Source organism: Vibrio sp. EJY3 (assembly GCF_000241385.1).
In the GTDB taxonomy this organism is placed as follows: Bacteria; Pseudomonadota; Gammaproteobacteria; order Enterobacterales; family Vibrionaceae; genus Vibrio; species Vibrio natriegens.
On sequence record NC_016614.1, the window covers coordinates 459,224 to 574,566 of the forward strand.

Annotated in this window: 97 protein-coding genes (2 of these 97 running past the window's edge); 60 read left to right on the forward strand and 37 right to left on the reverse strand. The window is 45.3% G+C overall.

Translation table 11 applies throughout. From position 1 onward, the window contains the following. From catC to VEJY3_RS18055, 7 genes are all read left to right on the forward strand, one after another. Positions 1 to 231, forward strand: partial view of a muconolactone Delta-isomerase gene (gene catC / locus VEJY3_RS18025; protein ID WP_014233845.1) — the 3' portion only. The gene continues 60 nt to the left of window position 1, outside the view; the window shows 231 of its 291 coding nt (coding positions 61–291); its start codon lies beyond the left edge, outside the window; the stop codon is at positions 229 to 231. Positions 232 to 291: 60 nt separating this feature from the next. Continuing rightward, positions 292 to 1,233, forward strand: a complete 942-nt coding sequence (gene catA, locus VEJY3_RS18030; protein WP_014233846.1) for a catechol 1,2-dioxygenase — start codon at positions 292 to 294, stop codon at positions 1,231 to 1,233. 100 nt (positions 1,234 to 1,333) lie between these two features. Beyond that, on the forward strand, positions 1,334 to 2,710 hold the full coding sequence (locus tag VEJY3_RS18035; protein WP_014233847.1) for a Rieske 2Fe-2S domain-containing protein: 1,377 nt from the start codon (positions 1,334 to 1,336) through the stop codon (positions 2,708 to 2,710). Then, the gene (benB, locus tag VEJY3_RS18040) at positions 2,707 to 3,198 is read left to right on the forward strand and encodes a benzoate 1,2-dioxygenase small subunit (RefSeq protein ID WP_014233848.1); all 492 of its coding nucleotides are present in this window, start codon (positions 2,707 to 2,709) and stop codon (positions 3,196 to 3,198) included. The genes VEJY3_RS18035 and benB overlap by 4 nt, the downstream gene beginning before the upstream one ends. A 20-nt stretch (positions 3,199 to 3,218) precedes the next feature. Then, on the forward strand, positions 3,219 to 4,250 hold the full coding sequence (benC, locus tag VEJY3_RS18045) for a benzoate 1,2-dioxygenase electron transfer component BenC (protein WP_014233849.1): 1,032 nt from the start codon (positions 3,219 to 3,221) through the stop codon (positions 4,248 to 4,250). Continuing rightward, positions 4,247 to 5,026: a benzoate diol dehydrogenase BenD gene (benD, locus tag VEJY3_RS18050; RefSeq protein ID WP_014233850.1), complete on the forward strand. Its 780-nt coding sequence runs from the start codon at positions 4,247 to 4,249 to the stop codon at positions 5,024 to 5,026. The genes benC and benD overlap by 4 nt, the downstream gene beginning before the upstream one ends. A 114-nt stretch (positions 5,027 to 5,140) precedes the next feature. After that, complete coding sequence (locus VEJY3_RS18055) at positions 5,141 to 6,463, forward strand: MFS transporter (RefSeq protein ID WP_014233851.1); 1,323 nt, start codon at positions 5,141 to 5,143, stop codon at positions 6,461 to 6,463. Positions 6,464 to 6,673: 210 nt separating this feature from the next. Here the strand turns inward: VEJY3_RS18055 and VEJY3_RS18060 are convergent, their stop codons facing one another. Continuing rightward, a complete protein-coding gene (locus VEJY3_RS18060; RefSeq protein WP_014233852.1) occupies positions 6,674 to 7,564 on the reverse strand; it encodes a LysR substrate-binding domain-containing protein in 891 nt (296 codons plus the stop codon). A 114-nt stretch (positions 7,565 to 7,678) separates the two neighbouring features. Between VEJY3_RS18060 and VEJY3_RS18065 the strand changes: the two genes are divergently transcribed. Next, positions 7,679 to 8,908, forward strand: coding sequence for a M20 aminoacylase family protein (locus VEJY3_RS18065; protein WP_014233853.1), 1,230 nt, complete (start codon positions 7,679 to 7,681; stop codon positions 8,906 to 8,908). Positions 8,909 to 8,950: 42 nt separating this feature from the next. Next, positions 8,951 to 10,363 (forward strand): YfcC family protein, encoded by a 1,413-nt coding sequence (locus VEJY3_RS18070; protein WP_014233854.1) that lies wholly within the window; start codon positions 8,951 to 8,953, stop codon positions 10,361 to 10,363. 773 nt (positions 10,364 to 11,136) lie between these two features. On the opposite strand, the gene VEJY3_RS18075 is transcribed toward VEJY3_RS18070, so the two are convergent. Then, positions 11,137 to 11,589, reverse strand: a complete 453-nt coding sequence (locus VEJY3_RS18075) for an Lrp/AsnC family transcriptional regulator (RefSeq protein ID WP_014233855.1) — start codon at positions 11,587 to 11,589, stop codon at positions 11,137 to 11,139. A 155-nt stretch (positions 11,590 to 11,744) separates the two neighbouring features. Here VEJY3_RS18075 and VEJY3_RS18080 point away from each other — a divergent pair, with 155 nt between their 5' ends. The 4 genes from VEJY3_RS18080 to VEJY3_RS18095 all read left to right on the forward strand — a co-directional run bounded on the left by VEJY3_RS18080 (position 11,745) and on the right by VEJY3_RS18095 (position 16,722). Beyond that, entirely contained in the window at positions 11,745 to 12,791 is a 1,047-nt protein-coding gene (locus tag VEJY3_RS18080) for an ornithine cyclodeaminase (protein WP_014233856.1), read from the forward strand. A gap of 329 nt (positions 12,792 to 13,120) precedes the next feature. After that, positions 13,121 to 14,575 carry a Na+/H+ antiporter NhaC gene (nhaC, locus tag VEJY3_RS18085; protein WP_014233857.1) on the forward strand — a complete coding sequence of 485 codons (1,455 nt, stop codon included), beginning with the start codon at positions 13,121 to 13,123 and terminating at the stop codon, positions 14,573 to 14,575. A 534-nt stretch (positions 14,576 to 15,109) separates the two neighbouring features. Continuing rightward, positions 15,110 to 16,084, forward strand: coding sequence for an amidoligase family protein (locus tag VEJY3_RS18090; protein WP_014233859.1), 975 nt, complete (start codon positions 15,110 to 15,112; stop codon positions 16,082 to 16,084). Then, entirely contained in the window at positions 16,057 to 16,722 is a 666-nt protein-coding gene (locus VEJY3_RS18095; protein WP_041170389.1) for a gamma-glutamyl-gamma-aminobutyrate hydrolase family protein, read from the forward strand. Before VEJY3_RS18090 ends, VEJY3_RS18095 begins: the two co-directional genes overlap by 28 nt. Positions 16,723 to 16,759: 37 nt before the next feature. Here VEJY3_RS18095 and VEJY3_RS18100 read toward each other — a convergent pair whose 3' ends face one another. After that, positions 16,760 to 17,638 carry an AraC family transcriptional regulator gene (locus VEJY3_RS18100; RefSeq protein WP_014233861.1) on the reverse strand — a complete coding sequence of 293 codons (879 nt, stop codon included), beginning with the start codon at positions 17,636 to 17,638 and terminating at the stop codon, positions 16,760 to 16,762. Positions 17,639 to 18,152: 514 nt separating this feature from the next. Next, positions 18,153 to 19,064, reverse strand: coding sequence for a DMT family transporter (locus VEJY3_RS18110; RefSeq protein WP_014233863.1), 912 nt, complete (start codon positions 19,062 to 19,064; stop codon positions 18,153 to 18,155). A gap of 96 nt (positions 19,065 to 19,160) precedes the next feature. Here VEJY3_RS18110 and VEJY3_RS18115 point away from each other — a divergent pair, with 96 nt between their 5' ends. Continuing rightward, positions 19,161 to 20,090: a LysR family transcriptional regulator gene (locus tag VEJY3_RS18115; protein ID WP_041170468.1), complete on the forward strand. Its 930-nt coding sequence runs from the start codon at positions 19,161 to 19,163 to the stop codon at positions 20,088 to 20,090. A 105-nt stretch (positions 20,091 to 20,195) separates the two neighbouring features. On the opposite strand, the gene lhgO is transcribed toward VEJY3_RS18115, so the two are convergent. Continuing rightward, positions 20,196 to 21,431 (reverse strand): L-2-hydroxyglutarate oxidase, encoded by a 1,236-nt coding sequence (gene lhgO / locus VEJY3_RS18120; RefSeq protein ID WP_014233865.1) that lies wholly within the window; start codon positions 21,429 to 21,431, stop codon positions 20,196 to 20,198. A gap of 97 nt (positions 21,432 to 21,528) precedes the next feature. Continuing rightward, on the reverse strand, positions 21,529 to 22,485 hold the full coding sequence (gene glaH / locus VEJY3_RS18125) for a glutarate dioxygenase GlaH (RefSeq protein WP_014233866.1): 957 nt from the start codon (positions 22,483 to 22,485) through the stop codon (positions 21,529 to 21,531). Positions 22,486 to 22,915: 430 nt separating this feature from the next. On the opposite strand from glaH, the gene VEJY3_RS18130 reads away from it, so the two are divergent. Next, positions 22,916 to 23,857 carry a TAXI family TRAP transporter solute-binding subunit gene (locus VEJY3_RS18130; RefSeq protein WP_014233867.1) on the forward strand — a complete coding sequence of 314 codons (942 nt, stop codon included), beginning with the start codon at positions 22,916 to 22,918 and terminating at the stop codon, positions 23,855 to 23,857. 13 nt (positions 23,858 to 23,870) lie between these two features. Next, entirely contained in the window at positions 23,871 to 25,775 is a 1,905-nt protein-coding gene (locus VEJY3_RS18135) for a TRAP transporter fused permease subunit (RefSeq protein WP_014233868.1), read from the forward strand. A gap of 64 nt (positions 25,776 to 25,839) precedes the next feature. Here the strand turns inward: VEJY3_RS18135 and VEJY3_RS18140 are convergent, their stop codons facing one another. From VEJY3_RS18140 to VEJY3_RS18170, 7 genes are all read right to left on the reverse strand, one after another. Further along, complete coding sequence (locus VEJY3_RS18140; RefSeq protein ID WP_014233869.1) at positions 25,840 to 26,727, reverse strand: LysR family transcriptional regulator; 888 nt, start codon at positions 26,725 to 26,727, stop codon at positions 25,840 to 25,842. A 176-nt stretch (positions 26,728 to 26,903) separates the two neighbouring features. After that, positions 26,904 to 27,224, reverse strand: a complete 321-nt coding sequence (locus tag VEJY3_RS18145) for a DUF1840 domain-containing protein (RefSeq protein WP_014233870.1) — start codon at positions 27,222 to 27,224, stop codon at positions 26,904 to 26,906. Positions 27,225 to 27,506: 282 nt separating this feature from the next. Next, entirely contained in the window at positions 27,507 to 29,849 is a 2,343-nt protein-coding gene (mrcB, locus tag VEJY3_RS18150) for a penicillin-binding protein 1B (RefSeq protein ID WP_014233871.1), read from the reverse strand. Positions 29,850 to 30,035: 186 nt separating this feature from the next. Next, positions 30,036 to 31,067: an aldo/keto reductase gene (locus tag VEJY3_RS18155; RefSeq protein WP_014233872.1), complete on the reverse strand. Its 1,032-nt coding sequence runs from the start codon at positions 31,065 to 31,067 to the stop codon at positions 30,036 to 30,038. A 26-nt stretch (positions 31,068 to 31,093) separates the two neighbouring features. Next, a complete protein-coding gene (locus tag VEJY3_RS18160; protein ID WP_014233873.1) occupies positions 31,094 to 32,041 on the reverse strand; it encodes a Gfo/Idh/MocA family oxidoreductase in 948 nt (315 codons plus the stop codon). A gap of 23 nt (positions 32,042 to 32,064) precedes the next feature. Then, positions 32,065 to 32,982, reverse strand: coding sequence for a DUF1932 domain-containing protein (locus tag VEJY3_RS18165; RefSeq protein ID WP_014233874.1), 918 nt, complete (start codon positions 32,980 to 32,982; stop codon positions 32,065 to 32,067). A 112-nt stretch (positions 32,983 to 33,094) separates the two neighbouring features. Beyond that, a complete protein-coding gene (locus VEJY3_RS18170) occupies positions 33,095 to 34,312 on the reverse strand; it encodes a LysR family transcriptional regulator (protein ID WP_014233875.1) in 1,218 nt (405 codons plus the stop codon). A 411-nt stretch (positions 34,313 to 34,723) separates the two neighbouring features. On the opposite strand from VEJY3_RS18170, the gene VEJY3_RS18175 reads away from it, so the two are divergent. The 5 genes from VEJY3_RS18175 (at position 34,724) to VEJY3_RS18195 (ending at position 40,398) form a co-directional block, all read left to right on the forward strand. Continuing rightward, on the forward strand, positions 34,724 to 35,725 hold the full coding sequence (locus VEJY3_RS18175; RefSeq protein ID WP_014233876.1) for a DctP family TRAP transporter solute-binding subunit: 1,002 nt from the start codon (positions 34,724 to 34,726) through the stop codon (positions 35,723 to 35,725). Between the two features lie 57 nt (positions 35,726 to 35,782). Continuing rightward, entirely contained in the window at positions 35,783 to 36,274 is a 492-nt protein-coding gene (locus VEJY3_RS18180; RefSeq protein WP_014233877.1) for a TRAP transporter small permease, read from the forward strand. A 9-nt stretch (positions 36,275 to 36,283) separates the two neighbouring features. After that, a complete protein-coding gene (locus VEJY3_RS18185) occupies positions 36,284 to 37,549 on the forward strand; it encodes a TRAP transporter large permease (RefSeq protein ID WP_014233878.1) in 1,266 nt (421 codons plus the stop codon). A gap of 12 nt (positions 37,550 to 37,561) precedes the next feature. Then, complete coding sequence (locus VEJY3_RS18190; RefSeq protein WP_014233879.1) at positions 37,562 to 38,488, forward strand: AEC family transporter; 927 nt, start codon at positions 37,562 to 37,564, stop codon at positions 38,486 to 38,488. Positions 38,489 to 38,574: 86 nt separating this feature from the next. Further along, a complete protein-coding gene (locus tag VEJY3_RS18195; protein WP_014233880.1) occupies positions 38,575 to 40,398 on the forward strand; it encodes a bifunctional sugar phosphate isomerase/epimerase/4-hydroxyphenylpyruvate dioxygenase family protein in 1,824 nt (607 codons plus the stop codon). A 91-nt stretch (positions 40,399 to 40,489) separates the two neighbouring features. Here VEJY3_RS18195 and aroQ read toward each other — a convergent pair whose 3' ends face one another. After that, on the reverse strand, positions 40,490 to 40,933 hold the full coding sequence (aroQ, locus tag VEJY3_RS18200) for a type II 3-dehydroquinate dehydratase (protein ID WP_014233881.1): 444 nt from the start codon (positions 40,931 to 40,933) through the stop codon (positions 40,490 to 40,492). A 15-nt stretch (positions 40,934 to 40,948) separates the two neighbouring features. After that, entirely contained in the window at positions 40,949 to 41,785 is an 837-nt protein-coding gene (locus VEJY3_RS18205) for a shikimate dehydrogenase (RefSeq protein WP_014233882.1), read from the reverse strand. Between the two features lie 349 nt (positions 41,786 to 42,134). Here VEJY3_RS18205 and VEJY3_RS18210 point away from each other — a divergent pair, with 349 nt between their 5' ends. The 7 genes from VEJY3_RS18210 to VEJY3_RS18240 all read left to right on the forward strand — a co-directional run bounded on the left by VEJY3_RS18210 (position 42,135) and on the right by VEJY3_RS18240 (position 51,444). After that, on the forward strand, positions 42,135 to 43,145 hold the full coding sequence (locus tag VEJY3_RS18210; protein WP_024372799.1) for an amidohydrolase family protein: 1,011 nt from the start codon (positions 42,135 to 42,137) through the stop codon (positions 43,143 to 43,145). Positions 43,146 to 43,156: 11 nt separating this feature from the next. Continuing rightward, entirely contained in the window at positions 43,157 to 43,834 is a 678-nt protein-coding gene (locus VEJY3_RS18215) for a 4-carboxy-4-hydroxy-2-oxoadipate aldolase/oxaloacetate decarboxylase (RefSeq protein WP_014233884.1), read from the forward strand. Continuing rightward, complete coding sequence (locus VEJY3_RS18220) at positions 43,827 to 44,885, forward strand: 4-oxalomesaconate tautomerase (protein ID WP_014233885.1); 1,059 nt, start codon at positions 43,827 to 43,829, stop codon at positions 44,883 to 44,885. The genes VEJY3_RS18215 and VEJY3_RS18220 overlap by 8 nt, the downstream gene beginning before the upstream one ends. Before the next feature lie 16 nt (positions 44,886 to 44,901). Beyond that, positions 44,902 to 45,780: an amidohydrolase family protein gene (locus VEJY3_RS18225; RefSeq protein ID WP_014233886.1), complete on the forward strand. Its 879-nt coding sequence runs from the start codon at positions 44,902 to 44,904 to the stop codon at positions 45,778 to 45,780. A gap of 1 nt (position 45,781) precedes the next feature. Then, positions 45,782 to 46,135 carry a protocatechuate 4,5-dioxygenase subunit alpha gene (locus VEJY3_RS18230; protein WP_014233887.1) on the forward strand — a complete coding sequence of 118 codons (354 nt, stop codon included), beginning with the start codon at positions 45,782 to 45,784 and terminating at the stop codon, positions 46,133 to 46,135. 2 nt (positions 46,136 to 46,137) lie between these two features. Then, positions 46,138 to 46,977, forward strand: coding sequence for a class III extradiol dioxygenase family protein (locus tag VEJY3_RS18235; RefSeq protein ID WP_014233888.1), 840 nt, complete (start codon positions 46,138 to 46,140; stop codon positions 46,975 to 46,977). Positions 46,978 to 47,577: 600 nt separating this feature from the next. Then, entirely contained in the window at positions 47,578 to 51,444 is a 3,867-nt protein-coding gene (locus VEJY3_RS18240; RefSeq protein ID WP_041170390.1) for a thrombospondin type 3 repeat-containing protein, read from the forward strand. A 255-nt stretch (positions 51,445 to 51,699) separates the two neighbouring features. On the opposite strand, the gene VEJY3_RS18245 is transcribed toward VEJY3_RS18240, so the two are convergent. From VEJY3_RS18245 to pobA, 3 genes are all read right to left on the reverse strand, one after another. Continuing rightward, positions 51,700 to 51,984 carry a helix-turn-helix transcriptional regulator gene (locus VEJY3_RS18245; protein WP_081469388.1) on the reverse strand — a complete coding sequence of 95 codons (285 nt, stop codon included), beginning with the start codon at positions 51,982 to 51,984 and terminating at the stop codon, positions 51,700 to 51,702. Between the two features lie 227 nt (positions 51,985 to 52,211). After that, on the reverse strand, positions 52,212 to 53,342 hold the full coding sequence (locus VEJY3_RS18250) for a helix-turn-helix transcriptional regulator (RefSeq protein ID WP_014233891.1): 1,131 nt from the start codon (positions 53,340 to 53,342) through the stop codon (positions 52,212 to 52,214). A gap of 388 nt (positions 53,343 to 53,730) precedes the next feature. Beyond that, positions 53,731 to 54,951, reverse strand: a complete 1,221-nt coding sequence (gene pobA / locus VEJY3_RS18255) for a 4-hydroxybenzoate 3-monooxygenase (protein WP_014233892.1) — start codon at positions 54,949 to 54,951, stop codon at positions 53,731 to 53,733. A 134-nt stretch (positions 54,952 to 55,085) separates the two neighbouring features. On the opposite strand from pobA, the gene VEJY3_RS18260 reads away from it, so the two are divergent. Next, positions 55,086 to 55,985: a helix-turn-helix domain-containing protein gene (locus VEJY3_RS18260; RefSeq protein WP_014233893.1), complete on the forward strand. Its 900-nt coding sequence runs from the start codon at positions 55,086 to 55,088 to the stop codon at positions 55,983 to 55,985. Positions 55,986 to 55,997: 12 nt separating this feature from the next. Here VEJY3_RS18260 and VEJY3_RS18265 read toward each other — a convergent pair whose 3' ends face one another. The 4 genes from VEJY3_RS18265 to VEJY3_RS18280 form a co-directional block, all read right to left on the reverse strand. Then, on the reverse strand, positions 55,998 to 56,915 hold the full coding sequence (locus VEJY3_RS18265) for an MBL fold metallo-hydrolase (protein ID WP_014233894.1): 918 nt from the start codon (positions 56,913 to 56,915) through the stop codon (positions 55,998 to 56,000). 72 nt (positions 56,916 to 56,987) lie between these two features. After that, positions 56,988 to 58,274, reverse strand: a complete 1,287-nt coding sequence (locus VEJY3_RS18270; RefSeq protein ID WP_014233895.1) for a TRAP transporter large permease — start codon at positions 58,272 to 58,274, stop codon at positions 56,988 to 56,990. Beyond that, a complete protein-coding gene (locus VEJY3_RS18275; RefSeq protein ID WP_014233896.1) occupies positions 58,274 to 58,864 on the reverse strand; it encodes a TRAP transporter small permease in 591 nt (196 codons plus the stop codon). The genes VEJY3_RS18270 and VEJY3_RS18275 overlap by 1 nt, the downstream gene beginning before the upstream one ends. Before the next feature lie 36 nt (positions 58,865 to 58,900). Then, positions 58,901 to 59,926, reverse strand: coding sequence for a TRAP transporter substrate-binding protein (locus VEJY3_RS18280; RefSeq protein WP_014233897.1), 1,026 nt, complete (start codon positions 59,924 to 59,926; stop codon positions 58,901 to 58,903). 396 nt (positions 59,927 to 60,322) lie between these two features. Between VEJY3_RS18280 and VEJY3_RS18285 the strand changes: the two genes are divergently transcribed. From VEJY3_RS18285 to VEJY3_RS18355, 15 genes are all read left to right on the forward strand, one after another. Then, positions 60,323 to 60,889, forward strand: coding sequence for an SOS response-associated peptidase (locus VEJY3_RS18285; RefSeq protein ID WP_014233898.1), 567 nt, complete (start codon positions 60,323 to 60,325; stop codon positions 60,887 to 60,889). A gap of 280 nt (positions 60,890 to 61,169) precedes the next feature. Next, a complete protein-coding gene (locus VEJY3_RS18295) occupies positions 61,170 to 62,822 on the forward strand; it encodes an ABC transporter transmembrane domain-containing protein (protein ID WP_014233900.1) in 1,653 nt (550 codons plus the stop codon). Further along, on the forward strand, positions 62,822 to 64,906 hold the full coding sequence (locus VEJY3_RS18300; protein WP_014233901.1) for a peptidase domain-containing ABC transporter: 2,085 nt from the start codon (positions 62,822 to 62,824) through the stop codon (positions 64,904 to 64,906). The genes VEJY3_RS18295 and VEJY3_RS18300 overlap by 1 nt, the downstream gene beginning before the upstream one ends. After that, positions 64,899 to 66,224 carry an HlyD family type I secretion periplasmic adaptor subunit gene (locus tag VEJY3_RS18305; protein WP_014233902.1) on the forward strand — a complete coding sequence of 442 codons (1,326 nt, stop codon included), beginning with the start codon at positions 64,899 to 64,901 and terminating at the stop codon, positions 66,222 to 66,224. Before VEJY3_RS18300 ends, VEJY3_RS18305 begins: the two co-directional genes overlap by 8 nt. 12 nt (positions 66,225 to 66,236) lie before the next feature. Next, entirely contained in the window at positions 66,237 to 75,368 is a 9,132-nt protein-coding gene (locus tag VEJY3_RS25635; protein ID WP_014235121.1) for a VCBS domain-containing protein, read from the forward strand. 465 nt (positions 75,369 to 75,833) lie between these two features. Further along, on the forward strand, positions 75,834 to 76,220 hold the full coding sequence (madL, locus tag VEJY3_RS18315; RefSeq protein WP_014233903.1) for a malonate transporter subunit MadL: 387 nt from the start codon (positions 75,834 to 75,836) through the stop codon (positions 76,218 to 76,220). An 11-nt stretch (positions 76,221 to 76,231) separates the two neighbouring features. Beyond that, complete coding sequence (madM, locus tag VEJY3_RS18320; RefSeq protein WP_014233904.1) at positions 76,232 to 76,996, forward strand: malonate transporter subunit MadM; 765 nt, start codon at positions 76,232 to 76,234, stop codon at positions 76,994 to 76,996. Positions 76,997 to 77,297: 301 nt separating this feature from the next. Next, on the forward strand, positions 77,298 to 77,582 hold the full coding sequence (locus tag VEJY3_RS18325; RefSeq protein WP_014233905.1) for a PepSY domain-containing protein: 285 nt from the start codon (positions 77,298 to 77,300) through the stop codon (positions 77,580 to 77,582). After that, entirely contained in the window at positions 77,575 to 78,090 is a 516-nt protein-coding gene (locus VEJY3_RS18330) for a cytochrome b/b6 domain-containing protein (protein ID WP_014233906.1), read from the forward strand. Before VEJY3_RS18325 ends, VEJY3_RS18330 begins: the two co-directional genes overlap by 8 nt. 259 nt (positions 78,091 to 78,349) lie before the next feature. Further along, complete coding sequence (locus VEJY3_RS18335) at positions 78,350 to 78,826, forward strand: PaaI family thioesterase (RefSeq protein WP_014233907.1); 477 nt, start codon at positions 78,350 to 78,352, stop codon at positions 78,824 to 78,826. Between the two features lie 180 nt (positions 78,827 to 79,006). Beyond that, positions 79,007 to 79,636 carry a type B chloramphenicol O-acetyltransferase gene (gene catB / locus VEJY3_RS18340; RefSeq protein ID WP_014233908.1) on the forward strand — a complete coding sequence of 210 codons (630 nt, stop codon included), beginning with the start codon at positions 79,007 to 79,009 and terminating at the stop codon, positions 79,634 to 79,636. Between the two features lie 70 nt (positions 79,637 to 79,706). Continuing rightward, positions 79,707 to 80,459, forward strand: coding sequence for an SDR family oxidoreductase (locus VEJY3_RS18345; protein ID WP_014233909.1), 753 nt, complete (start codon positions 79,707 to 79,709; stop codon positions 80,457 to 80,459). 84 nt (positions 80,460 to 80,543) lie between these two features. After that, entirely contained in the window at positions 80,544 to 80,774 is a 231-nt protein-coding gene (locus VEJY3_RS25030) for a cysteine-rich CWC family protein (RefSeq protein WP_081281053.1), read from the forward strand. Positions 80,775 to 80,837: 63 nt separating this feature from the next. Next, positions 80,838 to 81,344 carry a GNAT family N-acetyltransferase gene (locus VEJY3_RS18350; RefSeq protein WP_014233910.1) on the forward strand — a complete coding sequence of 169 codons (507 nt, stop codon included), beginning with the start codon at positions 80,838 to 80,840 and terminating at the stop codon, positions 81,342 to 81,344. 12 nt (positions 81,345 to 81,356) lie between these two features. Further along, the gene (locus VEJY3_RS18355; RefSeq protein ID WP_014233911.1) at positions 81,357 to 81,635 is read left to right on the forward strand and encodes a putative quinol monooxygenase; all 279 of its coding nucleotides are present in this window, start codon (positions 81,357 to 81,359) and stop codon (positions 81,633 to 81,635) included. Here VEJY3_RS18355 and VEJY3_RS18360 read toward each other — a convergent pair. Beyond that, on the reverse strand, positions 81,632 to 82,513 hold the full coding sequence (locus VEJY3_RS18360; protein WP_014233912.1) for a LysR family transcriptional regulator: 882 nt from the start codon (positions 82,511 to 82,513) through the stop codon (positions 81,632 to 81,634). The genes VEJY3_RS18355 and VEJY3_RS18360 overlap by 4 nt on opposite strands. A gap of 148 nt (positions 82,514 to 82,661) precedes the next feature. On the opposite strand from VEJY3_RS18360, the gene VEJY3_RS18365 reads away from it, so the two are divergent. Next, positions 82,662 to 83,606, forward strand: coding sequence for a carbon-nitrogen hydrolase family protein (locus tag VEJY3_RS18365; protein ID WP_014233913.1), 945 nt, complete (start codon positions 82,662 to 82,664; stop codon positions 83,604 to 83,606). Positions 83,607 to 83,641: 35 nt separating this feature from the next. Here VEJY3_RS18365 and guaD read toward each other — a convergent pair whose 3' ends face one another. Next, positions 83,642 to 84,967 (reverse strand): guanine deaminase, encoded by a 1,326-nt coding sequence (gene guaD / locus VEJY3_RS18370; RefSeq protein WP_041170469.1) that lies wholly within the window; start codon positions 84,965 to 84,967, stop codon positions 83,642 to 83,644. Positions 84,968 to 85,441: 474 nt separating this feature from the next. On the opposite strand from guaD, the gene VEJY3_RS18375 reads away from it, so the two are divergent. Further along, a complete protein-coding gene (locus VEJY3_RS18375) occupies positions 85,442 to 86,281 on the forward strand; it encodes an aldo/keto reductase (RefSeq protein ID WP_014233915.1) in 840 nt (279 codons plus the stop codon). Between the two features lie 8 nt (positions 86,282 to 86,289). Here VEJY3_RS18375 and VEJY3_RS18380 read toward each other — a convergent pair whose 3' ends face one another. Continuing rightward, positions 86,290 to 87,063: a DeoR/GlpR family DNA-binding transcription regulator gene (locus VEJY3_RS18380; protein ID WP_014233916.1), complete on the reverse strand. Its 774-nt coding sequence runs from the start codon at positions 87,061 to 87,063 to the stop codon at positions 86,290 to 86,292. Positions 87,064 to 87,343: 280 nt separating this feature from the next. On the opposite strand from VEJY3_RS18380, the gene ltnD reads away from it, so the two are divergent. From ltnD to nadE, 6 genes are all read left to right on the forward strand, one after another. Beyond that, positions 87,344 to 88,243 (forward strand): L-threonate dehydrogenase, encoded by a 900-nt coding sequence (ltnD, locus tag VEJY3_RS18385; protein ID WP_014233917.1) that lies wholly within the window; start codon positions 87,344 to 87,346, stop codon positions 88,241 to 88,243. A 24-nt stretch (positions 88,244 to 88,267) separates the two neighbouring features. Further along, positions 88,268 to 89,524, forward strand: a complete 1,257-nt coding sequence (gene otnK, locus VEJY3_RS18390) for a 3-oxo-tetronate kinase (protein ID WP_014233918.1) — start codon at positions 88,268 to 88,270, stop codon at positions 89,522 to 89,524. Between the two features lie 11 nt (positions 89,525 to 89,535). Continuing rightward, positions 89,536 to 90,183: an aldolase gene (locus tag VEJY3_RS18395; protein ID WP_014233919.1), complete on the forward strand. Its 648-nt coding sequence runs from the start codon at positions 89,536 to 89,538 to the stop codon at positions 90,181 to 90,183. After that, on the forward strand, positions 90,183 to 90,959 hold the full coding sequence (otnI, locus tag VEJY3_RS18400) for a 2-oxo-tetronate isomerase (RefSeq protein ID WP_014233920.1): 777 nt from the start codon (positions 90,183 to 90,185) through the stop codon (positions 90,957 to 90,959). Before VEJY3_RS18395 ends, otnI begins: the two co-directional genes overlap by 1 nt. A 192-nt stretch (positions 90,960 to 91,151) precedes the next feature. Continuing rightward, positions 91,152 to 92,606 (forward strand): GntP family permease, encoded by a 1,455-nt coding sequence (locus tag VEJY3_RS18405; RefSeq protein WP_014233921.1) that lies wholly within the window; start codon positions 91,152 to 91,154, stop codon positions 92,604 to 92,606. 177 nt (positions 92,607 to 92,783) lie between these two features. Continuing rightward, positions 92,784 to 94,874: an NAD(+) synthase gene (nadE, locus tag VEJY3_RS18410; protein WP_014233922.1), complete on the forward strand. Its 2,091-nt coding sequence runs from the start codon at positions 92,784 to 92,786 to the stop codon at positions 94,872 to 94,874. Positions 94,875 to 94,951: 77 nt separating this feature from the next. On the opposite strand, the gene VEJY3_RS18415 is transcribed toward nadE, so the two are convergent. From VEJY3_RS18415 to amrS, 4 genes are all read right to left on the reverse strand, one after another. Continuing rightward, complete coding sequence (locus VEJY3_RS18415; protein WP_014233923.1) at positions 94,952 to 95,134, reverse strand: hypothetical protein; 183 nt, start codon at positions 95,132 to 95,134, stop codon at positions 94,952 to 94,954. Between the two features lie 380 nt (positions 95,135 to 95,514). Then, positions 95,515 to 95,898 (reverse strand): hypothetical protein, encoded by a 384-nt coding sequence (locus VEJY3_RS18420; RefSeq protein WP_014233924.1) that lies wholly within the window; start codon positions 95,896 to 95,898, stop codon positions 95,515 to 95,517. Between the two features lie 99 nt (positions 95,899 to 95,997). Further along, positions 95,998 to 96,441, reverse strand: a complete 444-nt coding sequence (locus VEJY3_RS18425) for an Rrf2 family transcriptional regulator (protein ID WP_049794675.1) — start codon at positions 96,439 to 96,441, stop codon at positions 95,998 to 96,000. Positions 96,442 to 96,566: 125 nt separating this feature from the next. Next, a complete protein-coding gene (gene amrS / locus VEJY3_RS18430) occupies positions 96,567 to 97,655 on the reverse strand; it encodes an AmmeMemoRadiSam system radical SAM enzyme (protein ID WP_041170391.1) in 1,089 nt (362 codons plus the stop codon). A 64-nt stretch (positions 97,656 to 97,719) separates the two neighbouring features. Between amrS and amrB the strand changes: the two genes are divergently transcribed. Both amrB and amrA read left to right on the forward strand, forming a co-directional pair. Then, a complete protein-coding gene (gene amrB, locus VEJY3_RS18435) occupies positions 97,720 to 98,523 on the forward strand; it encodes an AmmeMemoRadiSam system protein B (RefSeq protein WP_014233927.1) in 804 nt (267 codons plus the stop codon). Beyond that, positions 98,501 to 99,079: an AmmeMemoRadiSam system protein A gene (gene amrA, locus VEJY3_RS18440; RefSeq protein WP_014233928.1), complete on the forward strand. Its 579-nt coding sequence runs from the start codon at positions 98,501 to 98,503 to the stop codon at positions 99,077 to 99,079. Before amrB ends, amrA begins: the two co-directional genes overlap by 23 nt. A gap of 14 nt (positions 99,080 to 99,093) precedes the next feature. On the opposite strand, the gene VEJY3_RS18445 is transcribed toward amrA, so the two are convergent. From VEJY3_RS18445 to VEJY3_RS18455, 3 genes are all read right to left on the reverse strand, one after another. Beyond that, entirely contained in the window at positions 99,094 to 99,699 is a 606-nt protein-coding gene (locus VEJY3_RS18445) for an AAA family ATPase (RefSeq protein ID WP_014233929.1), read from the reverse strand. 157 nt (positions 99,700 to 99,856) lie between these two features. Next, positions 99,857 to 100,615, reverse strand: a complete 759-nt coding sequence (locus VEJY3_RS18450; protein WP_014233930.1) for a metallophosphoesterase — start codon at positions 100,613 to 100,615, stop codon at positions 99,857 to 99,859. 97 nt (positions 100,616 to 100,712) lie between these two features. After that, positions 100,713 to 101,591: a LysR family transcriptional regulator gene (locus tag VEJY3_RS18455; RefSeq protein ID WP_014233931.1), complete on the reverse strand. Its 879-nt coding sequence runs from the start codon at positions 101,589 to 101,591 to the stop codon at positions 100,713 to 100,715. Positions 101,592 to 101,757: 166 nt separating this feature from the next. On the opposite strand from VEJY3_RS18455, the gene VEJY3_RS18460 reads away from it, so the two are divergent. Then, positions 101,758 to 102,960 carry an MFS transporter gene (locus VEJY3_RS18460; protein ID WP_014233932.1) on the forward strand — a complete coding sequence of 401 codons (1,203 nt, stop codon included), beginning with the start codon at positions 101,758 to 101,760 and terminating at the stop codon, positions 102,958 to 102,960. A 226-nt stretch (positions 102,961 to 103,186) separates the two neighbouring features. Then, positions 103,187 to 104,098, forward strand: coding sequence for an O-acetylserine/cysteine exporter (locus tag VEJY3_RS18465; protein ID WP_014233933.1), 912 nt, complete (start codon positions 103,187 to 103,189; stop codon positions 104,096 to 104,098). 169 nt (positions 104,099 to 104,267) lie between these two features. On the opposite strand, the gene VEJY3_RS25735 is transcribed toward VEJY3_RS18465, so the two are convergent. The 3 genes from VEJY3_RS25735 to VEJY3_RS18480 form a co-directional block, all read right to left on the reverse strand. After that, positions 104,268 to 106,145 (reverse strand): methyl-accepting chemotaxis protein, encoded by a 1,878-nt coding sequence (locus VEJY3_RS25735; protein ID WP_014233934.1) that lies wholly within the window; start codon positions 106,143 to 106,145, stop codon positions 104,268 to 104,270. A 384-nt stretch (positions 106,146 to 106,529) separates the two neighbouring features. Next, the gene (locus tag VEJY3_RS26150) at positions 106,530 to 107,105 is read right to left on the reverse strand and encodes a DapH/DapD/GlmU-related protein (protein ID WP_014233935.1); all 576 of its coding nucleotides are present in this window, start codon (positions 107,103 to 107,105) and stop codon (positions 106,530 to 106,532) included. 243 nt (positions 107,106 to 107,348) lie between these two features. Further along, positions 107,349 to 108,401: an MBL fold metallo-hydrolase gene (locus VEJY3_RS18480; protein ID WP_014233936.1), complete on the reverse strand. Its 1,053-nt coding sequence runs from the start codon at positions 108,399 to 108,401 to the stop codon at positions 107,349 to 107,351. A 108-nt stretch (positions 108,402 to 108,509) separates the two neighbouring features. On the opposite strand from VEJY3_RS18480, the gene VEJY3_RS18485 reads away from it, so the two are divergent. From VEJY3_RS18485 to VEJY3_RS18495, 3 genes are all read left to right on the forward strand, one after another. Continuing rightward, on the forward strand, positions 108,510 to 109,430 hold the full coding sequence (locus tag VEJY3_RS18485) for a LysR family transcriptional regulator (protein WP_014233937.1): 921 nt from the start codon (positions 108,510 to 108,512) through the stop codon (positions 109,428 to 109,430). Between the two features lie 120 nt (positions 109,431 to 109,550). Further along, the gene (locus VEJY3_RS18490; protein ID WP_014233938.1) at positions 109,551 to 109,922 is read left to right on the forward strand and encodes a DOPA 4,5-dioxygenase family protein; all 372 of its coding nucleotides are present in this window, start codon (positions 109,551 to 109,553) and stop codon (positions 109,920 to 109,922) included. Positions 109,923 to 110,119: 197 nt separating this feature from the next. Further along, positions 110,120 to 113,329 carry an HD domain-containing phosphohydrolase gene (locus VEJY3_RS18495; protein ID WP_014233939.1) on the forward strand — a complete coding sequence of 1,070 codons (3,210 nt, stop codon included), beginning with the start codon at positions 110,120 to 110,122 and terminating at the stop codon, positions 113,327 to 113,329. Between the two features lie 73 nt (positions 113,330 to 113,402). Here VEJY3_RS18495 and VEJY3_RS18500 read toward each other — a convergent pair whose 3' ends face one another. Both VEJY3_RS18500 and VEJY3_RS18505 read right to left on the reverse strand, forming a co-directional pair. Continuing rightward, positions 113,403 to 114,329, reverse strand: coding sequence for an electron transfer flavoprotein subunit alpha/FixB family protein (locus VEJY3_RS18500; protein WP_014233940.1), 927 nt, complete (start codon positions 114,327 to 114,329; stop codon positions 113,403 to 113,405). Then, positions 114,326 to 115,078: an electron transfer flavoprotein subunit beta/FixA family protein gene (locus VEJY3_RS18505; protein WP_014233941.1), complete on the reverse strand. Its 753-nt coding sequence runs from the start codon at positions 115,076 to 115,078 to the stop codon at positions 114,326 to 114,328. The genes VEJY3_RS18500 and VEJY3_RS18505 overlap by 4 nt, the downstream gene beginning before the upstream one ends. Before the next feature lie 159 nt (positions 115,079 to 115,237). Here VEJY3_RS18505 and VEJY3_RS18510 point away from each other — a divergent pair, with 159 nt between their 5' ends. Then, positions 115,238 to 115,343, forward strand: partial view of an electron transfer flavoprotein-ubiquinone oxidoreductase gene (locus VEJY3_RS18510; protein WP_014233942.1) — the beginning only. 1,532 nt of this gene lie beyond the right edge of the window; the window shows 106 of its 1,638 coding nt (coding positions 1–106); it begins with the start codon at positions 115,238 to 115,240; its stop codon lies off the right edge, out of view.

Here is a 115,343-nt window from a genome sequence, read left to right on the forward strand (position 1 = left end):
GCTGAAATCAAAGCAAAAGAGAAGGCTTACGCACAACAACTTCAGCAATCTGGCAAGTGGCGACACTTGTGGCGCGTGGCAGGCAGCTACGCCAACGTCAGCATTTTTGACGTAAAAGATAACGCTGAACTGCAGGACCTAATAAGCCAGTTACCACTGTTCCCCTACATGGATATCAGTGTTTCCCCGTTATGCCGTCACCCTTCGTCCATTCACGAAGATGACCGATAAGTTAATCAAGCAATGTTAACTCACTGAAGAAAAAAGAAAATAAAGCAAGGAGAAGCAATCATGAACGTTAAGACTATGCACACACCGGAAGTCCAGGAGCTACTAGAAAAAGTGGCGGGTTTCAATAACTCTGACGGTAATGAAAGGGTTAAAACCATCCTGCATCGCCTAATGCACGATGTTTACCAGATTATAGAAGATCTGGATATTACACCGGATGAATTATGGACAGCGGTGTATTACATCAACCAACTTGGTGCGAATGGCGAGGCAGCTTTGTTAGCTCCGGGTCTTGGTATCGACAAGTACTTAGATATTCGTTTGGACGAGGCGGATAAGCAAGCTGGCCTCTACGGCGGAACACCAAGAACGATTGAAGGCCCGCTATATGTAGCAGGTGCGCCGAAGAGTGAAGGCTTTGCTCGCATGGATGATGGCACCGACACAGAATCAGAAGTGATGCTACTAACCGGACAGGTTACGGATCAAGAAGGCAACCCGATTCGCAACGCGGTAGTCGATATTTGGCATGCAAACAGTATGGGAGCGTACTCTTACTTTGATAAATCCCAAAGTGAATACAATCTACGCCGCCGAATTGAAACGGATGAAAACGGCCGCTACACCGCTCGCTCAATTATTCCGGCAGGTTACGGTTGCCCTCCTGAAGGCTCAACTCAGCAACTGCTTAACCAGTTAGGACGTCATGGTAACCGACCTGCACATATTCATTTCTTTATTTCTAAGCCGGGTTACAAGCACCTAACGACTCAGATCAACCTCGCTGGCGATGAATACACATACGATGATTTCGCTTTTGCAACCCTGGAAGAGTTGGTTGTTGAAGCGCAACGCATCGAAGATCCAGCTAAGGCTGACGCACTAGGCTTGGAAGGTCCATTCACTCAGGTTGAATTTGATATCCAGCTGGTCAGTACAGAAAAGTCAGAGCTTCAAGTTCGCCACTCCCGCCTTCGCGCTCTTGAGGGTCAACAGGCTTAACAAATTTTCCCTACTTATTGCCCTGTGCTAACCACCTCAATGTGGAGGTGGTTACCGCACCCCTGTACCCGAAACCAAGGATGCAAAAGGAATAAATATAATGAATAGCAAACTTAAGCAACTAGCAGACAACGTACGAAACGCCGTTGTTGCCGATCCAGACACCGGACGTTACCAGTGTGACCGTGGCATTTTTACCGACCGCGAATTGTTTGATCTGGAGATGAAGTACATCTTTGAAGGTAACTGGGTTTATCTTGCTCACGAAAGCCAAATTCCAAATCCAGGTGACTACTACTCTGTCACTGTCGGCAGACAGCCTGTTATCATCACTCGCACCAAAGACGGTGAATTAAAAGCCATCCTAAACACCTGTTCCCACCGTGGAGCCACTCTGTGCCGTAAGAAGCGCGGCAACAAGGCTTCTTTTACTTGTCCGTTTCACGGCTGGACTTTCCGCAACGATGGAAAACTTCTCAAGGCCAAAGACCAGAAAAAGGGTGGTTATCCGGAGCAGTTCAATACTGACGGTTCCCACGATTTGAAGCAGATGGCGAAGTTCGGCAACTATCGCGGATTTCTATTCGGTAGTTTGAGCGCCGATGTCCTTCCGTTAGAAGAGCACCTGGGTGAAACGACCAAAATCATCGATAACATTGTTGATCAGGCAGAAGATGGGTTGGAAATACTGCGCGGCAGTTCAACTTACACCTACGAAGGCAACTGGAAGTTAACGGCAGAGAATGGCGCTGATGGCTACCACGTGAGTTCAGTGCACTGGAACTACTTATCGACCATGGGTCAGAGAAACTATGAAAAAGGCGGCACTGAGGCAGTAGATGCGAAAAGCTGGTCAGCTGAAGGCGGTTTCTACTCATTTGAAAACGGCCACATGATGCTCTGGACCCGCTTATTGAACCCTGAAGTTCGTCCGGTTTTCGGCCAACTAGCGCGATTGGAAAAAACCTTTGGTGAGGCAAGAGCTGATTCTATCGTCCGCACTACCAAAAACCTCTGTCTATATCCGAATGTTTACCTGATGGATCAGTTCTCTACCCAAATCCGGGTGAGTCGTCCTATTGATGTGAACAAAACTGAAGTCACTATTTATGCCTTCGCACCAAAGAATGAACCAGCAGAATTACGTGCCAAGCGTATCCGCCAGTACGAAGATTTCTTCAATGTATCTGGCATGGGGACCCCGGATGATCTGGAAGAATTCCGCGCATGCCAGGACGGATATGAGGCAAGAGGAGCACGTTGGAATGACATGAGCCGTGGTGCCTCTCATTGGATGAATGGGCCTGATGACCATGCTAACCAGTTAGATATGCAGCCTCTGATGAGCGGGACTAAGCCGGAAGATGAAGGCTTGTATGTTAATCACCACCGCCACTGGCAGGACGAAATGCTAAGGGCAATTGAAGCTGAATCTGACCAAATCATTCCGGTACTTAACAAGGAGGCTGACGCATGAGCTTGAATTACCAAGATATAGAACAGTTTATCAACCGTGAAGCCCGCTACCTCGATGATAAAGAGTGGGATAACTGGCTAGAGTGTTATCACAAAGATGTGACTTACTGGATGCCAGCATGGGATGACGACGATCAGTTGACTGAGGATCCTCAGACTGAAATATCACTGATTTACTACCCGAACCGAGATGGTTTAGAAGACCGAGTTTACCGATTGAAGACGGAACGTTCTGGTGCAAGCTCGTTGCCAGAACCACGCACTAAACACTTCATCAGCGGGTTGGAGATCTTGTCACATCAAGGGAATGAGTTGCAGCTGCGTTTCAACTGGCTGACTAAGTCTTATCGCTATAAGAAGACACAGGAATACTACGGTACTTCTTTTTACACCTTAGATATCAGCACCGATACCCCTCTGATCACATTCAAAAAAATCGTGCTGACTAACGACTGCATCAATCAGGCAGTTGATGTTTACCACTTGTAATGGATTGCGGGAGTATCAATATGACTTATAACATTGCACTCAATTTCGAAGATGGCGTCACCCGTGTCATTAACTGTAACGACGGCGAGACGGTTCTCGATGCGGCATACCGCGCACAATTGAACTTACCTATGGACTGTTCAGACGGAGTTTGCGGTACGTGTAAGGGCACTTGCCGTCAAGGACAATACGATTTAGGCGAAGAGTATATCGACGAAGCGCTAACGGATGAAGAAGCTGAAAAAGGGCTTATCCTAACCTGTCAAATGGTGCCGTCCAGCGACTGTGTCGTCGAAATTCCAGCGGTTTCTTCAATGTGTAGCAAGGCCGCAAACAGTACAGTTGCGGGAACCGTCGATGTGGTCAATCTCATTTCGCCGACCGCCATCGAGCTAAAAATAACCGCTCAAAGTGATATCGGCTTCCTTCCTGGGCAATACGTGAATATACAGGTCCCGGGCAGTAATGAAACCAGAGCCTATTCATTCAGCTCACTACCTGGAAGTCGAGAATTGAGTTTCTTAATCCGAAATGTCCCGGGCGGTCTGATGAGCTCTTGGTTGGTCGGCAAAGCCAAGTCCAACGATACAGTCACGTTAACTGGTCCAATGGGCGTGTTCTATTTACGCCCGGTTGAGCGTCCTGTCCTGATGCTTGCTGGTGGCACTGGATTAGCTCCATTCCTTTCTATGCTGGAATATCTAAAGGCAAAAGGGTGCGACCAACCGGTACAGCTGATCTACGGCGTCACCAACGACGACGATCTGGTGTGCGTATCCGCTTTGGAATCCTTTGCCGCCAGTATCCCTAATTTCAGTTTTAAAACGGTTGTCGCGAACGAAGAAAGCGATCACCCGCGCAAAGGATACGTGACTAATCATATGGAAGACGCGCCTTTCAATGATGGTGATGTTGACGTCTACCTTTGCGGGCCACCACCAATGGTGAATGCGGTATTAGGCCACTTCGAATCTCAGGGGATCAAACCGAATTCTTTCCATTACGAGAAATTCACTGCGAGTGTCACTCCTGCTTCTGAGGAGGCTGCATGAGTGCCCGTTTTATCAATAAGGTCATGATTGTCACCGGGGCTGCGCAAGGTATTGGTAAACGCGTAGCCGAACTGGCCGCGAGCGAAGGCGCAACGCTGGTTCTGGTCGATATCGCCGACTATGTGCATGGCGTGGCTACGCAACTGCAAGCGCAAGGAACGGAAGTACTGGCGCTTCAAGCTGATTTGGAAACATGGCAAGGCGCACAATCTGTTATGGAGAAAGCCTACGCGCAATATGGTCGTATCGATATTCTCATCAACAATGTGGGCGGAACCATTTGGGCTCAGCCATTCGAATATTACCAACCAGAGCAAATCGAAAAGGAAGTGCAGCGGTCACTGTTTCCTACGCTTTGGTGTTGCCGGGCTGTGATTCCTTACATGTTGGAGCAAAAGGGTGGGGCTATCGTCAATGTCTCATCCGTCGCTACCCGAGGATTGATGCGTGTTCCCTATGGCGCTTCTAAGGGAGGCGTCAATGCTCTGACAGTGAATATGGCATTCGAATACGCCGAGCGCGGGATCCGAATAAACGCCACAGCACCCGGAGGCACAGAAGCTCCAGCAAGGTTAACTCCACGCAACCGTGAACCCCAGCAGGAAAGGGAAAAAGGGTGGTATCAAACCCTTATCGACCAGACGAATGACACCAGCTTTATGCATCGCTATGGAACGCTTGATGAGCAGGCTGAACCAATCCTGTTTTTGGCTTCTGATGCAGCCGGTTACATCACTGGAACAGTGCTTCCTGTGGCAGGAGGAGATTTAGGTTAGTAAAGAACAGGAACAGGTTTTAATAACGTAAAAACACAAAATAAAGAACATGCAAGGAGAGCACAATGAACAACGAATTCCAGCATCTTACCAACTCAAAAGGGGTAGCTGCGTATGAGTAACATTAATGTAAATGAAGCTGTCGACAACGCGAAATTTAACCAATTCCATTGGAAAGTACTCTTTTGGTGTACTTTGATTATCATTTTTGACGGCTATGACCTTGTTATTTATGGCGTTGTTTTGCCTAAATTAATGAGTCAGTGGAACCTCGACCCTTATGTTGCAGGCATGCTGGGAAGCGCCGCATTGTTTGGTATGATGTTCGGCGCAATGGGTTTCGGCATGTTATCGGACAAGCTTGGCAGGAAAAAGACCATACTGATGTGTGTGGTACTGTTTAGTGCCGTTAGCGCGATTAATGGCTTAGCTAGCACACCATGGCAGTTCGGTATTCTGCGTTTTATTGCTGGGTTGGGTATAGGTGGCGTGATGCCTAACGTCGTTTCACTCATGACAGAATACTCGCCGAAAAAAAGCCGAAGTACATTAGTTGCGTTGATGTTTTCTGGTTATGCTGTCGGCGGGATGATGTCAGCAGGGTTGGGAATCTGGATCGTACCTCGCTTCGGATGGGAAATTATGTTCTTCCTTGCAGCGGTCCCTCTAGCACTGCTTCCGCTGATGATTAAATATTTACCGGAATCGCTGACATTCCTAATTACGCAGAATCGTGAGCAAGAAGCCCGAGAGCTACTCGCTAAGGTAGAGCCTAGCTGCGATATTAATCAGGACTCAGTACTCGTTGTCTCATCAGCTGCAAAAGCACAAGCTCCGGTATTAGAACTATTTCGTGACGGACGAATGTTTAGCACCCTGATGTTTTGGACGGCATTTTTCTGTTGTTTACTGATGGTTTACGCACTAGGTTCTTGGCTGCCAAAACTTATGTCCGTGGCTGGCTATGGATTAAGTTCAAGCCTGATGTTCTTAATGATCCTCAATGTTGGTGCGATTATCGGGGCTGTCGGTGGTGGATGGCTTGCGGATAGGTTCTCTTTACGTTCTGTACTGGTATGTTTCTTTATCCTTGGCTCTATTTCGCTGATCATGCTTGGCTACAACAACCCAACTTGGGTGCTTTATACTCTCGTAGGTATCGCTGGAGCTGCAACCATCGGTTCTCAGATTTTGTTGTATGCGTATGTCGCTCAATACTACCCAACAAACATCCGCTCTACAGGCTTAGGTTGGGCATCTGGAGTTGGTCGTAATGGTGCTATTTTTGGTCCTATGGTGGGTGGCACACTTTTAGCTATGGCTCTTCCTCACCAAGTGAACTTCCTGGTCCTTGCTGTTCCTGGGATCATCGCTACTATTTCTATGATTTTAGTTGACCGTAACTTTAGTAGTAAGCCACTTTCCGTAGAGGCTTAATTAGAAATACATTAACCCGGCACGCATGTGCCGGGATTTTTAGTTGGATAATGGTGATTATCCACTTGGAATTCAGTTCAGTGGAGCTACCTGAATCAGATACTGACGTGATAGTACGGAGCGGCGATATACACTTAGGGACTCAGTCTATAAATTGGACTTCCAATTTAATATGTCCTTTAGAATAAATGACATTCAAATCTTCAGTGCCTACTGGTTAATATGACGCCGGAACAAGTTGGCAAGTTTCTGTGCCCCCGGACTCAGGGGTGTCCCCTTGAGCTTGAGCAAGCCCAAAGCATGTGACGGAAAGGTAGGCAATCCGTCAAAACCCGCTAAACCACAACCGGAGAGGGGGTCGGTAAAGAAGATACGGGGACCAAAACCCACCAGATCTGTGCGGCGGATAAGTTCAGTCATCAGGAAAGGAGAGTCACAGTGGACAATACGCTGTGACAAAGGCACACCTGCAGATTCAAGCCAGCTCACCAACTGCTGAGCCGAGCTGCCTGTTGCGAGGCTGAGTACCCACCGGGCAGATAACATCTGCGACCAGTCAGAGGCTCCTAGTAGAGGGTGCCCCTCCCGCGCCACAGGTTCAGATAAAATTTGGGTCAAGGGTTCGAAGACGATCTCGTATGGTAACTGCTCCGGCTCGGCGACGGCAATGGCAAAGTCAAGGTCGCCTTCCATCAAGCCGGGTAGCACTGTAGGCAGCATACCCTCGACAAATCTAAGGCTGACATCGGGTAACTCTTTCTCAAACTCATTAAGCACCGTTGCCAGTGCGGTTGTTGCAACGGAAGAGGTCACAGCTACGTTTACCCGCATTCCAATCCCGCCCTGTAACCAGCGTATCTCATCTCGTGCTTTATCTAGGGTTGATATCGCTAGGCGCGCCCGAGTCAATAAGGTTTTTCCCGCTGGGGTGAAGTCGACACCGCGATAACTGCGAATCAGCAACTGTGCACCCAGATCGGCTTCTAATTCACGTAAGGCCTTAGTTAGCGCGCTCTGGCTGAGATGAAGCGCTTTTGCAGCTGCGCGAATCGAGCCCTCTTCAGCGACTTTCAATAAAGCTTTGAGTTGATGATCTTTCATTTTATGTGAACACCATAGGTTGTCACCAGGTAAAATTTTCTGCCTTTTTACTATCACTATAGACGGATACTATTACGCCATGATCATGAAAGTCTATATTTACAGGTGGTTATTATGATAATTCACTCAAAGATTACACCAGATATTGAGCAGATGAGGGATTGGCGCCGCCAAATTCATCAGTATCCGGAGCTGGGGTTTGAAGAGTTCGCAACCAGTCAGCTGGTGGCTGAGTTGCTTAAGGGCTGGGGTTATGAGGTCCATACCCGTATAGCGGGTACTGGAGTCGTTGGTGTATTGCGCTGGGGAGAGGAGCCGGGACTAAGCTTGGGACTGCGTGCCGACATGGATGCGCTGCCTATTCAGGAAACCACCGGACTGCCTTGGGCCAGCCAAGTCGCGGGCAAAATGCATGCTTGCGGTCATGATGGCCACACCGCCATCTTGTTGGGGGTTGCCGAGACGATCGCACGCTTACACCGTACCAAGCAGTTGCCTGGCAGTGGCACCCTCCATTTAATCTTCCAGCCTGCTGAGGAGATGGGGTTTAATGGTGGGGCTGAGCGAATGATAGAGGACGGCCTGTTCGAACGTTTCCCCTGTGATGGACTCTTTGCACTGCACAACTTCCCTGGTATCCCCACGGGCAAACTCTGTTTTCGTGAAGGAGCCTTTATGGCTTCATCAGACACGGCTAAATTGACCTTTACCGGAAAAGGGGGGCACGCTGCTCTGCCGCATCTAGCGCAGGATCCAACCTTGCCAGCTGCAGCTACCCTTTTGGCGCTTCAGAGTATTGTTGGGCGCAATGTAGATCCCAATCAGATGGCGCTGATTAGTGTGGGTCGAATTCAAGCCGGGACCTCGGCCAATGTAATTCCCAACACGGCTGAGCTGGAGCTCAGTATCCGTACCTTGGCCCCTGAGGTTCGCGATGCCCTCGAACGCCGAATTCACACTCTAGCCCAGTCACAGGCTGAAGCCTTCGATTGCCAATGTGAGGTTGAATATGACCGTGGCTACCCTGTGTTGAAAAATGACCCAGAGATGACCCGGTTGGCCATCGATACAGCCAGGAAGTTATTCAGTGACGACTGCGTCGATGCATCCATACAACCCCTAACCGGTAGCGAGGACTGTGCCTATCTACTGGAGCGGGTGCCCGGTTGTTATTTCCTGGTCGGTAACGGCGACAACGGTCACAACGCCGGCGTCAGGACGGGACCATGCTGCGTGCACAATCCGCATTATGATTTCAACGACGACTGCATGCCAGCCGCGGCCAATTTCTTGGTCGGCCTTGTATCTCGCTATTTTAGCGAAAGCCCCCACGCTGAAGCGTAAATTAATAATATGAAGATTATACCCGACAATCAGGAGGTCACCATGAATCCAAAATCCCCCCAGCCGCTGCACGGTGGATACGTAAAAAAACGCCGTTGGTTCAGCGAGTTTCCTGACCCTATGGTGCTTATCTTTCTTGTGTTGGTCGGCGTGTACCTACTGACTTTTATCATTCCGGCGGGTCAATTCACACGGGAGCTAGTGGATGGCTACAACCGTGTAGTTCCCGGTTCTTTTGAGTATTTGGAGGGTGTTGCAACGCTGAGTTTTTTCCAATTGTTCCTGGCTATTCCTCAAGGGATGATTAATGCAGCCCAGTTTCTGTTCATCGTGTTTATCGCTGGCGGTATGTTCCATGTTCTCAAGGGTACCGGTGCACTGGAAAATATGATTGGTGTTATCGCCAATAATCTGGGGGCAAACGACAGTATCAAAAGCCGTAACTTAATTCTCACACTGGGAACCTTCATTTACGGTTTTTTCGGTGTTGCGGTAGGCGGTGAAAATAATATTGCTCTTGTACCTATAGGGGCGTTGATTGCTTCCGCTATTGGCTGTTCACGATTGGTTGGGGTCACCATGGCAGTTGGTGGGATCGGAGTGGGATTTGCCCTGTCGCCAATCAGTCCTTATACCGTGGGTGTAGCCCAGAGCATAGGTGAATTGCCGCTTTTCTCGGGCTGGGAACTCCGTTTGTTGATGGTCGTGACCTGTCTGGCAATCCTCTCGGCCTATATTTGTTACCGTGTGGTCAAGATGGAGTTCGATGATGATCAACCGGTAGAAATGAGCAAGGCACTGCATGATTACCGAATATCACGTCAGGATGTGATCATTCTGGTAATTTTCTTGGCCGGGCTGGCGATCATGCTAACCGGGGTATTCTCGCTTGGCTGGTATATTAAGGAAATCACTGCAATTTTCTTGATGATGACGATTGTCATCGGTCTCGCTTCAGGCCTGAACGCCAATCAACTGGTCCGTCAAATGATGGATGGTGCGGCATCTGTGACCTCGGGAGCACTAGTGATTGGCCTAGCGGCATCGATACAGGTCATTCTTAACGATGCTTACATTGTCGATACTATCGTACGCTCCCTGAGTTCTATTCTTGAAGGGACACCTGTGACCCTGGCTGCCGTTATGACCAGCGTCATTCAGGGAGTGATCAACCTATTCATTCCTAGTGGCTCTGCCCAAGCACTGGTTACTATGCCGATCCTGATCCCGGTGGCTGATTTGATCGGCATGAGTCGCCAGTTGATGGTCACCGCGTTCCAAATTGGCGACGGCCTGACCAATCTGTTCATCCCTACTGCTGGCGGTATCTTGGCCATGTTGGCTCTGGGGCGTGTATCCTACGCTCGCTGGCTACCTGTCATTCTGCCGATCATAGTTCCCATGTACGTCATATGCTGGATCATGATGGTGGCAGCCTCCTATATGGGCTATTGATCGAATAAGTACTTGCCCCTCCGAAAGAGTAAAAGCGTCTGGAGGGGCGGGCTCCAGCAAACGTTTTGGCGGTCTGCCCACACTATAGTTGTACAGTCGAAGAGTTAAGAAAGGTGAGATTTTATTAGCGGCAAAGACCAAAGGAGCGATACACGGAAAAATTTTGTCCTTAAGTGTCAGAACAAGAGCAGAAATAAAACTTGTTGTGATGAGGACTGCTGAGACTCTAGCTGACATTTTCGCCTATTTTAAGCAAATAAGATGTCATTTTACTTTCTCTAATCCGGTGGAAATGGCTTAGAGCTATATTGCTAAATTGTTTCTGCCCAAAAGAGTGCAATAGCATCAAATCGGTCCGTGTGAGTTGAAATGCAGAGTTGATTATCACTATGCTGACTTTTTGTACGTGACCTGTAGTATTGTGTCTAAGGCAATTGGCTTTGATATTTGTACTTTATTTGCATGTTTACGTGTTAAAGTCGTTTTTAATCAATGACTTGTATTGGGTTTTTAGTAAATGCCTGGCTTCAAGTCCCTATCTATCCTCCACGTTCGAAAGTCTCGTCGTCAGACTGGGCTTTTTTCATTTTGGAGCTAGGTAAATTGAGTATGAGGATTTATCTCCATACTCAGAAGAATTCAAAGGTGAAGCAGTCAAACAGTTTGCTGAAAAAGTTCAAAGCGTAGCCGGTGTTGGAATATATACCGTGGCTAGAGCAGTGATGGCACACTTAATCTCTGCTGATTGATCGAGAGACTAAGCGTGCCAAATATCATATGTGCTGATTGCCGATGCGGTGAGACGACAGCAATATACTGGTCTCTGAGGTAGAAATACCGTTAATCTCTCTGATCCGGCACAGCACACTATCAAATTCTTCCAGCGAGCGTGCTTGCAACTCCAATACCATATCCCAACGCTCGTTCGTTGAGTGAATGGCACACACGCAAGGCTCACTCATCAGCTCCGCTCGTACCTTTCTGGAGGTATCCCTTTCCAGAACAATGCTCATCAACGCCCTGACCATCGCGAGTTGCTCATTGACACCACTTGAAACCAGAGTGGTATAGCCATTGATGATTCCCCGTTTTTCCAGCCGAGTCATACGGTTTTGAATGGTGGCACGGGAAACGCCAACGGTTTTTGCCAGCCAGGCGACGGGCAAGCGAGCATTCATTCTCAGGTGGCCTATCAGCTGGCGGTCTATGTGGTCGATAGAATCCATGTATATCCTTTTTCCTACCTGAATATATCAAACTGGTAGCAAATGTTATCATATTGATAACTAAGTTATCAATTTATATGTATTTTGTGTCTATTATTTAGCATTGCTACCCACGATAATGACGTCATCAAAAGCGTACTTGTTGTGAGGAAAATATGACCCGATTTATTGATGTTGATTGCCTTAGCCGGCATGTAGGTGCTGTAGGTGCCGATAGATTCATGGAAAAACTAGTGGCGTTTATCGAACAGGATTTCCTTCGCTGGAAAGATTTTGACAAATCGGCCAGACTAGCAGCTCACAGCGACATCGGTGTAATAGAACTAATGCCAGTTGCCGATGCTCAGCAATATTCTTTCAAATATGTGAACGGTCATCCTGCCAACACCGAGAAAGGTATGTTGACGGTCATGGCATTTGGTGTGCTGGCTGATGTAGACACCGGTTATCCGGTTCTGCTTTCCGAGCTGACGTTGACCACAGCCCTACGCACGGCTGCCACCTCGGTGATGGTCGCAAAAAAACTGGCCAGAAAAAACTCCCGTACCATGGCCCTGATTGGCAATGGCTCTCAAAGCGAGTTTCAGGCTCTGGCCTTCCATAAGCTGCTAGGGATCAGTGAAATACGCTGTTTTGACGTTGATCCGCTGGCAAGTGAAAAACTCAAGCGTAACCTTCGCAAAGTGGAAGGTCTAACCATCACCATCTGTGATTCGGCGAAAGAAGCGGTCAAAAATGTCGATATCATCACTACTGTTACCGCAGATAAACGTCTAGCTACCATTTTGACCCCGGACATGGTGGCGCCCGGTGTGCATATCAACGCCGTGGGGGGAGACTGCCCCGGAAAAACCGAGTTACACATGGACGTTCTTACACAAGGTAGAATATTTGTTGAGTTTGAGCCTCAAAGCCGTATTGAGGGCGATATTCAGCAACTGCCGGCAGAGCACCAGGTGACCGAGTTTTGGGAAGTACTTAGTGGCACTAAGCCAGGAAGAACGTCCGATGAGGAAATTACAATCTTTGATTCGGTTGGTTTTGCATTAGAAGATTACTCAGCGCTGCGCTTGCTACTTGATATTTCCCAACAAAACAATTTGGGTGAGTTAATCGATTTGGTTCCGAAACCTGACAACTCAAAAGATCTTTATGCATTGTTATATCAGGATGAGAATGTTGAATTAATGCAGGCTGTTTAATGAAAATATTAAGACATATTTAGCTGGACACCAAAACCCAACTTAGCTTCGCTCTTATTGGATATTGAATACAAGTGGGCCCGGGGAGTTATTTCTTGGGTCCATTGTAAATTGTTATTAATTAACGAGCTAGATAGGAAGTATTCGTGTAATTAATAAATGGAAGACCAGTGAAACTTCAAGAAAAATAATATCGATGCTATTTTTTATCGGACAATAAGATAGTTATTAAATGTTGTTTGATAATTTAATTTTTACATGGATTTTACTAATTTCACAATTCAATTCTTTGTGAAATTTATACTCAATAATTAAGAGTAAGAGGGATTATGAATAACGATACTCCAAAAATACCCTTCACCATGGCAATTTTTCCGATCATCCTGATGGTCGGTGCCATGTTAGTAACTATTGTCATATTTGAAGGTAGTCCACATATACCTCTAGTATTTGGCACCATGACCGCAGCGCTGGTCGCCTGGATGCATGGTTATAAGTGGCAGCATATAGAAGATAGCATCTACAGTGGCATCAAACTGGCTCTCCCCGCCGTCGTAATCATTCTGCTGGTTGGTATGGCCATAGGTGCTTGGATTGGTGGTGGCGTTGTAGCAAGCATGATTTACTACGGGTTGCAAATACTGTCTCCATCTCTGTTTCTTGTTTCCATTACTCTTATCTGTGCCATAGTGTCTATTGCCATCGGTAGTTCGTGGTCCACCATGGGCACCATTGGTGTTGCTGGTATGGGCATTGGTGTCAGTATGGGTATTCCCGCCCCTATGGTTGCAGGAGCCGTGATATCCGGTGCCTATTTTGGGGACAAGATGTCTCCCTTGTCCGATACCACCAACCTGGCCGCGGGACTAACCGGCACCGATCTTTTTGAGCATATTAAACATATGTTCTACACTACCGTACCCGGCCTGTTGATTGCCCTAACCGTATACTGGTATCTGGGCCAGAGCTTATCTGCTGGCGACGCCGAGTTTGAACAAATCAGCACGACCATGGCCATATTGCAGGACAACTTTGTTATTTCTCCTTGGCTATTGCTAATCCCAGTCTTCGTGATTTTTCTCGTCACTCGGAAGGTTCCAGCCCTGCCAGCCTTATTCGCGGGTATTTTGTTAGGTTTTCTGAGCCAGATCTTCATTCAGGGTGGCTCTGTGGCGGAAGCAGTGAAAGCACTACAAGTCGGCTTCAGCATTGAAACTGGTAACGACATGGTCGACGGCCTGTTCAATAGGGGCGGCTTGGAATCTATGATGTATACGGTCTCCATGACCATTGTCGCCATGACTCTGGGAGGGATACTGGAAAACACAGGAATGCTGAAATCTATTGTTGAAAAAATAATCAGCTCATCCAAATCGGCAAAAAGCCTGATCCCAACCACTATTTCTTCCTGTTTTCTGACCAACGCAACCTGTTCAGAGCAGTATATCTCTGTCGTTGTGCCTGCAAGAATGTTTGCCAGTACCTATCAGGAAAAGGGGCTGCACTCTAAGAATCTGTCCAGGGCACTGGAAGATGGCGGTACCCTGACCTCCGTGTTTATTCCCTGGAATACCTGTGGCGTCTTTATCCTTGCGACTCTTGGGGTTGGTGCCTTTGAATACGCTCCCTATGCAATACTTAACTTTGTGGTTCCCATGATATCCATCATCTTTGCGTTGACTGGTTTTTCCATTGCTCAGCTGCAAAATACCAATGACGAAACAAACCGTCACAGTGAAATACGTGATGGTGTTGATACACAAAGACAGCAAACTAATATCTGACATTGATAGTTACGTTAAATAAATAATGGCTCACTTTAGGTCATACAATTGATGAGCAATTCATGGAATGGATTGTTCATCTTATAAAGAAGCGTTTGAAGTTTTTAACGCATCTATAAACATCGCGGATCTGGACTATCTTAATCTTATGATCATTCATAGCCTTCAACCATGGCCTTATGTCGGTATTGAAGACCGATTTTAGGATTACCATTATCTAAAACAACCAATCGTTCGCACATGGAAAACAACACCGACATTGATTTTGTGATATCAGCAAAGACATAAAAATGTTAAATGATATGCACAGGATCCAAGAGTAGGGTGGTGTCAGCGCTGTCACTGTCTAGTAGAAAAATAACTTAATTTCAGTTGGTTAAACGAAGGAGTAGAAAGGTAAGAAGCCTTGCCATTCTGTTTGATTGTTATAGGTGAAAAAAGATCTGAGGTTTTTTGCAGTGGCATTTTATGTTACGAATAGTACTGTTGAATAAACGATTTTGGAATCTGTAATCATCATAAGTGGAGGCAATTATGGCATTTAAAACTCCGCCTTTAACAACGACAGAAGCTAAAGAAGTTCGCCGTGTTGGGTTTGAGATCGAATTTACTGGTTTAACCATAGGGGATGCCACCCAAATACTGCAAAAGGTTTTTGGTGGTGAGCTAGAGCAAAAGTCCGCGGTAGAATACGTTTTACATACGCCTGAATACGATAAGTTTAAAGTTGAATTAGACTGGGAATTTCTTAAAAACACAGCGCTGGAAGCGAAAGTTAAAGATGATGGCCACGAGTGGGTGGATTTTTTACATCAACTGGCGTTATCCGTGGTTCCATTGGAAATCGTTTCTCCGCCATTCCCAATTGATAAGCTGGAAAAGTTGGATGCGCTTATTCCAGCATTGCGTGATGCTGGTGCTAAAGGAACCGATGATTCAGTTGTTGCGGCTTTTGGCGTCCATATTAACCCAGAACTACCATCGCTAGATGTTCAGACGGTTCACTCCTATTTGCAAGCGTTTGGGTTACTTCAATGGTGGCTAAATGAAGCGCACGACGTTAATTTAGCTCGAAAAATCAGCCCTTACATCCAGCTATATTCTGAAGATTATGTTGAACTGCTTCTCGACACGGCCTATCAGGATATGGATGCGTTGATCGATGATTATCTTCTTCATAATCCGAGCCGAAATCGTGCATTAGATATGCTTCCACTATTTGCCTTTATTGATGAAGAAAAAGTGAATAATGCCGTGAAGGATAGCAAAGTAAATCAAAGGCCTACATTTCATTACCGCTTACCCGATTGTTTGATTGAAAATACAAGTTGGAGCTTCGCGACGTCCTGGAATATATGGTATCTGGTCGAGGCTTTAGCTGCCGATACGAAGGCACTGGACTTTTTATCTCGTCGTTTTAAAGAAATGTCTCTGCCGCTTATCGGTGTCAAACGTAGTGATTGGGTTAAGGAAGTCAGTCAGTGGATAAAAAGCCGAGAATTGGGGTAACAGGTAACCATCGTAGTTGGTCTCCATCGTGGTGGTGTACAAAACTCGCGCTCATATTAGCAGGGGCAAAACCTGAGAGAATCAGCGTTAAGCACCAGAGATCAGGGAAACCACTCGATGGTCTGATCATTGGCGGCGGTGATGACATTGACCCTGAACACTATGGTGGCGAAGCCAGTGAGCGGGATGAATTTGATCCTGAACGCGATAAGCTAGAGATAGAGTGGATAAAATGGGCGCTAGAAAACGAGGTTCCAATTTTGGGGATATGTCGCGGCGCACAACTGGTGAATGTTGTGCATGGTGGCAACCTGTATGCGGATATCTCGACGCTACGTAAGCGGACCTATAATCGTCCGGGCTTGCTACCCACCAAGCAAGTGTTCATCGATAGAGAATCAGATCTGTTTTCTTTGTGTGGCAAGCCTAAGTTGAGGGTAAATAGCCTGCACCACCAAGCTGTAAAAGATGTTGGAGATGGCTTACGTGTTGCGGGGCGAGATCTGGATGGTTTTGTTCAAGCGATCGAAAGCACGCATTCCCAGCCTATCAGGGGTGTTCAGTGGCATCCCGAGTATATGTTTTACCTACCTAGTCAGTTTAAGTTGTTTCGCTGGTTAGTCAGGTTAAGCCGCTAATTATAACCACCAAAGCTATAAATAATGTCTTTAAATATTATGTACTGGATTTTTGATAGCGTTTCATAGCTAATCGATATTCTTTTGGCGTAACGTTTTTATAGTTTTTAAACTGACGATTGAAGTTCGCTTGATTGATGTATCCTACTTTTTCTAATATTACTCGGATTGGATAGTCGGTGTAAGCGAGCATATCACAAGCTATATTTAAGCGAATTTTCTTTAATCTTTGGCTAAAGCTTTCGTTAAAGTGTTGTGCAAACAGTCTTCGCACACTGCTTTCGCTTAAAAATAAATGGTTAGCAAGATCTTGGAGTGAAATATTCTCGTTAAAATGAGTTAATAAGTAAGCTTCTGCTCTTCCAATCTTATCATCGACTCGTTTTTTCTCATCGTTTGTTGCATTGATGATAGGGTTGATTAATCGCACGGTATTATTATCCGCGATTAATAGGCAAAAAATTTCAATTAAAATTGCAAATTGGTTTGGGGGAGGAAGTTCAAGTACATTCGAAAGCAATTTGACAATTTTATCTCCAGTTTGTGTGGAAAATTGTAAACCTTGGTTAGCCTTTTCCAGTATTTCTTTTAGTGGAGTTAACTCTTGGCAATGGTGAATCAGTTGTTCGATCCATAATTTTTGAAACCAAATAACATGAGTTTCACACTGACCATTGCTAATCACTGAGTCTGAATAGATGGCGTGAGGTAACCCAGGGCCGATAAGAATAGTGTGGTTATTCTGTATTGCACTATTATAATTTCCTACAAAACAACTACCTAAAAAATTGCGGTGAATCGCAATTTCATATTCCTCATGGCAATGCCAGTCGTAACTCTTTTGAGGTTCGACAATTTTTAAGTAGCGCCAAGAAGCACCTATTCGCTGTGGAACACGCTCTAATTTACGTTTCATAATATATTCAAAAAATATTTATTAATCACTTACTTCAAGAACAATAACAAAATCTAAGCGGAAAGTACTTATAGTTGAACGAATCGCACTCCTACTAAAAATCTCTGACTACTAAAATGTCGTTATCCAATCAACGTAAGGGTACTTCATTATGGTAATTTCAAACAAAATTAAAAAAATGATTGCGGCCAACCGCAAATTATGGATAAAAGAAATGGTTTACGGATATCGTATTCCTCGAGATTTTCTCTGGAGGCATTATGGTTATCAATCACAATGGGAACTGGAAAAGGATTTGATGTACTCTTTCCAAAACCTATCTGAATATCAAAACTAAGCTTGATAATCGGAGTGACTAAAATCCTCAACAACATATGCAGATTAAAGGGTATTTTACATAGTTATTTTTAGAGCTTATTTAGGCCATATGGAATACCCTTTCTCTTAACATCCACTTAATTTTAAATGATGGCTTCCAAACATTCGTCACTTTAGTTGATACGAACCCTGTGACCTAATGCTCCGAGCCTTGTTTACTCAACGAAGCGCTCAGTACCGTAATAAGGAGGATCGCTGCACCTAACCATTGAACGCTGGTTAACACTTCATTCAGCCATAGTAGGGAGAAAATAGCGCCAAACAGAGGTTCACTTCCCATAAGCAGTGACGCTTTGGTTGGAGATATTTTCCGCACCGCATAATTTTGTGCATAGAAGGCAAACAATGTACAAAACAGAACCAGAAAAGAAGTCGTAAGCCAAAATTCCGGTGCCTGTGGGAGGAGGGTATGAGTGGGCTCATGAGATACAACACTGATTAAACAGGCGTTAACTGCAACAATGAATGACTGAATACACGTTAGAGTGGTATTGGTTATCTGTTTTCCATGAGTCAGTTTCTTTGTCATGATGACCATAACTGCCCTCAATGCCGCCGCACACAGAATATAGATATCCCCCTGATTGAATGTAATTTTGAAACCGTGGTTATTGGTTAACATGAGTACACTTACTGTACTGAATAAACACAGCCACATCAGTGTTCGATTTGGTTTTCTTCTTCCTATTAAGGTTTCCAGAAGCAGGGTAAATATGACATTCAGGCTGATAAGAAATGCTGCGTTAGAAGCGGTTGTCTGACTAACCCCATAGACTTCAAAGAAGAAGATCGCCGCAAGGATGACTCCAGTCGGTAGGGCGACTGGCCAATCTCTGTTTTTGCTATGAACAAAGTCCCCGATCATCATTGGGAGTAGCAGTAAAAACGTCCACCCAAAGCGAATCGCAATAAAAATGGACACTGTTGTATAGGTAATGGCACTTTTTGTTAAGCCATAACTTGTCCCCCAAACAATGGCGACTAACAGAAGCAGTAGTTCGGGGATATTGAACAATGAAAGCCTTTCTCTTATCGCTAAGCTAGACACATCTTTTCCTTATAAACCTTGTATGAATTGACTCGATCAATATCCACTAGTACGTTATGTGAAACAATGGATAGATTTGGAAAGGACTGTTGCGCTGTGGACACAAATAAGCTCATCGCTTTACTGCCGGAAATGGCCGTTTTTGTTGTCGTTATTGAAGAAGGGAGTTTTTCTAAAGCAGCGGAAAAGCTCGGTGTTGCGCCTTCATCTGTGAGCCGTTCCATCTCTAAGCTGGAGAATGCTTTGTGCCAAAAGCTCCTTGAGCGTACTACCCGAAATATGCGGTTAAGCATTGCGGGAGAAGAAGTTCACGGATTATGTATGGATATGCTTAAATCTGCGAGATTAGCGACAGATGCTGCTTTTTCCTCTCAAAGCGAGGTTTCTGGTGAAATCAGAATTGCCGCCCCCAGAGCCTTGGCCAGCCAAGTACTTTCGCCGTTAATTCTGGACTTCTTACAAGAATATCCCAACGTCTCGGTACATTTTGTTGTTGAAGACCACTTTATTGATCCTATTGGGCATGAAGTCGATATGGTGATACATATTACCGATAAACCAGTCGAAGGCTTAGTTGCGAAAGAACTGGGGACGAATCGATTACTCATATGTGCTAGCCCGTGCTATCTGGAAAAATTTGGCTACCCTAGGAGCCCTGAAGAGTTGTCTGCCCATCAATGTATACGTTTGGGTGAAAGTCCTGTTGACAGGAAATGGGTCTTTGGCCAACAAGGCGTGATTCGTTCCGTGAATATCGATGGGCGACTTGCCGTCAATCATACCGAAATCCGTAAAGAAGCTGTTTTACGAGGAATGGGAGTTTCGATTTTCCCTGAATTTGCCATAGATGCGTTGATACAGTCCGGAGATGTTGTGGCGCTATTTCCAGAATGGGAAGTAAAGGGAAGTTATCAGGGAAAGATAGTTGCTCAGTATCCTCAATCCAGATTCATTCCTCGTCAGTTAAAAATGCTGGTGGAGTACCTTCACAGTAGGTTGAGTGAAACAGCAGTGAGTTCTGACTGATTTTTATTGCTCGATTGTGGGCAACGACAAATGCATTATGATTAGGCATAAGTGTCAGTTGTTGAAGATCGACCCGCTACCAATCGGTAACGGGCGAGATGAATTTTAAGCCGCGTCCGAGAGAGTCGTGGCCGTTTTTTCAGCCACTTTATCGCAGATGTAGTTGCCGATAGGAATTGCGGAAGTCGCGGCTGGCGAAGGCGCATTACAGACATGCAGTGAGCGCGGGCTTTCAGCAAATAGGAAATCATGTACTAATGAGCCATCTTTAAGAACGGCCTGAGCACGGATGCCTGCCGGGTAGGGCTGGAGATCGCTGACTTCTAGCATCGGACAATATTTCTGCACCATTTTCAGATAACCAGGTTTCCACCAAGAGTTCCAGGTTTCTGCTAACCCCGTTTTTAAGTGCTTAAAGCTCACTTTCCAGAAACCGGCAAAGGTCACCATATCTCTGATATCACGCAGGGATACATTGAACTTTCCATATCCTTCTCGCTTCCATCCTTGTACGGCATTAGGACCAACAGTCACGCTGCCATCAATCATTCGCGTCAGATGCACACCAAGGAAAGGTAAGTCTGGATCTGGAATTGGATAGATGAGGTGATTGACGATCTGGTTGTATTTCGCTGGCAAGCGATAGTACTCCCCACGATAAGGGACGATTTGAAAATCGGTATCTATGTTAAGCATTCGGGTGATGCGATCGGCCATCAGTCCAGCGCAAGTGATTAGAAATTGGGCATGGTAAGTGTGGGAAGTGTTACCATTTCGACAGTGCAGAATAATACTGTCGGCGGTTTCTTCAATATCCTGAACTTCCGTTCCCAGTTTCAGTTCGCCCCCACAGGCTTTAAACTCTTCCGCCATTTTCTTCGTGACCAGACGATAGTTAACAATGGCAGTCGATTTGACGTAAATAGCGCCGTTGCCGGTAATATTCGGCTCTCGTTTGCGCAGTTCAGCTTCATCAAGCAGCTCTGCTTCAATTCCATTTTGCGCACAGCGTTCATACAGGGCTTGCATTCGCTCATATTCTGTCTGGTTTGTTGAAACCAACAATTTGCCGCATTGATCGTAAGGTATGTCATGCTTTTCACAAAAACTGATCGTCTTTTCAACCCCTTCTCGACAGAACTGGGCCTTCAGGCTGCCAGGTTGGTAGTAAACACCAGCGTGAATAACACCACTGTTATGTCCGGTCTGATGCATGGATACTTCTGATTCTTTTTCTAATACCAAAACACGTGCGGTTGGGTAGCGCTGCTTCAGTTGCCATGCTGTTGATATTCCGACAATTCCGCCTCCGAGAATCACATAGTCGTACGGCTTTTCCATTGAAATCTCCAAAATAGTAGTGCCCGTGTTATTGCACACGGGCTAATTATTGTTATTTAGTTTGGTGGTGCCAGACCGTTCCCTGGCTCAGTAACATTTAGCGTGAAAATGAACCTCTCTGGCGAAGTAGTTCACGACTTAGATCTGGGTGCGGGACAAATTTATCTCGTCCGTGTAGCCAACGATGGTTGTGAACAACCAGCATAGAACCGACGTTGACACGTACATTGAAACAGTTCGGATCATTTTCAAGAGACTCACCAATTTCATACAGGTACAAACCTTCACGTCGATTTTTAGGTTTCGCAAATTGGTCAATGAACAGGAAGTGTGGTTTACCTTCAGCATCTTCTTCAAAAAAGACTGGGTGCTCAATGTCATAACCGGTATTTTTGCTTGGTGGCGCGCCCCAAGTAATGTCTTGCTTCGCCATTGGATGATTATAGAATTTGTCTAAGTCCTGCCAGTCATCAAGATGCAGTAACAGCGAATCGCCGCCTTGCATGTTGCTCTCTTCCATTTTCATCATCAATACGAAATCCGTGCGTTCATCGACGTAGGTACCGTCGTTGTGCATTTCCATACGGCGGTGAGCCTGACGTAGGTAGCTGTCACTGTCGTCAACATTACGCACAGTAAAACGGGCATAATATTTACCGTACATGGCATCAAAGTTTGGCAGACCAATCATGTGCGAAATTGCCGTAGAGAGTTTGACGAAGTAACGACGTTGGATCTCGGTGTCTTCATATTCTGCTCGTACTTCATCACAAGCTTCGAGAAGAAATGCGCCTTGATTACGATCATCCATAATCTGAACAAGCAGCTTACCGAGTTGATAGTCGGATGCTTTATCCAGTGCTTCCGCTACAGCAAAGCGAAGAAATGGCTTGTACTCAATGGCTTGAAGATCCCACTCACAAGTCAGATCATTAAACTTCTCTAATAAATCCTTTCCAAGAGTAATCACCTGCAAACGGCCATTTACCGGATGTGGGTTAACGGTGATGCCTTGTAGTTCTGAATTTACGCTGTCTTTGATGCTTAGTGTCATGGTTATTCCTTTTATTTCAGCAAAAGATGTCCCGGTTCAGCTTTTGATTCTTAGTGGTAGATATTGCTTGTCTACCACTTGGTGTTGAGCGGCCTAATGGGGAGCACCCTGTTTATCCGTGGTTCTTTCCTGTTGCAAAAAGGTTAACAGTGTTGGTCCTATATGTTCAATATATCGAAAATATACTTTCAATCTATAAAATAGATGAATTGCGTATCTAGCCGGACGAAAATGCCGCTTTTGTTCACTTTTATTAATAAAAGAGATTCTTTTCATCACTTATTGATATTGAAAACGCCATTTTTCATCTTTTTTGCAGCAACTTTTATTTATTAATATCTCAAAAGCCAGGATTCGGGTTTGTCAGTGTTGTTAATGGTGTGTAAAAGCCGACATGGAGTATTTATAAGATCAATAACGTGAGGACATTATGAAAAAAACAATTAAAACGCTGCTGCTATTTTCCATGTTAAGTGTTGTGGGTGGTGCTCAGGCAGAAAATTACACTATAGGTACAGGAAGTCAGAGTGGAACTTATTACCCGTATGGTGGCGTTCTGGCAAAAATCTGGAGCGATAACTTACCAGGTTTTAATATGCGAGTTGAAGTGACGGCGGCTTCAGTAGAAAACACCATCAAAGTGGTTCAGGATAAGCAATTGGTAGGTCTCGCGATGGGTGACGTCGTTATTCAGGCTCAAGAGGGAAGCAAGCCGTTTTCACGTGCACTAGATGTTGCGGTACTGACGGCACTTTATCCAAACGTTGTGCAGTTTGTCGTGCGTGCAGATTCGGATATTTACTCACTGAAAGATTTAAAAGGGAAAACTGTCTCTCTGGGCGCGCCAGGTTCAGGCACCAGAGTGAGTGCGAGAAGTATTCTCTCTGCACTGGACCTTGATGAAGACGGTATGAATGTTCAGTCTCTTAACTTCTCCGCGACTGCTGAAGCTCTTGCGAATGGTCAGATTGATGCCGGGGTTTTTGTCGGTGGTACTGGGCTGGGCGCGATCACTGAATTGGCTCTGACCCGAGATATTCGCGTGCTTAATTTCTCCGCTGAAGACATGAAATCTATCATGGGTGCGCTTCCTGCGTATCAGTCAGTGCAGGTAGAGCAGGGCGTGTATAACGGTGTAGAAAGCTTTACGGCACCAGCTGTTTGGAACGTTTTGGTCGTTAACCAGCGACTTGATGAAGAGTTGGCTTACAACATGACCCGCTTAATTTTTGAAAACGCGTCAGCATTACAAAACTCACTCAGTGTTGCAAAATTCACCACTTTGGAAAATATGAACCAGCTAAGCGCTGTGTCTCTGCATCCGGGTGCCCAAAAGTATCTTCAAGAGCAGCAGAGTAAGCAAGCGCAGTAGGGCAGGTCCGTGAATGAAAGACAATAGAAACTGGAACCTGTTGGTTACCGAGCGTCTGATTGCTGTTGCCGCCATTTTTGCTGTGTCGTTATCTGCATTCCAGATTTGGCAAGGCATTACAGCGTCGTTAGCTGCGCCTACTTTTCGCCCCATTCATATTAGTTGGGTGTTGGTATTGGTATTTTTGGTTAAGCCTACATTCTCTTTAAACAGAACAACGTTAGTCTACCTGCTTGGGAGAATGATCGATCTGTGCTGCATGGTACTTACCATCTGGGCAACCTGGCGTATTAGTGTATTCGATTACGATGATATGAGCTTTCTGATGGATGGTCTTCAGCTGACGGATACATTTGCAGGCGTTGTCGTCATCGCGATGTTGCTTGAGGCAACGCGACGTACTGTTGGTGCCGTGATGTCTTGGTTGGCAATCGTCTTTATTCTCTATGCAATGTTTGGCTCACACTTACCGGATGCCATCGCAAGTAAGAGCTTTTCTATTGAAGAGATGATCCGCTTCCATATTTTCTCGACTAACGGCGTGTACGGAGCACCATTGGGAATTGCTGCTGGCGTGGTGTTTACCTTCGTGCTATTTGGTGCCTTTCTTCAGGTTACCGGAGCGGGTCAATTTTTTATCGACTGTGCTTTCGCTCTGGCTGGTAAGTATCGCGGTGGTCCGGCAAAGGCGAGCGTGATCGCTTCTGCTGCGCTGGGTTCGATTTCTGGATCAGCCATTGCGAATACGGTTACGACGGGCTCGCTGACCATTCCGATGATGAAAAAGCTAGGTTACCGACCAGAGCAGGCGGCTGGCATTGAAGCGGCGGCGTCAACCGGTGGGCAAATTATGCCGCCAGTGATGGGGGCTGGAGCCTTTGTTATGGCGCAGTTTACCGGCATCGCTTACTCAGAGATCCTTCTGGTTTCGATTGTTCCTGCCATTCTCTACTTTCTTTCAACGTTGCTTTATATCCATTTGATGGCGTGTAAGCTCGGCTTGAAAGGTATGGCGCAAATAGAGAGCATCAAAATTGTTCTGGTCCGAGGCTGGCACTTCTTAGCACCATTAGTCTTTATTACGGTGCTATTGATGTTGAGTTACTCGCCTGTTCTGGTCGGAATTGCAGGGTGTGGCGCTATTCTTGCTGCGGCTATGGTGCGTAAATCGACGCGAGTTTCATTGAAGCTGATCTTACAGGGAATGAAGGAAGGGGCACTGATGGCTCTGCCTATCTCTGTAGCTTGTGCTTGTGCAGGCATTATCGTTGGCGTGATTGGACAAACCGGCATTGGTCTGCAATTCACTCAGTTCCTGCTTGCCATGTCGGGCGGTCAATTATGGTCGGTTCTCGGGCTGGTGGCGTTGGCTGCGTTGGTTCTGGGAATGGGGCTACCGGTTACTGCTGCGTATATCGTATTGTCAGTGATGGCGGTACCAGCATTGACCGATTTAGGTGTTAGCCTGCTTGCCGCGCACATGATCGTTTTTTGGTTGTCACAGACCTCTAATATCACTCCGCCGATCGCTTTGGCAGCGTTTGCGGGCGCTGGTATTGCAAATGCGTCACCAATGAAGTCTGCGATTCAGGCGATGAAGTTGGCGCAAGGATTCTTCTTAATTCCTATTATGATGGCCCACGGCAACCTCATCTGGTTTAAAGAGTTCTCATTGTACCCATTTGTTCTTTCAGTCATCTACACACTCGCCTTGATCGTTGCGTTTGCGGGCAGTATTGAAGGCAGGTTGTTTAATCCTTTGTCCAAGGTGGCAAGGGGGATCCTGTTCGTCAGTGCGCTTGTGTTGGCATTTGGCGATAGTGATGTGATTAACATCGCAGCCACAGTGGGTATTCTTCTGGTTACCGTTTTGAACCAACTGAAAGTATTGACACCACTCAAAGCCAGAGCTGATTAGCGACATTTCTGGATAGTATTGCCCTCAGTCGTACCCGGACGGCTGGGGGCATTTTTATATCTCGCTATTTGATCCTTTTAGGTTGATACCACTGTTCCATAAACTTCAAAAACGCACGCGATGCATTAGACAGGTAATGGCTGCTTTTCCAGCCAATACCAAATTCGACTTTAAGTGCGGGATTAAACGGTACGCAAACCAATGGCTCATTTTCTTGCACTATTCGTCTCAGGCATGTGCTAACTCCTGCCTCTTTTTTCACTAGGGCTTTCACGAGTTCGATTAAGTTGGTCTCAAAGCGTATATCTGGTTTTAAGTTGTGTTTTCGGCTGTAACGACTGACGGCTTCACGCAGCAAATATCCTTCCCGAAACAGAATAAGCGGTTGCTCGCAGAATTGTTCCAGAGTTACGTTGGATAATTGGGCAAATGGGTGGCTCTCATTGACGCAGGCAACGATTTCTTCTGGGCACAACGAGACGTATCTCAGTTGATCAACGGGTTTATCTGTGCGGATGAATGCCAAGTCTAAAGCGCCTTCTAAAAGCATTTTTTCCAGTGTTGCTGTGCCGTGTTCCTGAACATGAATACGAATATTAGGGTAGGCTTGGTTAAAGGCTGACAGTGCTTCAGGGAAAAAATAAGACCCAAGCATCGCAGAAACACCAAAATCGATTTTGCCGCGCTCGAGCCCTTTTAGCTCATCCATTTCAATCTGGGCGAGTTCAACATCTTCCAAAATCCTTCGCGCATGGAACAGGAATCTCATGCCATCAGAGGTGAGCTGAATCTGTCTGCTGCTTCGATTGATCAACTTCAGACCGATTTCTTTCTCTAATTTTTGCATGCTAACGCTGAGTGCCGACTGTGCAATATCCAGTTGGTCGGCAGTTTTGGTGAAGTTGCCGTTCTTAGCCAAAGCTACAAAGTACTGAAGACGTTTGATGTCCACGTGACGTTTCCATGAGGTTTATGATGCGAACAAAATAGAATGCAATATACATTCTGGCGATTGAAATATAGGCTACAATCACTTTTGGTTATTATGAAGAGAAAAGCAATTAAGAGAAGATTACGATCACAGTCTTAATGCTTCTGCCGTGGTTTATGGCAATATTTATGGCTTTTTTACTGACTGTCCCACATCACGTCACATTGATCATCAATGGCAGATTTGAGCAGTTCAACAAGCGGCATTGCTCTATGACCTATCGATACGACCGGTTCTGATTGCTCGTCATCATCGTCTGCTTCTTGGACAGATTTGTTCTCTGCTTTTGCTGCTTTGGTCAGCGAAGCGGTTAATTTAGCGAGCGCTTCTGGCAGGTCTTGAGATGAGATCGAACCGGGCACAGTGCCGCTATGCCCCATCATCTTTATCATATTGAGGGCAATATCGCCGAACATGGTGATATTGGCATGGCTTTTACAGCGAAAGGTGATCAGCATGGTTCACTCCGGTTTTTCCTAATTATAATATACCAATCGTAGTAAATAACTGGTCAATTTAGCTTGTTAAAACACTCGATAACAGCGTTAACATTTTTGAATGTAGAGTAACTACTTATCGAAAAATGTTGCCTTGTTCTCAAGCATTTTTCCTACGCTATTTCTGACCACTTACTCACTGTGATTGGTATTCACCAGTTTAACCGGAGTTTACCTAAATAGTGGAGTTAATTCTTTGGGGATGCGGAAAGCGCGAACGCTCTCTTGCTTAATCAAATACGTTTAATCAAACAAGCTTTTAAAGAATCCACCGATTTGCTTCGGTGCTTCTGCTAATCCACGACCGATTTCTTTGAGGCCATCTTCCAAAGGCTGCAGGCAGTTAGGGCTCGTTTCTCCTGTTTCACTCCAGACAGGTAAACTGACTTCGCCGAAACAGCTTTCTCTTAATCCACCCTGACTATCAGTGCTGTAGTTTGCTAGCCCTATTTTCTCTGGCTTAGTTTGAGCGATTGACTGGTAGCCGGCCTTTTTAAGGTAATCACCATAGATCCGTAACGGGCCACTCGATCCTGTCAAATCAACTGGATTATTATCGTCGCGACCTACCCAAATAGTCACGACATCTTGGTTATCAAGCCCGACATACCAACTATCACGCCCTTGGTTTGACGTACCAGTTTTACCCGCGAGGTGAGCACTGCGAGGCACGATCTGATTTAAGTAACGCGCGGTCCCTTGCTCGACGACTTGTTCCATTGCATATTCGATCAGCCAAGCAGCCTCAGCTTCCAATACTTTTTCTTGCTGAGCTTGATGACGATAAAGTTGTTGCCCATGTTCATCGAGTACCGCACTAAGTGCGAACAAGTTTTGTTTTTCACCCTGATTTCCTAACGCCTGATACATCTGAGTGACGTTCAGAGGGGAAAGTGCCAGTGCACCCAGTAACATCGATGGAACTTGTGGGACTTGAGTCTCTTTGACGCCTAATGACACCAAGGTGTTGGTTACCTTATCTAAACCTATCGCCATACCTAGGTTCACGGTCGGAACATTGTAAGAGTGAGCTAGAGCTTGGTAGAGGCTCACCTGACCGCGGTACTGGCGATCGTAGTTTCGGGGCGACCACTTCTCATTATTTTGCGTTTGGATGGTAATTGGTTTATCCGCGAGGTTCGTTCCTAACGCGTAGTGTTCTGGCTGTGCTAATGCCGTGACATAAACTGCTGGTTTTATCAGCGAGCCAATCTGACGCTCGGCATTTATCGCACGATTAAATCCATGGAAATTCGGCTGGCGGCTACCAATCATCGCGCGGATTGCACCGCTTCGTTTATCGGCAACGATCATCGCAGTTTCTAAAGACTGGCCTGCTTTCTTTTCTAAGTTGGGCATAACGTTGTAGACCGCTGCTTCTGCCTGACCTTGCACTTTAGGCTCGAAGGTCGTGAAAAGACGCAAACCGCGACCACTGTTGTAGTCGATGCCATTTTCTTTCAGTGATAGCTTTATGTAGTCGAAGTAAGGAGGCTCAGTGGTACTTCCTTTACCCTGAACAGCCAGTGACAATGGTTTCTGAATCGCGCGTTCGTAATCACTCGCTTCGAGATCGCCAGTGTCGACCATCATTTTTAGCACTAAGTCACGGCGAGCTTTTGCTCGTTCAGCGTAACGCCAAGGGTTGTAATAAGAGGGGCCTTTTACTAAACCGACAAGTAACGCTTGTTGATCAAGGCTCAGCTCTGCTAACGGTCGACCAAAATAATGTCGTGATGCTAAAGCAAAACCGTGAATCGCATTTTGACCGTTTTGACCCAAATAGACTTGGTTTAGATAAGCATCAAGCAACTGATCTTTGCTGTAGCGATAATCCATGATCACCGCTAAGTAAGCCTCTTTAATCTTACGAATCAGGTTGCGTTCGCGAGTTAAGAACAAGTTCTTCGCGAGTTGTTGAGTTAAGGTACTTCCGCCTTGTACGTTACGCCCCGCAGTAACGTTGGCTGCAAAAGCGCGGGCAATAGCGACAGGGGATACACCGTCGTGCTGATAGAAATCACGGTCTTCGGTGGCAAGCAAAGCAGCGACTAATGTCTCTGGCATGTCATCTTTGGATACGTAAATTCGTTTTTCGGTGTTGTCACCGTCGAGCATACCTAAAATTTGTGGCTCGATCTGCAGTACGCCGAGATCATATCCTGAGGTTTCATCGGTGATCTTAACAATGCGTTTACCACTAAATCGAATGCTTGCCTGCTGCGCAGGTTGCTCACCTTCAGGAAAAACAAATGGTCGACGAATCAGCTTTATTGTCTGGCCAGAAATACTATATTCACCACTCTTTGTTGGCTGTGCGACTTTACGGTAATTTAGCTGATCCAACTCACTGAGCACTTCTTTCTGGCTAACCTGCATAGCCGGGCTTAACACCAAGTGACGTGCATAAACAACATTAGGCAGTTGCCACATTTGGCCTTCAAACTTGCTCGCGACCAGGTTGTTGAACTGCACTCCGAAGTAAATAATCGCTATAAGGAGTAATACAGCGCCGGCAAAAAATACTTTAATCAGACGGCGGAACCAGAGTGTTTTCGATAGTGGAGACGGAGTGTTAGCAGACATCTTTGTTTATATTACGCGTTAAGTATAGCCGTGAAGCGTAGCCTGATGTTTGTTCGCTTATGTCATTAAAACGTTAACAGTCTCAATTAAGGAACACAAAGAGCAGAGGGAAGGGTTTACTGAGTGGTTATGTAGGCGTTATATGCAAAAAAGCCCACCGAAGCGGGCTTTTGAATTCTATGAAAGTTATGCGGTAACCGCAGGGCTCGCTGAAAACTCTTCAGTATCGATTTCTACTTGTTGAGCAGCGTTGTAGCGCGTGCCGGAGACGTTGTCATTGTTGATGAGTTGTCCCATTTTTTCTAAGAGGTCGCTAGACAAACTCACCGACGTTGCCGAAACATTCTCGGTGAGATGGTCGATATTCGTCGTGCCTGGAATAACATGAATATGATCGTGTTGATCCAGCACCCAGCGTAGAACGATGCTAGCCAGACTTGCTTTACTTAGCTCAGTGTCAGACTCTTGCTCGATCAATTGCGCCAGTTGTGTCACAAGGTGCTGGTTATGCGCAAAGTGCTCACTATCGAATCGAGGCATGTTGCGACGGATATCTTTCGGCGTAAAATTCGTCGGAGAATCGATTTTACCCGTCAAGATTCCACGCCCTAACGGACTAAATGCAACAAAGGCAGTCCCCAGTGCTTTACATGTTTCCAGCACTTTGATTTCAGGGTTGCGAGTCCAAAGTGAGTACTCAGATTGCACCGCCGCAATTGGGTGGACTTGAGCGGCTTTTGTTATTGTCGCTGCGGACACTTCTGACAAGCCGATTTCACGAATTTTGCCTTCTTCAACCAGTCTGCTTAGTTCGCCGACACTTTCTTCGATAGGGACGGTTTTGTCCCAGCGATGAAGGTAATAGAGGTCAATGACGTCTGTGTTTAGGCGTTGTAAACTGTTCTCAATGTTTTTACGCAGCGCTTCAGGACTACCATTGATCTCTTTCTTACCTTCTTCGTTAATGAACATGCCACACTTGCTGGCCAACACATATTCATCTCTTCTATGCCCAACGGCTTTGGCCACCAGTTTTTCATTGGCACCGCCACCATATAATGTCGCAGTATCAAGATGGTTGTAACCAAGATCGAGGGCATGATTGAGTAAATGAATGCTCTGCTTCTCATCCGGTGGTGTTCCGTACGCATGAGAGAGATTCATACATCCCAGACCAACAGGGTTACATAGAAATTGACCAATTTTGCGTTGTTGCATAGTAAGATTCCTTAGCTGTGTTGTCCTTAAATGAGCTGCTCTTCGATGCGGTGCAGTGTTTCCATTGCTGACAGGCATTGGGCAACACTTGAGTTCGGCTCTTTACCGGTCTTAATTGCTTCAAAGAACTCACGGTCAATCAATTCAATGCCGTTGTTTGACACAGTAACGCCCGTCAAATCGATTTGGTTGTCATAGCCGTCATACAAATCATCGTAACGAGCAAGGAAAGTCCCCTCATCACAGATGTAACGGAAGAACGTACCAAATGGACCTTCGTTATTGAATGATAGAGAAAGTGTACAAATTGCGCCTGATGGCACTTTCATACCAATGCTCATGTCCATTGCGATGCCAAGATCCGGATGAATTGGGCCTTGCATACCTTGAACTTGTGATGCGGTTTCGCCAGTTTGGTATTGGAATAAATCGACCGTGTGACATGCGTGGTGCCATAGCAGGTGATCGGTCCAGCTTCTTGGCTCGCCTTTCGCATTGGTGTTGGTACGGCGGAAGAAGTATGTCTGCACATCCATTTGTTGGATGTTTAGCTCGCCAGCCTGGATTTTATTGTGAATCCATTGGTGGCTTGGGTTGAAACGGCGAGTGTGGCCAGCCATTGCAACTAAACCCGTTGCCTTTTGAGTCTCGACTACTTTGTAGCTGTCTTCGATGTTATCAGCCATAGGAATTTCGACCAAAACGTGCTTGCCAGCTTCCATACACTGGATAGCTTGAGATGCGTGCACCTGAGTTGGCGTTGCTAAGATAACGGCATCAACATCGTCACGAACAAGTGCTTCTTCAAGTGTCGTTACACCAACAGCCTGAGAGTCATATTCATTGATCAGAGCATCAAGCTTGTCTTGTTCTGGAGAAACCATAACTGATACGGTTACGTCGTCGATATTTTGGATGGCTTCTAAGTGCTTACGGCCAAAGGCACCAGTTGCACCAACTACACATACTTTCATAAATAATCCTTTATTACACTTGGTTAAGAGGTAAGGGTATCGTTTGATTGGATGGGTGACGCTGAGTGCTCCATCGTATTCAAAATTTGATTAGATAACTGTTCTAACGTTTGATTATCGACAGTTACATTGATATCCGACATCAGTTGATGCCAGTTGATTGCGCCGCTCGACATACTGGTATCGATATCAAGTGAAGCAAGTGTCTCGACTACTGATTTAAGTTCTTCGCTACGTCGTTTCCCATGAGTGAGCATTCTTTCCATATGGTAAACCGCCAATTGCGACAAATTAAGTTGTGGGTAGCTCTTTTCCAGTGACTCAATCACATAGGGCGCGACCCCGGCACGATGAGCAGCAAGCATACATTCTGTTGTTAATGCTTCCAGACCTTTCACCATCGCTGAACGCAACATTTTTATTTGTGAAGCATCGCCGACCTGCTCTGAAATCACGGTTACATCAAACCCCAAATACTGCAATTGTGGTGCAACCAGAGTGGCTTTTTTACCAGAAATATACAGTGGGATTGGCTTTGAATTCGCTTTTACCGGACTCATTATTGCAGCGTCAATATAGGCTGCACCTTGCGACTCTACCAATTTCGCATTGTGTTTTTTCACTGCAGGAGCACACGAGTTACAATCTACGACAAACTGCTTCTCTGTCAGCGCACTACTAAGCGGTGCTAAAGCCAAGTTTGCCTGATCAGGTGTAACGAGAGAAAAAATAACCTGAGCGCCACAAACGGCTTGCTCTGGGTTAAACGCGCCATTGACCTGAAATTGGATGTAATCCATCAGTTTTGCTTCGCGTGTAGCCTCATCGCGTGTTTTGATATCAAAAGCACTGATCACGTCCGGTGCATTGTCACCAGCGATGCTGATAAGTGCTTGAGCGGCTTCACCGAAGCCAATAAATGCGGCACGAGTTGTTTTCACCTTTGATACCCGAATATGTTGCTTCACCGAAAACGACTGTAACATTTGGGTAAAAACACGAATAATCAAAAGATGATATTAGGTATTCAATTTTGAGAAAGCGCTGCCCGATTTAGCCTGACATCTTCAAGCCATTCTTACGCAGAAGCGATACGAAATGCGTCTGTACGGTAGTCGCGTACCAGTTCTTACGCATGGTAAGGCCAATCGGTCGAGACTGCTGGCTGCAATCAAAAGGTAAAATCGTAAAGTGGCCTTCGTCCAGTTCACGTTGAATTTGATGTTGAGAAAGGACAGACAGGCGATCGCTGCCCAGTATCAGTTCTTTTACAAGCATCTGCGAACTGGCTTCTACCAAACGTGAAGGGGGCTCTAATCCACCATTAAAGAAGATGTCTTCAAACATCTTGCGTCCTGGCGTATTAGCGCTGGAGACTACCCAACTGGCTTGATGTAAATCCTGCAGAGTGACATTCGCTTTTTTGGATAGCGGATGATCGTGGCGTGCAAAGACTTTGTTTTCTGATTCAAACAGGGTTTCCTGACGAATATCGGTACTCGGGATCGGAAATCGCAATGCGCCAATCAGTACATCGATTTCACCGTACTTTAAGTGGTTGAGCAAATCGGAGTAGGGGCCATCGATAACCTGAATTCGGCAGTCTGGATAGCTTTGGCTGAATTCATTAATAGTAATAGGTAGCAAACAGGTACGAGCTAACGGCAGACAGCCCACTGTGATCACACTGTTATGACGATCGCTAAGTGCATCGATCTCTTCGATTCCTTGCTTTATTTCCACAAATGCGAGTTTACAAGCTTTAACGAGAGCGGTACCGGCTTTGCTTACAACGATACCATTACTGATTTTTTCGAATAAGGTGACATCCAAGATCTCTTCAAGATCTTTTGACGCGCGGTAAACGGAAGATTGGGACACCTCCAACAAGCGGCTGGCTTCGGTAAAACCCTGACCATCCGAAACGGCAACTAACGCCTTCAGGTGTGTCGACGTCATATTGTATAAGAATCGATGAACGTTGCTTTTGCGTTGCCCTTTGGCGATCTTCAGTGTCTCCGAGATCCCATGCTCAATATGATCTAACGCCCTATCAATACGAAACGCGAAAGCTTTACCTTGCGGAGTCGGCGTCATGCCATCACTGGTACGTTCAAATAGTTCACTGTGAATACTCTTTTCGAATTTTGAAATCGCTTGAGTAATGGCTGGTTGGGAGAGAAATACGGTCTCAGATGCCTTACTGATGCTGCCTGTCTTGACGACTTCAGAAATGGCGCGTAAGTGCCGAATATTTGGGATGTTAAACATAAGACCGCCTGTAAATGAGCAATGTAATTCTCAGTGTTGAATATGCAATTCGGAAAACTGGTAACGCTGATGGGGCAACGACCCTAGAAGGTGAACCCACATTAACTTTTCACTTATTTAGACATGTTTAAGCACAATGCTAAATGTTTAGGTTACTTTCTTGTTTATAAATTGTGACGCCAATCTCCTATTTGTAATTGTATACAATGGAGGGTGTTTATTTTTTATTTAATATTTCAACGCTATAAAATTTGGTTTAATTCATTGAATTTATTAAATTTAATTTTCTATTGTTCTTAATTGATAATTGCCCCTTTATCTAAAAATTGAATGGCACTTTCACTATATGAATTATAGGTCATCTGGGGGGAGTGCTAGATTGTTAATGCCATGAAACAGGAGGTTCACAGAATGAGAACAATAAAAACATTATCACTTTCTCTCGCACTTGCTTATGCGGGAACTGCCGCATCATCTGAAATTGAAATCACGATTGGTCACGTTGATTCTCAGGAATGGACGACATCTAAAAAAGGTGCTGCTACACAGGTTTTTAAAAATCTTGTTGAAGCGGAATCCGGCGGCCGTATAAGTGTCAATGTCTACCCATCTAGCCAATTGGGTGGTGAGACTGAGCTACTACAGTCAGCTCAGGAAGGCATGTTAACAATGACGATGGTTTCTGGGGCTTACAGCAAGCTGTGTAAAGAAGCGAGTGTGCTTGAGATCCCTTACTTGTTCCCTTCAGCTCCGGTTGCATGGGAAGTTCTGGATGGTGAGTTCGGTAAAAAGCTGGGCGAACACTGTCTCAAGCAGACTGGGCTTCGCAACCTTGCTTACGGAGAAACTGGTTTCCGTCATTTCACCAACTCTAAGAAAGTCATCAGCAGCCCAGAAGACCTGAATGGGTTAAAAATCCGCGTGATGACCACCCCTCTTTATATCGAAATGTTGAAATCGGTAGACGCAGAACCAACACCAATTGCTTGGCCTGAAGTTCCGGCTGCACTGACGACTGGCGTAGTAGACGGTCAGGAAAACCCTGTTGGTGTTATTGCGAACAACAAATTCTACGAGCTGCAAAAATACATCACGCTAGATGGCCATGTGTACGGCACTGACTTTCTGCTAATCAACGACGATTTCTACACTGGCTTAAAAGCAGAGGATAGAGAACTGATTGACCGTTCGGCAAAAGTAGCAAGTACGGTAAGTCGCGCTATCCAACAAGTGAACTCAGCTGCTGGCCTTGAATTACTGGCGAAAAAAGGCATGACAGTTACGTCACTAACGGCGGAACAGAAGCAGAAGTTCAGCGAGAAAACTCAGCCTGCTGTGATCAAATGGCTAGAAACGACGATTGATTCAAAATGGATCGATGAGGCACTTCAAGCAGTAGACGCTGCTAAATAATTTTAGGTAAGCCGTAAAGCCTATTACGGGCTTTACGGAATTTTGTGGAGAAAGACTATGATAGAGCGATACAAAAAGCTGCTGGCTATCCTTGCTGGCACTTCATTGCTAACAGTCTTTGTAGTGATGTTGTTTAGCAGCATCAGTCGTTATTTTTTCAATACCTCGATTTTATGGGGTGAAGAGCTGTGTAAATACGCCATGATTTACGGCGTTATGTTTGCTACAGCAATCTGTTACCTCGATGAATTACACATTAAATTCTCAGTTCTTAGCTCGGTGAAGTCGGCTAAGTTCCAAAAAGGATTAGAAGTCATTACTGACATAGCAGTGTTTGCGAGTGCATTGATATTGATTTGGTCAGGTTATTTGTTTGTTGCGAAGCGCGGTGCCATTGAATCACCGGGTATTGGGATCAGTATGTATTACTTCCAATCAGCACTAGTGGTTGGTGGTGTGTGCTTACTTATCGCTGCATCACTTCGATTAGCCGCTCATCTATCAGCTCTAACCGGGCGTGCACCCTGTCTAAAACGTAGAGATGTATAAGGATTTACTATGCCATCTATAGCTTTGATGGGCACCTTACTGATATTCGGTGTTCCGCTCGTATTCACAATCATTCTGGCGATGTCGTTTTATGTCACCAGTACGCCAATTTCAATTAGCTTAGTTGCTCAACGCATTTTTAGCGGATTGGACTCCTATTCAATTCTTGCAGTACCTCTGTTTGTTCTGGCTGGTGAGCTGATGAACAAAAGTGGTATCACTACGCGAATTATCGATTTTGCTAATGCGTTAGTCGGGCACTTCCGAGGCGGACTTGCTCAGGTAAACATTTGGTCGTCAGTGATGTTTGCGGGTATTTCTGGCTCCGCGGTTGCAGACACTTCTGCTCTTGGTCGTGTGTTTATTCCTCAAATGGAAAAAGAGGGATACAGCAAAGAGTTTTCGTCCGCATTAACTGCTGCGTCATCTGTTATCGGCCCAATGATTCCGCCAAGTATCCCGGTGATTATCTACGCGCTAATCGCAAGTGGTGTGTCGGTTCCAGCGCTATTCTTAGCAGGGATTGTACCGGGTATTCTATCTGCGATTGCACTGTCGATATTTGTTTATTTCTACGCAACGCGCCATAAGATTCGCAGTAACGTTGTCCGTCAAAGTCGCCGTAAAGCATTGGTAAAAGCGTTTGTTCCATTGACCATGCCGGTATTCATTCTTGGTTCAATTCTATTAGGTGTTGTCACACCGACAGAAGCCGCTGCTTTTGCTGCATTTTACGCATTGACCGTTGGGATGTTTTTCTATAAAACACTTAAAATTAGTGACTTACCGGAAGTGTTTATTCGCTCAATGCGTGACTCATCTATCGTATTGATTTTGATTGCGGTAATTTCCGTTGCTAACTGGCTGCTGACTTTCTCACGTGTACCTCAGTACATCAGTGCGCAAATCATCAGCACGATCAGTGACCCGGTGATGTTCCTGATTATGGTTAACCTGATATTGCTGGTGGTTGGTCTATTCCTTGAAGGGATTGCGGCAATGCTTATCTTGATTCCAATCTTCCATCCAATTGCGATGAGTTTCGGAATCGACCCTGTTCACTTCGGGATTGTGGTTATTTTTAACCTGATGATTGGTTTGATTACGCCACCACTTGGTATTTGTCTGTTCGTTGCCAATACCATTTCTAAAGTGGGTGTTGCGGCTATATCAAAACAAATTGCACCGCTGTTTTTGCTCGAAGTTGTCGTGCTGTTTTTTATTACCTTCGTGCCTCAAAGCGTGCTGTTCTTACCAAAAATGTTTGGCTACTAACAAGTACTCAATATGGCTGTGATGGACGTTCTCCTGCCGCTCGCGATGATAGTGGCGGCAGGGTTTTATACAACAAAAATTCGCTTTTTCTCTCAAGGTTTTCATGCGGATATAGGTAAGTTAGTTTTATATTTCTCGTTGCCTGCTGTCATATTGATTAATTTGTCGCAACTGGATATTAAAAATGCATTAGAACTTAACTTTTTATTGGTATACGCAATTTCAGGTATTGCCTCAATGGGCTTTGCGTTGGTCATAAGTAAACAAGTATTAAAATCTGATTGGAAAGATGCATGTATTAATGCATTAGGTAGCGGTATGCCAAATAGTGCATTTGTTGCCTTTCCAATTGTTTTGTCACTATTTGATGGCCAATTTATTGAAGCCTTTTTAATGTGCGTTTTGGTGGAGAATCTTTTATTTATTCCACTTTGTTTGTTATTTCTGGAAATTAGCCATAGCGTTAAAACTAATACGTTTGATCAAATGAAATCAATCGCGAAACGTATTAGCAGTAATCCAATAATAATTTCTATCGCTATTGCACTAGGTATAAATTTATTAAATATAACTTTGCCTGAGTTTGTTATGAAAAGTGCCGATTGGTTTTCTAATACAGCTGTCGCATTGGCATTGTTTGCTATCGGTGGTGCATTAGGCCAGTCATTCAAGCTTGAAGAAAAAAGACGCACCGCTTTGGTTGCCGTTAATAAACTCATTATTTTTCCGATGGTTGCGATTGGATTGTTGACCATATTTCCAGTCGATGAAGCGCTTAAACCAGTACTGATTATATTTGCTGCAGCGCCGATGTTAACCATCTACCCAATATTGGGTGCTATTTATCATCAACAAAAATTTTGTGTAAACACGCTTGTAACAACAACGCTAGCTTCCGGAATTTCTCTGTCGATTGTTGTTGCAATGTTTAATTCATAGTGAGGTGAGTGTCTGGCACCTGTCAACGAGATTCTTAACGCCTCCCTATACGAGATATCAGCCTTTGATTGGCTAGGAGTTAATTTATGAAGTATTCAATTGCCACCGTTTGTTTATCCGGTACGCTTGAGCAAAAAATGCATGCAGCGGCTAAGGCGGGTTTCCACGCAATCGAAATTTTCGAGAATGATTTGACCCAATACCGAGGCACCGCTCGCGATGTAAAACGTATCGCTGATAGTCTGGGGTTGGAGATTTTAGTGCTGCAACCGTTTCGCGATATGGAAGGCCTACCGCCTGAGTTACGCGATAAGAAATACAAGATGATGGAGCGTAAGATTGACCTTGCGCATCAGCTAGGTACTGATCGTTTAATGATGTGCAGTAGCGTTCACCCGCTGGCTTCCCCAGACAGAAATCAGTGCGCTGCAGATCTGCATGCGTTGGCAGAACTGGCTAAACGTGAAGACATGAAATTAAGCTATGAAGCGCTTGCCTGGGGTCGTCATATCGCAGACTACGATGACGCCTGGGATATCGTTAAGCGAGTGGATCACCCAAACTTGGGTATCGTACTTGATACATTCCATATGTTCGCCCGTGGTAACACGCTGGACACGTTAAAGAACGATATTCCAGTTGAAAAAATTGGCCTGGTTCAGTTGGCTGATGCGCCTAAGATGCAAATGGACATTCTGCAGTACACCCGCCATTATCGCTGCTTCCCTGGTCAGGGTGATTTTCCTATTATTGAGTTTGTTCAAGCGCTTAAAGACAAAGGTTACGACGATTACTTGTCACATGAAGTGTTTAATGATGAGTTCCGCTCTTCGTCTCCAATTGAAAAAGCGATTGATGGTGTACGTTCATTGAAATGGCTTGAAGACCAGAGCAGTGACACGTTCGAAGCGCCTGAAGTGAGTGATATAAGTTTTGTGGAATTTGCGGTAAAAGAACGTGAAAACAACCCGTTTACCGATATCATCGAATCACTTGGCTTTAAGAAAACCCATTGTCATAAAAGCAAAAATGTTGACCTTTACCAACTTGGTGATATCAACTTCGTATTCAACTATGAGAAAAATAGTAATGCGAGTAGTTACTTAGAAGGGCATGGTGAATCTGTTTGTGCGTTGGGTGTATTAGCGAAGGACGCAAACCGCTTAGTTGAACTGGCAAAGCGTTACAATAGCCCGACGATTTATCAGGCGCGCCAAGAGAATGAACTGGATATCCCGACGCTGAAAAGCTCAAGTAATCTGCTTATCCATCTGCTTGATCAAAACCACGCAGAGAAGTTCTATGACGTCGATTTTGAACCGCTGACGGATGGTGCTGCCTATAATGACAACCTAATCCGTATCGACCATATGGGGCAGGTGGTGTCACCTGAAACCTTGTTGTCTAACTTGTTCTTCTACAAATCAATTTTTGGTTTTGTTCCGGAAGAGAGCTACGACTTGCCAGATATCAACGGTCTGATCACCAGCCGTACGATTACCAGTCCAAACGGCAAGATTAAGTTTGCGTTAAACAGTACGAGTGCGAAGCAGACCTCTGCTCAGCGTTTTTTAAATGCGTCAAATGGGGCTAGCATTAACCAGATTGCCATTCAATGTCATGATATTTTCGCGGCAGTAAAAGATCTGTCGCCAATTTATCAGCTGAAGATACCAAACAACTACTATTTAGACATTCAAGCTCAGTTTGATTTAAGTGACGAGTTTATTGCAAAACTTAAAGAAAACAACATCCTATACACAGAGGATGACACAGGCAGCTTCTTGCATTTCTACACAAAAGAAGTCAATGGACTGTTCTTTGAAGTGTTACAGCGAGTTGGAAACTATAAAAAATATGGCGAAACCAATGCGTTTATTCGCTTGGCATCCCAGTCTTACCATGATTAAACATTAGAAATAAAAATCAGAATAAAAAATAGGTGCTTCATTGAAGCACCTATTTTTTTATTTGTCGAATCATTGAAATAACGTCGAGATGTTATTTTTCTAGCAAATAGTTAATCGCCAATTGGTAGCCCTTTGTGCCCATACCAATAATGGTACCAGCAGCCACCGGAGAAATATAAGAGTGATGACGGAACGATTCGCGCGCGTGTACGTTGGTAATGTGTACTTCAACGACAGGAACGCCAACACCTGCGATCGCATCGTGAAGGGCGATTGAGGTATGCGTGTAAGCGCCTGGGTTGAAAACAACGCCAGCGAGCTCACCAGCTTTGTATTCAGCCCCAGCTTTGTGGATGGCATTAATTAACTCACCTTCAATATTGCTTTGCAGGCATTCGACCTCATAACCAAATTCAGAGGCGAGCTTTTGACAGCGGACTTCTACATCCGCTAGCGTTTCATGACCGTACTTCTCAGGTTCACGAGAGCCCAACAGATTAAGGTTTGGGCCGTTTAATAACAGTAACTTAGGCATAATGAGAACCTTTGCTTAGCATAGCTGAGTGAAATGCGATTCACGGAACTCTGCTAACTCGGCAGGGCTTGGTTTGGTATTAGTAAAGAGAGAAAATGCGTCAGTTGCTTGATGGAAAAATAGTTCAAAGCCGCTGATAATAGAGACGTTTTTCTCTTTTGCTGCTAGAAGGAATTGAGTGTCGACAGGCGTATAAACGGCATCGAAAACCCACTCTTGAGAGCCAATCCAGCTTTCTGGAATAGGGGTGCCCGGCATCGAGTAGTGACCGACTGGAGTGCAGTTTACCAGACCATTAGCCAGCTTGACGTAAGACTCAAGTGATTCGCTATTTGCCGTTGTCACCTGTAAGTCTTCGTCAGACAGTTGATTAGCAAGTGCCTGGGCTTTTTTCTCATCCATATCAAACAAAATCAGCTCTGATGCACCTAGATCAACCAGTGACATCGCAACGGCTTTACCAACGCCTCCACATCCAACTAGCACAACTCGACCAGGTGTCTGCTCACGTGAATTTCGGTAAGCTTGAATGAATCCTGAGTAGTCGGTGTTGTAAGCGATAATCTCGTCGCCTTTTTTCACTAATGTGTTCGCTGCCTGAACACGTTGCGCCGATTTGTCGAGTTTACTCGCTATTTCAATGGCGATTTCTTTAAATGGATAAGTGACATTTGCCGACTGAATTTCAGAAGCGAACAACGCCGTTGCTTGAGATTTGAACTCTTCAATATCCCCGCTATCAATACTATTTAATTGATAGCTAAAGTTAATATTTAAATGCTTGGCAAGCTCGTTGTGAAAATATGGGGATTTTGACCGAGTTATATTTTTTCCAAATAAACGGCATTGCATAGTAAGTACTCCATCTATTAATGACAAGATAAGGCTACCACACGTCATTTTTCCAATGATAATTATATTTTTCTAACACCTATTCATTTTTGTTGAATGCTTGTATTTATTGGCTTTTAAGTCGATTTGTTAACAATAAAAGTAAGGCATCTATCTCAAAAACTTATACCGTAAAAATAAATTGAAATAGTCGAGTTGTTATCTCCGTCGTTATAGTAGTTATACACAAGTGAATTCCAGATGCAGGATTCAAGTCGTGGTTGAATTTATCAGCCAAGACATTTTCACAGAACTAAGCATCTCGAGGTTATTTGAGTATAAAAACAAAACAACAGAAGGAATTGATGAGATGATAATCGATTGCCACGGCCACTATACCACTACACCACCGCAAGTCGGTGATTACCGAGAAAGCCAAAAAGCAGCGGTAGCAAAAGATCCAAAATACGTTGGAGACAAAGGTACTATCAGTATTTCTGACGATGAGATTCGCGAAAGTATTGAAAACAACCAGCTTCGTCTGCAAAAAGAGCGCGGAACCGATTTGACTATCTTCTCTCCTCGCGCAAGTTGGATGGGACACCACATTGGAAACGAGCATACTAGCCGCTTCTGGACAGAACATCAGAATGATTTAATTCGCCGTGTGTGTGACCTATTTCCTAACAACTTCGCCCCTGTTGCTCAACTTCCTCAGTCGCCGGGTGTGACGCCTTCTAAATCGGTACCCGAATTGGTTCGCTGTGTCGAAGAAATGGACTTCATCGGCTGTAACCTAAACCCAGATACCACGGGCGGTTTCTGGAAAGATGCGTCTTTGGGTGACCGAGCGTTCTACCCACTTTACGAAAAAATGGTTGAGCTAGACGTTCCGGCGATGATTCACGTATCTGCGGCGTGTAACTCTTGCTTCCACACCACCTCTTCACATTACCTGGGTGCGGATACCACGGCATTCCAACAGCTTCTGATGTCGGATGTATTTAAAGATTTCCCTGAGTTGAAAATCATTATTCCTCACGGTGGTGGCGCAGTGCCTTACCACTGGGGACGTTTCCGCGGTATTGCACAAGACATGGGTCTTCCACCATTAGAAGAGTCAGTTCTGAAGAATATCTACTTCGATACTTGTGTATACCACCAGAAAGGCATTGACCTGCTACTAGACATTCTTCCTGCGGAAAACATCCTGTTTGCGTCAGAGATGATTGGTGCAGTACGTGGTGTCGACCCAGAAACTGGTCACTACTTTGATGATACCAAGCGTTACATCGACGCAAGCGATAAGGTCAACGACGAAGAGAAAGCTCTCATTTTTGAAGGCAACGCTCGTCGTGTATTCAGCCGTCTGAAGGCATAAGGATTAATATTATGCAAAACAATGTTGTAGTTCAGAATATTCAACGTGCAGACAAAGACGTGATTGAAGGTCTGCGTAAATGTGGCGTTGCGACTATCCATGAAGCTCAAGGTCGTCGCGGCCTGCTGGCTCACTACATGCGTCCTATCTTCCAATGTGATGCGGTTGCTGGTTCTGCGCTTACGATTTCTGGTGCTGCGGGTGACAACTGGATGATGCACGTGGCAATTGAACAAGCTCAGGACGGTGATTTCCTAGTCTTCGCTCCAACTTCGCCTTCTAACCACGGTTTCTTTGGTGACTTGCTTGCTACGTCAGCCCAAGCGCGTGGTGTGGTTGGCCTAATCATTGAAGGCGGCGTACGCGATACGCGAGATTTGCGTGAAATGAACTTCCCGGTTTGGTCAAAAGCCATTTTCAGCGAAGGCACCATTAAAGAAACATTGGGTTCTGTGAACGTTCCAATGACCTGCGCAGAAGAAATCGTCTACCCAGGAGATGTTATGGTCGCTGATGAAGACGGTGTTGTGGTTGTTCGTCGCGACGAAGCAAAACAAGTACTTGTAGCCGCACTTGATCGCATCGAGAGAGAAGAGGCGAAACGTGTTCGCTTAGCAAACGGCGAACTTGGCCTGGACATCTATAATATGCGTGAGCGTTTAGCAGAAAAAGGGCTCAAATATGTCTAACCAAGCCCCTTGTATGTGGATGAGAGCGGGTACTTCAAAAGGCGCATACTTTGTTAAAAGTGACCTGCCTTCAGACCAGTCTTGTCTGGAAAGCTTTCTTCTCGCGGCAATGGGCTCACCTGACGAGCGTCAAATTGATGGGATTGGCGGTGCCGATCCCCTGACTTCTAAAGTTGCGATCGTCGCACCGTCTGAACGAGATGGTGTCGATGTAGATTATCTTTTTTTACAAGTGTTTGTGGATCAACCATTGATCAGCACTAAGCAAAATTGTGGCAATATCTTAGCGGGTGTAGCTCCATTTGCGATCGAGCGAGGCATCGTGGAAGCCCAAGAAAAGCAAACGACAGTAAGAATCTACATGGAGAACACCGATCAAATCGTGACAGTCACCGTGAATACGCCGAATCGACAAGTGACCTACGAAGGTGACTGTGAAATCGATGGCGTTCCAGGTAGCGCAGCGCCGATTGCGGTTACGTTCGAAGATACCGCCGGTTCAACTTGTGGCGCACTGCTGCCGAGCGGCAATGTCGTCGATGTGATTGACGGTGTTGAAGTAACGTTAATTGATAACGGCATGCCTGTTGTGGTCATCAATGCTCAAGACCTCGGTATTTCGGGCGATGAAAGCCGAGATCAACTCGACAATAACGCGGAACTAAAACAAAAGCTGGAATCAATACGGCTACAAGCTGGACCGTTAATGAACCTCGGTGATGTTTCCCAATTATCGGTACCTAAAATGTCATTGGTTAGCAAAGCCCAATATGGCGGCGCTATTTCTACTCGTACCTTTATCCCTCATCGCTGCCATGCCTCGATAGGTGTACTGGGAGCCGTAAGTGTTGCGAGTGCGTGCATTTTAGATGGTTCGCCGGCACAAAAATTGGCATCAATCGAGCAAAGTGAAACTTTAGCGGTAGACGTTGAACACCCGATAGGCAAAATGAGCGTAGTGTTGGATGTAAAAGAGAACCAAGTCCAAGCTGCAGCAATTTTGCGTACCGCCCGTAAGTTGTTTGACGGAATCGTGTATACAAATAGATAGAATATAAGGACTGACCATGGACAAGGATTATCTACCTTTTCACCCTAATCCAAGCAAACCCGAGTTTAAGGTGCCGGAAGGTGCTGTGGATAGCCATTGCCACGTATTTGGCCCAGCAAGTAAATTCCCTTACTCGCCAAAACGTAAGTACACGCCGTGTGATGCCTCTAAAGAGCAGTTATTCGCACTAAGAGATTACCTCGGCTTCAGCCGCAACGTTATTGTTCAGGCGTCTTGCCATGGTACAGACAACGCTGCTTTGGTAGATGCGCTCAACACCGCTGGTGATTTAGCTCGCGGCATTGCTTTTGTCGATGAAACCGTCACTGACGAAGAGCTGCAACTGATGGATAAAGCCGGCGTTCGTGGTGTACGTTTTAACTTCGTGAAACGTCTTGTTGATACCGCACCAAAAGAAACGCTAAAGCAGATTGCAGAAAAAATTCGCCCACTGGGCTGGCATGTCGTTGTCTACTTTGAAGCGCAGGATATTGACGAGGTTGCGCCATTCCTGAATGAACTTGATATGACTGTTGTCATCGACCACATGGGTCGTCCTGATGTTTCTAAAGGCGTCTACAGCGAAGAGTTCGAGAAGTTCATTAACATGATGGAGAGTAACCCGCAGATCTGGACGAAAGTGAGCTGTCCAGAGCGTTTGACACTTACTCCACCAGACTATTCAGACGTAGTTCCTTTCGCTCGTGAGCTCGTTGAGCGCTTCCCTGAGCGTGTGTTGTGGGGTACTGACTGGCCGCACCCAAACATGAAATCACACACACCAGATGACGGTCATCTTGTTGATGTGATTCCAAAAATCGCACCATCGGAAGAGTTGCAACAAGCTCTGCTTGTGACTAACCCGATGAAACTGTACTGGCCGGAGGAAGTTTAAAATGTCTTATCTTGATAACAAGTCCTCAATTGAAGGCACCGTTCTGTTTGACGGTGAAATGGCTCGTAAAGGTTACGGTCTGAATAAGATGTGCTTTTCTCTCAACACGGCTGCGGCTCGCGAAGAGTTTCAGCGTGATGAAATGGCTTACTGCGATAAGTTTGGTCTGACGGAAGAGCAGAAAGTAGCGATTCAAAATCGTGATGTGCTTGGCTTACTGAAGTTAGGTGGAAGTATTTACTATTTGGCTAAGTTTGCTGGAATGCTTGGTCTGAATATGCAAGATATTGGTGCGATTCAAACCGGCAAAACGGTTGAAGAATTTAAGCAAATGTTAGTCGACGCGGGGAAATAATCATGGCAAAAATTATAGGTGGTATCGGTACTTCACATATCCCTGCTATCGGCAAAGCGATAGAAAACAATCAACAGCAGGAACCGTACTGGAAGCCGTTGTTTGATGCTTATCCTCCGATTCTTAAATGGTTAGGGGAAGAGAAACCAGACGTTGCGATTCTGTTTTACAACGACCATGGTCTTGAATTCTTTATCGACAAAAAGCCAACGTTCGCGATTGGCGTGGCAGACCGTTATGAAAACGCCGACGAAGGTTGGGGCATTCAAACGATTCCAGATGTGAAAGGATCTCCAGACTTAGCGTGGCATATTTCTAACCACTTGGTTGAAAATGAATTCGACATCACGATTTGTCAGGAAATGAAAGTCGACCACGGTCTGACGGTTCCTATGCAGCTTTTATGGCCAAATTACTCGTACGATAATGTTCAGGTTATTCCTGTTTGTATCAACTGCGAACAGCATCCAATGCCTTCGCCGAAGCGTTGCTACGACCTGGGTAAACAGATTGCTGCGGCAGTTGAAAGCTTCGATCAAGACTTGAAAGTGGTTGTACTTGGCACTGGCGGTCTTTCACACCAGTTGGACGGCGAGCGAGCAGGGTTTATCAATAAAGAGTTCGATCTTTACTGTATGGATAAGTTAGTTGCAGAACCTGAGTGCCTGACCAAACTTTCTGTCCTTGATCTTATCAAAGAGGGTGGTGCTCAAGGCCCTGAACTGAACATGTGGCTTGGCATGCGCGGAACATTGCAAGGTGAGCTGAATGTGCTACAAAGCAGCTACCACGCACCGATCTCAAATACTGGCTCCGGTACGATGTTAATCGAGTCAAAATAGTCGTTAAAAGACTTGTTCATTCTCTCCTTGTTAAGCGGTCCAGATGGGCCGCTTTTTTTGACTGGCGGTCCTTAACTTAGTTCGCTTTTTGCTTATCTCTTTTCTGAAACTCACAATTGGACAGAACCTTTTTAGAGCCCTTACTTAAATCAAATGCTATCGAATTAATATGGATATGGAACCTCAACTGAAACAGTTGGAGTTGGTATCTAACTAACATTCCGCCCAAGCCTCTCACCATTCCAGAAAATTGAGCGTTTTCTCACTGATTTTTAAACGACAAAACATCAACTCTAGGACTACTTCAATAAAATAGACTTCCTGATACATGACCTTTTTTATTTATTATCAAAAGGGTATGTCAATTCATCACATCTTCACTACCAACAACTCAGAAAAACTATCAATATTGATAGGTTAATGCGTAGCTAACTGAACTATCAATAGACTAAGGCGTGTTACGTTTTTGTAACACTTAGTACATGCCTCAACGAGATTGGCACGGTTTAAGTAGTCTGGATGCGCAATTGATCGACTCTTTGACCTCAAGATAAGCCTGGTTCTCGTTAGGCCTACAACTTGAAGTCTAAGGAAAGAACAATGCTATTACCTATTGTGATCAATCCAAAAGTCTTACCACTGTTCCGGCGCTGTATAGCCCTTTTATCAGTGTTAACTCTAATGGTTCTCCCGTATCAATCATTTGCGGAGTGGCAAGTATTAGAGAATATACCCAATGGTCGTACGCACTTTTCGGTTGAAGCCGTTAATAACGAAATATATGTTGTGGGGGGTAGTCCCTCTTCTTCTGGAAGTAGTGCGTCTGTAGAAGTCGATGTTTACGACACTGTGACTCAAACATGGAGTACTGGTCCTTCTATGCCGACAGCAAGACAGAGAACGGCATCGGGAGTAATTAATGGCCAGCTATATATCGCCGGAGGAGCGAACAATAGTAACTCCATGATCGGTGAACTCACAGCATTAGATATCGCCACTGGTGTATGGTCAGCTAGAACGTCTATGCCAGACGGAGGCAGAGCTTGGGCTGTTGGCGGAGTGTTAAATGGAAAATTGTATGTTATCGGTGGACTGGATCAACAAGGACCTAGCTTAGCTAATGTAGGGACAACCTCAATATACGACCCAAATTCAGATAGCTGGAGCGAAGGTAGCCCAATGCCCACCCCTAGACGTGGATCTGCAGGTGCAGTCCTAAACGGTGAAATATACGTTGTCGGTGGATATGGTGAAGGACAGCTTGCAATTGTAGAAGCGTATAACCCATTAACTGATCAATGGACAACCAAAGCTTCTTTGCCATCTCCACGTTGGTATCCTTCGGCGGCAGCGGTTGATGGAAAATTGTATGTTATTGGAGGTACGGACAATAACGATCAACGCGTAGATATCTATGACCCATCGACAAATTCTTGGACTGCTGGTCCGGATCTTGCGGTCAGTCACGGATGGGGGAGCGCTGCTACCAGTATCGGCTCAACCGTCTATGTGCTGGGAGGAAACCTAGGGTTAACGGCATTTGAATCACAAGAATTACGACCACTGCCAATCGCCTATGCGGGGGTGGACGTTGAAGTCGACGTAGGGGAAAATGTTCTATTAGATGGTGTTAACTCGACAGACAGCCAAGACCACAATTACCAACTTAGCTATCAATGGAGTCTTGTCGAAGCGCCGCAAGGAAGCACCTCATCGATTTCATCTGCCACATCACGAGCAGTACATTTTATTCCCGACCTTCCAGGTACGTACCGCATTGCTCTGCAAGTAACAAATACTGCGGGTAGTATATCTGCTCCAGATGAAGTGGAATTATTGGCGGGATTGAACCCTGGATATATCTACAAAAAACTGGATCAAGGCAGCTATTCTTTTGAAAGAAATGGGGATAGCTACAACCACCAATACGATTACCCAATAGTTCTTGGCGTTAGTGACGAAGACGTATTGTTGTATCGAAACGTCTATAGTTACGATTCCGCGACCCAACTATCTCAAAGCTCGAGTTATTTTTACTTGACCGATGGCGACATCGTCAAAGCCCAATTAAATAGAGGTCAAGCGATTGATACAACGAAGAAACTTGGATGGTTTAATGCTATAGGGAAATCTAATGATGGAGGATACTTTTTTGAGGGAAATATTGAAGAAGAACTTGATACAGGCAGAAAAATCATCAATCGTGGTCTTCTAAAACTCGGAACTGATGGCGCTATAACCCAAGAGTTGAGCTTCCCTCTTGCTCTTCCATCAGGTGATACCATCAGCGGTTGGAATATCTTAACTAATGGCCAGCAAAGTGTTTTTGTCTCTATTCTGCAACCTTATAGTTACAAAAGCTACCAAGCAGCAAATGGATATAGGTATAACTATCCAAATTACGGTGTTTATTTCGTCCAGAATGGCAACACTCGTTTACTATGGGATACAACCAGACCACTACCGGGCACCAACATTGTTCCTTATAACATAAGCCTGCGTTCACTGTCTGACACTGGCCAAGTAGCAATTTTAGCAGGGGGGCCTAACCTATCGGCTGACTGTCCAAACTGTTGGTATCAGGCTCTGTTACTAGTGACCCCAGATATTGACGGAAACTACACCGCTCAAACGATACTGACAAACCGAGAAGGCAGTGAATATTTCGGCTATTACCTTAATAGCATCAGATTTGATAGTGAGAGCTTATGGTATAGTGTAACAGGCTATCGAGATTACCCGAACTATTCTGGCTATGAGCAATTGCTTCAGGTCTATGAGGGTAATTCAAACACCACCGTATTTAAAGGCCCTCAATATACGCAAGGAACATACTTCAATCTTTATCACTTTGACGTGCTGTATGGGAATTGGATTTCACATAGCTATCCAAATATTGCCGCGTTCTTTGACGGGCGATTACGTATCGTTGCTCGCCAAGGACAAGAGTTAGACGCAATAACTCCACAGTATCTTTCCTTAGGCCTGTATAATAACCAATCAGCTCTAAGTAACCATACTGTTGCTTTTCGCGGGCAAACTCAAACCAGTTTCGCGTATAATTCTAACCAGGATTACAGTTATTCCTATGCTTATTTTGCTTTCTGGGCAAAACAAGATTCAGACCGCGATAATTTGGACGATCTCAATGACAACTGTCCTTTGCGGCCTAACCCGGATCAAATCGATACTGACTTAAATGGCATTGGGGATGTGTGTGAAGACAGCGATATTGATGGTGTGCCTGATATTGATGATAACTGCCCACTTATCGCCAACAGTACTCAATTAGACAGTGACGGTGACAGTTTTGGTAACGCCTGCGATTCTTGTCCGTTTATTGTCGATAATCAATCAGATAGAGATGGAGATCACATCGGAGATGCGTGTGATCTTGATAACGACAATGATGGACTAACAGATGATCTCGATAACTGTCCTCTTGCGGCCAATAGCAATCAACTGGATTTAGACAGCGACTTGGTCGGTGATATCTGTGACAACGACAAAGATGGCGATGGTATTGCGAACCTTATCGATGGTACTTATACCAATGAAGTATTCTTTGATGAAAGTGAGGTGGCATCACTCAACTTTACCGATGAAGCGCTCGGCGGCACTACTTTCGGTAGTCTAGTGGCAAACTCCGATAAATTAGGTTGGGTTGTCGAAGATGATGCATCAGAGGGGGTTGTCATAACATCTCGCTCCACAGCTAAACTAAAAGCTTGCGGTGATCAAAAACCTGTGACCTGGGTTGGCGGGGCGGCCAGTACGCTAACCTGTGGTTCGGTGTCCGTTCGCCCATTATTTGGTATCTTGGAGGTGGCGATGGATACCTCTGAAACATTTAAGGTAACTGTAACTGAAGGGGCTGCACTAAAAGTGGTGGACAACCAACAGGGTGAAGTGACCTTGCTAGTCAGTCCAGATAGTGCGACACCAATTACGGCTACGGTTGGTAGTGATATTGAGTTGGAGTTAGTCGGAGAGTCAGCAGTTATTGTTGAGAAATATGGTGAAGAGCAGTATGAGATCACTAACTCGGCAACGAGTATTGGTACCGTAACGGCGACCGTTGATGGTCAGGTCTACGATCTCAAGCCTGGCGACAAGGGCTATCCAGTGCTGATTGATATCAAACCAGGTAGTGAGGATAACAGTATCAACCTCGGCTCAAATGGCGTGGTTCCTGTAGTCATTCTAAGCTCGGTTAGTTTTGATGCGACGTCAATAGACCCCCTAAGTGTTACGCTAGCCAACGCGGCCGCAAAACTCAAAGGGAAAGGAACTCCACAGTACTCTCTCATTGATATCAATGATGACGGCTTAACTGATATGGAAGTGATGATCGAAACTAGCGCGTTGGAATTAACGTCAGAAAGCCAAACGGCAACGTTAAATGCATCAACAAGTTCTGGAATGCAACTTATTGGTATGGACACAGTCCAAATCGTTAGGGAGTGATCTGCATTTGTTTTGAGTGATATATGCTATTTTCTGATATCGTACGTGACATTAATTAGCCTCCAAAGCTTTGGAGGCTAATATTTTTGTATCAGGCTTCAATAATTATTTGTCACTTCAATGGTAATTACACTGAGTTGATAGCGCCGCACTACGAGGTGCTAACTACAGTAACTATCAGGTAGGGGATTCTCGGGCATGACCGTTATTCTGTCATGGCTAATTGAGTTAATTGCGGGATAATGACCCGTTCGTTCAGCGTAGAGCAACCATCAAGCTTCTTAGCATCAAACTAACAGCGGCAATTTGGCTTTTGGTCTCTGTTTTTTTCAGTATATTTTTGACATGAAATCGAACAGTTGACTCAGCAAGGAACAACTTATTAGCCAGCTCTTTTACAGAGTGACCGCAAATTAGTCCATCGGCGATGTTTGCTTCGTCTTGAGAAAAACCAAATGTCTCTTTCCAATGGCGGCAAGAAACTGAGAGGTAAGCCGTTGATACAATGAAATAATGCAACGGGCACGGCTGCCCAACCAATCGGTAGGATTAAAACGATCACGCCAAGGGAAGCAATGGGCTAAGTAGTATGTGGAGTACTAAACTGTATTTTTAAATAGAGAAAATTGCATCGAGAGGTAGTCAAGAGCGTCCTGTGCCTGACCTAGTCTCTTTGCCATTATTGACACTCATTTACCAAGCCCAGTCATGTTCCGTTAAAGAAGATTGCTGGGTCGATTAACCAACCTTGCTCTTAATTGAAGAAATCACTCAATATCTACACAGAACAACCGATTAACCTTGTATAGCATTTCTATTTGATTGTGCGATGCAAATTTTTTCAGCAGATTTTTTATATGAAAGCGCACGGTAGTTTCAGAAACACATAATTTATTAGTAAGTTGTTCAGTAGAGAGCCCATTCATTATCCCGTTCAAAACATGAGATTCAGCTCTACTGACATCAAATGCGGCCATCAATTTATCTGGAGAACCTAAAGTACGATTTGAAGAGAGAATAAATAACAAACACCCAACTTGATGGTTCAACCAATCGTAAGACTGTTCGTTCATTTTCCAAGGAAGACAGATGGCCACATGTTGATGACCCTCCTCTTTGAATGGAATAAAACGGCCAAGAAGTACTTTGTTTGAATACAAAATTTCAGCAATCGCTTTTTGTAATTCAATGTTGGCAGAGTGATCTGGCAATCTGACACGAAAATTCTGTTTCATGTTATTCATATTCCTCAGATATTTTTGAGCCTTACTATTACTGTGAACAAGGTGGCCATTGTTCGAAAGGAATATTACACCCGCCGATAAACGCTCAAGAGCATCCAAACACATCTGCTTTGCAATCTGAGAATCATACAAATGCATATTGATTAAGAAGGCTCTTTTTAAATGAGGAGCTAAACACTGCATCAGTTGTAAATCAGCTATAGAAAAAATGGAATCGTTTTCGCTCCTTACAACTGAAATCCACCCTCTTTTTTCTTCATCTTTATAAAATAAACAACAATTAAAAAAGGCATATCCTAAGTTTTTATAAAACTCTTCATACGGAAAGCATTGATAAAGTGTCTTAGAATCCCATACATTTTGAGTCAAAATGGCGGTACTAGCAGGTATAGTTTCATATATTTCAGTAAAATTATCCCGACCAATATAATGATTTTCGTACAATTCTATATCAGATAAACTAACCCCATTACTAAAGATGTTTCTGAATTCTGGTTTTCGAGTATCTTCTAAACAAAAGTTAACACTATGTCCCCCAACTGAAGATTGGATCTTTTCAGCCATTGGTATCCATTGAAGAGGATCACTAGCAGCGCTATATATGTCATCTATCAACTCTAAAACCTGTTCAGGTTTCACTATCCTGATCGTCATAACTTATCGCCCTTTACCTTGTTGGATAATATCCTTGCCAAAGACGTTGTAAGGGCTTCATTTATTAATAATAGTTCTCATTTGTGATATTTGTAGGTACCGTAAGTCTATATGGATTAATTAATTACGTAATAAGCTGAAAATTATGAAATTAAATCTGGTTGTCTTGCATGTTCTTAGGAAGCAGTGACTGAAAAAGATGTTGCGGTCAGTTCAGTGTTAAACTCGGTGTAGTATTAGAAAAAGTATCACAAACTTAGGGTACCATTTTCATTAGAGCAATTAAGTTAGCTTACAATGGGGCAAAACTTTATTAGCCTGAGGCGAGCTGAAAATAAGGATACCTAGGTATCCTTATTTGGGGGAGGTTGTTACATGCCAGAGGGTATTATTTCGTCGGCTTTGGAGCTTCATATGGTAAGCCTACGTATTGCTCGGCAATCATCGTTTTACCTGATTCGCTATGTAGGCAGTAATCCAGTTCAGAGGTCATGAGGTGACTGAATATAGCGCCATCCGTGTTGTTCACGCTGAGTTCGTCAAAGTCGTGCAGCATGTTGGTCATCCACCACGAGAAACGCTCGCCGTGCCATACTCGGCGTAAGCAGATATCTGAATATTGCTTGATGCATTCCATATCGTCATTTTTGTACACTTGGGTCATGATCTTGTACAACGTCGCCACGTCAGAGGCAGCCAGGTTAAGCCCTTTGGCACCTGTTGGCGGTACAATGTGTGCAGAGTCACCCACTAGAAACAATCGACCGTATTGCATCGGTTCACACACAAATGAACGTAGTGGCGCGATACTTTTTTCGATACTAGGACCGGTTTGTAAGTTTTTGCTTGCTTCAGCTGGTAATCGTTTTTTCAGTTCGTCCCAAAACTTATCGTCGCTCCAATCTTCAACTTTATCCGTTGCGGGAACCTGTAAGTAATAGCGTGAACGAGTGGATGAACGTTGGCTTGCCAGGGCGAAACCTCGTGGGTGTTTGCAGTAAATCAGTTCACCATCAACAGGTGGGGTATCGCTTAGCAGCCCAAGCCAGCCGAATGGGTAGACTCGCTCATATTCTTTACGGATGGTATCTGGAATCGTTGGTCGTGATACACCATGGAAACCATCACAACCGGCAATAAAATCACATTGCAACTCGTAAAGGGTACCTTCGTGCTCGAATCTGACCGCAGGGGAAGTAGAGTCAGGCGCGACTATTTCGGTAACGGGTGCATCATAAAAGCTTGGTAGACCGGCACCACTTCTCGCTTCCATTAAATCGCGGGTGATTTCGGTTTGTCCGTAACAAGTCACGACTTTGCCACCAGTGCGTTCTTTGAGGTCTATTCTTGTACTTTCGCCGTCGACACTGATTTGAAAGCCGTCATGGATATGTCCTTCTTTATCCATACGAGCGTTACAGCCTGCTTCTTTGATGAGGTCAACAAAACCTTGCTCAAGGATGCCGGCACGTATTCTGGACAGGACATGATCAGCAGTTGAACGTTCTACGATGACATTATCGATGCCCTGTTTCGCAAGCAGTTGGCCAAGTAAAAGACCTGAAGGGCCAGAGCCAATAATTGCAACTTGTGTTTTGATAACTTCCATTTTAAGCACTCCGCTTGTTTGATTCCTTGTGTTTCTATTTTGTTAATAAAGTGTGATTCTCTCCATTCACATACAGGGCAATTTCTTGTACTTTTAAGTCATATATGGAAATTTTTTTATCGGTTGAGTAAGTGATGAGTTCGATATCTGATGTGCCAAGGTTTTTCTTATATGGAGAAGAGAGTGACAGCAATAATTCCGAGTTTGTTCACGTGGAGACCATTGCTGCTCGCAGCGAAACCAGAGGGTGGCGTATTAAGCCACATCGACATGGAAAGCTATTCCAAATCTTAGTTTTGGATAGTGGAAATGCGGAAATTTCTTTAGATAATAAAAAGATACATGTTAACAATGCCAGCGTGATAGCAATTCCTACTGGGGTGGTTCATGGCTTTGTTTTTTCACCGAATACGGAGGGATATGTTGTCAGTATCGCGGAACCGATGATTCAACATTCGGCGTTATCGTACGCTGAGAGTGTATTTGAGACCGTGCTGGATAAACCAAGAGTGCTCTCATTTTCAACTGAGGATAAGGTTCTTACTCAACTGCATGATTATTGTAATTTATTGTCATCTGAACTGAATGCACACGATGTGGGAATGAGACAAGCTTCTGAATGGTTAGCAAAGATGATCTTATTGACTCTATTCCGAGCAATAAAGCAACAAGACGAAGAGACTAACGTTGGTAGCTCAATAAATAGTCACTACTATCAATTCCAAAAACTACTCGAGAATAACTATCGTAGTCATTGGACTGTCGCTCAATATGCGCAAGCGCTGCAAACGTCTGTTTCGACGTTAAATCGCGTATGTCGCAAATCAAAAGGGGTGGCGGCAAAATCGATTATTGCAGAGCGACTGTTTGTGGAAGCGAAGCGCAGCCTTCTGTATACCCAATTGCATGTTGACCAAATTGCCTACAATCTGGGATTTGAAGACCCTGCGTATTTCTCTCGCTTCTTTAAGAATAAATCTGGGTTGAGCCCGACATCTTTCAGACAACTCAACCCATTCGACACGGAATATTAGAAAACGCTTGGATTAAAAAATATCCAGGTCATTACCGAGCACGACTTCTCCGTCGTAGCTCGCCTGAATTTCTTCCAATACGGATTCGATAGGCGCGCTGTAATGGAGAATGTGGCTAAGCACCAGCAATTTAGGTTTTGCTTCAGAGGCTATCTTCGCTAGCTCACTGGTTCTGGTGTGGCTTGTTGAGTGGTATTTTTGCCAAAATTCAGAAAGCTTCGACAGCCCTTGTTCGCTGATCACTTCATGCACCAAGACATCAGCGCCTTTCGCGATTTCGATCATCTTGTCTGAGTAGGCCGTATCGCCACTGATAACCACAACCTTGTCTGGCGTTGTCACTTTGTAGCCAAAGGCAGGACGGATATCACCATGAGGAACGGTAAATGCCTCGATTTTAACACCATCTTGATCATAAACGGTGTTGCTTTCGGTGTATTCGGTCACGTTCATCTGGTAGTTGGTTGGATCTTTTAACGGCTGCTTACCACTTGTGCGTAAACCAATATCAACCGACAACATGTCATAGTAGCCCGTTACAAATTTTTCCGTACCAACTGGGCCATAAAGCGATACTTTGTCTTCACGTCGCCACCAATAGGTTGCTGCCAATTCCGAGATGTCCAGAATATGGTCACTGTGAAGGTGTGTGATGAAAACGTGTTTGATGTTGGTTGGGTATAGGGCTTTGATGCCTTTCTTTTGTGCTGCTTCAATGGCTTTTTGAACCATGCCGCCACCCGCATCAAAGATAAATGCCGTATCGTTATACACCACGGCGGTTGATGGGCCAGAGCGGTCAGCATCAGGGACTGGCGTGCCCGTTCCTAACAAGATTACATCGGTTTTGGCTGATGCACTGACGGATAACAGTAAACCTAGGGCACAAGTTATCGCAGGTACACAAATACCTGATCTAAAGATTTTCATTAGATTCTCCGGAAAGTTGAGTAGGGGAAAGAGCCCTCACCACATTCCGTGTGGTGAGGGTGATAGGAATTATTATAGAAGTCCCAGGGCGAGTGATGGGAAGCCGATGATTAATAGCAGGCGAGTGACGTCTGACATAACGAATGGGAACACGCCTTTGTACATGTCCTTAATGGATACATCCGGTGCTAACGACTTGATGACAAATACGTTCATCCCTACTGGCGGAGTAATCAGCCCCAGTTCTACGGTAATTACCGCAACGATACCGAACCAGATTGGGTCAAAGCCTGCCGCTTCGATGAGTGGGTAAACCACCGGCACTGTCAGTAGCAACATCGCAATACTGTCCATGACACAACCTAATAGGATGAACAGTAACAGCACCGCAAACAGAACCATGTAAGGAGAAAGCTGCAGGCTATCGACCACTTCCACCAAGGTGTAAGAGATTCTTGAAACTGAAAGGAAGTAGCCAAAAATTTCTGCACCAATGATCATGAAGAAGATCATGGACGAGAGAGCCAGTGTTTCCTCTACCGCTTCAACAAATTGTTTCCATTTCATTCCTCGGAACAAGGCGATGACTAATGTACCTGCCGCGCCAATAGCTGCTGCTTCGGTTGGTGTAAACAGGCCAAAGTAGATACCGCAGATGATGAAAGCGAAGATGCCGGTGAAAGGAACTAAGCCTTTAAGCCCTTTGATCTTCTCTGCAAATGACGTTTGTTCACCTGGCGTTGCTAGCTCTGGTTTTAGCCAAACTGTGATAGCAATAGTCGCACAGTATAAGAACAGGCCAAGTAACCCAGGGATTAGGCCAGCGATAAACATGTCACCCACAGACTGCTCTGTGATCAAGGCGTAAAGCAGAAGCGCGATAGACGGTGGGATCATGATGCCTAGAGTACCACCTGCCGCAAGCGTACCGGTTGCCAATGACATCGCGTAGCCATTCTTTTCCATTTCTGGCAGAGCAACGCGAGACATACTTGCTGCGGTCGCCAGAGAAGAGCCAGAGATAGCCGAGAAAACACCACAAGAGGTTACTGCTGCCAGTGCCATACCGCCGCGCCAGCGACCAAATAGTGTTCTCGCGCCATGAAACAGCTCTTGAGACATCTGCGCTTTAGAGGCAAAGACACCCATGAGGATAAACATTGGAATCGGGCTAAAGCTGTAGTTAGATAAGGTCTCAAACGGACCGCTGTCCAAAATTGCCATCGCTGAAGGAAAAGCAACAATAGATCCGAACCCAACAAATCCGGTTACCGCCATGGATAACGCGATAGGAGCTCTGAATGCCATCATTACCAACATTAACGCAATACAAATTAGACCAATCGTTGAAGCATCCATTAGACTAACTCCTCTTTGTTTCGTTGTTGCACGTTACTTTTTTTGGTGCTTGACTTTGCTGGCGCATCACCGCCACTTTTAGTCGCTGGGGTATGGCAGTGAAAAATAAGCTCACCGGCGATGATCAATGCGCGGATTGCAAGTAGCGCTGTGGCGACAACGACTCCCATATAGATGTATTCCAGCGGGATTTGTAAGTCCTGAGTGGTTTCTCCGGTAAGCGCGGCTGATTCAATCGCGTCAAAGAAACGCACTGACATACCCGCGCCCAGTAGTGCAAAACCTAGGTTGTAGAAGGCTTCAAGATATATCTTCACACGATGATTCATTTTCTCAGTAAACAGGTCAACAATGACCTGAGATTTGGCTACCGAGTGAGGCATAGTCAGCAAAATGGCAAACAACAAACCAAACTTAATCAGCTCTATGCCACCGACAAACGTCAGGTCAATGCTACCGTCCGTAAAATTAAAAACCGCACGAGTAATAACGTCAGCAAGCGTGATGAACATCATCGACACTAAGATAAAACCTGCGCCCAAGTGAGCGATATGTGCCGCGCGATTGACTAGGTTGATGAGTGTTTTCATAGTCTCATTCCCTTAATTCAGGCTGAAAGGCAGCGGTTAGTTACTACAGTCTTGCGACAGTTCCATTGCTCGCTTGTAAACATCACGTGCGGCTAGGCCTTTCGATTCCAAGTCCGACAAGTAGTTTTCGATAACTTTATCGAAGATTGGTTGCCAGGTTGTTTGGTTGTTTGATGCATCAATACGGTTGATGGTGTGACCCGCTGCTTTCGCTTCTTCAAGGCCTTTGCTATCTAGATCATCAAATACTTGTGCCGCAATGCTCGACCAAGCGGCACCTGAGTTTTTGTCGATAACCGCTTTAAGCTCATCATCAAGAGAGTTGTAGACATCGCTATTCATCGTCACGATGAAGGCTAGCGAGTACAACCCACCCACTTCAGTGTGGTTTTCTGCCAGCTCGTTAATTCTGAAGCTCTTCACGCCTTCCCAAGGTAGAGCAACACCATCAATCACACCACGTTGAAGCGATTGATAAGATTGCGGCGCAGGCATACCGACAGGTAGTGCACCAAGTTCTTCTAGTAAGCCACCGATGACGGCAGTTGGACGGCGAATGCGAAGGCCTTCTAAGTCGCTAGGCTGCTCAATATTTTTTCCTTTTACGTGCAGTAAGCCCGCACCGTGGGTAAATAGGAACAGTGGTTTTGAATCCTTGTATTCATTTGCAAACGCACCTTCTTCGTATAGCTTTTGAATCACACAAGAGCCTTGAGTAGCGTTTTGTACCACCCCTGGTAGCTCAACGATTTGAGTCAGAGGAAAGCGGTTTGCTGAGTAACCTTGCACTGTTGCGGTCATATCTAAGATACGGTGTTTAACGGCATCATATTGCGCTGGTGGCTTGGCGAGAGTAGAAGACGGGTATAACTCTACGTTGATACGGCCATTAGAATCCGCTTCAACGGTGTCAGCCCACTTTTGATAAATCTCTTTATGAATATCAGATACTGAAGGCCAAAAGTGTCCGAATCGCAATGTTACGTCTGCGGCGAACGCAGGTGAAGCTAGCAGAAGTGATGACAATGCAGTGGCAGCAGTCTTTTTAATAATCGTATTCATACTTAAACGTCCAATTGTTAGTAGAGTGTTTTCGTAAAGCGCTCTTTTAGTCAGGCTATTCTTTTTCTTGGGGCTGAATAAAATCGTCAACTTTTACCCGTCAGCGGTTTTTACCTTATGTAAGATGTTAAGGTTAAGTTAACACTTGATTCGCCATGACGTTAGTTAGAAAAAGGAAAAGGCTATTCAATTTTTGAAATTCTGTGACTTTAATTAGAGGGAATTTTCGGGCTAGAAATTAAAAATTATAGGGGTCAGATGACTGATATCATTCATGTTTCATAGTGATGTTTTAGGTATTAACTCCTGAGTATCAGTCATGTTAATACATGAAAAATGCTTGAGTCAGAAAGTAACTATAATTTGTGTTACATAGGTGTTTCTTAGGAGTGTGATATGTGTGGCAGGTTAAATGTGATCAACGAACCGCTTTGTCGAATTGTTTCCGAGCAGCTCGGCATCAGTTTTAAAACGGAGACAAATAAAGACCTACGACCGACACAGATTGTTTCTACGGTTGGCGTTGTAGACGGAGAACTTCAACAGCTCGATTTACCTTGGGGAATACAACCCGACTGGGCGAATAACCTGATCATAAACGCCAAAGCTGAAACGGTGGCGGTTAAGGCCACATTTGCTCATGCATTCGAGTTTAACCGAGTGGTGGTTCCGTGTTCTGGATGGTATGAGTGGCAAGAAGAAAATGGAAAAAAGGTCAAATATCTGTTCAGCCCAGGCGAGAGTGATGTTTTATACATGGCTGGTATCGCCTTGAATGAGGCTAAAGATCTGGTCACATTAACAACAGAGCCAAATAAACAATGCAGCGAATTTCATCACCGCATGCCTTTGTTAATTCCTAATAATGAAGTCTTGAACTGGATAAGCGGAGAAGGCAAAAGCGTATATAAGCTGCTAGATAATCAATTTAATGAAACGTTGACGATCAAAAATGCGGACTAGTTTTGTTTAAGAGGTGATGCCAAACGCTTGGCATTTACCGTTGTTGAATTTAATAAAATTGACTTGTTGTGCTGTTGGTTATTCCAAGCGCGATGATTTGATGATCTTTGAAGTAAACCCCGACCCTTCTACGCCATTAAAGCCAAATACGCCAAAATATGTGCTGGCAAAGTCTCATCTGGCAAAAAGAATCTCAGAATATATGCAGTGACTTTCATCGTTGTCTAATATCAAAGGATGAAAATAATGACTTAAATATATGGAAGCCGGGGCTTAGTTGATGCGAGCACAGATTCAGTCTTTGACAAAGAATAAGAACTTCAACGAATTACTTTTTTCTTCAATCTTTATTAACCTGCTGTCTCTTGCGTTGCCTTTCAGCATGCTGCAAATCTACGACAGGATCTTACCGAATGAAGCGTATGGTACAGCAAATGTGTTGTTGTTGGGTGTTGCGGTTGCGATTCTTCTCGAGGTGATATTGCGCTATGTCAGAAGTTGGTTTCTTGCTTCTGCGGCTGCCAACTACGAGTTTGATGTCACTGCAAAACTGATAACGCGATTGTTAAAAGCCGATTACCAGTATTTGCAGTCGTTGGGTTCTGGAAAAATATTAAGTGGCTTAAAAAGTGTCTCTAGCGTGCGTGACCTCTATTCAGGGCAGGCTGCGATAGCCTTTATGGATATTCCCTTCACCTTACTATTTTTGGCATTGATTGCTTATATTGGTGGCTGGGTGGTTTTGGTTCCTGTCGTGGTGTGGTGTATCGCTGGGCTATGGGTTTGGCGAGTAAGTAACAAGTTATTGGAGGTGACTCAGGAACTCGCAGTCACGGAAAGTGAACGCACGCGCATTCTCGTTTTGGTCCTGTCAGGCGTTGCAACGGTAAAAGCGCTCGCGTTAGAAGCACGAATGACATACCGATATAAAGACGTTAACCACGAGAATCTGAAAAAACAAAACGAGGTTGACTGGCAAGCGGCGAAACTTCAAGAGCTAATTCAAGGTGCCTCGTTAGGCACAACGTTAGCGCTTGTTATTGTCGGGTGTTTGGCGGTATTGGATGGCCAAATGACCACCGGTGGTTTGGCTGCATGCTCGATCTTGGCTGGGAGATCGGTCGCACCGCTCAGTGCTTTGGGTAGTCTGCGAGCTAAATTAGTGACGGCACGCGCAGCCAGTCAGGACATTGAAGATTTAATCAATGCACCTCAAGAGCAATTTACCACGCAAACCGTATATCAGAGCAAACTGCCATCGGGGCCAATATCATTTACTAACGTAAGTGTGAGTAAAGTTGGCGCGTCACTTTCCGACATTAACTTGAATATCCCTTCAGGCTCCATCACCGTTGTTAATTCTAACCCCATGAGTTATGCCAGTTTGTTGTTAAGCTCACTGGGCGCTTACCATCAGCCAGAGCAAGGAACTATAGCGATCGCAGGTGTACCACTTTACGAGCACGATGAGTTCGAATTTCGTCAGTCAGTTAGCTATGTCGCGCCATGGGGAACGCTGTTTCATGGGACCGTGTTGGAGAACATGACTTTCTTTCGTCATGAAAGTGAACCGTATGCTATGGAGTTGGCCGATCGGTTGGGACTGTCTGACACTATCAGCCAACTTCCTTACGGCTTTCAAACGCCAATAGGGCGGCATGATAACGCTAGCCTGAATAAAGGGGCGATTAAGCTTATTTCTTTGATTCGGGCACTGTCTCAGAAGCCTTCTATTCTCTTACTGGATGAACCAATGGTATCGATGGATGCTGATTCACAGTCAAGATTGTTGTCATTACTCAATGAAAAGCGAGGAGACATGACGATCATTATTGCGTCCTATTTTGATGAAGTGATAGCGCTCAGCGACAGTCAAATTAGTCTATCGATTGAAGGTCGGTTGTCGTCAAAGCAAGTTACGGGAGAGAGCTAATGTCGATAGAAGATCGTTCAATAATCGGAATGAAGCCGGTGATGGCAACGTTTTTTGATCAACTTGGACTGCACGCGCAAGCCAGGAGCATACAAAAAGGTCATGTGGCCAATGATCTCAGCTATCTAGATACCTATGTTTTATTCAAAAAGCACCAACTGGATGTCACCGTTCACTCTTGCATTGCGACAAAATTAAAAGACTCGGTTTATCCGTTTATTTGGGTAGATGACTCGGGCAGTGCTGAGATTGTTCGCTGGCGTCAAAATCAGTGGCAAAAGCTTGACGAAAATAAGCAATGGCAAAGTTTAGATGGGGAACCAGAAAGCGGTTTTGTGTTTATCGTTAATGCGTTACCGATGGAAGGAAACAAAACTCAGCGTTTTCTGGCTCATTTTCGTAAGAAGGTGAAATGGTATCGTCCTATTTTCTGGTTAAGTCTTTTGTCTGGGCTAACGGGTTTAGCCATTCCTCTATTTACTATGGCTGTTTATGATCGCGTTATCGGAGGTCATGCACCGCAGATTCTACCCAACATTGCTTTCGGTGCGGTGTTGGCATTGATCATTATGGTTGGCAGCCGATTTTTCCGTGCACGGTTGATCGCAGGGGTGAGTAATCGGTTTGCAAGAGATTTATCTGCGTTAACTTTTAACCGATTATTAAGCATGCCACTGGCGGTATTGAGCCGAGTAGGGTTGGCCAGTCACATCAGCCGTATTCGGAATTCAGAAAATGTGCGTAAGGTTATTTCCGGCCCTTCTGGATCAGGTCTGGTGGATTTGCCGTTCACGTTGATACCACTGCTAGCCATCACATTATTAAGCGGTTGGTTAGTGCTTGTGCCTATCGCGATGTTGCTGATTTTCTATTTTATTTTAAAAGGGTTAGAGCGGTATGTAAAAGCAGCCTCGCCAACGATCAGCAGTGATTATCAAGGTAGCTTCAACGAAATATCACAGTGCATTCTTAATCTGAAAATAGCGGGCGAATCCCAAGGTTGGTATCAGCATTTCATGCGTAGGGCCAAAGAAAACAGCCAGCAAAACTTTCTCTATTCTAAACGTAACGGACTAAATACTGCCGTCGCGCATGGGATGGGGCTGACTACCGTATTGGTATCAGTATTTACGGGCATTTTTCTGGTGCTGAATCAGCAGATGTCGCCAGGTGCTTTGATCGCGACCACTATGCTGATTTGGCGTGTTACCGGACCTGCTCAGTTGGCGTTTGCCTCGCGCCAGAAGTTTGCCATGGTCAAAGGCACTATCGCACAGTTTGATCGTTTGATGGAGGTTCCAACAGAGTTTCATTCGTTGAGGCTTGAGTCTCCGGAAACACATCAGCCTCCTTCGGTTTCATTTAAGCATGTGACTTTGCGATACGGTGCAGAAAGTGAACCTGCGTTGTCAGGGGTAACATTCGATGTAGAACCTGGTGAGCTGGTGGCTGTCATCGGCCCGAATGGTTGCGGTAAAACTTCTCTCTTACTATCGGCACTCGGTGTTCTGGAAGGTCAGGTGGGTTATGTGTCTATCAACGGCAAAAACACCAAACAGTATGACCCAGAAGCGCTTCGTCGTTGGGCTGCCTATAGCCCAACTCACGCAGATATTATCCCCGGTTCATTAGCCCAAAACCTCAGGGTCGCGAATCCAGACGCATCTGATGATGAAATTCGAGAGGCCTTACATGCCGCAGGGGCGACCTCGCTCTTGCAAGCTATCGGAGATGATATTGATACCGAGATATTCCATCGTGGTGAAAATGTCTTTTCTGCGGTTGAAAGCTCCTACGTCGGGCTTGCCGTTGCACTGCTGAAAAATTCACCTTTTTTAGTGTTGGATGAACCTATTGCCAATCGAAACCCATATGCAAAAAGAGCGTTTAAACAGACATTGATGAAGCGTCGAGGACACGCAACAATTTTGTTTAGCAGTCATGACAAAGAACTGATCGAACTCGCAGACAAAGTGATCATTTTAGACAAAGGCAGTTTGGTGTATTGCGGACCAATTATTAAGCAAGCTGAACCGTCACAACAATCAGAACAGGTAACTGCAGGGGTAGCACAGCATGGATGATAAGCAACTGTCGAATCGTTACTTACCAGAACATGAATTTACAGAAGCCATCGAAGCGCCAATGGAAAAACGCCTGATTAAACAGGTGATGTGGTTTGTTGTTGGTTCGGTATTTTTAGTCTTGCTTTGGTCAGTGTTTGCCGACATAGAAGAAATCGCCAAGGCGAAAGGACAAGTTGTTCCTTTGGGTCACAAGCAGGTCATTCAAAGCCAGTCAGGAGGAACATTGGCATCGGTTTTAGTTACTGAAGGCGACTTGGTCAGCAAGGGCGATGTGATCGCGAGTTTTGTGTCGGTCGACAGCCAAGCAGTAGAAGAAGAGCTACTCGGTCAACAAGCTAACCTTCGGTTACGAATCGAACGGTACAACGCTTTTATCGAAGGGCGACCAGCGGATTTTTCCTCTTATGAATTGACGTACCCTGCATTAGTCGAGCAACACCAGAAAAGTCTGGCGAGGATGAACAAAGAGCGTGAAGCGATTATGCAGTTATCTGAGTCCGAGATTGCGAAATCGAACGCAGAACTGTCGAGCATCGATTTGGAAATCCCGCCGCTTCAAGACCAGATCAACTCATCCCGCGAATCATTGCGATTAATGAACTCACCGAGGGGCGTTCAGGCCGTATCGAAATTGACCATCTCGGAAACCCAGCAGAAATTGGATGCGTATTTACGTGAGTTAAAAAGTCTCGAAGGTAGGAGAACGGTACTGGAGAGGAACATTGATAACCAGCGCCGTCAATTTGAACAGCGGGAAGCGACGCTGTTTAAAGAAGTGGGTGAAAAGCGTGCAGATGCGCATTCAGAGTTAATTGGCGTGACCGCGAGACTGAAATCTTCCGATCTGCAAATCCAGCAAGATACGGTGATGTCTCCGGTTGATGGCATTATTCAGTCGATACCGAATACGTCATCTGGGAGTGTAATCCAGCCGGGAGGCACAGTAGCCGTGGTGGTGCCGACGACTCCAACTGCCTTACTGGAAGCTAAGTTGTCACCTCGAGATATTGGCTTTGTGACGGTAGGGCAACCAGCCAAAATCAAAATCGATGCGTTTGACTACAGCCGCTATGGCGCAATAGATGGGGTTGTTGAACGGATTTCGCCGACCACTGACGCCGATGAAAAAGGTGGGGTTTACTACAAAGTCCGGATTGCGATTGAGAAGCCATACTTTGGCGCAGAGCCAGGCAAGCTAAACTTATTACCAGGTATGACTGGCGAAGCTGACATCGTCACCGGAGAAAAAACCATCTTCCAATATTTATGGAAGCCCGTATTTACCAACATGAGAGAAGCTTTTGGCGAACGTTAATAGAGGTGAGTTATGAGTAAGGACAACAAAACACCCCCTTCGCAAGACACCAAATCGGAGTCTAAGAACGAAGAGCAGAAAAAGCGTGAAGCCAAAGCGAAAAAGAGAGCTCAGGAACAAGACAGTCAAGTAGCTAAACTCCGTGCTAAAGAGTTTCGTCGTTCTGGCTCAGAGCGTGGTTTCAATAAAGATTTGGTTGCAGATAAATCATGGCATACCGCGAGTGGTTTAGCTCATACGGAGCATCAGCAAGGAGAAGGGGACAAAGAGTCAGAAGCCCTTCCAGTCTCTGACACTGAGCCTTCTCAAACTTCAGTGTCACCCTCTGAAAAGATGGCGAAAACTCGCGCCGAAGTGAGCGATGATACGGGTGAGAATGAGAAATCCCAAAGCACGCAAGATTACCGAGGTGGCCATCATTTGGTGGCAGCCTCTTCTCATACTGATTCGGGTACCTACACGCCATTGTCAAATATATCAGGTGTGTCCAAAATAATTGCTCCTGCTCTTCTACCAGTGTTTAAACATTTAGCAGAGCACCATACGAATGATATTGACGCACTCTCACACCCCACAACCACCACTTCTTCGCAAAATCACTCGGAACAACTCGAAAGTACTTCTCATCCTTTACACATAGTCTCTTCGATGCGCCACGCTGTGGTAAAAGAAGACACCAGTCAGGATCAAGTTGCTGGACATTTAACAACAAGTGGTGATGGTAGTCAGTCTGTTATCTGGTCAGTGGAAAACAAGGGCGGCCATTATGGTGAATTAACTCTGGATAGTCACAGTGGAGAGTGGGTTTATCACCTTGATAACCAACTGGCTACAACCAATGCGCTTGCAGAAGGTGAGCATAAGACAGAACAGTTTGTTGTTGTCGCAACAGATAACCATGGCAAAACACTTTCAACGGTAATTAGCGTCGAAGTAGATGGCAGTAATGACCGACCAGTGATCTCTGGGGTTCATAGTGGCAGCGTAAATGAGCATGGTGTGATAGATGAAGCTGTCGGTCATTTGATAGCCGTTGATCCTGACCATGGTGACAGTGTGACGTGGGGTGTCGTTCAACCAAAGGGCAGCTTCGGTGAACTGTATATTGATGCAAGTAGTGGTGAATGGCGTTATCAGCTTGATAATCAGGCTCCTTCAACAGCGGCGCTTGCTGATAGGCAAGTAGCGACAGAAACCTTTTTAGTTACGGCGACGGACTCCTCCGGTGTACCAGTGGAGCAAACAGTGACGATATCGGTACATGGAACGAATCAGAGTGCGACAGTATCAGGTATTTTTACCGGCTCGGTTACAGAAGATCTTGTATCACCTTCCGGACATTTAGAGGCTCAGGGGCAGTTGTCTGTTATCGATCCTGACTCTGGTGAGAATGCATTTACCCCTGAAATACTAACGGGTAAGTATGGTCAAATTGATATTGATGCTCACGGACATTGGGTTTATACCGCTGATAATAACAACGCCACGATACAAAGTTTAAAGGGTGGAGAGCAGCTCAAAGAAGTTTTATACGTCCATACGATTGATGGAACTTCACAAGCTATTTCCATCACGGTGTCTGGAACCAATGACAAAGCGGTGATCAGTGGCGTAACGACCGGCACACTGAAAGAAGATGTTATCACTGACTATCAAGGTAAATTAGATGTTATTGATACAGATGCCGGGCAATCTGGGTTTGTCGAGCAGCCAAACACACAAGGCCAGTACGGTGTATTCACTATTGATAGTGATGGCTTGTGGCATTACACACTAAATAATCAAGATTCGAAAGTTCAGGGGTTGAACGAAGGCCAACAGTTAACAGAAACCTTTACGGTTAAAACGTTGGATGGAACTAGCCGCGAAATACAGGTCAATATCCAAGGCACCGACGAAACTTCATCGAGTTCACATACCACTACTACACAACAAGTAGGTGGAGGAAATCCAACGACCCAAGCACCGAACACGGTAACGCCAACATTCGCACACGGTTCCAATGTTCCTCATCAACCGGACAGTAACGTCAACCATGCTCCGATAATTTCCTCAACTTCTACTGTCGCTGTAGATGAGGATGGCAAAATCGCTCAAGGGCAAATTCACGCCAGTGATGCTGATACCGGAGACCAATTGCATTTCTCAGCCGGACAAGTGGATGGCTTTACCCTCAATGCGGATGGCAGTTGGTCATTCGACCCAAGCCACAGTGCCTATCAGCACCTGGCTCAGGGGCAAACTGAGACACTGACCATCCCGGTCACAGTGACAGATACGGCAGGCGCGACGGATGTTCAGAACTTAGTCATTACCGTGAATGGTACCAATGATGGCGCTCGGATGGGAGGGGTGTCGCAGCACATGGTTTCAGAAGATATAGATGTGAACCATGGAGAGCTGATAGCCAATGGCCGCCTGGTCGTGCTGGATGTAGACAGTGGCGAATCGCATATTACTGCGCAAAGCGTGACGGGTCAGTATGGCCGTTTCATTATTGATGAGCAGGGGCATTGGACCTACAGCGCAGACAACAGCAACCCAGCGATACAAGCATTGGGCCAGAACGGTCAGGGGGAAATCGTTGAGCGTTTCACAGTCAGCTCAACGGATGGCAGTGCCAGCCGTGATGTAGTGGTACGCATTGTGGGCACAAACGATGGCCCGGTGGTTTCGCATGCCTTGACCAATGAGGTCGCCACAGAAGATACCGCGTTCAGTTTTACTGTGCCGAGTGACACGTTCACCGACATCGACATCGGCGACACCATGACACTGTCCACTGGTAACTTACCGACGTGGCTGCATTTTGATGCATCCACCGGAACGTTTAGCGGCACGCCAACCAACAGCGATGTGGGCAGTAATCAAGTCACGGTGACGGCGACAGACGATCACGGTGCTCAGGTGTCGACCACCTTTGATTTAACTGTCAACAATGTCAATGACGCGCCAACCCTAACCCCGATCGCGTCGATTTCTGTCGATGAAGATGGTCAGCAAGCAACAGGGCAACTCATTGCTACCGACCCGGATGTGGGCGATACGCTGATCTATTCGATTAGCCCGGTGTCCGGTCTGACGTTCAACCCAGATGGAAGCTGGGTGTTTGACCCAACGGATGCGGCCTATCAATCGTTGCCAGCAGGACAAAGTCAGACATTGACTATCCCGGTCACGGTGACGGATGCGGCGGGTGCGACCGATGTTCAGAACTTAGTCATTACTGTGAATGGCACCAATGATGGCGCTCGGATGGGGGGAAATTTACAGTACGTGCTGGCAGAAGACCAAGATGCAATCCATGGTGAGCTGACTGCTAATGGTCACGTGGTCGTGCTGGATGTAGATAGGGGTGAATCGCATATTACCGCGCAAAGCGTGACGGGTCAGTATGGCCGTTTCAGTATTGATGAGCAGGGTCATTGGACCTACACCGCCGACAACAGCAACCCAGCGATTCAGGCGCTGGGCCAGAATGGTCAGGGGGAAATCGTCGAGCGTTTCACAGTCAGCTCGGCGGATGGCAGTATCAGTCGTGATGTTGCTGTACGCATTATGGGTACTAACGATGGCCCGGTGGTCTCGCATGCCTTGACCAATGAGGTCGCCACTGAAGATACCGCGTTCAGTTTTACTGTGCCATCAGATACGTTCACCGATATCGATATCGGCGATACGCTGACCCTGTCCACTGGTAGCCTTCCGACGTGGCTGCATTTTGATGCCTCGACGGGCACATTCAGCGGTACACCGACTAATAGCGATGTGGGCAGCACGCCAGTCACGGTGACGGCGACAGACAATCACGGCGCTCAGGTGTCTACCACCTTTGATTTAACCGTTAACAATGTCAATGATGCGCCAACCCTAACCCCGATAGCGTCAGTTTCCGTCGACGAGGACGGCCAGCAAGCGTCCGGTCAATTCATCGCGACTGACCCGGATGTGGGTGATACGCTGAGCTATTCGATTGCCAGTCCGGTGTCCGGTCTGACGTTCAACGCAGATGGGAGCTGGGTGTTTGACCCTACCGATGCCGCCTATCAATCGTTGCCAGCAGGACAAAGCCAGACTCTTACTATCCCGGTCACAGTGACAGATACGGCAGGCGCGACGGATGTTCAGAACTTAGTCATTACCGTGAATGGCACCAATGATGGCGCTCGGATGGGAGGGGTGTCGCAGCACATGGTTTCAGAAGATATAGATGTGAACCATGGAGAGCTGATAGCCAATGGCAGCTTGGTCGTGCTGGATGTAGACAGTGGCGAATCGCATATTACGGCGCAAAGCGTGACGGGTCAGTATGGCCGTTTCATTATTGATGAGCAGGGCCATTGGACCTACAGCGCAGACAACAGCAACCCAGTGATACAAGCATTGGGCCAGAACGGTCAGGGGGAAATCGTTGAGCGTTTCACGGTCAGTTCAACGGATGGCAGTGCCAGCCGTGATGTAGTGGTACGCATTGTGGGCACAAACGATGGCCCGGTGGTTTCGCATGCCTTGACCAATGAGGTCGCCACAGAAGATACCGCGTTCAGTTTTACTGTGCCGAGTGACACGTTCACCGACATCGACATCGGCGACACCATGACACTGTCAACAGGCACATTACCAGCCTGGTTGCATTTTGATGCATCCACCGGAACTTTTAGCGGCACGCCAACCAACAGTGATGTGGGCAGTGTGCCGATTAGCGTGACTGCCACGGACTCGCAAGGGGCGAGTGTCACCACGCAATTTAACCTCACTGTCAATAACACCAACGATGCACCGGTGATGACCCCGATAGCGTCGGTTTCTGTCGACGAAGACGGCCAGAAAGCGTCCGGTCAACTTATCGCCACCGACCCGGATGTGGGCGATACACTGAGCTATTCAATTGCCAATCCGGTATCCGGCCTGACGTTCAATGCAGATGGGAGCTGGGTGTTTGACCCAAGCGATGCCGCCTATCAATCGTTGCCAGCAGGACAAAGCCAGACTCTTACTATCCCTGTCACGGTGACGGATGCGGCAGGTGCGACCGATGTGCAGAATTTAGTCATTACCGTGAATGGTACCAATGATGGCGCAGTCATATCTGGCGCTGGAGCGCAGCTGAAAGAAGACTCGGCGGTCTCAGCATCGGGTGAGTTGCAAGCCAGTGGACAACTGACGGTTCAGGATGTAGACAGCGGTGAAGCCGCATTCACGCCGACCACGGATGTCACCAGTGATTCGGGTTATGGTCATTTCTCACTTAGTATCGACGGGCAGTGGCAGTATCACGCTGATAATAATCAGCCCGCTATCCAACAACTGGCTGCGGGTGAGCCATTAACAGACTCCATCACTGTCACCAGTGTCGATGGCACCCCGCACACCATTAGTGTGACGATTGAAGGGACGAATGACGCCCCAATCGTGACGCACTCCATCGCTAGCCAGCAAGTCGATGAAGACAGCGCTTTGCAGTTCACGCTGCCAAGTGACACCTTTGGTGATATCGACATTGGCGAAACGCTGACCCTGTCCACTGGTGGCTTACCAACCTGGCTGCACTTTGATCCTGCGACAGGCACTTTTAGCGGTACGCCAACCAACAGCGATGTGGGCAGCGTCCCGATTAGCGTGACTGCCACGGACTCGCAAGGGGCGAGTGTCACCACGCAATTTAATCTCACCGTCAATAACACCAACGATGCACCGGTGATGACCCCGATCGCGTCGGTTTCCGTCGACGAAGATGGTCAGCAAGCGACCGGTCAACTCATTGCGACCGATCCGGATGTGGGCGATACGCTGAGCTATTCAATTGCCAATCCGGTGTCCGGTCTGACGTTCAACGCGGACGGCAGCTGGGTGTTTGACCCAACGGATGCAGCCTATCAATCGTTGCCAGCAGGACAAAGTCAGACGCTGACCATTCCGGTCGCAGTGACAGATAAGGCAGGCGCGACGGATGTGCAGAACTTAGTCATTACCGTGAATGGCACCAACGATGGCGCAGTCATATCTGGTTCTGGAGCGCAGTTGAAAGAAGACTCGGTGGTCTCAGCATCGGGTGAGTTGCAAGCCAGTGGGCAACTGACGGTTCAGGATGTAGACAGCGGTGAAGCTGCATTCACACCGATCACAGATGTCATCAGTGATTCGGGTTATGGTCATTTCTCACTTAGTACCGACGGGCAGTGGCAGTATCACGCTGATAACAATCAGCCCGCTATCCAACAACTGGCGGCGGGTGAGCCATTAACGGATTCCATCACCGTCACCACTGTCGATGGCACTACGCACACCGTCAGCGTGACGATAGAGGGGACGAACGATGCGCCAATCGTGGCGCACAGCGTTGCGTCTCAACAAATCGATGAAGACAGCGCGTTCCAGTTCACGCTGCCAACTGACACCTTTGGTGATATTGACCACGGCGATACCTTGACGCTCTCCACTGGTAGCTTACCAACCTGGCTGCACTTTGATGCAGCGACTGGCACCTTTAGCGGCACGCCAACCAACAGCGATGTGGGCAGCACACCAGTCACGGTGACGGCGACCGACGATCACGGTGCTCAGATATCGACCACCTTTGATTTAACCGTCAACAATGTCAATGATGCGCCAACGCTGACTCCGATCGCGTCAGTTTCTGTCGACGAGGACGGCCAGCAAGCGTCTGGTCAACTCATTGCGACCGACCCGGATGTGGGTGATACGTTGAGCTATTCGATTGCCAGTCCGGTGTCCGGTCTGACGTTCAATCCTGACGGTAGCTGGGTGTTTGATCCAACGGATGCAGCCTATCAATCGTTGCCAGCAGCACAAAGCCAGACTCTTACTATCCCGGTCACGGTGACGGACAATGCGGGTGCTACTGATACACAAGATTTGACTATTATAGTGACTGGGACAAATGACGTCCCGACACTGACAGTTCATACCCAAGGTATGACTACGGGAACACTCGTCGAAAACGATGTAGACAACTCAGATACTCATACGTTTGGCGTCAGCCAGCCTTCTGGTCTATTTGGGGACTTAGCACTAAACCCTCAGACTGGTGCGTATGTGTATACACAGCATACAACAGTCACAGGTATGACTTACCAAGCCTCCAGTCAGACATACAGCGGTCAAGATACGTTCGAAGTTCAAGTTTCAGATAACCACGGCGGTACTGAGACTAAATATCTTACCTTTGATGTTAGTGGTACGCTTTCTGCTCCAGTCGCAGGCACAACACAGCCAACGATTCAGACACAGGTACTCGCACCGCCAGTCCTAACCACTACGGTGACGAACTCTCACGTTGTTACACCGTCACTGACTAATGCAGTCACACTACAGCTTGACGTAACCAGCGATAGTGGCGTGTCTGATCAGGACCATATCACAAATGATGACACGCCAACCATTGTGGGTACTACCTCGATACCGTTCTCTGCAGTCACTATTTCTGAAAATGGTGTTGTAGTGGCGAATGCACTGTCAGATGGCAGTGGTCACTATCAGGTTACATTGCCACAGCTTCCTGAATCGACTCATCAGTTGGTCGCTTCAGCGGTTGATCCTTCGGGTAGTGGTACCGGACAGTCAAGCGTTCTGGATATTGAAATCGACACGACGCCCCCTCCGGTATCCATCAAGCTCGATCCGATTACTTCAGATGATGTACTTAATCATAGTGAGCTGAGTAGTGTTGTCTCTGTCGGTGGTTCAGTAGGGAGTGAAGTCTCTCCCGGTTCTGTCGTGACATTAGATATTGGAGGCTCTAGCTACAATGCTGTGGTCGATACAAATCACCGTTTTGCCGTTGATGTTCCGGGAGGAGTATTAGGAGCAAATAGTGAAATTGTCGCTAGTGTCTCATCAGAAGATATTGCTGGCAATAAATCCACGGTAACTGATACGCATCAGTATGGCGTTGATGATTCAGCTTCCATAGATATAGACCTTATAAGTGGAGATAACATGTTGGATCCCACTGAACATCACGAGGATCTTGTTGTTTCGGGCACAGTAAATGGTGTCGAAGATGGACAAATCGTTAACATATCATTGGGCGGACAAGACTATCAGGCCACAGTTGTAAATCAACAATGGAGTACGACTGTCGATGCGACAGATATTAGTGCTCTTCCCGGTGGATTGAATAGCGTGATTGCAACCGTGGTTGATCAAGCTGGTAATTCTGCTTCCTCGACGAGTCCATTATTTATACCGGATACAACGAACCCTGTACCTTCGATGTCATTCCTAAAACCACCAACTCCAACAGGTGGGGGAGGTATCGGTTCCCATATATCTGGCGATTTAGTTGTCCCCCCATTGTTACAGCAGTTAATGCCAACTCAGCAAGGAGGAGGCTGGGCAATATCTGATGGTCAAGGCCATACGATGACAAGCCTAAAAGGCCAGTACGGAACACTGACGATAGACCCGAACACAGGTCATGTCGAATATATATACAGCGACGCACCAGTACCCGGCGATAAAACGGCAGGCGGTACACATTGGGCCGGGCAAACCTCTTCTGAAGAACATCATGACCTCTTCCAGATTGTGTATCATGATGTTCATGCTTCGAATGTGGACGTAAAGGTCAATTTAGATGTTACCTACGTGCATGGGCATAGTGGTCACAATCAGGAATCGACCCATCTGGTTGATATGACCGTGACCTCTGCATCCGGTGTTAGTCCTGCGCCCCCAGCGTCTCAGCATGATGAGGTAGGGACAGATATCGAACCGGTGGCTGAATTTACCGTTTTGCTGTCGGATGATGTGACAGGAGCTGATTACGCTAGTCAATCGGATAGTCCATTGCACAAGGCTTTACCAGCCGATGATCAAACACGTCCTGTCGATCATTATCTCAATATGGTTGGATTGTCACCGAGTGAAGTGGCCCCTGCAGCAGAAACTAAACTTGATCATTATCTGCACAGCAGTACTCAGTTAGTCGATGACTTATCTGATGTAAATCCAGTACCAAATCATGATGCCGACCTTTCCGACGCGTTAGTGCATGACCATGATAAAGATTTGGCGAAAGCCCATGATAAGGGGTTAGAAGAAACGCCAGATAATCATGATCATCATAGTGATGATGACCTGTTAAATTCAGGGCTCAATGACATGCATAACCAAATTTAGAAAGAAGTCTGCTTGAGACTAAAAGAGCCGCAATGTGCGGCTCTTTTTATATTTAATTCATCCCATACTGCCTGTAATTAAAAACACTGCGACTTGATACTTGAGAACCTAAAGATAGTGGTGGAATGAGCCATGGCTGCACTATGTGATCTCGCCAAGAGTTACTTCGTTTTACATTTTTATGTAAATAAATTGTTTAATTAAACTTTCTTGTGGATCACAAATTCTTGTTTTAAACGTCTTTAACTCTCTTCAACCAAACAGCACCGAACAATATGTAAAAACAATTTAAGTAATTGATAAATATTAATTAATATTCTATTGACCGAATTGTTAATTTACTTTTCTGAAAATTAATTACCCTGAGGTTAACAGTTTTGGCAATACGTTAATTGATTGGGGTTAACAATATGATAACAATTGGTGAGGTTGGAAACGAAAGTATCACATATTGGAGGTGACTTAATGATCATTTACGGAGTAGCTCTACTTTCACTTTGTACACTCGCGGGCTTGGCGATAGGGCAAGTCTTGGGATTTTTACTTGGCATACCTTCAAATGTTGGGGGTGTTGGTATCGCAATGGTGATCTTAATTGTTGCGAGTGATTATCTTCAGAAACATAAAAAGATCGATGTAAAAACGGAACAAGGGGTTGCGTTCTGGAGCGCGATTTACATCCCAATCGTTGTAGCCATGGCGGCTAAGCAAAATGTGATTGGTGCCATTACCGGTGGACCGATGGCGATTACTGCGGGCGTTGCGGCTGTTGCCGTTGGGTTTGCGTTAGTACCGGTTATTACTAAAATGGGAACCAGTTCAGTGTCCCAACTAGACAATCAACAAGCATAAGTGGGGCGCTAATGTTTGAATCTCTTATCTCTGTATCAAATAAATATGAGCTAATCGTAGGCTTTGCGGTCATTGGTTTAATGATGTGGTTCTCTTTCTGGGTATCTGAAAAGTGGACCAAAGGAAGAATTCACGGCTCAGCGATTGCGATTATGTTAGGCCTAACGTTAGCCTATGTATCGGGAGCGATAAGTGGGGGAACAAAAGGAGCTGTTGATATCCCACTCTTATCCGGAATTGGTTTATTGGGTGGCGCAATGCTTCGTGATTTCGCGATTATTGCTACTGGCTTTGGCGTCAAATTGGATGAACTAAAGAAATCAGGGATGTCTGGCGTGACAGCGCTCATTTTGGGTGTGGTGATGTCCTTTGTTTCTGGTGCCGCCATTGCGATGGCGTTCGGATATACCGATGCGGTAAGTATTACGACGATTGGAGCTGGAGCCGTGACTTACATTGTGGGGCCAGTGACAGGTGCTGCTCTTGGCGCAAGTTCTGAAGTGATGGCGCTCTCTATTGCCGCAGGCTTGGTAAAATCAATTCTGGTGATGATTCTAACGCCTTTTATCGCGCCATATATCGGCCTAAATTCACCTCGCTCTGCGATTGTGTTTGGCGGACTGATTGGTACGTCTAGCGGTGTCGCCGCAGGGTTAGCTGCTACTGATGAAAAGCTGGTGCCGTACGGTTGTATCACAGCGGCATTTTATACGGCTTTAGGCTGTCTGCTTGGTCCGTCACTATTGTACTTCGCTGTCGTTAGTATCGTTGCGTAATAGCTAGCAACAATTCAAACGCTCGCTAATACCAACAAAATAAACCAATTGGTTTGTCCATCATCTGTGAAAGACGGATTTCATCTATAAGGTATAGGGCAGTTACCTTGTAGATGACGTTTGTTTCCCTTCCACTTTTCCTCCCATAATTTAATCCTCTGTGAGTCTCCAGCCAGTGTTATCTATTTCAATCGAATGCTAATTTTTCCTCTAGGCAATGATTCTTAAGCGGTTCTTAAGTTATGGCGATTAATCTTGGTGGTGAGTTTGAATCTTTCTTACCACTAACAGGAATAATCATATGGAACGTAAAACATTTTTAGCTTCAACAATGGTAATAGCAGGACTACTTTCTTTTGGTGCTTATGCTTCTGACCCAACATGTACCGAAGAAAGCCCAGATAACTGGATGCAATTCGACGCGGCTCAGAAAATGGTTGAGTCACAAGGTTATAAAGTGAAGAAGTTTAAACAAACCGATACAGGATGCTACGAGTTATATGGCTACGACACCAGTGGTAAGCGTGTTGAAATCTATTACAACCCGGTTGATATGACGATAGTAAAAGAGGAAGTCGATGACTAAGAAAACTCAGTGGGATCGAGTCGTTAAACTCACCCACTGGCTTGTGGCTAGTTTGTTCTTGATAAACTATTTCATTACCGAGGACGGTAGCACTTTACACCAGTGGGTTGGGTATATTGCGGTTGGAGCCGTTGTCTTAAGGTTACTATGGGGATGTATCTCCAAACCTCCGGCGCGTCTTACCTCCTTCTTACCCTCCGTTCCTAAAGCGATAGGGCATTTAAAAGGGGTGTATCAAACCCGAGTTGATGATCACCATGGTCACAATCCTGCAGGCGCGATAATGATTTGGTGCATGTGGATAGGGCTGATAGCTATCGGAATCTCAGGGTATCTGATGGAAACAGACCGGTTCTGGGGAGAAGATTGGGTTAAAGAAATTCACGAGGCCGCAGTCAACTTAACCTTCGCGTGCGTTTGCGTTCATGTTGGCGCTGTGGTTTTGATGACGCGAATTACTGGCCACCCCTACTTACAAAATATGCTTCCTGGCGAGCGAGAAAAATAGCCAGTCTTAAAGTGAGGCGCAGAAAGCAACACTCCTCAGTTGCTTTCTGTACTTTTCTTCTTAGAGTCGATTACGTCCTTACTCCACTCAGCTCACCAGATTGTTGTTAGATCCCACCGTTTTATTTGAGCCTGCCTGATTTTTGATAAGCCTTTGAATTTTTGAAGCTAAACTTGTTAAAATTTGGTTAAAGTGACATGCTGGCTGAAAGATTAGTTAGTATTTCGATAATAAATAAGAGTCGGTTCTAGGAGGAAGTATGCAGCAGGGAAAAGCGTTTCAAGATCAGATACCAAATAACCACTGTTTTGGCTGTGGACCAGAGAATGCGTCTGGCTTACAAATTAAGAGCCATTGGGTGGGGGAAAATAAATCCGCTTGTACATTTATTCCGTCTGCTCATCACTGTGCAGGTCCTACACAGTTCCTAAATGGTGGGATCATTTCTACAGTAATTGATTGCCATTGTATCTGCACCGCAATTGCCAAAGGTTATCAGTTACAGGAACGAGAAATTGGCTCAGGTGAAGCAGTATGGTACGCGACAGGGAAATTAGAAGTTAATTACCTTAAGCCAGTACCCATTGATAAAGATGTTGAGTTGGTGGCGATCGTAGAAGAAATCAACGGAAATAAGATGACAGTGAACTGCGAACTTTTTTCTGATGGTGTTCTCTGCTGCACTGCCAAAGTTGTTGCGGTTCACGTACCTAATAGCTGGTTTTCTGGGAAATGATTAAAGAAATTTACAGGGTTTATCTATAGAACGTAGCATTTCTGTATGTACGGGATTCGCGCTGGTTGGACTGTTCTACGTAAACATCTCAATATTTAGTAGTTTGTAAAGATGTGACACAATGGATTCGTTTCTAGCGCCTTAATCTGGTGTTACGTATTTTAAAGGTAAATCAAAAACATGAACTATTTTGAATCTCCATTTTCTGGTATCCCTTTAACAGATCAAATCACTAACCCTAATATTATCGCTGGACGTCATAGTTACTATTCAGGCTACTACCATGGTCATAGTTTTGATGACTGCGTGCGTTATTTGAGCCCTGACAGAGATGACGTTGATAAGCTAATCATCGGCAGCTTCTGTTCTATTGGTTCAGGTGCTGTCTTTATGATGGCAGGTAATCAGGGACACCGAAACGACTGGATAAGTACCTTTCCATTTTTCTACCAAGACAATGAAGATTTTGCCGAGGCAGTGGATGGTTTTCAACGTGCGGGAAATACGGTGGTGGGAAATGACGTATGGATAGGCTCAGAAGCCATGATCATGCCTGGTGTTACCATTGGCCACGGTGCAATCATTGCCAGCCGAGCGGTTGTCACTAAAGACGTTGCACCTTATGAAGTGGTTGGGTCTAACCCCGCGAAACATATCAAATTCCGCTTCTCTTCTGAGCAAATTGCGATGCTTTTAGAAATGGAGTGGTGGAACTGGTCAGATAGCCAATTAAAAGGTTGTATCAAACTGCTATGTTCTGCTGATATAGAAGGCCTTCATCAGTATTGGCTTGATGAAATACGCGTGTAGAAAAGTAGCCCTGCGTCAGGAAGTGTTGGCTGCTGTGATCAATAAAATCATTTTATAACAGGACGGATTCATGACGACACAAAAAGTGGCCATCATAACGGGTGGCGGCCGAGGTATTGGTGCTGCGACCGCGCAACTTTTTGCAAATAATGGATATGCGGTATGCATCAACTATAAATCCAATTCAGAATCGGCAGCCCAGCTAGCGGAAACCATTACCCGTAACGGCGGTAAATGCATTACTGTCCAGGCCGATGTATCTCAAGAAGAGGATGTTTCCCGACTGTTTTCTACCGTGGACCAAGAGTTAGGCCAAATTTCTGTGCTAGTGAACAATGTCGGTATCTTAAAGACACAGATGCGTTTAGAGAAAATGACGGCAGACAGAATTAACGCAATACTCGTCAATAATGTCACCAGTTACTTTTTGTGTTGTCGCGAGGCCGTTAAGCGCATGTCTACGCGCCATGGCGGGGTAGGTGGCGTGATTGTGAATGTCTCTTCCGGAGCTTCTCGTTCTGGATCACCGAATGAATACATCGATTACGCGGCGTCAAAAGGCGCGATCGACACATTAACCAAAGGCTTATCCTTAGAAGTCGCGGCTGAGGGTATCCGCGTCAATTGCGTGAGACCTGGCTTAATTCATACCGATATGCATGCGGATGGAGGAGAACCTGAGAGAATTGAAAGGCTCAAAAGTGTCATTCCACTGCAAAGGGGCGGGAAGCCAGAAGAGGTCGCTGAGGCCATTTATTGGTTAGCGTCTGAGAAGTCGTCATTCTCAACGGGGAATTATTTGGATTTAGCTGGTGGGTTATAATCGACAATCAGGCCTTGTTTAGTACCTCTGATCGCTATTGGTTACTTGCTGTTTAGCTGGGCGTCGTCAATTAAAGGATATCATGTGAAAATCAAATCCGTCACTCCAGACCCGCTTGTATGCCCTCTGTGTGGTCAGCCGAATTCCTGTCTCAATTTAGGTGATAAAGACATCACTAAATCGTGTTGGTGTAACGACCCGTCGATAAAATTTCCCGAAGGGCTCCTTTCCCAAGTTCCTGAAGAAAAAAGAAGAAAAGCATGTATTTGCAAAGCGTGCGCGTTAAAGTATCAGAACAGTATTAAAAAGAGTTAGTACACGTTGACAGTTTGGTATGCTAATTAAACTGAGCGTGCCCGTCTAAACAAGGAAAGTTAAGTGGAAATAAAAGAAGTCAGTTCAATCTCTGGTTTGGTTGCTCAATTGCATGCGCTTCTTACTGATTGCATAGAAAGTGGTGCGTCAGTCGGATTTTTAGCGCCAGTTGATGAGCAGGAAGTTGATGCTTATTGGCAGTCGGTAGAGGCGGATCTGCGGGCTGGTTCCAGAAAGATCTTCTTAGCTTACGATAACGGAAGCGTTATTGGTGCAGTCCAGCTTTCTCTGTGCTCAAAAGCCAACGGCTCACACCGAGGTGAAGTTGAAAAGCTCATGGTAAAAACCAGTGCGAGAGGGCAAGGTGTAAGTAAAAAACTGATGTCACTGATGGAAAATACAGCTGCAGAAATCGGTTTGTCTTTACTGGTATTGGATACGCGACTCGGTGATATCGCATCCTCATTATATCGCGCTATTGGCTATAACGAAGCAGGACAAATTCCTCAATTCGCGCGTAGCTCTAGTGGAGAACTCGAAGCGACAGTCTACTTCTACAAGCTATTGTAATTGGGTTAATCCATGTCGAAAGTGATCTTGAAAGGCCATATTTTGGTGCCAGAATCGGAATTGCAGTTGGTAAAGCAAGAACTAGAAAAACATAAGCGCCTGACGTTGGAAGAAGCTGGTTGCATTACATTTCGCGTTACACAAAGTGCAGAAAACTCATTGCGATTTGATGTGTACGAAGAGTTCGTCGACGAGGCTGCATTTGAGGCTCACCAACTAAGAGTGAAGGAGTCAAATTGGGGGAAAGTGACTAATAATGTAGAACGCCATTATGAGATATTGCTGGATTAAATTTTTCTCAAACGACCTTCCAGTTTGTCGCGCTGCTTTTCAACTTCTCCAATGACAAAGTTTCGAAACGCTCGTACACGCTCGGTATGTCTTAGGTCTTCGTGGAGCAACATCCACAAATCCAGACCATAGAAAGCAGCGAATTGTTCATCGTATCGAGCCAAATCGTCATCAGAATCACCGATAAAGCAGGGTAAGAAAGAGAGTCCGACTCCTTGTTTTATCGCCATATGCGCTAATCCCGTATCATCAACGGTGAAGTCGTGCTTTCCTTCCGGGCAAACCTCTTTCGTCCAGGCGCGGTGGAAGTCGCAGCACTCAGTTCCGATCCAATTTGGCTTGTCGCCCGTTTTCTTTAAATGTTCTAGATAAGATTTGCTGCCGTATATCGCTGATGCAAAAGTGATTAACTTCTTCCCAATCAGTACTTCCGCTGGATTATTAGTGACTCGGAGTGCAACGTCAGTCTCTCGGTGCGGCATACTCAAGTACGTGTTTGAAGATTGTATTTCCAGATCGATGTCCGGGTAGGTTTGGTGAAAACGAGCAAATATGGGAAGGAAAAAAGCGTATGCGATGTGGTGAACGACCGTCACTCGCAGCGTGCCTTTGAGAAGTTTATCTTGGCCTAACAACATGTCCTCAGCGTTGAGTACTTCTCGCTCGACATGCTCGGCAGTCGCTCTGAGTTTTTCACCCGCGAGCGTCAGCCCATAGCCTCCTTGCATACGCTCTACTAAGCGCACGCCAAGCTTGTCTTCCATTGCTCGAAGGCGTCTTGAAACGGTGGAGTGTTGTACCCCAAGCTCAGCGCCTGCACCACTGACAGAACCACGGCGAGCGACGGCCAAAAATATCTTTAGATCATCCCAGTTCATACAAACCGTCCTTGTGTGCATTTTTGCACAGTTAATGGGCATTTTTTGGGGATAACGTTTTAATTTTTGCACACCTAAACTGATATTGCACATTAAAAATTTTGCTCATTAATAGAGTGAGAACCGAGTTTCTGAGGGAGGTGTAGTCATGAAAAAGTTAGCTGTGGTTCAACGTGCGTCTGGATTTTTAGATAAGCAGCAGAGCATCGCGTTGGTGGTTGAAAGTATTCAGTCTGCTGCGAATAACGGCGCAGAGCTTGTTGTTTTTACGGAAGCCTTTATTCCTGGTTATCCTGTCTGGTTATGGCGTCTGCGCCCTGGCAAAGACTGGGGGACAACAGACAGTCTTTATCAACGCTTAATGAGCAACGCGGTTGATTTAAGCTCATCGGATTTAGAGCCGATTTATGAAGCGGCAAAACGTCATCACGTCACGGTTGTATGCGGCATTAATGAACGCGACTCCAGCGTCAGCCGAACAACGCTATACAACACTTATATCACGGTTTGTCATGAGGGCAATCTCATCAATGTTCATCGAAAACTGATGCCGACTAACCCAGAGAGAATGGTATGGGGCTTTGGTGATGCGACTGGATTAAGGGTAGTAGACACACCGGTTGGCAGGATTGGCGCACTCGTTTGCTGGGAAAATTACATGCCGTTGGCACGTTATGCGCTTTATGCTCAGGGCGTCGAAATCTACATTGCGCCTACTTATGACAGCGGCTCGGACTGGACTGAAAGCTTGCGCCATATCGCCAGAGAGGGCAGATGCTACGTTGTCGGCAGTGGTAATTTGTTGAGAGTTAACGATCTGCCTGATGACTTCCCAGAAAAAGAAACCCTCTATCCTGATAAAGACGAGTGGATTAACGGCGGAGACTCCACCGTCATCGCCCCCGGCGGGGAGACGTTAGTTGCCCCATTGCATGAAGAGGAAGGGATTTTGTATTGCGATATTGATACAGATAAAGTTGCTGCCGCCAGACGCTCTTTCGACGTTGCAGGCCATTACTCTCGCCCAGACATATTTACACTCAACGTAAATCGAGCGCCGCAAACATCTCTGCGTATCAGGGAAGCCGAGTAATAAAATCCCCCATCAGGTGTATGGGGGATTTCGCTTTAGGTTAGTGTAGTCACTAAGTGATCGGTGGAGGAATAGACCAACTTACCATCAACGTAGGTGGCATCTACGTTTCGATCATCCCCTAATATCATCAGCGCGAACAGCTTATCTTCTAAACTTTTCGCATGTTGCTGTCGAAGGTGTTGTAAGTCTGTTGCGGCCCAGTCTAAGACTGCAAAATCGGCTTCTTTGCCTATTTCAAAGTTACCAACTTTATCGTCGATACTGAGTGATTTCGCCCCGCCAAGAGTCGCGAGATATAATCCTTTAAATGGGGACAACTTTTTATCTTGTAACTGCATGACTTTGTAAGCTTCATTTAAGGTTTGGAACTGGCTAAAACTGGTGCCAGCACCCACGTCTGTCCCTAATCCCACGCGTACATTCTTCTGTTCGGCTTTCTCTAAGTCGAAAAGCCCGCTACCAAGAAACAGATTCGAGGTAGGACAGAACGAGATAACAGAATCCGTACCCTCAAAAGCATTCCACTCCCGTTCAGTGAGATGAATCGCATGAGCAAAGACGGAGCGATCACCAGCCAGACCGTAGTGTTGGTAGACAGAAAAATAGTCTTCGTGTTCAGGGAAAAGAGACTTCACCCATTCCACTTCATTTTTGCTTTCAGAGAGGTGGGTTTGAACGTAAACATCTGGGAACTCTGCTTTGAGTTTGCCAGCTGCCGTTAATTGCTCACGCGACGACGTAGGAGCAAACCTTGGGGTAATGGCGTATTGAAGGCGTTTGTGATTATGCCATTTCTCAATCAGTGCTTTGCTGTCTTTGTAACTGGACTCTGGCGTGTCGAGTAGGTAGTCCGGTGCATTGCGATCCATCATGACTTTACCGGCGATAATACGCATGTTTTTCTCAAGCGCTTCTTCAAACAGAGCGTCGATGGATTCGGGATGAACCGTACCGAATACTAAAGCGCTGGTGGTGCCATTTTTTAGCAGCTCATTAATAAAGAATCGGGAGATCACTTTTGCATGTATTTTGTCTTCAAACTGCTTCTCGGTTGGGAAGGTATAATTCTCTAACCATTCGAGTAGCTGTTTGCCATACGAAGCAATCATCTCTGTTTGAGGGTAGTGAATGTGAGTATCAATAAAGCCTGGCACGATAAGTTTGCCGCGATAATCCACGATGTCGGCATATTGAGTTGTATCTGAATCGCTGAACGCTTTCACGTCTTTGATGAGACCATCTTCAACGACTAACAGACCGTCTTCAAAATATTGAAAAGCGTGTTTGGGGTTGGTGACCTTGGCGGGATCTTCGAGAAAGTGGAGCAAGCTCGCACGTATCGCCATCGTTTTCGGCATCGAGTCAGAAGAAAATGGTTCAGTATTCTTTAAGTATAGAACGTTCGATTTGTGGTTCATAAGTCACTCCATTGAATATGTTTGATACCCATGGTTTTTGACTTATCTGCGTAAGCCCTTGTCAATAGAGTAGTGTATGTAACAACCGAAAACCATTAAAAGCAAAGTGACTAAGCCAGAAGTATGCCAGCTTGGAAATTCGTTATGTTCCTATATAGATTGATGATTCAGTGCATTTATGTTGCCGGAATAAGGGTGATATTCGAACCAAACTGGTGAGGGATATAGAACCCTTGACCTCAAGTGGTGCATTGACTTGGCGCGATTACATCGTGGCAATGGTTGATTGAATTGCTTGTTTACGAGCTGCGAGAACACGCCTACATTTCTATATGTGTAACCCAAATCAAGTGATTCGCAGACTGCATGGATTAATGTCGAGCGACACAAAATATAAAGCGTAGGGAAGGTGGGATGGCTGAAATTATTTTACCCAGTGGTAACGTGATACCACAGTTGGGGCTGGGAAGCTGGTACATGGGCGAGGACCCACGATCGCGACAACAGGAAATCGACGCGTTACGCTTTGGTATTGAATATGGCGCGAAGTTAATCGATTGTGCAGAAATGTATGGCGAAGGTGAAGCCGAACGTATTGCTGGTGAGGCTATGGCTGGATATCGCGACAGATTGTATGTGGTTAGTAAGTTTTATCCCCACAACGCCTCCAGAGAAGGCGTAATTGCGGCTTGTGAGCGAAGCTTGACCCGTTTGAATACGGATCATCTCGATCTTTATCTGCTGCATTGGTCGGGTACCGTCCCGTTTGAGGAAACGCTGGAAGCACTTTATCAGCTAAAAACCCAAGGTAAAATTCGTGACTATGGGGTGAGTAATCTTGATATCGATGAGCTGGAAGATTTTTGCGCGGCTGACAAGGTTGGGCTATGCGCAACAGATCAAGTACTCTATAACCTTTCGCATCGTGAACCTGAGTGGGCTGTGAAACCGTTTTGCGACAAGCACAACATGGCGATGATGGCGTATTGCCCACTCGATCAGGGCGCTTTGGTACACCATCCAGAACTGATAACTATCGCGGAACGTCACCAAGCGACGGCGGCTCAAATTGCATTAGCCTGGCTGACTCGACAAAAAGGCGTGGTTGCGATTCCCAAGTCCAGCTCGATTGCACGTACGAAAGAGAATCTAGATTCAGTAAAAATCGTACTGACCGAAGAGGATATTCGAGAGCTAGACAAAGCCTTCCCCGCGCCTGTTAACGAGCATGAAGGAAGGATTGCCATTCGATGATTCTTTTATCAGCCCTGAGAGGGTAATTTATCAAGCACGGTCAAACCTTTATCCATAAGCTCTACTTTAACGACTTGCGATAGGTTCAGATCGGTGATGATACCATCAAACTCCTCAATATCTAACGCGTGGAAACTACCGACGCGACCATATTTGGTAGAGTCGGAAATCAGGTAGTTTGTTTGCGCCGCTTTTGCTATGGCTTTTTTAACCCACACTTTGCCTTCATTGGGTGTAGATAATCCTTTTAAACTCCAAGAAGAAGACGATATAAAGGCGATATCAATGTTCATTCCCGCAAGGAATTCAGCAACCTTTCCGCCAATACTCGATTGGTTTTCGCGATCAACCTTTCCACCTGTATGGTATAGCTCACATTGACTATGGGTCATTAGGTAAGCCGCTATCGAAAAGTCATTAGTGATCACCAGCAGATCATCCCGGTCGACGATTCGATGGGCAATACTTAACGCTGTTGTGCCTGCATCCAAATATACTGTGGCATCTTTATCAATTAACGTCGCGGCAATTTGAGCAATGTGCGCCTTTTCATCAGCCTGTTGTTCTACTTTCGCATCGTGTGACAACTCACTATGCAGCACCTGAGCAAGCTGCACCCCGCCGGAAACAGAGACCACTTTTCCCGAAGACTCTAGTTTCACAATATCACGACGAATCGTCATATGTGACACACCGAGATGCTCTGTTAAATCAGAGATACTGAGGACTTCTTGGTGTGATAGAAGGGACAAAATTGTTCTTTGACGTTCTGCTGGAATCATTATTTCACTTCATGTTCTTGTTTTTCAGTATCCTAACAACCTTTCTCTATTTTGTGAATATCTGTGAACATATGTTGCGTTAACAGTGTTAAGGATGTGAACTCACTCAAAACAACGGTGTTACTACACTTATAACGAGTGAAATATCAGTTAAATGTTAATATTTGTTAAAAATGTGACTTAGAGCGGAGTCCAGATGTTAACCTTCACATATAATCACAACCAATAAACAAGAATTAACAAAATTCAGTTCAATATTTACCAAGAAGGCATTGTTACTATGAGTGAAGTTCAATCTGTCGGTGTGATCGGTTTAGGATCAATGGGTATGGGCGCAGCAAAATCTTGTGTGCGTGCGGGTCTTGATGTTTATGGTTTTGATTTAAATCCTCAAGCTCTTGAAGAGTTAGCGGAATTTGGCGCAAAAGCCGTTTCAACCAATGCGGTGGAGTTTGCTGATAAGTTGGATTCTGTTCTGGTCCTTGTCGTGAATGCACAACAAGTAAATACCGTATTATTTCAAACAGGTCTTGCAGCTTCATTAAAACCGAACACGCCAGTAATGGTCTCAGCAACGATTTCTGCGGATGCTGCCAAGCAAATAGAAGCAAAACTTGCAGAGCACAATCTGGTGATGCTGGATGCGCCAGTATCTGGTGGTGCAGTGAAAGCAGAAGCGGGTGAAATGACCATCATGGCATCTGGTGCTCAAAGTACATTTGATGCACTCGAGCCCGTCCTCAAAGCCACAGCAGCAAAAGTTTACAACATTGGTGAAGCGATTGGCCTCGGCGCGACAGTGAAGATTATCCACCAGTTATTAGCTGGCGTTCACATTGCTGCCGGCGCAGAAGCCATGGCACTCGCGGCCCGCGCAAATATCCCTCTGGATCTTATGTACGACGTGGTCACAAACGCTGCGGGTAACTCTTGGATGTTCGAGAACCGTATGAAGCATGTGGTCGATGGCGATTATTCACCAAAATCGATGGTCGATATCTTTGTTAAGGATCTCAACCTTGTGTCTGAGACAGCGAAAGATCTTAAATTTCCACTGGCGTTGTCTAGTGCAGCACTAAACATGTTTGTCAGCGCAAGCAACGCTGGTTTTGGTCAGGAAGACGACAGTGCGGTGATCAAGATTTTTGATGGCATTGAATTACCTGGCGTAGATAAATAAGCGTACTGGAGTGGAGAAGTAAATATGTTATTAGGCGTTATCGCGGATGACTTTACTGGCGCAACCGATATTGCAGGTTTTCTGGTTGAAAACGGCATGCGAACTGTGCAATTAAACGGAATCCCAGCAACGGAGATTGACGTAAACGCGGATGCGGTTGTGATCAGTCTGAAATCTCGCTCATGCCCTGTTGACGAAGCAATCCAAGACTCTGTCGCTGCACTTCAGTGGTTACAAGAACAAGGTTGTCAGCAGTTCTATTTCAAGTACTGCTCAACATTTGACAGCACAGCAGAAGGCAATATTGGCCCTGTTACTGACGCATTACTGGCTGAACTTGGGGAAGACTTCACGATCGTTTGTCCTGCTCTGCCAGTAAATGGTCGTACGGTCTACAACGGGCATCTGTTTGTGTTCGAAGATCTGCTAAGTGACTCTGGTATGCGTAATCACCCAGTGACACCAATGACCGATTCAAGCCTGATCCGCATGATGAATGCTCAATCAAAAGGTACAACCGGCTTGGTTAACTTCCAAACGATTGAACAAGGTTCACAAGCCGTTACTCAGCGTTTTACTCAACTTAAAGAGCAAGGTCATCGTTACGCCGTAGTCGATGCATTCAACGCCCAGCATCTGGTTACTCTGGGAGAAGCGGCTAAATCGCTAAAACTTATTACTGGTGGTTCAGGCCTGGCAGCCGGGCTTGCTAAAAACTGGGCTGAACAGCTCGAAGATCAGAGCAATGCCAAACAAGAAGGTAAACCGGCGAAAGCACCGACGGTGGTATTTTCTGGCTCATGCTCTGTGATGACCAATCAACAAGTTTCGGTCTATAAGCAACAAGCCCCTCATTTTGCTATCGATGTTGAGGCCTGTCTGACTACTGAGGATTACTCGGATGTCGTTTTCGATTGGGTCATGACAAATATCGCAAGTGAATTCGCACCTTTAGTTTACGCGACCGCGGATGCGAGCGCTCTGAAAGCGATTCAAGAGCAATATGGCGCTCAGGCTTCAAGTCACGCGGTAGAGCAGTTCTTCAGCCAACTCGCCGTCAAACTTCAAGCAAATGGCGTGAAGAACTTTATTGTCGCGGGAGGGGAAACCTCGGGTGTCGTTACTCAAAGCCTGAAAGTTAAAGGTTTCCATATTGGCCCTCAAATCACACCAGGTGTTCCTTGGGTTAAGTCGGTAGAAGGTGAGCTTTCACTGGCACTTAAATCTGGCAACTTTGGCGACGAAAACTTTTTCGCTAAAGCCCAATCATTCTTTGCATGAGTGAGGTACGAATGAGCAACAACTCTAAGACGGAGCAACAGCTTCGAGAACAAATGGTAACACTGGCGCGCTCTATGTTTGAGCGCGGCTACGCCACCGGTGGTGCTGGTAACCTGTCGATAAAATTACCCAATGGCCACTTTCTGGCAACACCGACGGGTTCTTCATTTGGCCGCCTTGTAGCAGAAGAGTTATCCGTAGTGGATATCGATGGTAATCACATCTCAGGTAAGAAACCTTCAAAAGAGGTGGCGTTCCATCTGGCAATTTACCGTAACAACTCTGAGTGTAACGCGATTGTGCACCTTCACTCGACTTACTTAACCGCACTGTCGTGTCTGGAAGGGCTGGATCGTGACAACGCAATAAAAGCGTTTACTCCATATTATGTGATGCGCATTGGGGAGCTACCGGTTATCCCTTACCTACGTCCGGGTGACCCACAAATTGCAGAGGAATTGTCACAACGAGCCAGCGACTATCGAGCATTCTTACTTGCGAATCATGGGCCTGTCGTCACGGGCACTGACTTTGAAGATGCTGTAGATAATGCAGAAGAGCTCGAAGAAACCGCGAAACTGGCTTTCATTCTTAAAGACAGCAAGATCCGTTACTTAACAGATGCCGAAGTCCAAGATCTAAAAGGGAGAGGTAAATAATGGCTAAATTTGCAGCAAATCTCACTCTGTTATTTACAGAAGTACCATTTCTGGAACGTTTTGAAAAAGCACACCAGGCGGGTTTCAAAGCGGTGGAATACCTTTTTCCTTACGCTTATGAAGCGCAGGATCTGGCAGACAAAATGCAGCAATTTGGATTCGAACAAGCCCTGTTCAACATGCCTCCTGGTGACTGGGATGCTGGCGAAAAAGGCTTTGCTGCAATCCCTGGCCGCGAAGATGAGTTTAAAGCCAGTGTTGACACCGCGTTAATGTATGCCGACAAGCTGAATTGCAAAAAGGTACACGCGATGTCTGGCATCGTTGATAAGCAATTTACTCGCGAGCAACATGTAGAAACGTTTATCGCCAACGTTCGTTATGCAGCAGACAAGTTTGCTGAGCATGGCATTGAGCTCATGATCGAGCCGTTAAATAGCCGTGACGTTCCCAACTACTTCATCGCTCACCAGCGTGAAGCTGTTGAGTTAATTAAGCAAGTCAACCGACCAAATGTGAAGCTGCAACTGGACCTTTACCACGCACAAATTATGGACGGAGATTTAAGCACGCTTATCCGTGAGGTTGCGCCGTACACGGGTCATATTCAAATCGCGTCAGTCCCAGAAAGACACGAGCCTTCTGAAGGAGAACTGAACTATCCGCATCTGTTCGATGTTTTAGACGACTCAGGTTATCAGGGCTGGATCGGTTGTGAATACAACCCAAGAAACACAACTGAGGAAGGACTCGATTGGGTTAAGCCGTACCTGTAAAGAATAAAGAATAAAGAATAAAGAATAAAGAATAAAGAATAAAGATATAAGAGGGCTTTGCTGAGCAAAGCGAGATGAAAAATAAAGATAACTTAATCAAAAAGATTAAGTGTCATAAATAACAATAAGTGCTTTGGGCATAACTTGATTGCCCATAGCACAAACCCTACACACGAGACAAAGGAAACAAAAATGGACGGAGCATTAATAGGAATTGTGATTGGCATCATTGCCATGATGGGGATGATAGTAAAAACACGTATCCCAGTAGCACTCGCAATGGTTATTGCCAGTATCATTATGGGCTTGTTTGCTGGAATGGCCCCAACCGATCTAATTAACGCGATTAAAGCTGGCTTTGGTGGCGTACTGGGCGGTATCGGCCTAATCATCGCATTTGGCGTGATCATGGGCGCGTGTTTTGAACGCTCTGGCGCTGCGGTTCGCATGGCGAAAACCTTCGTAAAAATTTGTGGTAAAGGCCGTGAGGATCTCGCGCTTGGTTTCACCGGCGTTCTCGTGGCAATCCCTGTATTCTGTGACTCTGCGTACATCATTTTGCACTCTCTTGTCCGCGCAATTTCACGAGATACGGGTAAATCAGCGGTTGGCTTAGGCGTCACTCTTGCTCTAGGCTTGTTGATTACTCACGCACTTGTTCCGCCAACACCAGGTCCAGTGGCTGTTGCTGGTATTCTCGGTGTCGACCTTGGGGAATACATGCTTTGGGGCTTAATGGTATCAATCCCAATGATGCTGCTATCGATGATCTACATCCGCCGCGTAGGTAATGAATACTACCGAGTTCCAAATGGCGAATCTTGGATTACGAATCAAGCGGATTGGGCGAACCTTGAAAAAGTAAAAGCGACAGATGACAAAGAATTACCTGGTAACTTCTTATCGTTCGGTCCTATCCTTATCCCTATCGCACTTATTCTAATCAATACGTTAGTAGGTAAAGGTGATTCAGCATTACATACAGTTCTTTCTCTACTGGGTAACCCTGTAGTTGCAGTTGGTCTGGGTGTTCTAATGGCGCTTTATGGCCTGACTCGTAAGATTGAACGTAAAGATATGGTTGGCTCAATGGACGATGCCTTATCGACAACGGGTTTGATCCTTGTAGTAACAGGTTGTGGTGGTGCAATGGGTGCAGTATTAAAAGCGTCTGGTGCGGGTCCACAAGTTGCTGAAGCTATCGCAAGCAGTGGTATTCCACCACTATTAGTTCCATTGGCAATTGCTTCAATGCTTCGTCTAATCCAGGGCTCTGCAACTGCGTCTATGATGGTTGCTGCGACAATGACTCTGCCTCTTGTAGAAACATTAGGTCTAGACCCTGTTTTCGTAGCGTTGGCGTGTGCGGTAGGTCCTGTAGGTTTCTCTCACCTAAATGACTCTTACTTCCACATCATCAACCGTACGCTTGGTATCACTGAGTTAACGGATCAATTGAAGATTTGGTCTGTATCGTCAACGATTGCATGGGCTATCGGTGCATCAATCATCATGGTATTAAACTTAGTGTTTGGTAAAGGTGGCACTATCATTGATCCACTAGTACCAATTGCTGTGCTTGCGGCGGTTATCGTCGCGGTAAAAATCAAAAGTGGTAAAACAAAATCAGTAGAGTCGCTTGCATAATCTGACAAGAACTCAACAACAAAAAGCCCCATATTGTAAGTCTAAATATGGGGCTTTTTGTTTATGAAAAATTGTCAAGATTGCTGTTGCAGGAAGCTACATTTGCTCATTTTCGTTTCAATCACTAATACTTACTGAGTATCGGCTTAAGGCCAGAAGTTGAGGAAAGGAAGTATTGTGAAGAAACTGCGTATTAGCTCATGCTCACTAAACCAGACTCCAATGAACTGGAGTGCAAACCTGCTTAACATTCAAAAAGCAATTAAGATTGCACATCAAGCTGGAGCCGAACTGCTTATTACGCCAGAGTTGTGTATTTCTGGTTATGGCTGTGAAGATTTTTTCCATAGTCCTCATGTCTCTGAGCGCGCACTGAAAAGTGTCTCTGACCTAACGCAGTCGATTCCCAATAGCATGGCGGTATCCGTTGGCTTACCCGTGATGATTAACAATCGGGTTTACAATGGTGTTGCGCTGGTTACGCATGAGGGCATTCAAGGTATCTCTCTAAAGCGGAATTTAGCTGCGAATGGTCTTCATTATGAGCAACGTTGGTTTACGCCATGGACTCGAGATAAAAACGCGACGGTGGTACTCAAAGAGGGGACACCACCTGTGCGTGTTGGCAATCTGGTTTACAGCGTTAACGGTGTCAAAGTTGGCTTTGAAATCTGCGAGGATGCCTGGGTTGCCGACCGCACTTCGGAACGCTTCTTTAATCAGGGCGTGGAAGTCATTGCAAATCCAAGTGCTAGTCACTTTGCGATAGGTAAATCGCTCACTCGTAAGCGGCTGGTGGAAGAGTCAAGCCGCGTATATTCGGCCTGTTATGTGTATTCCAACCTATCAGGGTGTGAATCTGGCAGGGCAATTTATGATGCTGGTGTGATGATTGCAGTTGATGGCAGTTTGGTTGCCAAAGGCGAACGTTTTCACATGAGTGATGTGGAGGTTGTGACAGCCGATGTCGACTTGTCCCGCAGCAGGATTGGCCAAATCAATAGTAGTCAACGCTATTATGAGGAACATGACTTTGATACAGAGGCTGTCGTCAAAGTCACACTCGGTAAATCTCTTAACTCTCCCAAGTTGCATGTACCGCCGCTAAATCAGCCTTGGGAAGACAGTGAATATCTGGAACATGAAGAAGCTTTGCGTGCGATAGCAATAGGTTTACGTGATTGGCTGAGAAAGACACATACTGGTGGCTACGCGCTTTCATTAAGTGGCGGAGCAGACTCTGCTTTGGTCGCTAGTGCTGTTTATACATCCGTTATCCTGGAACTTTGGGAGCTGGTTACCAAAACAGAGAAAGATGACGAGTGTCCACTACCAGACCATTTGAGTCAATTTTTGAGCGAAGATCAAAGGAGTAGATTCAAACAGGCGGGGTCTTCAAACAAACTAGAGCAATTCGTCAGGGATACGGCATCAGCAATAATGGCGAACATGCTGACAACTGCGTATCAAGCCAGCGCGAACAGCGGTTCCGTTACTCGTACTGCTGCGCAAAAAGTAGCGGAGTCATTTGGTGCGAAATTTCTAAACCTCAGTGTTGCCGAGGTGGTTAAGAATTACGAGTCGATGATATCAAAAGCAACCAATCTAGAGCTCAATTGGAATGATCATGATATTGCGCTGCAAAATATTCAGGCACGTGTGCGCTCTCCAAGTATTTGGTTCATCGCTAATCTGGAAAATAAACTGCTGCTGACAACGAGCAACATGTCGGAAGGGGCGGTAGGTTACTGCACAATGGATGGTGATTCTTCCGGAGTCCTCGCACCTATTTCCGGTGTCACTAAAAGCCGAATTCTCAAGTTACTGGTATGGCTAGAGCAAAAAGGGTTTTATTGCACTGGTAATCACATCATGAAGCTAGAAGCGCTTTCTTATATCAATAATCAACGTCCAACGGCGGAGTTGCGCCCCGAAGAACAAAGTGATGAAGAGGATTTGATGCCTTATGATGTGCTCGATCGTATGGTTTTTTTGACCTTAGAAGCCGGTATGTCACCAAGGGATATTTTTGATGCAATGACGGAAGAATTTGAACGCGTAGACAACCAAACCATGGCCACATATATCGTCAAATTTTTCAAGTTGCTGTTTCGCAATCAATGGAAACGCGATCGTCAGGCTCCGGGGTTTCATATCGAACTCAATAGCTTGGATCCGAAAACCTATAAACGTTTTCCGCTTCTAAGCTCTGGATACCAAGAGGAGCTAGCCTTCATCGAGGATAATTGCTGGATGAAAGACAGCTAGCGTGATTCAAGATCCGCTCTAACTGCTCCCTAGCTTTCTCTTTGTCCTGATATTTAAAGTATTGATGTTGAGGATGATTAGGTGAAGAAGATGATCTGATCATCGTCAGATGTGACTAAGCTTGCTTTCTTTTGTTCAATCAATTGGGCCGCACATGCTGGGGTAACTGCCTGAACTTGCCCTTTAGATTTAAGCGTTAATGTTTCCCATGCCTGATCTCGGTATTTACCTGCTTGCGTGTATTGAATAAGTACTTTCATCGTCGTCGCTCCGTTGTCATTGACGTGCTACTTAAACTAATCCGTTTATTTAAGTTGCACACTAGTTAAAAACGAAACATAAGTTTAACCAAATGAGTTTGACAGGTTTCTTATGCGCTAAAAATGGAAAAATCATTTTGAATAACAAAGACATTACCAAGTTAAAAACTAATCCACTTACAGGTGATCTATTTTTTAGTGCCTAATTAAACAGTCAATTTGTCTTACTCAAAAAGGAAATTAACGGGTTGTTGCCACTTCGGCTGGTAGAAATAATTTAAACTAAACTGCATGGACGTTCGGCCCAAACACGGCGAGTTGCAAACGCAGAGCGACAACGATGTTGTTTGTGAATTTGCTCTGTCTCGAAAGTGGCTAAACTATTTTTGAGAGGCTTCTTGAACTTCTATTTGCTTTAGCTTTTTGTTCATGGCTCTGATAAAAACGTTAAACATCACGCCACTGACTAAGCTACTTATCGTTATGGTAAAAAAGGCGGAAACAATCCAATCCACCAACGCGAAATCACTCACAATGACTCTGGGTTGATAGAGCGCGACACCAAGAATGACGACCCAATGCTTTAAGCAATAGAAGCACTTAAACAGGTAGCCAATCATATACCCACACTTATTGGCAAGGTTCTGGACCGGGATAAAAAGTTCAGTTTGCGTGATGGTGATAGAGATACTGGATGCAGCAACGGCTAACACAAAACAGACCCACAAGCTTTCTGCTTGCGTTGTACTTAATAATTCAAACATAAAACGATCTTACTTAACTTAAATTGTATCATTAAAAGATACATTAAAGTTTGTGCGAATATCAACCACAAAACAAAGCTGGGTATTCTTTTATTCGTTTTAGTGTGTTGCTTCTGTGTGCTCGGTATATTGACGGGTAAACTCGTCACTCAAAGAGGCGAGGGTGACTTGTGACAGGCGTTTTAGTAACAGCGCTTCAGCTTCTTGTAGCGCTTCGTTTAACGATGTATTTACCGACTTCTCGACAAGGCAGTTAGGATTTTGGTTATCAAAGCCAATAGAAAATACTTTGGGTTCACCGATGGCTTGGTAAATATCAAGAAGTGTCACTTTTTCCAGGTCACAACTGATAGACCAGCCGCCGTTCTTGCCCTTTGTCGACGTTATATAACCTGCTTTGTTCAAACCAGCCATGGTTCTACGAATGACGGCAGACTGGGTTCCGAGCATGGTAGCAAAGTGCTGCGAGCTCATTGGTTTATTTTCGTGAGCCAAGTGAAGCAAGATGTGAAGTACGCGTGACAACCGGCTGTCTAAATTCATAAAATTATTGTAAATCCGACTGAACAAGAGCCGACATCATAACAATATCGTCAGTGTTCAGCACGTGTAATTGGTGAAGTGAGGTGGCATGGCTTCCCTTATCTTAGTTGTCTGGGGGAAATTAATCATCGCCGATGAATCGCGACAGGAATCCGTCGAGGTCCAAAGTTCTCTTTTGGTCCTGCAAATCGCCCAGGGATTTTGTGGCCACAGTGGTTGCAGTGTCCAGTGTCGTCTAAATGGTATTCTCCGAGTTGATACCAATCTCTCTCAATGATCGGTTTACCGCAAGAAGGGCAATAGGTGGCATCGGAGTCCGGATCGTGAACATTGCCACAATAGACAAAGTGTAATCCGTGCGAAAGGGCGATATCCCAGGCTCGCAATAAGGTGCTCAGCGGGGTTCTGCCTTTGTCTAACATTTTGAAATCCGGATGGAAGGCGCTGAAATGAAGTGGCACATTTGCCCCCAGGTTCTCAAAAATCCACTGGCACATGGCATTAAGTTCAGCATCACTATCGTTTTCACCAGGAATGAGTAACGTGGTGATTTCAAACCATACGTCGGTTTCTTTTTTCAAGTACAGCAAGGTTTCTAAAACAGGTTGTAGGTGACCGTGACATATCTTGTGATAGAAATGCTCTGTAAAGCCTTTCAAATCGATATTTGCGGCATCCATATGACGGTAGAACTCTTCTCTCGGTTCTTCGCAGATATAACCTGCGCTGACCGCAACACTTTTCAAACCAAGATTACGAGCCGCGATAGCGGCATCGATGGCATACTCCATAAACACAACTGGGTCGTTGTAGGTGAACGCTAAGCTTTTACAACCGTATTTCAATGCCGTTTTCGCTAGCTCTTCTGGCATAGCGTTGTCACATAAGGTGTCAAATTCGCGTGACTTACTGATGTCCCAATTCTGACAAAACTGGCAACTAAGGTTACAACCAGCGGTCCCAAAGCTCAGAACACTGGAGCCGGGATAGAAATGATTGAGCGGCTTTTTCTCAATGGGATCGATGCAAAAACCTGAGGAACGTCCGTAGCTGGTCAGGACGATTTCTCCCTGTCGGTGCATACGCACGAAACAAGCGCCGCGTTTTCCTTCTCGCAGTGTGCATTTGCGTGGGCATACATCACAACATACGCGACCGTCCTCTAGCTTATGCCAGTAGCGAGTTGGGAAATAATCGGGAGGAGAGGTTTGCATAGTGAATTCACCCTCTAATGACCTACACTAAAAGTATAGTTGATGCCATACGAGTAGGAATGCAATGAAATATCGGGAAGCCGCGGTGGCCGGAAGATTTTATCCCGCAACAGCAAATGAACTCATAACTCAGCTCGACGGTTATTTTGCCGAGCAAGCACTACTAACTGAGGCGCCAAAGGCACTTATCGTGCCCCATGCAGGCTACTTTTATTCCGGCGAAGTAGCGGCTAAGGCTTTTCGCCTGTTGAGCAATAGCAAAAATACGTTTTCTCGCGTTGTATTGTTCGGACCCAGCCACCATGTCGCATTAGATGGCTGTGCCGTCCCGGACAGTGATGTATTTCTTACCCCAACGGGAGAGGTGATGATAGATCGTGAGGGTGTTGAGGATTTGCTGTCACAAGATCTGGTCGCAACATCAGATCAAGCTCATCATTGGGAACATTCGTTAGAAGTGCAGTTGCCTTTCCTACAATATTGTCTGAATGATTTCACGCTTTTACCAATAGTCGTGGGACGCGATTTACACGGATACGTTAAGCGAATATTGGAAGCGGTGACTCAAACACCCAATACTCTCATCGTCGTGAGTAGCGACCTCAGTCATTACCATCCTTACAGCGAAGCCAATGAGATTGATGCCGATACCATTCAGCGTGTTTTGTCGTTTGGTAGCAACATTCACCCCGAACGAGCCTGTGGCTGTAATGCAATCAATGGCTTGCTCGACTTCGCCAAGGAACAACACTGGGAGATCAAGTGTATTAATTACACCAATTCAGGAGATGTGATGGCCCATCATGAAAATCGCGCTCCAGAGCCGTCTGAAGGAGTCGTTGGTTATGCTAGCTTCATCTTGTTTTGAATTGACTCAGGAGGCCAAAACACGTCTTTTGCAAATGGTTTGGCAGGTTCTTGATGAAGCACTAAGAGGTAATGGTTTACAGCTACCGCCAGAGCCAGATCTTAAAGAGTTACTCAAGCCAGCCGCCTGTTTTGTTACGTTACAGCATCACGGCAAGTTACGCGGCTGCATTGGTTCATTAGAAGCGAATGAACCTCTGTGGCTTAATGTCTGTAAAAATGCGTATGCCAGCGGTTTTCAGGATTCTCGGTTCCTACCTCTTACACTGAGTGACCGATCTGGATTGAATGTCGATATATCCGTCTTATCAAACTTAAAGCCTCTAACAAATCATGGTGAAGCAACCTTACTGGCAACATTGCGTCCCGGTATTGATGGGCTGTTATTAGAAGATGAATGGCACCGAGCTGTGTTTCTTCCTTCTGTGTGGGAAGTTTTGCCGACCCCTGAACAGTTTGTTCGTGCGTTAAAGCGCAAAGGAGGGTGGCCAGAAAATTATTGGGACGAAGACATCGTTATCCATCATTTTACAACCACCGTGATCTCTGAAATATAGTTTCGCCGCTGGTTCTATTTCTGACTTTGCAGAGCATGGGTAGGGTAGCGGTTTATCACATTTTCTAAAGTCATGATTCCAAACATGATTTTTCTAACAAATGATTCCGAGCTGCCAACAAAGTAAAAGTGGGGGTGCTTGGACCAGATTCGTTGCAGCTTTTTGTCTAATTTTGCTGCTTGTTCCAGAGATTCACTCCTGGTTGGATTGTTGCTGCTGATGTCTTGTCCAGATGCAGCAGCAGACTCAAAAAAGATCACGGCATCATAGCGTTCGAGTTCTTGCTCGAAAGTAGAGTTTATTTGCTTAAAGAAGTCACTTTCTGAATTGGGCCAGTAGGCGAGTCCATCAAGCGAACCACGGTCACAGACTAATAATCTATCTGGATACTGGATTTTATAGATGTCTTCGAGATTTTTTTGCAGTTGAAAAATGGTCTTTTGTACCATCTTAGTACTTTGTTCGTTGTCAGAACGTTCGACACCACCAGAGAAAAGTAGTGTGGCTGCCTCAGGAACAACCACAATTTTATCCCTCAGTTCTCTGCGAAAGAGATCCAATGCAGTAGTTTTCCCTCCGCCCGGGCCGCCGGTTACCACGACTTGTAACTGCTTTCTCATCCTAGCCTCTGACTTCAAGTAGTTAGTTGATATTTAAAGCATAGTCAAAAAATATACAAAGTTAGGTAATGTTAGGTTTAATAAATGGCTGGCTCTATAAGCCACTTACAAACTAGGCAGTACAAATATTTCTGAATCCATGAATGATTCGTGCTGTCTAAATAACCTCGAACGCAAGTCGTTTTTCATCATGCATATTGATCGAGTGCATTTCGATGGATCCTTGATGGAACTCACACAAAGTAATACGAGGGTCAGGAATAAAGTTGTTCGCACTGTAACCTGCGCCAGTATCAATAAATAACTTATTTTTCTTCATTTTGGGGCTGTTTAACGGGGTATGGCCGGACACAACAAAATCAACATTATCAATGTGCTTACCTGTGCTTCTTAAAATATCATCCCGCCCCCAAAGCATGGTCTTAATCGAGTCTTTATCTACGGATTTTTCGTCGGGTGGCCACAGAGTAAATGGGTATTCCGCATGAAGTACACCGATGCGCCACTGGTTAACTTCCACACTAAGCGTCAGGCTAAAGCAAGACGCAACGGTTTCTCTGGCGGCTTCTTTTTCGGCTTGCTTTAAGGACAACCACCATTCGCCACCATTCATCATCCACATGGACTTTCTGTATGGGTCTTGATCGAATCTTTCCAAAATAAAGCTGTCGTGATTTCCCAGGACGGGAAAGAACCACTTTTCTCTCGCGAGGTTTAAACATCGTAAAGAGTCATCACCTCGATCGGTTAAATCACCAACCGAGAATACACGGTCTCGATATTTGTCGAAGTGAAGCGTCTTTAACGCATGAATAAACAGCTCGAAATTACCATGAATATCGCCAACAAACAGATCTTTTCCCAACGAATTTCGGGAGAAGCGAGTATGTAATGGTAAGTCAGATGGACTGCTCATGATCACTAGCTTACTTATATCAGCGATACTTTATTCAAGGATAGCACAGGCTAAAAAAGGGCAGTTTGCACATATAAGTCGTCGCGCTAGAGCGTCGTTAATTCTTATTGACTTCAGATAAAAGAAAGTCGCGAAACGTCTGATTGGCACGCGAGAGGTAGCTATCTTTACGCCAGGCCAAACTTAGGTCAATTTCGAACGTTTCGGCAAATGGACGAGTAACGATCTCATCGTCATCTCTTATTGCGACTTTCCACATCGGTGAAATGGCGTAACCTTGGCGAATTACTGCTTTGATTAAAGGCAGTAAATTACTGCTAAACGCGACTTTCGGTTTCATGTTAACTTGTTGAGAAACTAGGTCGATTAAGGTGTGGTGATAGTAGCCTTTTTGAAACAGGACTAAATCGTGAGCAAGAAAATCGGAATACTCAATCACCTCTTTCTCTGCTAAAGGGTGATCGACGGCCATACAAACGACCATTTCTTCGCGGATAAGCGAGCCGCTTTCTAATTCCGGTGTGAGATCTTTACTCGCAACGACACCAAGCTCCACTTCTCCTTCAAGTAACATTCGTCGAATATTACGCGTGCCTGTATCGAGGATATTCATATCAATATTCGGATATTGATGCCTGAATGCCATCACAAGAGGCGGAAAGTAGTAAGAGCCGAGCATGCTGGGTACGGCAACGTCAACCAAACCCTGATCTAGTCCTTCCATTGCCTGCATCGCCAGTTTGGCATCATCAGCCTGTTTTAAGATTTGTTTAGCGTGCGAAAGAAACTCATTGCCAGCGACGGTCAAAGTAATACCACGATCTCTGCGATTAAACAGTGGCGTTTTCAGTTCCTGCTCCAGCTTCTTGATACTACTGCTAATTGCTGGTTGCGCTAAGTTCATCAACCTCGCTGCGGCGGAAATAGAGCTCTGCTCTGCGGCGGCAACAAAGTGCCTTAACTGACGTAATTCCATATCCACTCATCCTTACCTAGATCGCACAATGACGGCTTCGATTTATCTATGCATATAAATTTTATTTATGGATCTGATAAATACAAAATATTTTTTTTATTGTCAATTGGTCGATACCCTAGCGCTGTAACCAGTTTCATTAATTGACAAGAAAAAGTAGTTTGCAGTGAAAAAATCAGCCCATTACAGCAGAGTCGTCATTTGTGTCTGTCTCTTCTCCATCGTCACTTTTGCCAATATTTATTGGTTGCAGCCTTTGTTGCCTGTGCTTCAGAAAGAGTTTCAGGTTAGCTCTTTGGCTGCAAACTTAGCGATGTCAGCACCTTTATTTGGTATGGGGCTGGGCTTATTGATTTTCGCCAGTTTGTCTGACGCTATCGGACGGTGCAAAGTGTTATTAGTAGGGACCGCTATTGGGCTTTTGGTCTCGCTTGCTCTGCCTATGGTAAAAAGCTATGACGTTTTCTTAAGCTTACGTTTTCTTCAGGGTATGTTTTTGGCGGTATGTCCGGCATTGGCCGTACCGCTTATGGGCGAAGAACTGAGAAAAAGTTGGCTAGCAGGCGCGGTCGGTTTTTACGTAGCCTCTAACACACTTGGCGGGATCTGCAGTCGCTTAATGGGTGGACTCAGCACGGAACTACTGGGTAACTGGGCATACGCTGGCTATATGATTGCTGGTATCAGTGTGGTTCTTTATGTCATCATTTACTGTTTATTGCCTAAGCAGCGTCACTTTAAACCAGCTCCTCTTCGCGTGGGGAAATGTCTCAAAGCGTATGGCTATCACCTTAAAAACCCTCAGCTGGTGGTGTTGTATCTACTCATCGGTTTGGCATTCGGTACGTTTGTTAACCTTTCTAATTATTTGATGATGGTGTTAAGCGATTACCCATACAACCTGCCTAGCGATGTACGTAGTTTGATGTTTTTAACGTTACTTGGCGGTACAACCAGCTCTTCGCTTGCTGGTCAGTTTGCGAAAAAACACAGTCAGATTGCTGGCGTGGCGTTTGGTGCAATCATTATGTTGATGGCCAACTTTTTAATGAGCTGGTCAAATATCTATACCATGGTCATTGGTATGGTGATGGTATCGGTCGGATTCTTTTTCTGTCATGCGCAAGCCAGTACCTTGATTGGTCGAAAAGCCACTAAATCTAAAGGCAGTGCCCAAGCGCTATACAGTTTGTTTTACTACTCAGGTGCGAGCTTAGGCGTCTTTTTCTTAGAGCCGTTTTATCAAGCCTGGGGATGGCAGGGTATTCTGGGAGCCACACGTATCGCACTCGCGCTTTGTATCCTATTGGTGATCATTTACCAGTGGATCAAAATATACAAAGACAATCACTCTCATGCTATGTCATAAATGCTCTGTGTATGAATGTGTTTAGTGTAGCGTTAAAAGAGCCTGTCGCGGGCTCTTTTTCATTTTGGATGAAGTAAAACATATGCAACTCTTGTGTTAATTCCATGTTTCAGGCAGTCTGGAAGTTCGATTCTATATCCAACTCATCCCCCGAGGGGTAATCGGTAAGCCGCTTTTGCCAACTATCCGTATTACGTGACACGGTGGACGCCTGAAAGGAAGCATAATGTCATTACGTGATCGGTTATTAGCTCTCACCATCGTATTGGTGTGGGGTGTCAATTTTGTGGTTATCAAAGTCGGCCTACAAGGGATGCCGCCTCTGTTACTGGCGGGATTGCGCTTTGCTTTAGTCGCGTTTCCTGCGTTGCTTTTTATTCCTCGCCCTAAAGTGCCTTTAAAATGGCTTGTTGCCTATGGCTTAACCATCAGTTTTGGACAGTTTGCGTTACTTTTCTGGGCGCTGAATGTTGGTTTGGCGGCAGGGTTAGCGTCACTTCTTTTACAGGCACAGGCATTTATCACGCTAGGATTTGGAATATTACTGCTCAAAGAAAAGGTGCAGCGTCACAATGTTATTGCGGTTGTGACCGCTGGTTGTGGCGTTTACCTACTTGCTGCAGCGCAACATGATGGTGCTGCATCGCTTACTGGTGTGACCTTGATACTCATTTTAGGTGCTGCAACTTGTTGGGCGCTTGGCAACATTACCAATAAAGTGATCATGCAAAACTACAGCGTGCCGACTATGTCCCTGATCGTCTGGAGCGCGTTAGTACCCACCTTCGCATTTGCCATTGCCTCTGTTTCGATAGAGGGACCAGACGTTATCAAGAGCTCGTTGTTAAACATGCAATGGCACAACCTGTTTTCAATTGTTTACCTGTCACTTTTGGCGACTATTGTCGGCTATGGAGGCTGGAGTTACCTGCTGAGTCGTTATCCAACCGCTTTGGTTGCGCCTTTGTCTTTGCTGGTTCCGGTATTTGGCTTGCTTAGCGCATGGATTCTATTAGATGAAAGCCTGAGCTTGTACCAAATAACAGGTGTAGTCGTCATTGCAGTGGGGTTAGTGATTAACGTATTTGGTCGACGTTGGTTTAGGAGAGATGTGGCGCCAGTGTCTACCATTCAGTAAGTAAATTAACGACACGGCTTGGTGTCTTATAGGCGACAAGCGACGTAGTAAGGTTTATCCATTGGCGTTGAGTAAGATAATGCTTAAATAGCCCAATGGGAGAAGCGCCTCCCATTGGATAAGTTTCATGCTCCACGTTGTCTAAAACAGAGTTTGATTTGTCTCATATTCAAACGGTAAAGTAAGAAAGCTCGTTTTTCTGATCGGATGCCATTGTTGATAACGCATGTGCTGCTTGAAGCGTCTCTTCAACCGCAACAACATTTTTCTTCACCAGGTCATAGGTGTGAGTTGTACTTTGCGAAATCTCTTCAGTAACGCAGTACTGCTGTTGAGAGGCGGTAGCCACAAGCGTATTAATATCTGATATGGATTCAACGGCAGTAGAAATAGATTCAAACGCAGATTTTACACCATCAGCCAGAATGACAGACTCTTCTATTAAATCGACGTTCTTAGCCATGTTGCAGGTTGCTTTTTCAGATTGCTGTTGAAGCTTTTCAATGATTTCCTGAATGCTGACAGTTGACTGTTGTGTTTTTGAAGCAAGGTTTCGGACTTCATCGGCTACTACTGCGAAGCCTCGACCCTGTTCTCCAGCACGGGCCGCTTCGATTGCGGCATTCAACGCCAATAAGTTGGTTTGTTCTGAAATGCCGTTGATGACTTCGATCACTGAGCCAATTTCCAATGCATGTTGACGCAGTTCTTCAATGATTTTCGCGCTTTCGTTAACTGAATCGTTAATATCGCCAGTAAGCATTATGTTTTGCTCTAGAGTTTTCTTACCACGTTGCACGCTATCTTGTGCGGTTCTTGCGGCATCTTCGGCCATCACTGCTTTATTACTCACCTCATTTGACGTTGAAGACAGCTCATTAATCGCTGTGGAAATCTGCTCGGCTTGCTCCAGCTCGAGCTGAGAGTTCGCGCGAGTCGTGTTCATAATGGTACTTAATTGAGTAGAAGATGATGCGACATTTTCAGAAATCGAGTGAGAGTTTCGAATCATTGTCGAAAGTTTATTAGACAAGTTGACTAGAGACAGATAGATACCCGTTTCTTTCCCTGTGGTTTGCAGTTCCTGAGTCAGGTTGCCTGCTGCCATTGTTTCCATAAAGTTTGCGATTTCATTTGGAATGCCACCAACCGGGATGAGTACTAATCTTTTTAAGATAATTAATACAAGACTGATTGATATGATCAGACTGAATAGACCAATTAACATCGATTTGTTTAATTGTTCATGAGCTGACGCCTCAATGATTTCGTTTTTAATAAACGTGGTGTATTCCCATTGTGTTGCATCAATTCTTCCCCAGAATGCAGTAAACTCTACATCATGATTGTTTATTTCTGTTGTATAAGAAAGTTCTGGTGATGTTTGGCTAAACTCTTTATACAGTGGTCTTTCTGTATAAATATTTTTTCCGAGTAGCTCTTTATATGGTGCAATTAAGATTGTGCCATCGTGAGAATAAAGGAACATGTCATCACGTTGAGTTAATTTACTTAGCACGGACTCCACGTTGATGGTCGCCAGAGAAGCCGTATTGTTGTTAAGTTTATATGCGACAGCGATGATTTCTTTCCCAGTTCGAGCTGAAATAAATGGAGGAGACACATAAAACTGCTCATTTTGATTAAAGATCGCTTTCCAGTAGCTTCGATCTAATTGCTTCACATTAAAGTCAAACGGCTTACCTTGAGGATCATAGATAACGCCATCTCGACGGAAAAGGTACACACCTTCACTGATGTCTTTTAGGTTCCTATCAAGAGTCTGAGTTTGAATGAGTGCATGGTCAGAGAGAACCGTTTGGGTATCTTCTGGCCCGATGTCGAACGAGGATAGAACTTTACGATAGCTTTCAATTTTCTCAGTGATGGAAATTTCGATAGATTCATTTCTTGAACGCAAAATATCTTTATGTTGCTCAATGCTCTCATCATGAAAAGCATTAAAATCTAAAAATATTAACAATGAAACGATGAGGACTATGATAGAACCTAACGCTCCGGCAACCTTAAATGTAAATTTATTCACTTTTAATTATCTCTTTTAACATTGGATTTTATTGTGGTTATATAGAGATATTTTTAACTCATAAATGATTAATTTGTCATTATTAATTTAAAATAAAATTAGAGTAAGGGTGCTAAAATAACTTATGAATATTTTTTTGTTTCAGATATGCAACCTTATTTTTCATTAAATATAATATTAAACAACGATTCTCATAGATTTACTCTCTTAATCTAGTAATTAACATGTTTTTTTGAATTTAATAATTTTGGGGAAATTAAGAGAAAGTAAAAATAATTAGGTCTGGGTGGAATCTAAGATAAGAACGAAGACCGCTTGTTTTATTCGATTATTAATGAGAGTTGTAAAGAGCCGGGTTCGGCTCTTTACATTGTTGGAAGGTTATTAATCTTCGAGTTCTATTTCTTTAATGAACTTCGCTGGCACGCCGCCTACGACAGTGTTTGGCGCAACGTCTTTACTCACCACTGCGCCTGCTGCAACTACGGCACCATCACCAATCGTGACACCTTGCAGTATGGTTGCATTTGCTCCAATCCATACGTTATTACCAATAACAATCGGTGCCGGGATGGTTGTCCCGCGTTTACGGGGATCTAAGTCGTGGTTAAGCGTTGCCAGAACGACGTTATGACCGACTAACGCACCATCCCCGAGGGTAATACCACCGTGATCCTGAAAACAGCAACCTGAGTTAATAAACACATTTTTGCCGATGGTAATGTTCTTGCCGCAATCTGTATTGAACGGTGGGAACATCATAAAGCTATCATGTATTGGCTTGCCTGTTAGCTCAGACATGATCTCTCTTATTTCTTCTGAAGTGTGATAACTGCCATTCAGCTCTGATGTGATTTTAAGCGCTTGCTGCGCTAATTCGTAACACTGTAAGTGGATGTCAGAACCGCCTTCAATCACTCCGCCTTGGCGCATATATTCCAAGCAATCATCTAAAGTCATCGATACTTCCTGTTGTTTTCTATGATTATATTTAATTAATCAGTATCACACTGAGTCTGTGAATCAAGCATTAAATAGGCATTTACTCAAGTGCCCCGATGAGTTGTTTTATGACAGCTTCACCTTAGATAGGAACGCATAAACGCAAAAAAGGTGGCTTGCCTTAAACAAAGGAAGAAGCCACCAAACTTAAGGAAGAAAGGTAATGGCAGAAATTTTGTCTTTGAGCGACAAGACTTCCGATTAACGATAGCTGTATAGGTACTCGGCAATCATTTGTGCGTTAGCAGGGACCGCCGTCTCGTATCCGTAGTATTTGCCGTATTTCGGACGAAGCTCTTCGGTCGCTTTGCGCGCGATTTCTCCATACCACGCTGGCAGCATTACGGTATGAGCGTTGATCTTATCCATTTCAACACCAAAACCAAATGGTACTTCTTGCATTGCTTTCGCTACGGCAGCTTCTAGGTCTGCAATAAAAGTGAGGTGGAAATTGAAATCATCGTGTGAGCCAACGTTACCGTGCCCACCGTTGAAGTGATCCCACTCCATAGCATTAACCGTCTTCAGGTTTTGTACTAAGTAAGTAAAACGTTCTGAGCCCGCAAAGTTCCAGAATGGTGGCTGATCCGCATTGAGTAAGTCCGGTGCATGCATGACTCGTTCTTGGACAAGTAACCACGCTGAGTGGTCGTCAGTATGCGCTGCGTGAGCGAAGCCGTGAAGTTCAATGGTTTGATCTTCAAACTGGAATTTACTTTCTGGCCATTCAAGTACTTTAGTCGGGCGAGGGATATTACTTCCCAGTAACTCCATTTTATCGACAGTTGCTTGTGAAGCTATGATCTCTGGTGCGATAGTTTGTGTACTTTTAATTGCTTCCAACAGCTCTGCTGTACCAGAAATATGGTCTGCATGGTCATGTGAATACACGATGGTCGCGATTGGTTTATCGGTTACAGAACGAATCGCTTGCAGAATTTTATCAGAACGCATTTCCAGTGGGTCAAACAGCAGGACGCCTTTTTCACCGACATAAAAAATGGTTGCGTAAAAACCGGATTCATACCAATAAGTGTGTTCTGTTAAACGTTGTAACACGTACGGTGTAGACATATTGAGTTGGAACAAATCGGCGACTTTCTCTCCAGGCTCTAAAGCCTGAGTGCTGGATTGAACTTTGTAAACCGCGTCAACAGTTGAAGGTGCTTCTTTGATGGCAGCAAATGCAGAACTGGCTGAAACGATGGCACCTAAAAGCAGTGCGGGAGTGAACATACGAGGTAACGTAGTCATTGAAACTTCCTGTATTTTTTATCGAACTAGGACGTGGATCAATGTATATCTATTGGCATTGTGGATAAATTCCGATTGGGTTAAATGATTATTGCATAGATTGAAATAATGGATAGATTTACCGCCGCTCGAGTGTTTGTCGAGATCTCGGAACAAGGCAGTTTGACCAAAGCCGCAAAGAGGCTGGATATGTCAACGGCGATGGTTAGCCGTTATCTTGTTGCTATTGAAAGCTGGTTTGGTGCTCGTTTACTCCACCGCACGACACGAAAAGTCAGCCTGACAGCGGCTGGTCTAGCGAGTTTACCGGCATGTAAACAAATGCTTCTTGCAGCCGAGGATGCAAGAAATGTTGCTCAGGAACACAGTGGAGAAGTTCAGGGGGAGCTGCGTATCAACGCCACTGGCTCATTTGCTGATGTGCAATTGACGCAAGCAATAGTCGATTTCCAGAGAATTTATCCCCGAATCAACATTGTACTCTCCGTTGCGGACAACCTTTCTAATCTGGTTGAAGAAAGGGTCGACCTTGCCATTCGCATTACTAATACGCTTGATCCCACTTTGATTAGTCGCCCGCTTGCGTTGTGTCGTTCAGTACTTTGTGCCTCACCAAGTTATCTTAAAGAAAAGGGTTATCCCAACTCTCTGGAGGACTTGCAGAGCCATAACTGTATTACTCATATTGCTGGCGTTTTCCGTCATTACCGCTTCATACGACATGGTGAGATTGTTGAGTATCAAGTCGCTGGTAATTTACAGACTAATGAAACCGAGATATTACGTCGTGCGGTAATTTCAGGCGCGGGGATCGGCATGTTACCCACGTATTATGTGGGTGATGATTTGAGAGATGGCAAGCTAGTGAGTATTCTTCCGCAAGAAGAGCCTGAAGTGCTAGGTATACATGCTGTTTATTTATCACGTAATTACCAACCGGTTAGTTTGAGGTTATTGGTCGATTTTCTGGTTGAGCGTTTTGGCGGCGATATTCCACCCTGGGAAAGAAGCTTAATCGTTCAGAATTAATCTGCGGTATGGATGATTACGTTCAACTTCATCTATGGAGGCGGTTGAGATAGTCTACACTGTCAGACAGTTAAGTTAATATTTATAAGTCCTTAACTAAAAAGGATATGGAAGTACAAAATGAACGAAATTAAACGACCTGTAAACTCTCATCGGGCTTATCATGCCCATGTCTATTTTGATCACCAAACGGTGGCGTTTGCGTCAGGGCTATGCCGAGAAGCCGAAGAAAGGTTTCGTGTAAAAATGGGACGAGTCCATGAGAAATTGGTTGGTCCGCACCCGAAATGGAGTTGTCAGCTCAAGTTCACGTCTAAGGATTTTGATGAGCTCATTCCATGGTTAGATGAAAATCGAGAAGGTTTGTCAATTTTGGTTCACGCGCTTTCAGGTAACGAGTGGGAAGATCATACTCTGTATGCGTATTGGCTCGGTGAAAGCCTTGCGTTGGATTTATCTGTTTTCGAAGCGACATCAGAAAGAGAAGATTGATAGAGCCTATAACCAGCCGAATGGATGTTAAGGAGTCGCACTCGCGGCTCCTTTCTTTTTGTGTTTAGCCAGGATAAGGCAACTTAGAGGTTATGTTAAATCTTGAATATTTAAGTATCTGATCTAACCTAATATTTTAACAATAAGAATAATCATATCGTTGGCAGGTGATTTGTTATCCAGGGAGGCTGGGGAACATGAGCGAAGCGGTCAAGAAAAGTACTTTCAGTATGAAAGTAACAGTGGTTTCCGTATTTCTATTTTTATCTTCATTAATCGTTATCTTAGCCCTTTCATTACAGTATTACTTTAGTCATGGACTTGCCAAAGATGCCGCATCAACGGCGTTCAACCGGACTGCAAATGGCTTTAGCGAAAAAATTGATTCACTCAATACACAAACAAGTAACCTCATCAATGTACTCTCACACTTTCCCCAAATAGATCAGGAAGACGAAACCAGTGTTCAACACTCAGCCCGAGAAGTGATCGCGCAAGCGATGTTAAAAAATAATAATTTATATGGGGTATACATTGGTTATGGAAATGGCGACTTTTATGAGCTGATAAATCTCGGCAGCAGTGAGAATTTAAAATCCAAACACGGTGCGGCGACAGATGAAAGTTGGTTAGTGGTTAAAATTTATGAATCAGGAGGAGGAAAGGAGCGATTGTCTGAGTATTACGATAGTAATTTCAACCTCACTCGCCGCAATGTAGAGCCCACGACGTATTCTGCAAATAGGCGTCCCTGGTATCGAAAAGCCATCAACAGCAATGAAGTCGTCAAAACTGCGCCTTATCTTTTCCACAATCTACAAACGCCGGGTGTCACTTACGCCAAACGCATAAAAAATACCGATAGCGTTATCGCAGCAGATATCTCTCTTACATCATTATCCGCATTTCTTGCTAAGAATAACTCCGATGGCGAAGCAATGATATTTGATACCAACGGACGCATTCATGCACACTCCTTCGAGTTAGCCAGTGACACTGATGCTTTACCAACACAGCCGATAGAATTGACTGTTGAAGAGAAGCATTATGTCGATTCGCTTGGTGTTCTTCGGATCGCGAATAAATCAAACTGGCCACCATTTGATTTTTCTTACAGCGGGTTACCGCAAGGTTATTCTACCGATCTGGTGAGTCTCTTAACCCAAAAACTCGGTTTAGACGTCAAATACGTTAACGGATACAGTTGGGAAGATTTAAACGCTCTGTACCTGTCCGGTAATATCGATATTCAACAGTCAGTCCCCGAGCTGCCGTTAACGTCACACACGGGCTTATCGACCACACCGTATCTTGAGCTATCCAGCGCGATTGTCACCAGAACAGAACATCCAAACGTCAGCAGCTTAGATCAGTTAGAAGGGAAGTCACTGGCTATCTCGGTGGGATCGGGATTGGCTGAACGTATTCAGCGCGATTATCCCAATATTAATGTCCTAAAAGTGAAAGACAGTCTAAGTGCACTTAAAGCGGTGGAAAACCGATCAGCCGATGCATCGTTGGAGTCTAAGCGAGTCGCAGACTACTTGGTTGGTGCTTATTCTCTTAGTGAGTTAAAGGTACATCAAGCAATACAAGGCTTTGATCAAACGTTGTCGATAATGGTTGCTGAAGATAAAAAGCCACTGGTGAGTTTACTTAACAAAGCCATGGCATCTGTTTCTGACACAGAGAAGCAAACGCTAGAAAAGAAATGGTTAGAAGATCAGGGCGATCAAAGCAGTCAAAACAACAATATTGTCCGTTCTCTTAAAGCGGGGGTTGTGCCTTTTCGTGAACTGGTCAACATGGCAAAACAGAGCGAAACGGACAGTCCGGTATTGGCCTCAATTGAAAGTCACGGCAAACCGTACACCCTTTATGTGCAGCGAGTCGAAGCAAGCCTGGGCTCCAAAGAATACATTGGGTTTGTTCTCCCTACCGAGATAATTCAAGCGCCGTATATGGATAAAGTGAACAAGTCTACGGTCATCACGTTTGGTGCGATGTTGTTGCTTTTGCCAGTACTTTTGTTTTTCGCCAATGTCATTGTCCGACCGGTTCGGGCATTATTTGGTGAGAGCGAAAAAATCAAGAAGCGGGATTTTAGCTCAGTAGAGAAAGTACCAAGTTGGATAGCCGAGCTTTCGGCGCTTTCGGATTCGATGTTCTCTATGTCTCGCTCGATCGAAGAATATCAAAAACATCAGCAAGAATTAATGGACTCGTTTGTTAAGCTGATTGCTCAAGCCATTGATGACAAGTCTCCTTATACGGCGGGGCACTGTGAGAGGGTACCAATACTTGCGATTGAACTCGCGAAAGCCGCCAATAAGAGTAACTTGCCAGCCTTTAAAGATTTCAAACTGAAAACAGAAGAAGAGTGGCGGGGGTTTGAAATTGCCGCGTGGTTGCATGATTGCGGTAAAGTGACCACACCAGAACATATCGTCGACAAAGGCACCAAGCTTGAAGCGATATTTAACCGAATCCATCTGGTCAGAATGCGTTTTGAAGTGTTGTTAAGAGAGGCGGAAATTGACTATTGGAAAGGCATTGAATCTGGCAAAGATGCCGACGAATTGAAACGCGCGCTTGCTCAGCGTCAGGAGCAGATTAAAGATGACTTTGCCTTTGTTGCCCAGTGTAATGTGGGTGGCGAGTTTATGTCTGATGAACACTTGGATAGATTGAAGGAAATCGCCGCTCAAACCTGGATTCGCCACTTAGATGACCGTCTGGGTTTGTCGCCAGAAGAAAGCCGACGTATCGAAAGCATAGAGCCTCAGAGTGTGCCGTGTGAAGAAAATCTGTTGTCTGATAAGCCAGAGCATTTGATTAAATGGCCGCAAGACCCGAATAGTAAAACTGGTGAAGAGATTAAAATGCGCGCTCCTGAATATCAGGCAAATCAAGGAGAGCTGTATAATTTGAGTATTGGCAGAGGTACGTTAACTGCAGAAGACCGTTACCGAATTAACGAACATATTGTTTCTACGATACGAATGCTTGAAGCTTTGCCATTACCGGAAGAATTAAGGCGTGTTCCAGAATATGCAGGTGGTCATCATGAAACCCTCCGCGGTGACGGATATCCAAAACAACTCAGTGCAGATGAATTGCCGACCGCAACTCGAATTTTAGCCATTGCCGATGTATTTGAAGCACTCACCGCATCTGACCGACCGTATAAAAAAGCCAAACCACTAAGTGAAGCGATAAAAATACTCAATTTTATGGTTCAAGACGGGCACTTAGATAAGGATTTGTTTGAGCTGATGTTAAATCATAACCTTCACATCGAGTATGCGAAAACGTTCCTACCAGACGAGCAGATTGATGTTGAAGAGTCACAAAATTGTAGCAAGCCTTTAGAGCCTGAAACTCAGAACGTAAGTGGTGGGTTCTAGTTTAAGCGCGAGGTTTTAATATAAGAGGATCAAAAAGGGCGAGCATCAACCTGCTCGCCCTTTGTTTGACTATTTACAGTTGTTCAGCAAGCTGTGGCAAAATCTCAAACAGATCGCCGACTAGCCCGTAATCAGCAACTTCAAAGATAGGGGAATCTGGATCTTTGTTGATTGCAACAATGACTTTTGACTCTTTCATACCTGCAAGGTGCTGGATTGCACCAGAGATCCCAACCGCAATATAAAGCTTAGGTGCGACAATTTTACCGGTTTGACCAACTTGTAAGTCATTCGCGACAAAACCAGCATCGACGGCTGCGCGAGACGCCCCAATCGCTGCGCCAAGTTTGTCGGCGACTTTTTCGATAAGCTCGAAGTTTTCTTTGCTGCCCACACCACGACCACCAGAAATCACGATTTCAGCGGCAGTGAGTTCAGGTCGCTCTGAAACGGTCTTGTCGATAGAGACCAATTCAACAACTGGAGATTGAACGGTGGTTTGCTGATGTTCAATGTCAACTTGGCTATTGCAGGCAACTGGGTCAAAGGCCGAAGCACGCACGGTGACTACACGCAACGGGTCGTTTGAAGTTACTTTAGCGAAGGCGTTACCAGCATAAATTGGTCGGATAAATGTCTTGTCATCCACCACTTGAACGATATCTGAGATTTGTCCAACTCCGCATTTAGCTGCGATGCGTGGCGCAAGATCTTTCCCTTTTGATGAAGAGTTTGCCCAGATGCCGTCAAATCCGTCGGCTATCCCTGACACAACAGGAGCAATATTTTCGGCGAATTGGTGCACCAGCGATTCGTCGTCAATGCAAATCACTTTGGCAATACCATCAACTCGGCTTGCTTGTTGGGCAACGTCTTCACACTGATAACCAACCACGAGTAGAGTATTGTCTTGGCTCACCTGACTCGCCGCATTCACAACTTTCAGCGTATCGGCATGCAGTTGCTGGTTGTCATGTTCTGCAATAATTAGATTCTTCATGAAATCACCTTCGCTTCGTTACGTAGCTTATCAATAAGTTCAGAGACAGACTCTACTTTGATGCCTGCTTTTCGTTGCGCTGGTGGCGTGACTTCAGTGATGGTCTGGCTAAATACAATCTCAACACCCAGGCTATCGGGAGTGATCGTATCTAGTGGTTTGCGTTTGGCTTTCATGATGTTTGGCAAAGACGCAAAGCGAGGCTCATTTAAGCGTAGATCAGTGCTGATCACCGCTGGTAAGTTCATTGCTACTGTCATCAAACCGCCGTCAACTTCTCTCACTACCTGAACTCTTTGATCTTCAATCTTCACTTCCGAAGCGAAGGTTGCCTGAGGCCAGTCAAGCAGAGCTGCCAGCATTTGTGCAACTTGGTTATTGTCGGTGTCGATAGACTGTTTACCGGTGATCACCAGGTGAGCTTGCTCTTGCTCGACGATCGCTTTTAGTAGTTTCGATACAACCAGAGGTTCAATCTTGTCTTCAGTTTCAATATGAATGGCTCGATCTGCGCCTAGCGCTAGGGCAGTACGCAATTGTTCCTGACACTGTGTGCCTCCCGCACTCACAACGATGACTTCTTCTGCAATCCCTTGTTCTTTAAGTCGCACAGCTTCTTCAACGGCGATTTCACAGAAAGGGTTGATAGTCATCTTGACGTTATTGGTTTCAACATCGCTGTTGTCCGACTTAACACGGACCTTAATGTAAGGATCAATGACCCTTTTAATTGGCACTAGTATTTTCACGTTAGATTCCTTTTTACAGTGAAGACTATGTGTTTACAGTGAAGACGATGTGATGACGTCTTTAAATTGATGTTAATTTACCTTTACGTTTGCGTCAACTTTAAATATATTGTTGTTTAACAAGTTGGCAACATGCAAAAAGAAGAAGGGAATACAACCATGGAAAGAGACTGCATGGAGTTTGATGTTCTGATTGTAGGTGCAGGGCCTGCGGGCTTGTCTGCTGCCTGCCGCATTAAACAGTTGGCAATGGAAAAAAACCAAG

What these genes read in the sequence shown, in the direction of transcription:
- catA (WP_014233846.1), top strand. Translation starts at nt 292, where the DNA reads ATGAACGTTAAGACTATGCACACACCGGAAGTCCAGGAGCTACTAGAA.
- VEJY3_RS18035 (WP_014233847.1), top strand. Translation starts at nt 1,334, where the DNA reads ATGAATAGCAAACTTAAGCAACTAGCAGACAACGTACGAAACGCCGTT.
- benB (WP_014233848.1), top strand. Translation starts at nt 2,707, where the DNA reads ATGAGCTTGAATTACCAAGATATAGAACAGTTTATCAACCGTGAAGCC.
- benC (WP_014233849.1), top strand. Translation starts at nt 3,219, where the DNA reads ATGACTTATAACATTGCACTCAATTTCGAAGATGGCGTCACCCGTGTC.
- benD (WP_014233850.1), top strand. Translation starts at nt 4,247, where the DNA reads ATGAGTGCCCGTTTTATCAATAAGGTCATGATTGTCACCGGGGCTGCG.
- VEJY3_RS18055 (WP_014233851.1), top strand. Translation starts at nt 5,141, where the DNA reads ATGAGTAACATTAATGTAAATGAAGCTGTCGACAACGCGAAATTTAAC.
- VEJY3_RS18060 (WP_014233852.1), bottom strand. Translation starts at nt 7,564, where the DNA reads ATGAAAGATCATCAACTCAAAGCTTTATTGAAAGTCGCTGAAGAGGGC.
- VEJY3_RS18065 (WP_014233853.1), top strand. Translation starts at nt 7,679, where the DNA reads ATGATAATTCACTCAAAGATTACACCAGATATTGAGCAGATGAGGGAT.
- VEJY3_RS18070 (WP_014233854.1), top strand. Translation starts at nt 8,951, where the DNA reads ATGAATCCAAAATCCCCCCAGCCGCTGCACGGTGGATACGTAAAAAAA.
- VEJY3_RS18075 (WP_014233855.1), bottom strand. Translation starts at nt 11,589, where the DNA reads ATGGATTCTATCGACCACATAGACCGCCAGCTGATAGGCCACCTGAGA.
- VEJY3_RS18080 (WP_014233856.1), top strand. Translation starts at nt 11,745, where the DNA reads ATGACCCGATTTATTGATGTTGATTGCCTTAGCCGGCATGTAGGTGCT.
- nhaC (WP_014233857.1), top strand. Translation starts at nt 13,121, where the DNA reads ATGAATAACGATACTCCAAAAATACCCTTCACCATGGCAATTTTTCCG.
- VEJY3_RS18090 (WP_014233859.1), top strand. Translation starts at nt 15,110, where the DNA reads ATGGCATTTAAAACTCCGCCTTTAACAACGACAGAAGCTAAAGAAGTT.
- VEJY3_RS18100 (WP_014233861.1), bottom strand. Translation starts at nt 17,638, where the DNA reads ATGAAACGTAAATTAGAGCGTGTTCCACAGCGAATAGGTGCTTCTTGG.
- lhgO (WP_014233865.1), bottom strand. Translation starts at nt 21,431, where the DNA reads ATGGAAAAGCCGTACGACTATGTGATTCTCGGAGGCGGAATTGTCGGA.
- glaH (WP_014233866.1), bottom strand. Translation starts at nt 22,485, where the DNA reads ATGACACTAAGCATCAAAGACAGCGTAAATTCAGAACTACAAGGCATC.
- VEJY3_RS18130 (WP_014233867.1), top strand. Translation starts at nt 22,916, where the DNA reads ATGAAAAAAACAATTAAAACGCTGCTGCTATTTTCCATGTTAAGTGTT.
- VEJY3_RS18135 (WP_014233868.1), top strand. Translation starts at nt 23,871, where the DNA reads ATGAAAGACAATAGAAACTGGAACCTGTTGGTTACCGAGCGTCTGATT.
- VEJY3_RS18145 (WP_014233870.1), bottom strand. Translation starts at nt 27,224, where the DNA reads ATGCTGATCACCTTTCGCTGTAAAAGCCATGCCAATATCACCATGTTC.
- mrcB (WP_014233871.1), bottom strand. Translation starts at nt 29,849, where the DNA reads ATGTCTGCTAACACTCCGTCTCCACTATCGAAAACACTCTGGTTCCGC.
- VEJY3_RS18155 (WP_014233872.1), bottom strand. Translation starts at nt 31,067, where the DNA reads ATGCAACAACGCAAAATTGGTCAATTTCTATGTAACCCTGTTGGTCTG.
- VEJY3_RS18160 (WP_014233873.1), bottom strand. Translation starts at nt 32,041, where the DNA reads ATGAAAGTATGTGTAGTTGGTGCAACTGGTGCCTTTGGCCGTAAGCAC.
- VEJY3_RS18170 (WP_014233875.1), bottom strand. Translation starts at nt 34,312, where the DNA reads ATGTTTAACATCCCAAATATTCGGCACTTACGCGCCATTTCTGAAGTC.
- VEJY3_RS18175 (WP_014233876.1), top strand. Translation starts at nt 34,724, where the DNA reads ATGAGAACAATAAAAACATTATCACTTTCTCTCGCACTTGCTTATGCG.
- VEJY3_RS18180 (WP_014233877.1), top strand. Translation starts at nt 35,783, where the DNA reads ATGATAGAGCGATACAAAAAGCTGCTGGCTATCCTTGCTGGCACTTCA.
- VEJY3_RS18185 (WP_014233878.1), top strand. Translation starts at nt 36,284, where the DNA reads ATGCCATCTATAGCTTTGATGGGCACCTTACTGATATTCGGTGTTCCG.
- VEJY3_RS18190 (WP_014233879.1), top strand. Translation starts at nt 37,562, where the DNA reads ATGGCTGTGATGGACGTTCTCCTGCCGCTCGCGATGATAGTGGCGGCA.
- VEJY3_RS18195 (WP_014233880.1), top strand. Translation starts at nt 38,575, where the DNA reads ATGAAGTATTCAATTGCCACCGTTTGTTTATCCGGTACGCTTGAGCAA.
- aroQ (WP_014233881.1), bottom strand. Translation starts at nt 40,933, where the DNA reads ATGCCTAAGTTACTGTTATTAAACGGCCCAAACCTTAATCTGTTGGGC.
- VEJY3_RS18205 (WP_014233882.1), bottom strand. Translation starts at nt 41,785, where the DNA reads ATGCAATGCCGTTTATTTGGAAAAAATATAACTCGGTCAAAATCCCCA.
- VEJY3_RS18210 (WP_024372799.1), top strand. Translation starts at nt 42,135, where the DNA reads ATGATAATCGATTGCCACGGCCACTATACCACTACACCACCGCAAGTC.
- VEJY3_RS18215 (WP_014233884.1), top strand. Translation starts at nt 43,157, where the DNA reads ATGCAAAACAATGTTGTAGTTCAGAATATTCAACGTGCAGACAAAGAC.
- VEJY3_RS18220 (WP_014233885.1), top strand. Translation starts at nt 43,827, where the DNA reads ATGTCTAACCAAGCCCCTTGTATGTGGATGAGAGCGGGTACTTCAAAA.
- VEJY3_RS18225 (WP_014233886.1), top strand. Translation starts at nt 44,902, where the DNA reads ATGGACAAGGATTATCTACCTTTTCACCCTAATCCAAGCAAACCCGAG.
- VEJY3_RS18230 (WP_014233887.1), top strand. Translation starts at nt 45,782, where the DNA reads ATGTCTTATCTTGATAACAAGTCCTCAATTGAAGGCACCGTTCTGTTT.
- VEJY3_RS18235 (WP_014233888.1), top strand. Translation starts at nt 46,138, where the DNA reads ATGGCAAAAATTATAGGTGGTATCGGTACTTCACATATCCCTGCTATC.
- VEJY3_RS18240 (WP_041170390.1), top strand. Translation starts at nt 47,578, where the DNA reads ATGCTATTACCTATTGTGATCAATCCAAAAGTCTTACCACTGTTCCGG.
- VEJY3_RS18250 (WP_014233891.1), bottom strand. Translation starts at nt 53,342, where the DNA reads ATGACGATCAGGATAGTGAAACCTGAACAGGTTTTAGAGTTGATAGAT.
- pobA (WP_014233892.1), bottom strand. Translation starts at nt 54,951, where the DNA reads ATGGAAGTTATCAAAACACAAGTTGCAATTATTGGCTCTGGCCCTTCA.
- VEJY3_RS18260 (WP_014233893.1), top strand. Translation starts at nt 55,086, where the DNA reads ATGAGTTCGATATCTGATGTGCCAAGGTTTTTCTTATATGGAGAAGAG.
- VEJY3_RS18265 (WP_014233894.1), bottom strand. Translation starts at nt 56,915, where the DNA reads ATGAAAATCTTTAGATCAGGTATTTGTGTACCTGCGATAACTTGTGCC.
- VEJY3_RS18270 (WP_014233895.1), bottom strand. Translation starts at nt 58,274, where the DNA reads ATGGATGCTTCAACGATTGGTCTAATTTGTATTGCGTTAATGTTGGTA.
- VEJY3_RS18275 (WP_014233896.1), bottom strand. Translation starts at nt 58,864, where the DNA reads ATGAAAACACTCATCAACCTAGTCAATCGCGCGGCACATATCGCTCAC.
- VEJY3_RS18280 (WP_014233897.1), bottom strand. Translation starts at nt 59,926, where the DNA reads ATGAATACGATTATTAAAAAGACTGCTGCCACTGCATTGTCATCACTT.
- VEJY3_RS18285 (WP_014233898.1), top strand. Translation starts at nt 60,323, where the DNA reads ATGTGTGGCAGGTTAAATGTGATCAACGAACCGCTTTGTCGAATTGTT.
- VEJY3_RS18295 (WP_014233900.1), top strand. Translation starts at nt 61,170, where the DNA reads ATGCGAGCACAGATTCAGTCTTTGACAAAGAATAAGAACTTCAACGAA.
- VEJY3_RS18300 (WP_014233901.1), top strand. Translation starts at nt 62,822, where the DNA reads ATGTCGATAGAAGATCGTTCAATAATCGGAATGAAGCCGGTGATGGCA.
- VEJY3_RS18305 (WP_014233902.1), top strand. Translation starts at nt 64,899, where the DNA reads ATGGATGATAAGCAACTGTCGAATCGTTACTTACCAGAACATGAATTT.
- VEJY3_RS25635 (WP_014235121.1), top strand. Translation starts at nt 66,237, where the DNA reads ATGAGTAAGGACAACAAAACACCCCCTTCGCAAGACACCAAATCGGAG.
- madL (WP_014233903.1), top strand. Translation starts at nt 75,834, where the DNA reads ATGATCATTTACGGAGTAGCTCTACTTTCACTTTGTACACTCGCGGGC.
- madM (WP_014233904.1), top strand. Translation starts at nt 76,232, where the DNA reads ATGTTTGAATCTCTTATCTCTGTATCAAATAAATATGAGCTAATCGTA.
- VEJY3_RS18325 (WP_014233905.1), top strand. Translation starts at nt 77,298, where the DNA reads ATGGAACGTAAAACATTTTTAGCTTCAACAATGGTAATAGCAGGACTA.
- VEJY3_RS18330 (WP_014233906.1), top strand. Translation starts at nt 77,575, where the DNA reads ATGACTAAGAAAACTCAGTGGGATCGAGTCGTTAAACTCACCCACTGG.
- VEJY3_RS18335 (WP_014233907.1), top strand. Translation starts at nt 78,350, where the DNA reads ATGCAGCAGGGAAAAGCGTTTCAAGATCAGATACCAAATAACCACTGT.
- catB (WP_014233908.1), top strand. Translation starts at nt 79,007, where the DNA reads ATGAACTATTTTGAATCTCCATTTTCTGGTATCCCTTTAACAGATCAA.
- VEJY3_RS18345 (WP_014233909.1), top strand. Translation starts at nt 79,707, where the DNA reads ATGACGACACAAAAAGTGGCCATCATAACGGGTGGCGGCCGAGGTATT.
- VEJY3_RS18355 (WP_014233911.1), top strand. Translation starts at nt 81,357, where the DNA reads ATGTCGAAAGTGATCTTGAAAGGCCATATTTTGGTGCCAGAATCGGAA.
- VEJY3_RS18360 (WP_014233912.1), bottom strand. Translation starts at nt 82,513, where the DNA reads ATGAACTGGGATGATCTAAAGATATTTTTGGCCGTCGCTCGCCGTGGT.
- VEJY3_RS18365 (WP_014233913.1), top strand. Translation starts at nt 82,662, where the DNA reads ATGAAAAAGTTAGCTGTGGTTCAACGTGCGTCTGGATTTTTAGATAAG.
- guaD (WP_041170469.1), bottom strand. Translation starts at nt 84,967, where the DNA reads ATGCCGAAAACGATGGCGATACGTGCGAGCTTGCTCCACTTTCTCGAA.
- VEJY3_RS18375 (WP_014233915.1), top strand. Translation starts at nt 85,442, where the DNA reads ATGGCTGAAATTATTTTACCCAGTGGTAACGTGATACCACAGTTGGGG.
- VEJY3_RS18380 (WP_014233916.1), bottom strand. Translation starts at nt 87,063, where the DNA reads ATGATTCCAGCAGAACGTCAAAGAACAATTTTGTCCCTTCTATCACAC.
- ltnD (WP_014233917.1), top strand. Translation starts at nt 87,344, where the DNA reads ATGAGTGAAGTTCAATCTGTCGGTGTGATCGGTTTAGGATCAATGGGT.
- otnK (WP_014233918.1), top strand. Translation starts at nt 88,268, where the DNA reads ATGTTATTAGGCGTTATCGCGGATGACTTTACTGGCGCAACCGATATT.
- VEJY3_RS18395 (WP_014233919.1), top strand. Translation starts at nt 89,536, where the DNA reads ATGAGCAACAACTCTAAGACGGAGCAACAGCTTCGAGAACAAATGGTA.
- otnI (WP_014233920.1), top strand. Translation starts at nt 90,183, where the DNA reads ATGGCTAAATTTGCAGCAAATCTCACTCTGTTATTTACAGAAGTACCA.
- VEJY3_RS18405 (WP_014233921.1), top strand. Translation starts at nt 91,152, where the DNA reads ATGGACGGAGCATTAATAGGAATTGTGATTGGCATCATTGCCATGATG.
- VEJY3_RS18415 (WP_014233923.1), bottom strand. Translation starts at nt 95,134, where the DNA reads ATGAAAGTACTTATTCAATACACGCAAGCAGGTAAATACCGAGATCAG.
- VEJY3_RS18420 (WP_014233924.1), bottom strand. Translation starts at nt 95,898, where the DNA reads ATGTTTGAATTATTAAGTACAACGCAAGCAGAAAGCTTGTGGGTCTGT.
- VEJY3_RS18425 (WP_049794675.1), bottom strand. Translation starts at nt 96,441, where the DNA reads ATGAATTTAGACAGCCGGTTGTCACGCGTACTTCACATCTTGCTTCAC.
- amrS (WP_041170391.1), bottom strand. Translation starts at nt 97,655, where the DNA reads ATGCAAACCTCTCCTCCCGATTATTTCCCAACTCGCTACTGGCATAAG.
- amrB (WP_014233927.1), top strand. Translation starts at nt 97,720, where the DNA reads ATGAAATATCGGGAAGCCGCGGTGGCCGGAAGATTTTATCCCGCAACA.
- amrA (WP_014233928.1), top strand. Translation starts at nt 98,501, where the DNA reads ATGCTAGCTTCATCTTGTTTTGAATTGACTCAGGAGGCCAAAACACGT.
- VEJY3_RS18445 (WP_014233929.1), bottom strand. Translation starts at nt 99,699, where the DNA reads ATGAGAAAGCAGTTACAAGTCGTGGTAACCGGCGGCCCGGGCGGAGGG.
- VEJY3_RS18450 (WP_014233930.1), bottom strand. Translation starts at nt 100,615, where the DNA reads ATGAGCAGTCCATCTGACTTACCATTACATACTCGCTTCTCCCGAAAT.
- VEJY3_RS18455 (WP_014233931.1), bottom strand. Translation starts at nt 101,591, where the DNA reads ATGGAATTACGTCAGTTAAGGCACTTTGTTGCCGCCGCAGAGCAGAGC.
- VEJY3_RS18465 (WP_014233933.1), top strand. Translation starts at nt 103,187, where the DNA reads ATGTCATTACGTGATCGGTTATTAGCTCTCACCATCGTATTGGTGTGG.
- VEJY3_RS26150 (WP_014233935.1), bottom strand. Translation starts at nt 107,105, where the DNA reads ATGACTTTAGATGATTGCTTGGAATATATGCGCCAAGGCGGAGTGATT.
- VEJY3_RS18480 (WP_014233936.1), bottom strand. Translation starts at nt 108,401, where the DNA reads ATGACTACGTTACCTCGTATGTTCACTCCCGCACTGCTTTTAGGTGCC.
- VEJY3_RS18485 (WP_014233937.1), top strand. Translation starts at nt 108,510, where the DNA reads ATGGATAGATTTACCGCCGCTCGAGTGTTTGTCGAGATCTCGGAACAA.
- VEJY3_RS18490 (WP_014233938.1), top strand. Translation starts at nt 109,551, where the DNA reads ATGAACGAAATTAAACGACCTGTAAACTCTCATCGGGCTTATCATGCC.
- VEJY3_RS18495 (WP_014233939.1), top strand. Translation starts at nt 110,120, where the DNA reads ATGAGCGAAGCGGTCAAGAAAAGTACTTTCAGTATGAAAGTAACAGTG.
- VEJY3_RS18500 (WP_014233940.1), bottom strand. Translation starts at nt 114,329, where the DNA reads ATGAAGAATCTAATTATTGCAGAACATGACAACCAGCAACTGCATGCC.